Source organism: Rhodococcus sp. 06-470-2, assembly GCF_002258235.1.
In the GTDB taxonomy this organism is placed as follows: Bacteria; Actinomycetota; Actinomycetes; order Mycobacteriales; family Mycobacteriaceae; genus Rhodococcoides.
In genome coordinates, this window is sequence record NZ_NOYB01000046.1 from 55,732 (window position 1) to 165,944 (window position 110,213).

The window sequence follows — 110,213 nt, forward strand, 5'->3', positions numbered from 1 at the left end:
CATGGACGACGTCGAACTGCAACGTGGCCCCACTCGCGCAGTACCGCGCAGCAGTGTCACGCAGCGCACCGATCGGAATGAGCGGATCGTTGTCGCTTCCCCACAGAAGTGTGGGTGCCGTCGGCACACCTGCGTACTTGACCAGACTGTTCTCGTCGATGATCTGCTGTGCCTCGGGGCTGTCCACCAAAGAGGTGGTGGTCGAGACGGCCAGCGCACTCTTGAACGCTCCGGTCGCCAGGATCACCGGCGTGCACGCATTCGACACCTGATCCTTCAACGCCAGACCGGTGGAATTGAGTTGTGCGGTGATCGGCAAGCGATCCGGGTACTCGCGTTCGAGTCCGAGGGCGGCGGCGAACGCGAGACCGAATGCCTGGTGGGGCTGAAAACCCAATGCGCGGGCGATGTTGTCCAGATCTGCGGGCACACCTCCGGCTGCGGCACCGACGATGTTCAGCTCGGGTGCGTAGCTGGGAGCGAGCGCCGCGGCCCACGCCGTCGCCATTCCGCCACCGGAGTAGCCGGCCATACCTACCGGGCTCGCTGCCAGACCGAGTTCCGGCACGCGCTGTGCGGCGCGGACGCCGTCGAGCGTGATCTGTCCGCCCAACTTGGCTGCGCCGTACGCACTTTTCGGCCCGAGATGGTCCGGTACCGCCACGGTCCATCCACGCATCAGCGCGAGATTGAGAAATTCACGTTCCTGCACGCCGGTCGTCGGGTCGGCACCGAACAGAGACTCCGACGGAGCGCACTGCAACCCGAGCGCGTTGACGAAGGGTTGATAGGACAGCAATGGTCCGCCCGAGGCGCGGTTCATCGGTGCCAGAACGGTTGTCACTGCGGCGATGGCGTCGCCTCGGGAATCGGACGACCGGTACTGGAGCTGCCAGATGTCGGCGCCGGGATACAGGGGGCTCGAAAACCGCCGACTGGCAACGACATCACCGTTGTTCTTTCCGTTCAGGTCTGCAGCCGCCGCGTACAACGTGCCTGGTACCGGGGCCGGATCACCGGGCGCTGCCGACGCGTGGGGAGCCGAAGCGAACAACAGCGACATCAGCCCGACGACGAGTGTGAGGGTCACGAGGGTGCGAAGCATGGCGAAATTCTTCTCGATTTCGATCGGCCCGAACGCAAGGTTCGGGTGAGAGATATTCGGATACCGTTGACGGACAATCGACTTCGAAACAGTCACGGCGCACCCTGGGAGACCATCGGCGAGTTGCGGTCGACCGACTCGCGATCGCCGCGGGGCAGCGCGGCCGCGACTGCGGTGGCCAACCCCATGGTCGCGGCCAGCCCGAACAGCACGGCCCGCTGCGACGTCAGGTAGTCCGCGGCGACCGGCTCCGCGGGAAGCAGGTTGAAGTACACGGCACCGGTGACCGCAGTACCCACAGCAGATCCCACTTGCTGGACGGTCGGCATGATCCCCGACGCCGAGCCGATGGCGTGCGGGGCCACCCCGGCGACGATGGTGCTCTGCAGCGGCGCGATCACCGACCCGAGACCCGCGCCGAGCACACCGAGCGGGACGACCGCCCACCAGGGGAAGCCTGCACTGTCGAGATACTCGGTGGTGACGCCGAGAACGAGCAGAGCCAGTCCCATAGCCCCCGCACCGGCCACAACGACTCGACAATCCCAGTGACGGAACGAGATCGGCGCAGCCGCGGAGGCGAGCACGGCTCCGAGCGCGAAGGGAACGGTGATCGCTGCCACCGTCGACGCGCTCTCACTCAGTCCGGATTGCAGTGTCACCGACATCGTCAGAACGAATCCGGTGAAAGTGCCGTACACGAGGGCCGACACCGCACATCCCACGGAGAATCCGCGTGCACCGAAGACACCGATGTTCACCATGGCGTGCGCTCCCGCTGCACGTCGACGACGCTCCCACACCACGAACCCGGCCAGGGTCGTCAGACCGAGCGCAACCGCGGGCATGGCAGCGAGGGCACTCGAGCTGATCATGACGGGGCAGACGATCAGCAGAGCCCCGATCGACCACAGGGCGGCACCGACCGCGTCGAACCGTCCTCCGTGTCCTGCCGGGACCTGCTCTGAACCCGGTGCGACGAACCTGTGACCGAGAACGACTGCCGCCGCAGAGATCGGGATGTTGATCAGAAACAGTGCACGCCAACCGGTTCCCAGGATGTCGAGGTGCAGCAGCGCTGCGCCGATCGACGGCCCGGCGAGTCCGGTCAGCCCCGCGGTGCCACCGTACAGCGCGAACGCGGTGGTGCGCCGGGTGCCGGAGTAGGCCGCTGTCACGATCGCCACCGTCTGGGCCGACATCGCCGCTCCCGCGAGCCCTTGCAACACGCGAGCGAGGACGAGCAGTTCGACCGTCGGCGCGTACGCACAGAGCACCGATGTCACGGCGAACAGCACAGTGCCGATGACGAATACCGTTCTGCGACCGAAGACCTCACCGGCGCGTGCCATCGTGAGCAGCGCGCAGGCGAACGCGAGCAGGTACGCCGTCGGGATCCAGACCTGCCCGGTGCCCGACGCGTCGAGGTCACGCGCGATCGTCGGCAACGCCACGGTGACGGCGGTGACGTCGATCATCTGCATCGTGACGGCCAGAAGACAGGCACCCAGCGTCAGCCACGAGCCGAGGCGAGGGTGCGTCATACCCGGCTGACGTCCGGAAGCTCGTGAGCGAACACGTGAGCCTCGGGCGGCTGTGGAATGTAGTCACCCTTGTCGACCACGGCGGCGTAGATTTCGGAGATCTTGGAGAAGTACAGGTCGATCGAACGATCGGCCTCGTCCGTGCCCGGGTACAGGAACTCGACACCGGTGTGGTCCTCGAAGCGGTTGATCCACATGAAGACTTCCTCGGAGCTGCCGCGGTTGCCGTAGAGACCGGCTCCCGCCGCGTCCAATTCGGCTTCGCCCGGTAGCTTGCGAACGTCGACGTAGGAGATCATCGGCGCGGTCCATCCCGGCTGCGTCGTGATTCCGTGTTCCGGCAAGGCCAGCTCCAGCACCCGGTGGTACGAGGTGTTCGCCAGCAGCTTTCCGGAGTCGAATGCCGCTTGTGCGAGCACCGCGAGAGTACGGAACGTCGGCTGCTCACCGAGGTCGAATTGCACCGGAATCAGGCTCGAGTACCACCCGATCGACGCGAATTCACCCGGCGTCGACCGAGTGCTCTTGGGTGTCAGCCCGAGGTAGCTGTCCCGGCCGGCGAGCTCGTACTCCGCCAGGGCTGCGGCGGCGAAGATTCCGCCGATGAACTTGACTCCCACGGCTGCACACGCCTCGTCCACTGCCCGCGCCGTGGCACCGTCGAACAACGGGAACGAGCTGTGCGAGGTCCGTGTGTAGTCGACACTGCTGCGTCCCAACGGAAGTGGGAACGTCGGAAGATCACCTCCGTTGTCGGTGACCAGATCGATCCAGGTCCGAACAGCAGGACTGTCCAGGGTTGTGGCGTCGCTCTCGAGACGTTCACGCTGGCAGTATTCGAGGTAGCTGCCCGGGGTGAACAGGCCGTCGGACTCCCCTGTCACCGCATTGCGGTAGAGCTGGCGCAGTTCGTAGTAGGTCAGAGCCTGCGAGATGCCGTCGGTGTCGAGGTGATCGACCGCCGCGTACACCACGAAGTGATCGTCGTGTTCGATCGTTCCGAACGAGAAGCAATCCCAGCTCTCGGGACCGGGCGTGCTGTCCTGCACGTGACGCCGGATGGCCTCGGAGTCCGCCGGCACTCCGAAATCGGTCGGTTCGAGCGCGATGTCGGCGATGTCGACGAGGTGGCGCGTAGAACCTTCTGCTGTGGTGGAGAACCAGCTGCGGAACGAATCGTGCCGGGTGACGAACGTGTTGAATGCGCGCCCCATCGCGGCGCGGTCCAGTGCGCCCTCGATCTCGAACGTCACCAGGCACAGCCGGGAGAATCGGAACGACGATCCCCGGTTGCGGTACGCGGCTTCGAGATACGCCTGCTGGATGTGCGAGGGCGGTGCCGGGTGAACGGGTGCGGCCGCGGCAGCAGCTCGTGAAGCGACGGTGGGTGACCACGTGGTGAGCGATCCTGGAGCGGGTTTCCACTCGTCGATGAGTCCGAATGCGACCACGACACAACCTTTCGAAGGAGACAGAGCGATTCGACGCGGAGAAGTGCGTCGGAGGAGCCAGTGCATCATCCGGGCCGAGGCCGAGAAACCCGCCGACGAGCATTTTGGAAAATTGACAACGATCCGCGGGATATCTGTGTCAAAACTGAACAATCGTCAGCATTGTTGTCGATGACAGTGTTCCGATCTACCGTCTGAGGTCGTACCGCGTCGGACACAGGCCGCTCGCGCATTGCTCCCACGATGTCAGGAACCATTGATGCCCAGTCGATTTCGCCTCGGTCAGGCGACCTCGTCGGCTCTGAGCGCGCTCGCTACCGCCGTCGTTCTCCTGTCGAGCACGGCGGCACCGGCTACCGCCGAAACCACCTCGTCGGTGGTCGGCGTCGAGGGCATTGCCGACCGACGAGACATCGTGTGGGTGCATTCGGCAGCCATGGACCGCGATATCCAGGTCGATGTATTTCGGTCGGCACAGCCCGGTTCACCGACGCTCTACCTACTCAACGGAGCGGCGGGCGGCGACGGGGGAAGCAGCTGGTTCGATCAGACCGACATCGCCGGCTTCTTCGGAAACAAGAACGTCAACGTGGTGGTCCCGCGCGGCGGCGCAGCGAGCTACTACACCGACTGGCTGCACGACGATCCGGTTCTGGGCCGAAACATGTGGTCCACCTTCCTCGGTCGGGAACTTCCTCCGTTGATGGATGCTCTGCTCGACGGCAACGGGGCAAATTCGGTCGCCGGTATCTCGATGGCAGGCACGTCCGTCCTGCAGTTGGCGATCGCCCACCCGTCGGTGTATCGATCCGTCGCGGCGTTCAGCGGATGCGCGCGTACCAGCGACCCGGTAGGTGCCATGTACGTCAGGTCGGTGGTAGAAGCCCGCGGCGGTGGGTCGACCGCCAACATGTGGGGACCCCAGGGAAGCGCCGACTGGATTGCCAACGACCCCTACGTCAATGCCGAGGGGTTGCGCGGCATCGACGTGTACATCTCGTCCGGAACGGGAGCGCCCGGGGCATTCGACGTACCGGGTGGTCCCGGTATCGGCAGCGATTACGGCAAGCTCGCCCAGCAACTCGCCGTCGGTGCCGTGATCGAGGCGACGACCGATGTGTGCTCGCAACAGATGCAGAAACGCTTGCAGGAGCTCGACATCGAGGCCACCTACAACTTCCGACCCAACGGGACCCACTCCTGGGCCTATTGGCAACAGGATCTGCACGACTCGTGGTCGGTGATCGCACCGTCGTTGGGGCTGCCGACCGGCACGTCCTGACCCGTGACTCCTCGAGCGATGACGAAGGAAAAGCGATGAACCGAACCGACGCTGCGGGCACTCCGGCTCTGGCTGCCACCTGGGCCCGCTCAACGTGGCCACTCGCCGACATCATTCGGGCCAAACGTGGCCGGACCGTCTCGGTCGTGCTACCCGCTCTCGACGAGGAGGAGACCGTTGCCGGCGTCATCGCCTCGATGACTCCTCATATGGGCAGCCTGATCGACGAACTGGTGGTGCTGGATTCGGGATCGACCGACGCCACCGCCGCTCGGGCCCGCTGCGCCGGTGCCACCGTCGTCTCCAGGGAGGACGCACTACCCGGCACACCCGTGGTCCGCGGCAAGGGTGAAGCGCTGTGGCGCGGCGTGGCTGCGACCTCGGGGGACATCGTGGTGTTCGTCGACTCCGATCTGGTCGATCCCGGTTCGCACTTCGTTCCCTCCCTCGTCGGACCCCTGGTCATGGACGACGACGTCGAGTTGGTCAAAGGCTTCTTTCGTCGACCCCTGACGATCGGTGACACCACCGACGAGGACGGCGGCGGCCGCGTCACGCAGCTGACGGTACGGCCGCTGCTGACGGCACTTCGGCCCGAGCTCGCCGGTGTCTTCCAACCCTTGGGCGGAGAATACGCCGCGACTCGTCGCCTCTTGGAGGCACTTCCGTTCGCGCCCGGCTACGGCGTCGAGATCGGTGTCCTGCTCGATACGTGCGACCGGTTGGGTATCGGCGCGATCGGTCAGGTCGGTCTGGGAACCCGACGGCATCGAAATCGACCGACCTCGGAGCTGGCGGTCATGAGTCGGCAGATCATCGCCACGATGTTCTCGCGCCTCGGCCTGAACGATTCCGGAGCCGAGTTCACCACATTCTCGACCACCGGCTCTCAGGTCTCGATGAGCGTGGCACCCTTGTCTCTCGTCGACCGTCCCCCGCTGATCACCGTCGACCACTACCTCCGTGCCACTCGCCGGAACTCGGTGAGCGCCCCGGTGTGAGACGAAGCCAGCCGCGCCCTCCACCGTCGAGCACGGTGGAGGGCGCGGCTGGGGCTTTCGAGAAACGAGCTACTTGCCTGTCTCCGCGGCACGGAGGTCCTTGCGCAGAATCTTGCCCGCCGCAGACTTGGGGACGATGTCGATGAACTCGACGCGTCGCACCTTCTTGTGCGGCGACACGCGCTCGGCGACGAAGGCGATGACGCCCTCTTCGTCGATCGTGGCACCCTGCTGGCGGACGACGAACGCCTTGGGAATTTCCTCGCCCTCGTCGTCGAGCACTCCGATGACGGCGGCGTCGGCGATCTCCTCGTGCGTGAGCAGCAATGCCTCGAGCTCGGCCGGGGGCACCTGGTAGCCCTTGTACTTGATCAGTTCCTTGAGGCGGTCGACGATGTAGACGACACCCTCGGGATCGACGACGGCGATGTCGCCGGTGTGCAGGTAACCGTCGGAATCGAGGGTTTCTGCGGTGGCGGTGGGGTTGTTGAGGTATCCGACCATCACGTTCGGTCCCTTGACCCACAGCTCACCGGGCTTGCTCAATCCCTCAGTGGGCAGCTCGATCTCCTCGAGGGTGCCCGGGTCGACGAGCTTGTTCTCGGTGTTCGCCAGCGGCTGGCCCACCGAGCTGAGCGGCATGTCGTCGCGATCGAACGGAATGGCGTGGCTGACGGGGCTGAGTTCGCTCATGCCGTAGCCCTGACGCACCCGCGTGTTCAGACGCTTCGCGACGGCCTTGCCGAGTTCCTCGTCCAGCGGTGCCGCGCCCGAGAAGATGGTGTGCACGCTGGAGAGGTCGTACTGATCGATCATCGGGTGCTTGGCGAGCGCGACGGCCACCGGCGGTGCGATGAACAGATACGTGAGCTTCTGATCCTGGATGATCCGCAGAAATTCGACGAGGTCGAACTTCGGCATCGTCACCAGGTGCGCGCGCAGCTTGAGGGCGATGTTGAGCAGCACCGTCAGGCCGTAGATGTGGAAGAACGGCAGCAGCGCCAGGATCGCGTCGTCGCTGTCGATCCCGACGCGCGGTTCCATCTGTGCCACGTTCGCGACGAGGTTGCGGTGGGTGAGGATGACGCCCTTCGGCACACCCGTCGTGCCGGAGGAGTACGGCAGCACTGCAACGTGGGTGGCCGGATCGAACGAGACCTCGGGGGCGGGTGCACCCTGGGTGAGCAGGTCGCGCAGGTTCGGGTGGCCCTCTGCGCCGTCGAGCACGATGACGTGATCTGCGTCGAGGCCGACCTTCTCCGCGGCGGCCTTGGCCTGCGGGTACAGCGGGGAGACGGTGAACAGGAACTTCGCGCCCGAGCCGGTGAGTTGCTTGGCTATGTCCTCGGCCGTGTACAGCGCGTTGATCGTCGTCGCAGTTCCACCCGCGCGCAGGATGCCGTGCAGCACCGACGCGAACGCGGGCACGTTCGGCGAGTGGAGTCCGACGACGTCGCCGACCTCGAGTCCGCGTGCGGCCAGAGCGCCTGCGATGGCGTCGATCTGGCCGATCAGCGTCTTGTAGGTGGTGACCGCACCCGACGTTCCGTCGATCAGTGCAGGCTTGTCGAGGTCGGACTCGGCGATCGATCCGAACAGGAAGTCGTAGACGCTGAGTTCGGGAATCTCGACATCGGGAAAGGGACTGCGGAAGCTCATGGCTCTCCTTCGAAAAACTGCGGCAACAATGATCGAACCCTACAGTGAAAGCGGTCACAACGGACGTACGACCCTACCGCCGAGTCAGGTAGTGGAGGGCTAACTTCGCGACGCGTACGGTTTGCCCGCTGCGGCCGGTCCCCGGACGTGGCCCACCAGGCCCGCGACGGCGAAAATGGTCACCACGTAGGGCAGCATCAGCATGAACTCACTGGGTACCGGCGAGCCGATGATGCCCAGTACGTTCTGCAGGTTCGACGCGAATCCGAACAACAGTGCAGCCAGCGTCGCGCGTACCGGATCCCAGCGCCCGAAGATCACGGCGGCGAGAGCGATGTAGCCGGCACCGGCCGTCATCTCCTTGCCGAACGCTCCGACCGAACCCAGGGTGAAGTACGCACCACCGAGGCCGGCGATGGCACCGGCGAGGCAGACGTTCCAGAATCGGGTGCGGGCGACATTGATTCCGACGGTGTCGGCAGCTTGCGGGTGTTCACCCACGGCGCGCAGTCGCAGGCCCCACTTGGTGTGGAACAACCCGAGGAAAACCAGAGCTACCGCGACGTACATCAGGTACACGATGAGCGTCTGCCGGAACAGCACCGGGCCGAGGATCGGAATCTGCGAGAGCACCGGAATGTCGATGCGCGCGAAGCGCGGTGGTGAGTTGAGTGTCTCGGCGTTCTTGGTGAGCACCACCGAGTACAGGAAGCTGGTCAGTCCGACCACCAGCACGTTGAGCACCACACCCACGATGACCTGGTTCACGAAGTAGCGAATGGAGAACACGGCCAACAGGGACGCGGTCAACGCTCCGGCGATCAGTGCCGCGAGTAGCGCGACGTACGTGGAGCCGGTGATCGACGCGACGACGGCGCTGACGAACGCACCTGCCAGCAACTGTCCTTCGATGGCGATGTTGATGACGCCGACGCGTTCGGAGATCACGCCGCCCATGGCACCGAAGATCAGCGGGGTACTCAGAGCGACCGCGCCGATGAGCAATCCGGGAACGGGAATGGTCTCACCGTCCGCGGCCCAGGCCAGGAACCCGAAGACGAACAGCACGGCGAACACTGCGAGCAGCCACAGCGGTGCCGAGCGGTACTGCGAGGCCAGGAACGCCGCGTATGCGGTGATGACGGCCAGCGCGACGACCACCGCGAGACCGGTGCCGAACGACGGCACGCCCACGGCGGGCAACGCGAAGAAGTCACCCTCCGAGGCCAACGCGAATGTGCTTGTGCCCGAACCCTTCTTGACGACGAACAGCACCAGAGCGAGCAGGGTCACCACCCCGAGGATCGTGGGCACCTTCCAGCTGCGACCCAGCACCGCCTCGGCGGGGGCACCGACGGCGTCGGTAGAGGTGGTCACAGTGCACTCACCTTCGCGGTCTCGGCTTTCGCGAGTTTCTCTTCACCTGGTTTGGGCAATCGGAACACCGCTCGCACCAGTGGCGGCGCGGCGATGAACAACACGATCACCGACTGCACGACCAGCACGATGTCGATCGGTACGCCCTCGGCTGCCTGCATGGCGAACCCGCCGGCCTTGAACGCGCCGAACAGGATTCCCGCGAAGAACACGCCCCAAGGTTTCGATCGGCCGAGCAGTGCGACGGTGATGGCGTCGAACCCGATTCCGGCGTCGATGTCGGCGCTGAAGCCGGTGGTGACGGTGCCGAGCACCTGCGCCACTCCGGCCAAGCCGACCAGGGCGCCCGACAGGATCATCGCGTACAGGTAGATCCGATTGACGTTCATGCCTGCCACGCGCGACGCGTGCGGATTCTCGCCGACGGCGCGGAAGCGGAATCCGAGACTGGACCGTTCGAGCAGCCACCACACCGCGACGGTCACGACGATCACCAGCACGAATCCGAGGTGCAGACTGTAGCGGTCGCCGAAGAGCTTGGGGAACACCGCAGTCGACGCGATGGGCGGGGTCTTGGGGTTGTTCGATCCCGGTGCCTGCAGAGCACCGGGGGTACGCAGCAGATACGCGACGAGGTAGAACGCGATGTAGTTGAGCATGATGGTGACGATCACTTCGTGAGCGCCGGTGCGTGCCTTGAGGAATCCGGCGATACCGCCCCACACTGCGCCGCCCAGGACTCCGGCGACGACGGCCACGAGGAGGTGGATCCCGGCCGGCAGGTTCACTCCGAAGCCGACCCAGCCAGCGCACGCCGATGCGATGAGCATCTGGCCGCGGCCACCGATGTTGAACATTCCGACGCGGAAGGCCAGTGCCACACCGAGTCCCGCGACGATCAGCGGAGTGGCGAAGGTCAGCGTCTCGGTCAGCGGACGGATGCCGTTCTCGAATCCTGGACGCCGGAAGTTGTACACCGAGCCCTGGAACAACGACGAGTAGGCTCCGGCGACGGAATCCCAGACCGCCTCGAGCATGTCCGAGGGACGGGAGAAGAAGTACCCGGCCGATTCCTGCACGGCCGAGTTGGTGGCGGCGATGAGCACGGCCCCGACGATCAACGCGAGCAACACCGCGAGAACCGAGATGATCGCGCTGCCGGTGAAGATCTGCCGCAACACGACATGCGACTTCGACGGCTCCTGAGATACCGACGGCCGCTCGGCCTCACTCACCGCGTTCACCGCCCATCATCAATCCGAGTGTTTCGCGGGACGTATCCCCGGGGACGATTCCCACGATTGCTCCTCGATACATGACGGCGATGCGGTCGGCCAGTGCGGCAACCTCGTCCAGTTCGCTCGACACCACGATGACCGGGATCCCCGAATCCCGGGTGGCGACGATGCGTTTGTGCACGAATTCGATGGATCCGACGTCGATTCCGCGAGTCGGCTGCGCAGCGACGAACAGTCGCAGATCGCGGCTCAGTTCTCGCGCGAGCACCACCTTCTGCTGATTGCCACCGGAGAGGCGTCCGACGGCGGTGCCGATTCCCGGTGCGCGAACGTCGAATTCGCTGAGCTTGTCCGATGCGAACTTCTCCAGATACTCGCGTTGCACCGCGCCGCGTCGCACGAACGGCATGCTGTTGGAGCGATCGAGCATCAGGTTCTCGGCGATGGAGAATTCGCCCACCAGTCCGTCGACGGTGCGGTCCTCGGGGACGAAGCCGACGCCTGCGTCGAGCACGTCCTGCACCGTCGACCCGACGAGCGAGTTGCCGTCGAGGCTGATCTTGCCGGATACGTTGTCCTGCAACCCGAGTAGGGCTTCGACGAATTCGGTCTGACCGTTGCCCTGCACGCCGGCGATCGCGAGGATCTCTCCCGCCGCGACTTCGAGGCTGACGTCGTCGACGGTCTTGTTGCCCTGGGCGTCGAACACGGACAGGTTCTCGATCACCAGTGCCGCGTCCCCGGGCGTGGCCGGGTCCTTCGAGACGGTCAGCTGCACATCGCGTCCCACCATCAGTGCCGCGAGCTCGGTGTTGCTGGCGGTCGGCTTCGCTTCGCCGACGACCTTGCCGAGCCGGATGACGGTGATCTTGTCCGCCACTTCGCGTACTTCGCGCAGCTTGTGGGTGATGAAGACGATCGTGGTGCCCGACGCCGCGAGTTCGCGCATGATCCGCATCAGATCGTCGGTCTCCTGCGGCGTCAGGACGGCCGTCGGCTCGTCGAACACGAGTACCTTCGCCTCACGAGAGAGTGCTTTGACGATCTCGACCCGCTGCTGCACACCGACGGGAAGGTCGTCGACGAGAGCATCGGGATCGAGATCGAAGCCGAACCTCGCGGATATCTCCCGCACCAGCTTCCGAGCTGCCACGAGGTCGAGTCGTCCACCGAGCGAGGTGGTTTCGTTACCGAGCACGATGTTCTCGGCAACGGTGAACACCGGAATCAACATGAAGTGCTGATGCACCATGCCGATTCCGGCGGTCATCGCCTCGCCCGGTCCGGCGAAGTTCTGCTCGACGTCGTCGAGCAGAATCTGGCCCTCCTCGGCGCGATACAGGCCACTGAGCACGTTCATCAACGTGGACTTGCCTGCACCGTTCTCGCCGAGGAGACAGTGGATCTCGCCGGATTCGACGCTCAGATCGATGTGGTCGTTGGCGATCAACGAGCCGAATCGTTTGGTGATACCGCGAAGTTCGAGCTTCATATCCCTTTACGACCGCTTGGTGCTACTTGGGTGCCGACGGCGACTCGACGGTGATGGACCCGTCGATGATGCCGGCCTTGATCGTGTCCAGCTCGCCCTGCAGCGCGGGGTCGACCTTGGACTCGAAGTCGTGGAACGGTGCGATACCGACTCCGTCGTTCTCGAGAGTGCCCACGTACGGGGTGTTGTCGAACGCATCGGCACCGGAGTTGGCGACGACCTCGTCGACACTGGTCTTGAGTCCTTTGGTCACCGAGGTGAGCAGCAGGTCACCGACCGAGGGGTCGGACTCGAACACGTCGGCGTCGGCACCGATGAGGGCGACCGGGCGCGAGGAGTCGCGAATGGCCTGTGCCGCACTCTGATAGATGGGACCGCCGACCGGGAAGATGACGTCCGCGTTCTGGTCGATCAGACCCTGGGCGGTGTTCTTCGCGACCTCGTTGGCGGTGAATCCGCCGGTGAACGAGCCGTTCTGCGAGGGTACGTCCCAGCCGATGACGCGGACCGCTTCGCCCTTCTGCTCGTTGAAGTAGTTCACGCCGTCCGCGAAGCCGTCCATGAAGATGGTGACGGTCGGCAGCTGGGAGCCACCGAACGTACCGACCACGCCGGTGGTGCTGTAGCTCGCGGCCGCGTAGCCGGCGAGGAATGCGGACTGCGACGCGTCGTAGGTCAGCGGCTTGACGTTCGGCAGATCGATCGTGGAGTCGTCGATGATCGCGAAGTCGATGTCGGAGTTGGCCTCGGCTGCCACCTTGGTGGCGTCGGCCAGATCGAATCCGACGGTGACGATGAGGTTGCAGCCCTGATCGACGAGGTTGTTGATGTTGGGGCCGTAGTCGGTGGGCGATGCGGACTCGACGGTGCGTGGCTCGACGCCGAGCTCTTCGGAGGCTTCGGTCAAGCCCTCGAACCCGAGCTGGTTGAACGACTTGTCGTCGAATCCGCCACTGTCGGAGACCATGCAGGGCAGGAAGTCACTCGATCCGCCTCCGCCCGATCCTTCGTCTTCGGGGGCGGATCCACAGCCTGCGATCAGGGCGATGGCACCGAGCGACGCGACGCCGCCGAGTGCTGCCTTCCGCGTACTCGTGCGGGTAACGAATGACAAGATGTCCTCCAATTTAGGTGTACTTCGTCTGGGTCGGGACGCTACTCGCGCGGGCGAGGGTGCGCAGGATTTCGGTCAGGCATCCCTGTCGGGCTCGGCCTTGTGCGGCTCGGCCTTCGCGGTGGAGACATCGTCGGGCAAGCTACCGCCTTCACGGAGTATTCGTGCTTCGTCCTCACGCACCATCACTGCCGGCCCCGCTGCCACCACCGAGGGGTTCGGCGGAGTTCCGGGCTTGAACACGTTGAAGAATACGTTGAGTACCACCGCGACGATGCTGGCGGCACTGATTCCGGAGTGGAAGATCGTGACGAACCAGTCCGGGAACTCGTCCCAGAAGTCGCTCGCGACAACAGGTATGAGGCCGAACGCCAAGGTCACCGCCACGATGACGACGTTGGAGTTGTTGTCGTAGTTCACCTTGCCGAGGGTGCGGATACCGCTCGCGGCGACGGTTCCGAACAGCGCGATGCCTGCGCCGCCGAGAACCGGAAGCGGGACGACCCCGACGACGGCTGCGAGAATCGGCGAAAGGCCCAGCAGTGCAAGCACGCCACCGCCCGTCGCCACGACGAAGCGGCTCTTGATGCCGGTCATCGCCACCAGGCCGACGTTCTGCGCGAAGGCCGTGGCCGGGAAGGTGTTGAAGATCGGGGCGACGGCAGAGGAGACCATGTCGGCGCGCAGGCCGTCGCCGACACGCTTGGAGTCGACGTCGGTTCCGACCACTTCGCCGACGGCGAGGATGTCGGCGGTGGTCTCGACCATGATCACCAGGATCACGATGGTCATCGACACGATCGCGCCGATTGCGAATATCGGGGAGCCGAAGGCGAAGGGTGTCGGGACGGCCACGATGGACGCATCGGCGACGCCGTCGAAGTCGGTCTTGCCGACGATCAGTGCCGCGATGGTGCCGACGACGAGTCCGAGCAGGATCGACAGCCGCGACAGTCCGGGGATCTTGGTCATCACCAGTACGGCGAGGAGGGTGAACATCGCCAGCCCGATGTTGCCGGGGTCCAGGTAGTTCGGGTTCGGGGCACCGCCCACCAGTTCCTGGCCGGTGATCCAGCGGGCGGCCACCGGCATCAGCGACAGTCCGATGACGGTGATGATGCTGCCGGTCACCAGCGGCGGGAAGAACCGAACGATCTTGGAGAAGAACGGGGCGATCGCCAATCCGATCAGCGCGGCCACGAGAACGGCTCCGAGCACGGTGCGCAGTCCGGTTCGCCCGTCGTCCGCGCCGGCGATGATCGTCAGAACCGTCGAGACCGATGCGAACGAAATGCCCTGTACCAGCGGCAGTTGCGAGCCGAAAAACGGGATGCCGATCGTTTGCAGCACGGTGGCCACGCCACTGACGAACAGCGCGCAGGAGATCAGCAGGGCCTGATCGGCCCCGGAGAGTCCGGCCGCTCCACCGACGATGATCGGGACGGCGATGACGCCGCCGAACATCGAGAGGATGTGTTGCAGACCGTAACCGAACATCTGCAGCACCGGTGGGCGAGCGTCCTCGGGCCTGGTCATGAATGTCAGGCTAGGAACCGGACGTTACGGGCAGCGGCACCCACCCATTTCCGGCGAGTTACGCTTGCTCGGCCTTACCGGCCTCCAACAGATGCTCGAACGCCTTCAGGTTCGCCAACGATTCGCCGCGCGATACCCGCCACGCCCATTCCCGTTTGATGGATTCGGCGAAGCCCAGCTCGAGCAGCACGTTGAAGTCACCGTCGGCGGCCTCGAGGGTCTGGCCGAGAATGCGGTCGAGTTCGTCACCGTTGACGGCGTGCAACGACATTCGGCCGACGAGGTAGATGTCGCCGACCTTGTCGATCGTGTAGTGAACCCCGTACAGGCGACGGTTGCGTCGGAGCAGGTATTTGTAGACGCCCTCGAAGTTCTCGTCGGGTTTGCGGCAGACGAACGCCTCGATCCGCACCCCGTGATGCCCGACGGTCAGCATCGTCGTCGTCTTGAGTTTGCGTTCCCCTGGCAGTTCCACGGTGAACACCTCGCCCCGCCGGGTGTAGTCCAGCTCGCGGTCCTTCAGTGCCCGGTCGATCAGTTCGGCGGTCTCGCTCATGCAGTCACAGCTCCTGATCTGCGTAGTTTCGACAATCCTCGGACGCGTCGCGGAGAGAACTCGCTCGGTCCCTCGCCTCGGTCGAAGTGGAACTTGGCCTTGCGGTAGCTCTCGATGAGTCCGTCGGCGGTGTGCTCCCACGAGAAGTTGCGGGCGTGCTGCGGTGCCGCGGTCGCCATGTCTGCCAAGGCAACTGGATCCGCCAGCATCGACGAGAGCGCATCGGCCCAGTCCTCGGTGCGGTGGCCCTGAACCAGGCGTCCGGTCTCGCCCGATCGCACCGCCACGCCGAGTCCGCCGACGTCCGCGGCCAGGACCGGAGTGCCGCAGGCCTGGGCTTCGATCGCGACCAGGCCGAACGATTCGTTGTAGCTCGGAACGGCGACGATGTCCGCAGCGCGGTAGACCTGGGCCAGGCGCGCCGACGGTTGCGGCGGCATGAACGTCACTCGGGCACTTATCCCCAGGTTCTCGGCCAGATCGATGAGAGCGTCCGGTCGATCCAGTCCGCTGCCGGACGGACCGCCGACGATGAGGACGCGCAGCGGTGTCGTCGGATTGCGTTGCAGCACTTCGGCAGCCGCGGCGATCAGCACGTCGGGGGCCTTGAGCGGTTGGATGCGTCCGACGAATGCGACGATCGACTCGTCGGGATTCAATCCGAGCTCGGCGCGCGCCGCACGCTTGTCACCCGGATTGTATTGCGCCAGATCGGCTCCCGGCGCAACGACGTCGATCGAACCCTGCGACGCCCCGTAGATCTCGACGAGAGACTTCGCTTCCTCGGTGGTGTTGGCGATCAGCCGGTCCGCCTCGGCCACCACCTGCTGCTCACCGATCTGACGCGCGGCGGGTTCGGGCGAGTCGCCCTGCGCCAGAGACGCGTTCTTGACGGCGGCGAGAGTGTGCGCGGTGTGTACCAGCGGCACTCCCCAGCGATCTCGCGCGAGCCAGCCGACCTGACCCGAGAGCCAGTAGTGCGAGTGCACCAGATCGTAGTAACCGGGTTCGTGGCGAGCTTCTTCTCGCAGCACCCCGGCTGCGAATGCGCACAGCTGAGTGGGTAGATCGTGCTTGTCCAACCCCTCGAACGGACCGGCGACGATGTTGCGCACCAGCACTCCGGGAGCTGCCTCGACGACGGGCGCGTCGGTCGACGCCGTCGCACGGGTGAAGATCTCGACCTCCACGCCGCGCTTGGCCAGCTCTTTCGCGCTCTGCAGCACGTAGACGTTCATGCCGCCCGCATCGCCCGTTCCCGGCTGCGCCAGCGGGGAGGTATGCAAGGACAACACAGCGACCCTGTTCAGCTGGCGTCCAGTCACTTCTTCAGTGTGCACGCCTCCACATTACGTCTCGATAACTACCCCTTCCGACGACCGGGCAGACTCGGACCATCCACGAACTCGGTCACCTCCGTGAAGAAGCGCTGCGGATCGGCGACGAACGGCCCGTGGTCCACACCCTCCCAGTACGACGCGACCGCCGTGGGAATCAGCTCCGCAGCGTGCCGTCCGGCGGAGACGTCGACGACGGTGTCCTCGGTCCCGTGCAGCACCAACGCCGGGATGTCGAGGCTGCGCAGCAGGTCGTCGTGGCCGACCGCTCGATCGAACAGGGCTGCGCGAACCCGTGGCCTCGTGGACAGCGTCAACCCGAACAACGCCTGCGCCTCCGTGCCCTTGCCTTCTGTCGGCCCGGTGAGCGCGTGCCCGAAACTCCCGAGCGCTTTGATCGCGACGCGGGGCTCCTCGGCCATCGCACCGGGGATCGCAGCGCGCATGGCCGTCCCGACGCGGCCGCCTGCCTCTCCCCTGCCGATGCTGGTGATCGCACCGACGAGCACGATGCCCGCCACCGCGCCCGTGCCGTGTTCGGCGAGGTAGTCACAGATCACCAGTCCGCCGTACGACCAACCCAGCAGCACCGCGTCGGATGTGATGCCCTCGGCGGCGAGTACCGCGTCGACATCGCCTGCCCATGTCCTGGGATCGTCGTAACCGGCAGGCGGGGCGTCGGAATAGCCGTGTCCGCGCAGATCGACGGCGACGACGCGGTAACGCTCCGCCAGGTCGGCCAGCAGTCCCTCGCCCCAGCAGGCCGAGCTCTGCGCCCACCCGTGCAGCAGGATCAGTGGCCGCGCCGCTGGGTCACCGCTGACGCGGTAGACGATGTTGGCTCCGTCGATGCCGGTGGCCTGGCGAATCGGTCCTGCTGCACGGGTGCTCGTATCGGGCTGGCTCATAGTGGGTCAACCTACGCGGCAGCCTTGCGCATCGAGGCGAGCGGATCGGAGTACAGGGCGCTCAGAGAGACCACGGTTGCGGCGTACTCCTGCACTTTGTCGCCAAAACCGGTCACCCGAATATCCCTGCGCTCCAACGTCGAATGCGTCGCGAAGGCCTCCCCCACGTGCGGAATTCCGGCCGGGTACGCGGTGAACGCCTGGCCTCCGAGTACCACGCGGTCCGGATTGAACATGTCGCGCAGCAGCGCCACCGTCCGCCCCAGAATCTGCGCTCGCTCGACGAGCAACTCCCGCGCGGCCTCGGAGCCTGCCTGCGCCGCCTGATACACCGCGCCGATACTCGGGTGAGGCTGCGGTCCGACTATTTTGCGATCGACGGCGGCGGCGACCACGGCTCGATCGCTGACGGAGGCCTCGAGGCATCCCCGATTGCCGCAGCTGCACAGCGCCGACGATCCGGTGGGCAGGTGTGCGATGGACCCCGGGCCGCTCGTGGGGGTGTGCACGCGGCCGTCGATGGTCAGCGCCATGCCCGCGGTCTCGCGTGCGTAGAAGTACAGAGAAGTTCCGCTGTTGCTCTGCGACGCAACACTGTCCGACAGGCGCGGTGCGAGGAGCAGCTCCGAGGCCGCCATGGCCTCGACGTGCCCGGAGACCGAGATCGGCAGTCCGAGTCCACCGCCGATGATTCCGGCGACGCGGCCGTTCTCCCATCCCAGCCGCGGATGGTCGACGGTGCCGGTCGCGGTGTCGACACGTCCACCGATCGCCACCCCGACCCACAGTGGGGTGCGGCGGTGCCAGCGTCCGGCGAAGGCACCGGCACTGCGGGTGATCGACGCCAACGCTGTCTCCGAAGACCCGGCGGGCGTTGGTATCTCGATGGCGCCGAGGATGCGTCCCCGCAGATCGCTGACGATGATGCCGGTGACGACGGCTCCGATGTGGATGCCGATGGTCGAGAACGGTTCGTGATTGACCTCGAACGGCACCCGCGGACGGCCGATCGCCCCCGGTGCCGTCAGGTCTGCGCGCTCACGAAGCAGCCCGACGGTGAGCAGGGCCGACACCTGGCGATTGACGGTGGCGATGCTCGATCCGGTTGCGCGAGCGGCACGCTCGCGCGAGATGGGCCCCTCGACGCAGGCCACCCGAAGCACCGACGCGGCGGGACTGTCGGCGATCCGCAGATCCGGTGCGACGAGTTGGACGCGCGATCGAGGCCTCGGGAGAGACCGCCGAGAGGTAGGGCCGGTGTGGTGGTGCAGGGTTGATACAGACATCCGTTGTGATCCTCAGCAGTGGCAGATTTCCGTCGTGAATGGACAACGACGGAAGTGCGAAGTGATGCAGGTCAAGGAAGGGGCGCGGTGGTCGTACGGAACCACGACGCGCGAATCGACTGTCTGCAGCTCGAAACGGAGAGCTAGAGACGGATTCCTTGGCCGGGACAACACAGTTCCCGAGGAAGCGGCAAGCGAGAACCGAGAGACGCGGTCACATAGGTGACCCGCATCGCGGTGGTCTCACTGGCGGACATGGAATCAAAATTAGCACCCTTGCGTCCGATGTCCAATCGGGCATCGGACAGCACGGGGCACGCCGGGCATAGAATTTCGCCATGACCTCGTCCGAACACATTTCCCCCGATGCCCGAATCGCCGTCGTCACCGGAGCGAGCTCCGGCATCGGCGCGGCCACCGCCCGCCAACTCGCCGCCGACGGCTTCCACGTCGTGATCGGTGCCCGCCGACTCGACCGGCTCGAGGAGTTGGCGTCGGAGATCGGTGGCACTGCCCTGGAACTCGATGTGACGGACGAGGATTCGGTCGCCGCCTTCACCGCGGTCGTTCCCCGTGTCGATGTGTTGATCAACAATGCCGGGGGCGCGAAGGGCTTGGCCCCGGTGATCGACGCCGACCTCGACGACTGGCGCTGGATGTGGGAGACCAACGTGCTCGGTACATTGCGGGTGACGAAGTCGTTGCTGCCCAAGCTGATCGACTCCGGGGACGGTCTGATCGTCACCATCACGTCCGTGGCGGCATTCGAGGCCTACGACAACGGATCGGGCTACACCTCGGCCAAACACGCTCAGGCAGTGCTGCATCGGACGTTGCGCGGCGAGCTGCTGGGCAAGCCGGTGCGATTGACCGAGGTAGCTCCGGGCGCCGTGGAAACCGAGTTCTCGCTCGTCCGGTTCGACGGCGACGCCGCCAAGGCCGACGCGGTCTACCAGGGCATCACACCACTCGTGGCGAGCGATATCGCCGAGGTCATCGGCTTCGTCGCATCGCGCCCGTCGCACGTCAACCTGGACCAGATCATCATCAAGCCCCGGGATCAGGCCGGTCCGGGGCGCTTCTCCCGCAAGTAGCGGCTTCGCCGCAGGTGAGCGGAACTTCGTAGTGGGCTACGAAGTTCCGCTCACCTGCGCGTAGCGCTCACAGCGCCGACATCGACTCCCACGTCGGCCAGTCGATGGCCCAGTCGTACAGGTCGCCGTCTGCTGCCGAGAGGTCGATGCGCGTGCCGGTGACCTCGACGGGATCGCCGTACATCGCCGTCTGGAAGTACTGCTGAGCATCGGCGTCGGAGAGGTTGATGCACCCGTTGGTGACGTTCGACGCGCCCTGCACGCCGGTGGTCAGCGGATTGGCGTGGATGAATTCGCCATTGTTGGAGATGCGCACCGCCCAGCGTTCGCGGACGTTCTCGTAGAACGGCGGGTTGGACATCAGGAAGTCCTCGTGCTTCTCGGTGACGACGTGGATACCGCTGCGGGTGACGTTGCGGTCCTCGTTGCCCTCGCCGTAGCTGACCGGTATGTCCATGATCGTCGCGCCGTCGCGGACCACCTGCATGCGGTGGCTGGTGGCGTCGGCGACGACGACCTGACTGCGTCCGATGCTGAAGTTCAGGGTGACATCGTCGGCGCCGTATGCACCGTCGCCGTAGTTCACGCCGTACAGGTTGGCTACCACCGAGACGGTCGTGCCGGGAGCCCAGTAGTTGGTGGGACGCCAGTGGATGCGCGAGCCGTTGTCGTCCGGAAACCATGCCCACGCGCCGGGAGTCGGCGGGTTGGTGGTCACCGTCAACGCCTTCTCGACGGCGGCCTTGTCGGCGATCGCCGAGTCGAACTGCAGGATGATCGGGGCGGCGATGCCGACCTCCTGGCCGTCGCCGATGTTGGTGCTCACCGACGTGCGGCTGTCGGGTTCGACGGTGGTGAAGGCACCGGTGATCTCGACGGCCTTGTCGTCGCTGCCCACGGCCGAGCCGGACCACGTGTACTGCACGCCGTAGCCGAGAGGCTCGGTGATGGCGTACGAGGTCTTGTCGGGCGAGAGCGCGCCCTGGACGACCTTGCCGTCGGGGTTGGTCAACGCGACCTGGGTGAGGGTTCCGTCGGCAACGGAGACCGAGATCGGTGCGACGGGACTGACGTCGACGGCACCTGCGACCGGGTTCTCGGTCACCCGCGCGACGGGCGCTGCTTCCGTGGTCGGGGCTGCCGTGCCCGAGCCGGCATCGCCCGATCCGACGGTGCAGCCTGCCACGAGTGCCACCAAGGCGACCAGCACGGCGATCAACCACACCGCGCGAGTCCGTTTTGTCTGTTCTACCTGCTCATGCACGTTATCCAACGTACCTGCGTCGGCGAACTACCCCGATTTTTGGGGGCAGTCTCACAGCTGGCAGGAGTGGAGCCCGCGGAATGACTCACAGCTGCAGGAGTGGAGTTCCGCGGAACGACTCAGAGTTTGCGCGTACGCAGTTCGTGCCCCTTGGACGTCAGACAGCGCCCGGAATCGAGGCTCCAGTCCCACCCGTGCAGATTGCAGGTGAGCTTGTTGCCCTCGACGATGCCGAACTTCGTCAGGTCCGCTTTCAGGTGCGGGCAGCGGCGTTGGATCTCGTAGCCGCCCATCGTGATCGTGGCGGTGTCGTCGTGCGCCTCGGCGAACCAGCCGTCGGCGTAGGCGATGCGCTCGTCGGTGAGGCACTTGAAGAACGTGTAGAGGAATTCGTTGTAGCCGCCGACGCGTCGGGCTCGGAAGCGGGTGGACAGGAAGATCGAGTTGACCCAGTCCGGCTCTCGGTCACGTATCGCGGTGCGCACCAGTTCCGGCGGGATGGTGAAGCTGTAGCGGAACTTCTCGTTCGAGATCGGTTCGCGCACAATCCTTTTCGGAAAGTCCAGCACGACGGTTTCGTCGCCCATGGTGATTCCGACGGGATAGCCGATGCCGTCGCAGATCAGGTCCGTCTGCGCCATGATCGGCTCGAACAGGCCCCTCATCGGCTCGAGCAGTGGCTCGCCCTCGGCCGGAGCCCACGCCGCCTTCTCGGCTGCGATGACCGATGCCTGACGCTGGGCATAGGCCTCGATGTACTCGGCCTTACCGGTGGTGAAGATGGCCTCGGCCTCGGCCGTCGGAATCGGGTGCTCGTGGGAGATCAGCTCGGAGCCGTCGAACGTGGCGGCGGTGCCCGGCATCATCAGCAAGCCCTTGTCGTGCCCGTGCAGTCGCATCTGCTCGAGAAACACCATCTGGTCCGGGAACACGTTCGCCGGGTCGCCGTAGACGTCGTTGAGCGAGCGCAGTTCGTCGTCGAGGAAACACGGCGGGCCTGCCGACGGGACGACCCAGGTGGAGCCGACCTGCTCGATGTACTGGCGCGCCCGATCCATCTGCCGTTGACGCTTCTGGATGCCGAAGTTCTTCTTCGCGCGCGAGACCATGTCGTAGACCATCGGGTACCAGATCGCGCCCGAGTACTGCAGCATGTGCACGTCCACGGGACCGAAATTCTCGGTCATCACGTCCAGGTCCACCGGCCTCGCGTCGTTCATGTTGAACGCGACGGTCTTGCCGTCCGAGACGACCAGACCCGAGTCGCCGATCGGCCCGTCGGCGGGCGCACGCAACGCGATGATCATGATGTCCAGATCGCCCTTGGGACCGGAGATCGTGTGCTTGACCGAGTCCGTCGTCTCGTAGAACTTGTGGAAGCCGAGCTTCTCCAACTCGTGCTTGAGATCGAGCACCGGGTAGTCCGGCAGCAGGACCGTGGCGTCCTTGTTGACGTGCTCGGCCAGGTTCTTCGGGTCGAAATGATCCTTGTGCAGGTGCGAGACGTAGAGGTAGTCGCAATCACCGAGGGCGTCCCAGTCCAGACCCGAGTTGTCGGGGAACGGGAACCACGACGCGTAGAACGACGGGTTGACCCACGGGTCGCACAGGATGCTTCCGGCGTCGGTCCGAATATGGAATCCCGCATGTCCCACGCTGGTGACCTGCACTGATTTACCTCCCTGGAGCCTTCACTTGCAAAGCTTCATCGTATGCGCCGTTTCGACCGGCCCTAACCCAGTGCGCAGTTGACGAGGTCACACTCGGGCGTGAGCGTGATGCCGAACTTCTCCTGAACCCCGTCGCGGACGTGCGCGGCCAGCGCCATGATGTCCGACGCGGTCGCCCCACCTCTGTTGGTGATCGCCAGCACGTGTTTCGAGGAGAGCGCCGCGGTGCCGCGCCCGAATTCGGTGCCGTATCCGCGTGGGAAGCCCGCGTTCTGGATCAGCCAGGCGGCCGGGATCTTGGTGCCCGCGGGATCGGGGAAGTTGGGCGCGTGCGCGGCGGCCTCGGGCACCTCGGGCAGTACCGGGTTGAGGAAGAACGATCCGACGCTCCACGTGTCGTGGTCGTCGGCATCGAGCACCATGCCGCGTTCGCCGCGCAGAGCCAGCACGGCAGCGCGCACGTCCGGCACCGGTACGACGTCGCCGATCTGCACGTCGAGACGCTCCGACAATGCCGCGTAGCGCACCGGAAGCGACTCGGTCGTCTTCTTCAGTGCGAACGTGACGTCCAGAATCACGTAGCGCGAGGATCGCTTGAACACCGACGACCGATGCGTTCCGAAACCGCACTGCTCCGGCGTCCACACCGCCGTCCGATCGGTCTCGCGGTCGTAGACGGTGAGGCTGTGCAGCAGCTCGGACGTCGACGCGCCGTACGCGCCGACGTTCTGGATCGGCGTCGCGCCGGTGGTTCCGGGGATACCCGAGAGCGCTTCCATGCCCGACAGTCCCGCGTCGATCGTCGCCTGCACGACGGCATCCCACTCGACGCCCGCATCGACCGTCACCATCTCGCCGTCGATGTCCAGCCGGGACCCGGTCACCCGAACCACCCGGCCGTCGAAGCCGTCGTCGCCGACGACCAGGTTGGATCCGCCGCCGATGACCAGCACATCCGTCCCCGAGCGGTCCGCGTCACGCACCAGCGAGACCAACTCGTCGGCGTTCGTCGCGACAGTGAATTCACGGGCCGGGCCGCCCACCCGGATGGTGGTGAGCTCCGAAATTGCAGTAGGCACGGACTCTCACGCTACCGGTCGCGCACCGGGTCTTCGGTCACCCGGTAACCTGCGGGGATGCCTCGCCCCATTGAGCACAGCTCGACTGTGCCCGCCTCCGCCGACAAGGTCCACGCCGCGCTGACGTCCGAGCAGTACTGGAAGGACCGCATCGAGCAGATCGGCGGACCGGGTGCCAGCCTGAAGAGCGTCACGGTCGGCAACGGAACCATCGACGTCGTCATGACCCAGTCAGTTCCCGAAGAGGAGCTGCCGTCCGCGGTGACCGCCTTCAAGAAGGGCGACCTCATCATCGAACGCACCGAGAGCTGGGGACCGTTCGACGGCACCCACGCCGACGGCACGTTCGGAGCGACCGTCGAAGGCGCACCGGCCCGCATCACCGGCACCACCACGCTCGACGCCGGCGGCGAGACGACCACCATCGCGTTGGCAGGCACCACCGAGGTCAAGGTTCCGATCTTCGGCGGCAAGATCGAAGCGATGATCAGCGAGCAGGTGCTCTCCCTCATCGACAACGAACAGGACTTCACCGGTAACTGGATCGCCGCGAACCCGAACGGCTAACCTGGCGCACTATGGCTCGCCGAATGAACTACTCCGCCCGGTTCACCCACTCGACGCAGCAGGTCTATGCAGCGCTCTCCAGTCGCGATCACTGGGATGCGCGCATCGAGGAGATGCGTAAGTACTCGGAGAACGAGCTGAAGAGCTTCGAGGTGTCCGACGCCGGAATCGACATCGTGATGCACCACGTCATCCCGCGCACCGAGCTGCCCGACATCGCGCAGACGGTGATGAAGAAGGACATGATCATCACCCGCAACGTGCACTTCGATGCCTTCGAGGAAGTCACCGCGGGCCACTACGACGCGTCGATTCCGGCCGGACCGGGCTCGCTCAAGGGCACCACCTCGCTCTTCCCCACCAACGGCGGATCGACCCTGCGCACCTCCTCCGAGGCCAAGGTCTTCCTGCCGTTCATCGGCGGCAAGCTCGAACAGTTGATGCTCGTCAACCTCATCGACCTGTGGCGCGGTGAAGGCGAAGTGACCGCCGACTGGCTCGAGAAGAACGCCTAGCCCTGAGCCAGGTCCACAGAGGTCGTTCCGCAGGCTCCACTCCCCATCTGGGTCGTTCCACAGGGTCCACTCCCGCCCCCGAAGGTGTCATCACTCGCGGCACCACCGGCATCAATCGGTTGCGTCGTAGCGACCGGTGGCTGATGCACCACCCCGATGTCCGACGCGTTCTGCAGAGCTCGGCGAATCCCCTCGTCGTCGACCTCGGGTACGGGGCGATGCCGAACACGACGCTCGAGCTGGCCGGTCGATTGCGCACCGTCCGGCCCGACCTTCGAGTCACCGGTCTCGAGATCGACCCCGCTCGCGTCGTCCCGGGCAGTGACGGCGTGGAGTTCGCCCGCGGCGGTTTCGAGCTGGCGGGCCTGCGCCCCGACCTGGTGCGGGCGTTCAACGTACTGCGCCAGTATCCCGAGGATGCGGTACCCGCTGCCTGGCAACGCATTCTGTCGGGCCTGGCACCCGGTGGCCTGCTGATGGACGGCACCTGCGACGAGCTCGGTCGACGGTGCGCCTGGGTATTGCTCGACGCCGAGGGCCCCCGTTCCCTGACGCTGGCATGGGATCCGTTCGACGTCGAGATGCCGTCGGACATCGCGGAGCGGCTTCCGAAGGTGTTGATACATCGCAACATCGAGGGCGAGCTGATCCACGATCTGCTTCGACGGGCCGACAGAGCGTGGTCGGTCTCGGCCCCGCTGGCCCCGTTCGGACCTCGAATTCGGTGGCGCGCAGCCATGAAAGTTCTTGTCGAACAGGGTCTTCCGATCACACTCCCGCGCCGACGGATGCGAGACAACGTACTCACGGTCCCGTGGTCGACGGTCGCACCGGCAAAGAGAATCGACTAGGTGCAGGCGGACAGTGCCAGTTCGACGCGTTCGGCCACTCGGTCGGTGCTGTTTCCGGCCTCGGAGTACAGCGCCTGCGGGTCGACGCGACCGATCGCCACGGCGTCGCACACCACCTCGTCGAGGGTGATCTGGGAGATGCCGCCTGCGGCGAGGTCGAGCACCGTCCGCACCGGGGTGGTGAGGTTGAACGTGCCTGCCGATTCGACGTCCCGGGGCTCGAGTCGTAGGCGATGAACCGCCAGTCTGGTGTCGGTCAGTCGTAGGTCGCCGAATGCGCAGACGTGCACGAATTGCGGGTGCAGGTGCCCGAATCCGTGTAGCTCCGCCGCGCTCTGGTGCGAGATCACGGCCTCGCCGCCGAACCAGGCACACCACATGGCGAACACTTCGAGTTCGCTGTGTGGCCACTGGCCGAGTCGGAACAGGTTGCGCTCGACGCGAGTCCACGTGTTGGTGGCCAGATTGACGCGCGCCATCGCAGAATCGAAGCCGAGCTCGCCGGCCTGCTCGGCCGTGAAGTAACCGTCCTGGCGAGTGGCCAGCGAGTGCAGTTCGTGCACGCTCGGTCCTGTCGTACTCATGACGCAAGCCTACGTCACAATGTGTTACAGGTCACAAAGTTTCGATCGAGAACGCAGGTTCGGCGAGTTTCACAGAGCTTGCTCAGAATCATCGGGAAGACTGCCAGGAATGTCATCCACAGCCAGGCGGAGCACCGCACCGCTGATCGCAGTCTCCGTCGTCGTCGTCCTCCTCGTCGCCGTCATCGGTGGCGAGTTGTTCGTCCGTCAGCAGATCAAATCCTGCCTCGCCGGCCAGCTCGAGTCCGAGCTCGGCAGCCAGGTCGAGGTCGGTCTCGGCCTGAAGCCGGTCCTGCTCTCACTGGTGGACAAGAAGGTCTCCTCGGTCACCGTCGACAGCGACGACGCGCGCTTCGGTCCCGCCGAGGGCATGGTCGTGCACGCCGAGGCACGTGACCTGAACCTGACGCAGACCGCCGACTCCGGCGGCACCATCGGCAGCTCCAGTGCCGACATCTCGTGGTCGACCGACGGCATCACCCGCACCCTGCAGAGCCAGGGCATCGGCGCGATCGTCTCGGGCGTCACCTCGGACGCGTCGGCGGGCACCCTCGACTTCGCCGTCGGAGCACTGGCGAATCTGACCGTCAAGCCGCAGGTTGCAGACGGCCGGGTCGACTTCCAGACCGTCGACGCATCGATTCTGGGTCTCGGCATCCCCACCGATCTGGTCGACTCCGTCGTCGGTGTGCTGACCGACAGTCTGCAGGCCTACCCGCTGGACATGGCTCCGACGTCGCTGGCCGTCACCGACAGCGGCATCGAGCTCACCCTCGAAGGCGGGCAGTACACGATTCCGGTGACTCAGCAGGATCAGAATCAGCCGACACCCGAGGGTTGCTCGCTGGTCGCGTAACCCACGTGAGCGGTAATTCGTAGCAGGCTACGAATTACCGTGCACGTGCGCCGCAGTCGCTCTAGCTCAGACCGTCGAGCACCGCGCGCGTTCCCGAAAGCCCCAATCGTGTTGCGCCCGCGTCGATCATGGCCAGGGCGGCCTCCGTGGTGCGGATGCCGCCACTGGCCTTGACGCCCAGTCGTCCGCCGACGGTCTCCGCCATCAAGCGCACCGCTTCGACGCTCGCGCCGCCTGCGGGGTGGAATCCGGTGGATGTCTTGACGAAGTCGGCACCGGCTTTCTCGGCGGCGCGGCACACCTCGACGATCGCCTCGTCGGACAGTGCGGCCGATTCGATGATGACCTTCAGGACCGCGGTTCCGGCGATCCCCTCGCGGACGGTGACGATGTCGGCCAGTACCGCGTTGTAGTCCCCCGCGATGGCCGCGCCGACGTCGATCACCATGTCGACCTCGTCGGCGCCTTGCTGCACCGCGAGCCTGGCCTCGGAACCCTTGATCAGCGAGTGATGCTTGCCCGACGGGAACCCGGCGACGACGGCAGTGAGCATTCCCTCGGCCTGAATCGGCAGCATCGACGGCGATACGCACACCGCGAGCACTCCGAGTTCGCGGCCTTCCTCGATGAGGGCGGCCACGTCGGCCGTCGTGGCTTCGGGCTTGAGCAGCGTGTGGTCGACCATTCCGGCGAGGGCGGAGCGGGTGAGTGTCATGCGGTCCAGCTTTTCACAGCACGCCCTTTCGTAGCCGTGTCGGTCTACGATTTTCGTTCATGACAGCAGCCTCGCTCGCCGCCACCTTCAACGCCACCAGCAGGGAGTTCGACGCGGTGACGCCACAGGTCTGGGGGCCGGCCGGGCAGTCGCTCGCCTTCGCGCTCGAGTTGGCGACCGGGGACACCGTTCTGGACGTGTGCTCCGGCACCGGGGCATCGGCGATCCCCGCGGCGGCCGCCGTCGGCCCGGACGGCCTCGTGCACGCCGTCGATCTCGCCGACGACCTGCTCGAGGTCGGGCGGGTGAAAGCCACCGAACGGGCCCTGCGCAACATCGACTTCGTGCTCGCCGACGCCACCGAATGGGAGCCTCCGTCGACGGTTCCCGATGCCGGATACGACGCGTTGGCCTGTTCGTACGGCATCTTCTTTCTGCCCGATCCCGAGGGGGACTTCGCTCGTCTGGTGTCGTTGGTTCGTCCGGGCGGTCGCGTCGGGGTGACGGTGTGGCGCAAGGGTGCGTTCGAGGCGTTCGCGGGCATGTTCTTCGAGGTGATCGGTGCGCATTCGCCGAGCGAACACGACGGGCCACTCGCGCAGGACGGTTACGACAAGCACCCGATCCGGCGGATGGAGACGGCGGATCTTCTGTCGGCATGGCTCGCCGCGGCCGGCACCACCGATGTCGAGGTCGTGGAGCTGTCCAATCACGTTCCCGCGACGGAGTCGTTCGTGTGGGATCTCGTGCTGGGCAGCGCGATGCGGGGAGCGCTGACACCGTTCGACGATGCGACCCGGACGCAGATCCGTGCCGAGTTCTCGGAGCTGCTCACCGAGCGCGGAATCGATTCGATCGATCTGGGGACACTGGTGGCAACCGGGGTGCGGACGCCCTGAGACAATCGGCGGTATGAGTTCTTCCGTATCCGAGGATCGCCGTTACGTTCTGTCGCTCGGTTGCCCCGACAAGACGGGCATCGTCGCCCGCATCTCGACCTTCCTCGCCGAGGTCGGTGGATGGATCGTCGAGGCCGCCTATCACGCCGATCCCGACACCGGTTGGTTCTTCACCCGGCAGGCGGTGCGCGCGTCGTCGGTGGACATGAGCATCGAGGAGCTGAGGACGCGCTTCGCCGTGGTGGCTGCCGAGCTCGGCCCGGAAACCGAATGGACACTTCACGATTCGGGTGAGCCCAAGCGCGTGGTCCTACTGGTCAGCAAGGAGGCGCACTGCTTGCACGACCTCCTCGGGCGCGCTGCGGGCGGCGAACTGCCCGCTCAGATCTCCGCGGTGATCGGCAACCACAAGTCGCTCGAACCGATCGCCGCAGCGCACGGCACCCCGTTCCATCACGTCGAGTTCGCCAAGGATCCGGCCGAGCGCGGGCCCGCCTTCGAGGAGGTGCGGTCGCTGGTCGATTCCTACGACCCGCACGCGGTTGTGCTGGCACGCTTCATGCAGGTTCTGCCCGAGTCGCTGTGCGCGCACTGGGCGGGCCGAGCGATCAACATCCACCACAGCTTCCTGCCGTCGTTCGTCGGCGCGCGTCCGTACCACCAGGCGTTCGCGCGGGGCGTGAAGCTGATCGGCGCGACGTGCCACTACGTGACGGCCGAGCTCGACGCGGGTCCGATCATCGAGCAGGACGTCATCCGCGTCGACCATTCCGACGAGGTGGCCGACATGGTGCGTCAGGGCCGCGACATCGAGAAGCTGGTGCTCTCCCGTGGCCTGCGGTGGCACCTGGAGGATCGCGTCCTGGTGCACGGCCGCAAGACCGTGGTGTTCAGCTAGATCACAAGTTCCGGAGCCGAACCACTTCGGTGTTGAATTCGTCGATTGCCTCGACGGAGCTCATGTGTCCGATGCCGGGGATCACGATCAGTCTGCTCAGGTGGTCGTGATCGTCGAGGGCGCGGGCGAGTTTGCGGGCGTGCACGGGTGGGGTCAGTCGATCGGCCGATCCGACGAGCACGCTGGTGGGAACGGACATGTTCTCGAGCGCTTCGTGGATGTCGAGGTCGCTGAGAGCGGCACCCCAGATGCCGCGGGTGCGCGGAGCGCATTCGAGCACGATCTTCTCGCAGAACGCCACCTCGGCCGGTGTCGCTCCGGGTGCCATGGAGATGTACTTGATGGCCTGGCGGGTCACCGGCGACGGCCGCAGCGGAAGTGCCGAGCTGAGCACGGCTTTGCCCACGGGGGTCGGGAGGCGCGGGAAGCGCTGCGGCAGTGGGATGACGGTGGTTTCGCGGACGAGTGAGTCGGTCGCGGTGCTGGCGAGCAGCACGGCACTGACCAGGCGATCGACCTGTTCGGGATAGTTTCCGGCCCAGGCCATGATCGACATGCCGCCCATGCTGTGACCCACCAGCACAGCTTTGTTGTCCTCGTCGACAGTGGCGGTGAGGACCGCAGCGAGGTCGTCGGCCAGCACGTCGGGGCTCAGTGGTCGCGTTCCCACGTCGCTGCGGCCGTGGCCGCGCTGGTCGTACGCGATGACGCGGTAGCGGCCGGCGAGGGCGTTGATCTGCGGGTACCAGTAGTCGGCCGAGCAGGTCCAGCCGTGGCTGAAGACGATCGGCGCGGCATCGGAGTCACCGTAGCTACGGACGTGCAGGTGGGCACCGTCGTCGGTGACCACCTCGGTGATGTGCGGCTCGAACGTGGGGTACTGCAGCAGCTCGTCGGGCTGGACGTCGGTCGTCTTGGTGAACGAGTGCAGGCGACGCCGCCGAACGACGAACGTACCGATGCCTGCCGCGACGGCCGCACTGCCGACTCCGAACAGCGCGCGTTCGATTACCTTGCGTGAAACCACTGATTCCCCTCCACCTGTATCCCCCGAGCGGGTGCGGTAGAGGCTACGCCCAGAACCGAACGGGCGTCGACGCGGCTGGTTACCAGCGAGGTCCGCGCTGGATGCTGTCGATCTTGGGCCGTACGTCGACGAGGTACACGCACACGGCGACGACGCCGATGATGCCCAGGAATCCGATCACTCCGGAGACGAGGATGAGGAGCAGGCCGACGAACAGGATGGCCAGCCACGCGTTCTTGGTGAGCTTGTCCACGGCAGGAAAGGCGTCGGCGCGCTGACGCAATGCGTGGAAGATCGCGAATCCTGCACCTACCACTCCGAGGATCTGCAGAAAGGTCAGGATGTAGTAGCTGAAGCTGCCGGCGATGCTCACGCGGTCAGTGTACGAGAAACGACCCCCGCGCCGCTCGGCGCAGGGGTCGTTTTCTTTACGAGTGCTTTAGCGAGTGGTCTTCTTCGCCGGAGCCTTCTTGGCCGGAGCCGGGGTGGACTTCTTGGCCGCCGGTGCCGGTGCGGTCTTCTTGGCCGGTGCCGGAGTCTTCTTGATCGGCGAGTTGGCGTTGCTGCGGGTCTTGGCCTCGACCGTGCCCGCCGCGCCGCTCACCTTGTCGGACGCCTTGATGGCCTTGTCCTTGGCCTCGTCGCCTGCTTCGTCGATGTTCTCGGCGAGCTCGTCGGCGGCGTCGGAGATCTCCTCGGCACCCTCACGAACCTTGTCCGATGCGAGACCGGCCAGTGCAGCGGCACGCTCACCCACTGCGCGGGTCTGCGAGGCGACGGTTCCGAGGGCCTGCTCGGTGAGGTCGACGACGTCGTTGGCGGCGGCATTGGCGCGTTCGAGGCGTTCTTCGACGGCGGGCGTGCGGCGGATGCGCTCGACGGTCTCTTCGCCGCGCTCGGCGAGCGAGGTGTAGAGGTCGGATGCCACCTTCAGGTATGCCTCGGCAACCTTGCGCAGCTCTTCGGGGGTGAAGCGCTCGCGCAGCTCGGCGATCTCGTCGGGGAGCTCTGCGGGCAGGTTCGCCAGCCGCTCGCGCAGGCTCTCGACGCCCTCGGTGACATCTTCGGAGATGTCGGCGAAGCGGGCGTTGACCTCGCTGGTGCGGCTCTCGGCGCGCGAGCGCACCTGAGCGACGACGTCGGCCACGGCCTGGACGACGGCGTCGCCTGCACCGACGGCTGCGAAGATCGGGGTCTTGACGTTCTCGAAGTTCTTGGAATCAGACATCGGGTGTCTCCTGTTCGTCGGGTTCGGGCTCCTGCGTCGACTCGTTCTCACGACAGAACGAGTCGTAGATCTCGATCAGCACTTGCTTCTGCCGTTCGGTGATGTGCTCATCGCCGAGCAGAGCTTCGCGCACCGGACCGTGGGGACGCGCTTCCAAGATCCCGGCCCGGACGTACAGCACCTCGGAGGAGACGCGCAGACCCTTGGCTATCTGCGCTAGCACTTCTGCGGACGGGTTGCGCAGTCCGCGTTCGATCTGGCTCAGGTAGGGGTTGCTCACTCCGGCCCGGCTGGCGAGTTGCCGCATGGATACCTGCGCGGCTTCCCGTTGGGACCGGATGTAGCTGCCGATGTCCTGGGCCGCAGTGGTGACCACTGCAGCGACCAGATCCCCCGCCTCGGCGACGACCTGCGTCGCCTCGGTCGCTTTGGCGACCAGATCCCCCTCGTTCTCGGCCATATCGGCCTCCTGTTTCGGTGTCCTACTGGACGGTACCGAAGGGTGCTAACTATTGCAAGCACTCTGCTAGCACTAGTGCCCGAAGATCAGATCCGAGATCGTGTAGATGGCGAGACCGGCGATGGAACCGACGACGGTTCCGTTGATGCGAATGAACTGGAGATCGCGTCCGACCTGCAGTTCGATCTTCTTGCTCGCCTCCTCGGCATCCCACCGCGCGACGGTGTCCCCGATGATCGTGGTGATCTCGTCCGCGTAGTTCGCGGCGATGTAACTCGCCCCACCGAGGAGCCAGCCGTCGACCTTGCCGCGCAATTCCTCGTCGTCGCGCAAGCGCACCCCGAGGTTGGCGGTGTTCTCCTTGATCTTGGTGCGCAGCGTGCTCGTCGGATCGTCCACCGACTCGGTGATCAGCCGCTTGGCCACCTTCCACGTCGCCGCGGCGAGGCCGGTGATCTCCTCGCGCCCCATGATCTGCGCCTTGAGCTTCTCGGCCTTCTCGATGGTGACCGGGTCGTGCTGCAGGTCGTTGGCGTAATCGACGAGGAACTTGTTGGCGGCCAGGCGTACGTCGTGTTCGGGGTTGGAGCGAATCTTCCAGGTGAACTCGACGAGCTCCTTGTAGACCTTCTCGCCCAACAGGGTGTCGACGAACTTCGGCGACCAGTTCGGGGAGTCCCGCGCGACGACGCGATCGATCATCTCCTGGCTGCCGAGCGCCCACTGGTGAGCGCGCTCGGCGAGCATGTCGATCAACGGCAGCTGGCGATTCTCGCGGAGCAGTTCGTCGAGGATGCGGCCGATCGGCGGTCCCCACTGCGGGTCGGCGAGTCGACGCACGATGGTGCTGTCGATGACGGCGGTGATGTCCTCGTCGTTGAGGACGTCGACGACGCCGTGCAACACGGTCGCCGCCTCGGCCGCGACCCGTTCGGCGTTGTCCGGCTGAGCGAGCCAGGTCCCCAACCGCAGGGGAACCTGCGCGGACGCGACCTTCTCCGACACGACCTCGGGCGCGAGGAAGTTGCTGCCGACGAACGAACTCAGGCTCGCACCCAGCTGGTCCTTCTTCTTCTTGATCAAGGCCGTGTGCGGAATCGGGATGCCGAGCGGGTGCTTGAACAGGGCCGTCACCGCGAACCAGTCCGCGAGTGCGCCCACCATTCCCGCTTCCGATGCCGCGCGCACGTAGCCCACCCAGGCACCTGCGCCCGTCGACTCCTGCCAGCGGCAGAAGATGTAGACGATCGATGCGAAGACGAGAAAGCCCGTCGCGACCGTCTTCATCTTGCGGAGGTCGCGGCGTTTGGTGTCGTCGTCGAAGTTCATCAGCTGCACAACCGACATTGTGCCCAGAAATACCTCGGACCAACCGGACGCACCCTGCGACGGTGTCCGAGCAGGCGCATAGGGTGGTGGTCGTGGCAAGAAATACGACGGAGGCAAAGCTGGACGAGTCCGAGCCGAGCGAGGACAAGCCCAAGGCCGAGAAGCCGGACGGCCGCAAACGTCGGTGGCGTGAGCACAAGATCGCGCGACGCGAGGAGTTGGTCGACGGCACGCTGGCTGCGATCCGGTTGCGAGGCCGCGAGATCGGAATGGACGAGATCGCGTCGGAGATCGGTATCTCCAAGACGGTGCTCTACCGCTATTTCACCGACAAGAACGACCTGACGAGCGCGACCATGTCGCGGTACGTCGAGACGACCCTCGCACCTCGCATCTACGCGGCCATCTCACACGAGCTCGACGAGTACGAGCTCACCCGCGTCGTCGTGACCGCCTATGTCGAGACGGTGGCCACCGATCCCGAGGTGTACCTGTACGTCATGGCGAACAACGCCGGCAACAATCGCGACGTCGTCGCCGAGTCCGAGCGCATGATCGCCGAGTTGCTCTCCACCGTGTTGGGTGAGCGCCTACGGCAACGCGAGATGGACTCGGGCGGTTCGGTTCCGTGGGCCTTCGCGATCGTCGGCGCGGTTCAGTTGGCCACGCACTGGTGGATCTCCAACAAGTCCATGTCCGCGGACGATCTGATCGACTATCTCTGCATGATGATGTGGGGCGGCATCCACGGAGTCGCCATGGCCGACGGCTCCCCCGCGAAGTTCAAGTCGCAGCCGCACCCTCTCGTCGTCGAACCAGGCACGCCCTAGCGCTCGTCGTACCCGTCGTCGTCGAGCGGGACCTCGGCTCGTTGATCCAGCACGTCCCGGACGTCGGCCTCGACGGGCAGATCACTCGTACTCGGCTCGCCGGACTCGTCGACGATCGGCAGACTCTGCTCGACCCGATCCTCGGTGGGCGTTTCGATGGGTGATTCGCTCATGTCTCCATTCGTACCATCACTCGCCAGTTTGAGATCCGGTCCGGTCGGACATTCGAACAGGTATGACTACCGATACCTTGACCGGACGCCGCATCGCCATTCTCGCTACCGACGGCGTCGAGCAGGTCGAACTGGTTCAGCCTCGTGAAGCCGTCGAAAATGCCGGAGCCACAGTCACATTGGTGGCACTCGACCATGGTGACATCCAAGCGATGGAGAGCGACGTCAATGCCGCCGACACCTTCACGGTCGACCGCGTCGTCGCCGATGTCTCCGCGGACGACTTCGATGCGCTGATCCTGCCCGGCGGCACCACCAACCCCGACCAACTTCGCGTCGACGCGGACGCGGTGGCGTTCGTGCGCGCATTCGTACAAGCCCGCAAACCGGTCGGCGTCATCTGCCACGGTGCCTGGACTCTCGTCGAGGCGGACGTCGTGAAGGGCCGGACGTTGACGTCCTACCCGAGTATCCGAACCGACATTCGCAACGCGGGAGGAACCGTCGTCGACGAGGAAGTGGTCGTCGACGGCAACCTGGTGTCGAGCCGCAATCCGGACGACCTGCCGGCCTTCTGCGCGAAGATCGTGGAGCATTTCAGCGCTTGATAGGTTAGCGTGCCCTATGCACATTTCTCGTTCGTTGGCTCTGCCTGCGGCAGCCCTCGCCCTCGCCCTCACTGTGACCGCATGCAGTTCCGACAACGGCGACACCACCGACCCCTCGGAGGCCGGTGGTGTCGTCGTCACCGACATGTTCGGCGACGTCGAGGTCCCGGCGAATCCGCAGCGCGTGGTTGCACTCGGCTGGTCGGACGCCGAGACCGCACTGGCGCTCGGCGTCCAACCCGTCGGAGCGAGTGACTGGCTCGGAGTCGGCGGAAACGGCCTCGGCCCGTGGGTCGACGAAACCTACGACACCGACCCCACGATCGTCGGCACCTTCGACGTCGACATGGAGTCGATCGCGGCGCTGGCACCGGATCTGATCCTGTGGACTCGCAGCACCAACGACAAAGCCGTCTACGACGACCTGTCCGAGATCGCCCCGACTGTCGCCGCGCCGCCGGGAACCGACGTCGCCTACGGCACCACGTGGGACGGCCAGACCGAGATCGTTGCCCAAGCGCTCGGAAAGGTCGACGAGGGCAAGAAGCTCGTCGACGACACCCAGGCACTGGTCGACGACACCATCGCCGCCAACCCCGAATTCGCCGGCAAGACCGTCGCCGTCGGCACGCTGTACAGCGGACAGGTCGGTGCCTACGTCCGCGGCGACACCCGCGTCGACTTCCTCGAGTCGTTGGGCATGGAGAACACCCCGGCCGTCCAGAACCTCGCGCAGCCGGGAGCATTCAGCATCGAACTGTCCGAGGAGAACATCTCCGCGCTCGATGCCGACCTCACCGTCATGTTCCCCATCGGCACCGGACCCGAGGTGATCACCGACAACCCGTCGATCCAGGGCCTGCCGTCGGCACGCGACGGACGCCTCGTGGTGCTCGGAGATCAGAACCTCTCCAACGCATTCTCGGCAGCCTCGGTCGCAGGCACCCGATACGCACTGGAGAACGCAGTGCCGCTCTTCGCGGCACCACTGAAGGGCTAGATCACACCCTCCCCGGCGGGCTTGTCACGCTCTCCCCGGGGGCTTGTCACACTCTCCCTGGAGGGAAGCCACCCGCGGCGATCGGTCCCCAGGTGTCGATCACGATGCGTATCAACGACTTTCCCTGCTTCACCATCGCCGCGCGGTACTCGTCCCAGTCCGAGTGCTCGCCGGCGATGCTGCGGAAGTACTCCACCAGAGGCTCGACCGCGTCGGGAAGATCGATGATTTCGGCGGTACCGTCGACCTGGACGTAATCGCCGTTCCAATCGTCACTGTGCACCAACACCGTGACGGCGGAGTTGCGGCGAATGTTGTGCACCTTCGCGCGCTCGGGGTACGTGGCGATGACGATGCGGCCTTCCGAGTCGACCCCGGCCGAAACCGGGGAGACCTGCAGGCCGTCGTCGCGCTTGCGGGTGATCAGGGTGTGGTGGTGCCGCGGGGAGACGAATTCGAGCAATTCCTCACGCGACACGGTCTCGGCTTTTGCGATGGTAGGGGCCATGATTCCCATGGTAGAGAAGTAGTGTCATCGGTCATGGCCGACAACTCGAAATTGTGGACGCTCTCTCCCGTCGAGGTGCTGCGCGCCGGTGCGTCACCCCGGGTCGAGGACATCGATTTCACCGCAACTCCGGGATTCGACGGCAAGAAGGCACACGGCAACGACGTCCTCGAACAGCGGGGTGAAGTGCTGGCCGCGCTGCAGGAGAAGCTCTACGCCCATGGGCGCGCGGGTGGAACCAGGTCGGTTCTGCTGGTACTCCAGGGCATGGACACCGCAGGCAAGGGCGGAATGGTCAAGCACGTCATCGGCATGGTCGATCCGCAGGGCGTGGACCTGGCGTCGTTCGGGGTGCCGACTCAGGAAGAGAAACAACACCACTACCTGTGGCGAATCCGCAAAGCACTTCCGCGGGCCGGCCGCATCGGGGTGTTCGATCGCTCCCACTACGAGGACGTCCTCGTCGTCGCGGTCCACGACCTGGTGCCACGGCAGGTGTGGGAGAAGCGATTCGACGAGATCAACGCCTTCGAGAAGGAATTGACCGAACAGGGAACCGTCGTGGTGAAGGTCGCGTTGTTCGTCTCGGCGGACGAGCAGAAGAAGCGGTTGCAGGAGCGGCTCGATCGGCCCGACAAGCATTGGAAGTACAACCCGGGCGACGTCACCGAGCGCGGCTTCCTACCGCAGTACCGGGCGGCGTATCAGCGGGTGCTGGATCGGACCGACGTCGATCATGCACCGTGGTACGTCGTCCCGGCCGATCGGAAATGGTACAGCCGCCTGGCTGTCACGGAGATCCTGATCGACACGTTGGAGAAACTCGATCTCGATTGGCCCGCAGCCGATTTCGACGTCGAGCACGAGAAGAAGCGTCTCGCCGAGAGCTGAACCCGCTTCGAAGACGTGAATGGTCCATCGACCCCCGTCTGGGCAGGTCGATGGACCATTCACGCGTCCAAAGAGACTGTTACAGAGTGGCTGCGTCGATCACGAAGCGGTAGCGCACGTCGGACTTGACGACGCGGTCGTATGCCTCGTTGATCTTCTCGGCCGGGATGACCTCGATCTCGGCCCCGATGTGGTGCTCGGCGCAGAAGTCGAGCATTTCCTGGGTCTCGGCGATGCCACCGACCATCGAACCGGCGAAGGAGCGACGGTTGGCCAGCAGGTTGAACGCAGGCACCTCGAGGGGCTTCTCGGGAACACCGAGCTCGACGAGGGTGCCGTTGCGGGCGAGCAGTCCGAGGTACTTGCCCATCGGCAGGTTCGCGGAGACCGTGTTGAGGATCAGGTCGAACTTGCCCTGCAGATCCTTGAGGGCGGTGGTGTCCTTGGTGGCGTAGTACTCGTCGGCACCGTAGGCCTTGCCGTCGGCTTCCTTGGCGTCGGTCTGGCTCAGCACGGTGACGTGTGCTCCGAGTGCGTGCGCGATCTTGACGCCGATGTGGCCGAGGCCGCCCATGCCGATGATGGCGACCTTCTTGCCCGGTCCTGCGCCCCAGTGCTTGAGCGGCGAGTACAGGGTGATGCCTGCGCACAGCAGAGGTGCGGCGACGTCGAGCTCGACGCCCTCCGGGATTCCGAGAACGAACTTCTCCGTCACGACGATCTGGGTGGAGTAGCCGCCGTGGGTGAACTCGCCCTCGTAGGTCTTCGAGTTGTACGTCTGGACGACGCCCTTGGTGCAGTACTGCTCGTCGCCGTCCTTGCACGCCTCGCACTCGCCACAGGAGTCCACGAAGCAGCCGACGCCGACGCGGTCGCCCACCTTGCGGCTGGTCACCTCGGAGCCGACCTCGGCCACGATGCCTGCGATCTCGTGCCCGGGAACGACGGGGTACGTGGTGCCACCCCACTCGTTACGGGCGGTGTGGATATCGGAGTGACAGATGCCGGCGAACTTGACGTCGATGAGGATGTCGTGCGGTCCGACAGCGCGTCGCTCGATCGTCGCCTTCTCGAGCGGGGCGTCAGGAGCGGTGGCCTGGTAAGCGGTAGCTGAAGTCATAAGTACATTGCTACCTACGCATCGGTGCAAGCGCAAGGCAGCTACCGCCTCGACCAGGCTATTCCTACTCTAAACGAGTCGTTCGCAACAGTAACGTCAGCTGTTCTTGGCGATGTTGCCGCCGAGCCACAGAACGTATGCGCCCAGACCGATCAGTCCGATCTTGCGAGTCTTGGGGTATGCGATCGCGGCACCGACCGCCAGTTCGGTGGCTCCGTTGCGACTGATCCAGGTCCGAGTGTCCTTGGGGAACGGAAGCTTGGTGATTCCCTCGAACGCCTCGGGCACCACGAAGTGGGCGGCGCCGGTGGCCGCCAACCCGATCCCGAATGCCTTGGGAACCACACTGTTCGACTTCGTGGACTTGCTCACTGACATGCTCCTGTGATCGAAGTGACTGCATTCGCAGACCGACAATAGCGGTCCGGTGACCGTCGCGGGGCAACCCGCCCGCGGCGGTGTCTACTTTGCGATTCGGCCGTTCTCGTAGCGGTAGAAACCGGCTCCGGCCTTCTTGCCCATGTGCCCGGATTCGACCATTCGCAGCAGCAGCGGCGGTGCTAGGAAGAGGGGTTCCTCGAACTCCGAGTACATCGAATCTGCAATGGCTTTGACCGTGTCGAGGCCGATCAGATCGGCGAGTGCGAGCGGCCCCATGGGGTGCGCCAGACCCAGCACCGTCGCCTTGTCGACGTCTTCCTTGGTGGCGAACCCGGATTCGACCATGCGAATCGCGGAGAGCAGATACGGCACGAGCAACGCGTTGACGACGAAGCCCGATCGATCTGCCGAGCGCACGACCTGTTTGCCGAGAACATCGCCCGCGAAGCGCTCGGCCCGGTCTGCCACTGCCGGTGACGTCAGGTCGGTGGTAACGAGCTCGACGAGTGGCAGTACCGGGACCGGGTTGAAGAAGTGCAGACCCACGACTCGGCCGGGTGCCGTCGTGGCGGCTCCCAGGCTCACGATGGGAATGGAGGAGGTGTTGGAGGCGATGACGGCATCTGGGTCGGTCACCACCGAGTCGAGTTCGGCGAAGATGTCGGTCTTGATCTTCTCGTCTTCGAGCACTGCTTCGACGACCAGTTGGCGGTCGCCGAAGTCGGCGAGGTCGGCGGTGAATCGCAGCCTGCATGCCGCTTGCTCACGCTCACGTTCGGTGATCTTGCCGCTGCTGACGCCGCGGTCCAGCGATTGCAGAATGCGGCTGCGACCGGCCGTCGCCAGTTCGCGGGTCTGTTCGTGGACCAACACGTCGACGTGCGCACGGGCGCAGACCTCCGCGATTCCTGCACCCATCTGCCCCGCTCCGACGATCCCCACCCTCTCGACCGTCACAGGAGGCTCCTAGTCATTGATGTTGCGGCACAACAGGTTGAAGTGAGATGCGGGTAACTCTTACCGGGTACGCCCAAAACCTTCGTCGTACAGAACAGGCGGCCCGCAACGAATGTTGCGGACCGCCTGACTAGTGCGCTGAAAATCCGGAGAGGCGGAACTGCTTAGTGGAACTGGCCTTCTTCGGTGGAGCCCTTCAGTGCTGCCGTCGAGGTGTTGGGGTCGACGGTGGTGGCAATGCGGTCGAAGTAGCCTGCACCGACCTCACGCTGGTGCTTGATGGCGGTGAAGCCGCGCTCTTCGGCAGCCTTGAACTCGCGCTCCTGCAGGTCGACGAACGCGGTCATGCCTTCGCGGGCGTAGCCGTGTGCCAGGTCGAACATGCCGTAGTTGAGCGAGTGGAAGCCTGCGAGGGTGATGAACTGGAACTTGAAGCCCATGGCACCGAGTTCCTTCTGGAACTTCGCGATGGTCGCGTCGTCCAGGTGCGCCTTCCAGTTGAACGAAGGCGAGCAGTTGTAGGCGAGCAGCTGGTCCGGGAACTCGCTGCGAACCGACTCGGAGAACTTCTTGGCGACCTCGAGATCCGGCACGCCGGTCTCCATCCAGATGAGGTCGGCGTACGGGGCGTAGGCCTTCGCACGGGCGATGCAGGGCTCGATGCCGTTCTTGACGCCGAAGAATCCTTCTGCGGTGCGGGTTCCGTCGAGGAATTCACGGTCACGCTCGTCGACGTCGGAGGTGATCAGCGTGGCTGCCTCGGCGTCGGTGCGGGCGATGATGACCGACGGGACGTCGGCGACGTCGGACGCGAGGCGTGCCGAGGTCAGGGTGCGGATATGCTGCTGGGTGGGGATGAGCACCTTGCCGCCGAGGTGGCCGCACTTCTTCTCCGATGCGAGCTGGTCCTCCCAGTGCACGCCTGCGGCGCCGGCCACGATCATGGCCTTCTGCAGCTCGTAGGCGTTCAGTGCGCCACCGAAGCCGGCTTCGGCGTCGGCGACGATCGGTGCGACCCAGTTCTTGACGGAGGTATCGCCCTCGATCTTGGCGATCTCGTCGGCGCGCAGGAGTGCGTTGTTGATGCGACGGACGACGGACGGCACCGAGTTGGCCGGGTAGAGGCTCTGGTCCGGGTAGGTGTGACCCGAGAGGTTGGCGTCGCCTGCGACCTGCCAGCCGGAGAGGTAGATCGCCTGGAGGCCGGCGCGAATCTGCTGCACGGCCTGGTTGCCGGTGAGGGCACCGAGCGAGTTGATGTAGTCCTCGTTGTTGACGAGGTCCCACAGGATCTCGCTGCCGCGGCGAGCGAGGGTCGCTTCTTCGACGACGGTGCCCTGGAGGTCGGAGACCTGCTGTGCGGTGAAGTTACGGGTGACGCCCTTCCAGCGGGGGTTGGTGTCCCAATCCTGCTGGATCTCGGCGGTGGTCTTCGGGGTGCCGGTGGTCGACATCTTCAGCTCCAGTCTCTTCTGCTTCTCGGCCTGCCTCGAGACGAATCTTCACATCGTTGCCAGGCCCTTCTGGTGTACTCCAGAACAATGGCACACCCGAAAACATGCGTCTACCAGTTGTTAGTGCCAATCTTGGCTAGCTTTACGGGCGTCGTTGCTAATGTTGCAAATTTTCGGTCGACACAAACCTCTCCGATCGGACAGCGTGGTTACTCGCCAGTAGCGATGAATCCCCAGTTGATGAACGGAATGAACAAAATTCTTTACCGGACGCTTGTACGGTTTGACGGGGGCGTCTGAATCGAGTCAGAAACCGAGCACCCTGTGATCGACATCACAGTACTCCGATCTCACGATGTGAACATGGCACGGGTTGCTCCCCTCGACACCACTTTCGCGGGGATCCCCCGACCGACCCCACCGAGTGGAGCAGAAGTTGCACTCATCCACAGGCTGACACCTGTCCACAGGGCTTTCGATTTCCCCAGGTCGAGCATCGAAGACCACCCACGCCATCGCCGACGCTGCACCCATGACAGCCGACTCCACTCCCGCCCGACCCGGTCATTCCGAAGGCTCCACTCCCGCCCAACCCGGTCATTCCGCAGGCTCCACTCCCGGCCCCTCCACATTCCGACAGCTCGTCTCCTCCGGACTCCATCCCAGCACCGTCTCGCGACGCTTCACCCGCGTTCTGCCGACGGTCCATATGCGCGGGGAGCCGTCGACGATGGATCGGTGTCGGGCCATCGCCCTGTGGCGACCCGATGCCGTACTCAGTCACCGTTCGGCCGCATACCTACGCGGCTGGACGACCGAGCCGTCCACTCTCGATGCAACCGTCCCCCGCTCGGCCCGGTTGCGACCACCGCCATGGCTCCGACTGCACCGTCGCGCACTCGATTCCCGGCTCGTCGACGAGGTCGAGTCACTGCCTTGCACCACTCCTGCGCAGACGATGCTCGATTGCCTGGCGGTACTCCCTCGCGAAGAGGCCGAGTTGCTGATCGACGAGCGTCTGAAGTTCGGACTCGACCCTGCGTCGCTCATCTGCCTACTCGAGCGATTCCCGGGTCGACGCGGCAACGCAGAGTTGGCCCGTCAGGTCCGGTTGGCAGTGACGAGGTTCGCCTCGGAACCGGAGCGGGCCCTCGGCCGGGCATTGCATCGGATCGGCCTGTATCTGGAGATGAATGCGACAGTCGGCTCGTTCGTCTGCGACCTCGTCGACCGTCGCAGCCGAACGATCATCGAGGTGGACGGACGCGAATTCCACAGTGCAGCAGAGGTGTTCAGCAAGGATCGACGTAGACAGAACGCCCTGGTACTGGGTGGCTGGTTGGTGCTGCGCTACTCGGCGTTCGATGTGCTTGCCGCGCCGGATGTGGTGGCTGCCGAAATCGCGTCGGTTGTCAGGCGGCGTCGGGAATCGCGGCGATGAGAGCACACAATGCTCCACTCGCCGGTCCGCACGAGGGATTTACCGGATCCACCGCGCCGAGTGGAGCACCCATTGCATCAGGCGCCGCGATGAACCCACAGAGCAGAAAATGCTCCACTCCCGGACCCGCGTATGACATTTTTCGCACGCGGCCCCGGGAGTGGCGCACCGGTTGCCGAGATCAGATGCGAACGCCGGTTCGGTCGTCGCTGTGTGCAATCACCTGCGACGTGATCGGCGTCCGACGCGAGGCCAGCACACCGAGGCCGCCCATCGCGGCGATGACGAGTCCTCCGACGATCGCGAACAGGTCGGCGGCGAGCAATCCGGACGGGAACACCATCAGCGCGGGCGAGACAGCAAGCAGCAACCCGAGGCCGACGTGGGTCCAATGACTCTGTCTCGACGAGGATCCGATGGCCCAGAGTGCAGACGACGCCGCAAGGATGCCGAGCACGAGGATGGCACCGGTGACTTCCTGGTCTCCCTGGACGGGAAGCCAGACGGTCGATGCGACGAGCACGGCTCCGGTGACGAAGACGACGACGTCCCTGACGATTTCCGATGTGCGTTGTTGATTGGACATGACCGCTCCTCGTGGTGCGTGGTGAATAGCTTGTACACCGGTATACGCCCTTACTTCGGCTAATGTTCCCGTTGGCTGTCGAATTGTGACCCAGTAGCCGATTGCGAACGGTGTTAACCCGATTCTTCGCAGGCGTAGCCTGGCGATATGTCGAAAACCTTCGTCGGCGTGCGGCTTCGGCAGCTCCGCAGCGAACGCAGCATGAGCCAGGTGTCACTGGCGCAGAAGCTCGGGATCTCCGCCAGTTATCTCAACCAGATCGAGCACGACGTGCGTCCACTGACGGTGCCGGTGTTGCTGCGGATCTCCGAGGTGTTCGGCGTCGACACGTCGTTCTTCTCCTCCGAGGACGACACCAGGCTGGTTGCCGAACTCCGCGAGGTGGCGCTCGATCAGGACATGGGGATCGATGCCGATGCCCACGAGATCGCGCAGATGGTCAGCTCTCACCCGCAGTTGGCACGGGCCATGGTCAACATGCACCGCCGATACCGCAATACGACGGCTCAGCTGTTGGCCGCTACCGAGGAGCGGTTCTCCGACGGCAGTGGCAGTGGTTCGATCAGCAAGCCGCACGAGGAAGTGCGTGACTACTTCTATCAGCGACAGAACTATCTGCACGAATTGGACACTGCGGCAGAGGCTCTGACCTCGAGAATCCGGTTCCATCGCGCCGACGTCGGTGGCGAGATCGCCAAGCGGCTGCGGACGGTTCACGACGTGCAGATCGTCAATCGCATCGACCTCGGCGAGAACGTGCTGCATCGGTTCGATCCGCAGACGCGAGTGCTGGAGATCTCACCGCATCTGTCCGGCGGGCAGAAGGTGTTCAGGTACGCCGCCGAACTCGCCTATCTCGAATGCGGGGATCTGCTGAAGAAGATGGCCGACGAGGGCAACTTCACCAGTGAGTCGTCGAAGAAGTTGGCGGTGCTCGGTTTCGCGAACTACTTCGCGGCCGCGACGGTGTTGCCGTACCACCAGTTCCACGACGTCGCCGAGGATTTCCGGTACGACATCGAGCGGCTCTCGGCCTTCTTCTCGGTCAGCTACGAGACCATCTGCCATCGCCTGTCCACCTTGCAGAGACCCGAGCTGCGGGGTGTTCCGTTCTCGTTCGTGCGCGTCGATCGCGCCGGGAACATGTCGAAGCGCCAGTCCGCCACGGGCTTTCACTTCTCGTCCAGTGGTGGCACGTGCCCGCTGTGGAACGTGTACGAGACCTTCGCCTATCCGGGCAAGATCATGACGCAGATCGCCGAGATGCCCGACGGCCGCAGTTACCTGTGGATCGCACGCACCGTGGAGCGACGTGCCGCGCGATACGGACAGCCCGGCAAGACCTTCGCCATCGGCCTCGGATGCGAACTGCGCCACGCCGGACGGCTGGTGTACGCCGACGGTCTGGACGTACAGGGCTCGGCGGCGGCGACACCGATCGGAGCGGGCTGCCGGGTGTGCGAGCGTTCCAACTGCCCGCAACGCGCGTTCCCGCCACTGGGTAAGGACCTCGACATCGACGAGCACCGAAGTTCGGTGTCGCCGTATCTCGTTCGCTGAGAAGAAAGGAAGACTGCAATGACACGCATCGGCGTTGTACTGCGACCCGAACTTGCGCCGGAGGATCTCGTCGACGCGGCTCGTGCGGCCGACCGCGCAGGCGTCGACGAGGTGTGGTTGTGGGAGGACTGCTTCTACTCCGGTGGATTGTCGGCTGCTGCACTGGTTCTCGCGAACACCGAACACGTGAGCGCCGGCATCGGGGTGCTACCGACTCCGATGCGGAACGTGGCAGCCACAGCCATGGAGATCGCTACCGTGGCCCGTGTCCATCCGGGGCGGCTCCGCGTGGGGCTCGGACACGGAGTTCAATCGTGGATGGGGCAGATCGGGGCGCGAGTGCAGTCGCCTCTGACGTTGCTGACCGAACAGATGACAGCGCTCACCGCACTGTTGGCGGGCGAGAGCGTCAGCGTCCAGGGGCGGTACGTCTCGCTCGACAATGTGCAGCTGAATTGGCCTCCGCTGCAACCGCCGCCGCTGCTCGTCGGTGCGACGGGGCCGAAGACTCTGGCCCTGAGCGGACGCACCGGTGTGGGAACCATCCTCACGAGCGAGACGTCACCGGATCAGGTGCGAGCGGCCATCGAGCACATCGATGGTGGGCCGGGCCACGAGATCGTCGTCTACATTGCCGCCGCGACCGATTCCGATGCCGCGCTGAGCAACCTGCAACGCTGGATCGATGCCGGTGCCACCACTGTCGTACTCGAACCCCCTGCGGACCGAGCGGATCCGACCACGTTGTTCACCCACGCCGCGGCATTGACGGCACAGGTCAGCTCGCCGTGAATCCCCTGGCACGATCTTTGTCCTCGGTCGTCCACAGTGTGGTCGTCACCTCGGCCCGCACCAATGGAATCACTTCTTCGGCGAACTGTCGTAACGTGTCCTTCTGACGCTCGAAGTCCAGTACGTGGTTGATCGAAACCGATTGCAGATCATGGCCGTACGCGTCGTGGTAGTCGAGTATCTTCGCCGCGACGCGTTCGGACGAGCCCACCAGTGCGGGCCCCCGCGCTACCGCGTCGTCGATGGTCCGAAAGCTCGTCACCTTGCCCTTGGCCGCCGGATCGTGTTTGCGCTTGTCCTGCTGCGCGACGATGCCCTCGTAGATCGGCCGATACTCGGCAACGGCAGCCTCGGTCGTCGTACCGAGGAACAACCCCCCGGAGCCAGCACCCACGTACGCCTTGTCCGGGTCATGACCGTGATTGCGATACTGCTCGCGGTAGCGGTCGATGAGTTCCTTGTAGTTCTCCCTCGGCTGCAGTGCGTTGGCTGTCACGATGGGGTCTCCCCACTCGGCCGCCAGATCGACCGCTTCGATCGACGTGGCCGAACCGTGCCAGATTCGAAACGGCCCGTCGAAGGGCCTGGGCAGTGTGGTGGCGTCGGACAACGGATGTCGGTGGCGCCCGGTCCAATCCACGTGCTCCTCACGGATCAGCCTGCGGAGCAGTTCGTAGTTCTCGGTGAGGTACTCGTACTGGCGCGCGATGTCGAGTCCGAACAGTGGGTACTGCAGTACTTCGTTGCCTTTGCCGATGACGACTTCGAGGCGGCCTCGACTCAGTTGATCGACGGTGCCGAGGTCTTCGGCGACGCGAATCGGATCCAACACCGACAGGAGGTGACGCCGGTGGACAACAGAATGCGATGCGTCGCCTGGGCGAGCGCGCCGAGAAGCACCGTGGGAGCGGACGATAGCACGTCTCCCGCGTGCCGTTCTCCGACAGAGAACGAGTCGATGCCCAGTTCTTCTGCAAGAACGGCGAGTTCGATCAACCGGTCGAATCGGTCGGCCGGGTGCACGACTGCACCGGTGACCGGGTGCGGAGGGTTGAAGACGATGTCGAGAACCTGAAAGCGCATAGTTCTACCGGGACTTCCAGCCGAGGGACTCGAACGATTGCCTGAGCGTCACACGCGAACCGATCGCCTCACCGCTGCGCAGGCGCGACAGTACCGACGAGATCCAGGATGACGTACGTCCCTGTGTCACATAGTATTCCGATAATCGTTGCTCGTAGACAGGCACCGCAGCGTCGGCCACCACGGCGTCGTAGTTTTCGTGGTGTAGCACCGAGGAGATGGGCAATCGCGGCTTCACCCCGGCCGTATCCTCGCCCGCTCGGCCCAGCGCCAAGCCCACCACCGGAACCGATTGTTCGGCCAGTGCCAGCTCGGCAGCAATCTCGTCGGGTGCGTTGCGCACCGCCCCGACATACACCGTCCCCCATCCCAGCGACTCCGCAGCGACGACGGCGTTCTGCGCGGCCAACGCTGCATCGATGGCACCGAGAATCGTACTGTCGAAGTAGTCGGCACCGCCGAGTTCGGCGTCGTGCGCTGCGGCGAGCCGTCGGGCCCGCCCGAGATCGGCCACGAACACCAGGAACACCGCAGCCTCGGCGATGAACGCCTGGTTGCCGGCCAGCGCCGCCAGGCGCTTCTTGCGCGCCGGGTCTCGTACCGCGATCACGCTCCAGGCCTGCAGGTTCGATGACGTCGGCGCGGATTGGGCTGCGGCGACGATGGTCTCGATCGTCTCGGTGTCGATCGGATCGTCTGTGAACGTCCGCACCGAGTGATGCGACAGCAGAACGTCGATCGTCTCGTTCGTGTACGCCAATGCCGTCAGAGCAGGATCGCGGTAGCGCTGCTGAACCCACGAGGCCGAAAGGGAGGTCACGTGTCCCACGCTCCTCCGAAGGACGCCGACGCGCCACAGTTGCGCTCGCCGTGATTCGAAGGCTAGGGCTTTCGGTGCCGATGCTGCCGGAGGTAGCGTCCCGCGTCGGCGAACGCGCGTGCTCGACGCGTCAGTGTGGGTGGGGCGGGCTTCTCACCTCGCCACAGGCGGTACAGGGTGCTCATGCTCAGGATGAGTCGTTCCGGTGAGTCCCAGTGTGAGTACTGCCCGAATTCAGGAGATTTCAGCAGGTTGAGGGCGGCTTCGGTTGGACCGAGCCCGGCGTCGAAGCAGCTGCGTCCGGCCTCGGATACCCAGGTCCAATAGTTGTGGAGCGCCCGGATCTCGCCGGTGCCGCACAGGGGTCCGTGGCCGGGAACGTAGACGTCGGCATCGAGTTCGAGAAGGTGGTCGAGCGCGTCGATCCAGTTCTGCAGAGGTCCGTGCCAGAGCACCGGGGTGGCGTCGATGAAGAGCAGGTCGCCGGCGAACACGACTCCGACGTCGGGGAGATGGGCGATGAGGTCGCCTTCGGTGTGTGCTGGGCCCAGGTACCGCAGGTGGACCGGTCGCCCCGCCACGTCGATGGTCTCGGTGGTGTCGAAGGTGTGGTCGGGCAGTCTCGGCAGACTCGTGGGGAAGGTGGCGTCGCCGCGGACTCGGTCCATGTAGGAGCCCATTGCCCCGACCGGTCCCGGCACCCAACCGATCTTCGCGCCGACAGATGCGAACGCGTCCACCCCTTTCGGCGGTGTTTCCTCTTTCATCGCGTGCAGCGACGCGGTACTGGTGGTGATGCGGGCGGTGGCAGGGACGGTGTCGTTTCCCCACCAGTGATCGCCGTCGGAGTGGGTGTTGAGTACCTCGGTGATCGGTGCGTCGGCGACCAGTTCGGCGGTGTCGGCGACGACTCGCTGCGCCCAGTTCACATCCCAGGCGGTGTCGATCAGCATCGACGCGGAACCCGGTGCCACGATCAGTCCGGTGTTGGTCTGTCCCCAGCTGCCGGGCGGCCGCATGAATGCCCAGGTGTCGTCGGCAATCTGTCGATACCCCACCTCTGTGTCTGCCACCGCCACAGGCTAGCCGGTGAGCAGCTCCTGCGGGCTCGAGTTGGACCGACATTCGGTCCTGATCGATGCGGGGGAGTTGGACATCTTGTCGGGTGGCGAAGTCTCGTCCGTAGGTGCAGGCTTTGCAGAACCGAAACAGTCGACGCTAGGGGTTCAGTGATGACGGTGCCTGTCCTGCAGAACTACATCGACGGGGCGTTCGTGACGCCGTCGGGCACCGAGATGCTCGATGTGGCGAATCCGGTGGACGAGTCGATCGTCGCCCACTCCCCCATCTCCGACGCCGCCGATGTCGATGCCGCGATGTCGGCCGCTGCCAGAGCATTCGAGACCTGGGGCAAGACGACGCCGACCGAACGGCAGAAGGTGCTGTTGAAGCTCGCCGACGCCATCGAGGCGCACAGCGACGAGATCGTCGAGGCGCAGAGCCGCAACACCGGTCAGCCCAAGGCCACCATCGCGGCCGAGGAAGTCACTGTCGGTGCCGATCAGATCCGATTCTTCGCAGGCGCGGCACGGATGCTCGAGGGCAAATCTGCGGGCGAGTACATGGACGGCTTCACCTCGTACGTGCGCCGCGAACCGATCGGCGTCGTCGGGCAGGTGACCCCGTGGAACTACCCGTTCATGATGGCGATCTGGAAGATCGGTCCTGCACTGGCCGCGGGAAACACCATCGTGCTCAAGCCGAGTGACACCACCCCCGAGAGCACGCTGGTGCTCGCGAAGCTCTCGAAGGGCATCGTGCCCGACGGGGTGTTCAACGTCGTGCTCGGGAACGGCGGCACCGGTGCGGCGATCGTGGAACACAAGACTCCCGGCCTGGTCTCGATCACCGGATCCGTTCGCGCCGGCATCGCTGTTGCCGTGGCCGCCGCCAAGCAACTCAAGCGGGCGCACCTCGAACTCGGCGGCAAGGCACCGGCAATCGTGTTCGACGACGTCGACATCGCCAAAGCCGCCGACGGTATCGCCGAGGCCGCGTTCTTCAACGCCGGCCAGGACTGCACCGCTGTCACCCGCGTCCTGGTCCACGAGTCGGCGCACGACGGACTCGTCGATGCCCTTGTCGCCAAGGCGAAGACGCTGAAAGTCGGCCTGCCCGACGACCCCGATACCTTCCTCGGGCCACTGAACAACGTCAACCACTTCGGTCAGGTGAGCGCCAAGGTCGCGGGTATCGGCGAACACGCCACCATCGTCACCGGTGGCAAGCGCATCGGCGATACGGGCTTCTTCTTCGAGCCGACCATCATCACGGGCGTGCGGCAGTCCGATCCCATCGTGCAGGAGGAGACCTTCGGCCCGGTGCTCACGGTACAGAAATTCGGCGACGAGGCGGAGGCGATCGCGCTGGCCAACGACGTCGACTTCGGTCTCGCGTCGAGCGTCTGGACTTCCGATCACGCACGCACACTGCGTATCTCGGCAGCTCTGGACTTCGGAGCCGTATGGGTCAACTGCCACATCCCGTTGGTGGCCGAAATGCCGCACGGAGGATTCAAGTACTCCGGCTACGGCAAGGATCTCTCGGCCTACGGGGTCGAGGACTACACCCGCATCAAGCACGTCATGAGCTCGACGGAGACTCTTCGATGACCTTTCACCCCCTCGATCCCCTGTCCAGCGACGAATTCGCCACCGTGGCCGAGGTTCTCGGTCGCGACCACGGAGTCGGCGACGGCTGGCGTTACGCCTCGATCGAGATGATCGAACCGGCCAAGTCCGAGATCGCCGCATTCGACGCGGACGGTACCGTGCCTGCGCGTCGAGCAGTCTCGGTGGTGTTGAACCGCAACGAGAACACGACGTTCAAGGCCGTGGTGTCACTCGACGATCGCACCACCGAATCGTGGACGCACATTCCGGATGTGCAGCCCAACTTCACCGTCGACGAGTGGGAGGAGGCCGACGCGGCCCTGCGTGCCCACCCCGATGTGATTGCCGCCCTTGCCGATCGCGGTATCACCGATCTGGATCTGGTGTTCATGGACACCTGGACCTACGGCGAGGCAGTGACGCCCGAGAAGTACAAGGGTCGACGCCTGGGCTGGTCCGACACGTGGGTCAAGGCCTCGGAGGGTGCCAATCCCTATGCCGGGCCGGTCGGCGGTTTCCACTGCGTCATCGACGTGAACACGATGGAACTGCTCGAGATCGAGGACACGTATCGCGTCGAGCGACCGGAGATCATGGGTGAGTACGTGCCCCGCCACATCCCGGAGCGAATCAGGAACGCGAGCACACGCCCACCCTTGAAGCCCCTCGAGATCACTCAAACGGACGGGCCGTCGTTCGAGCTCGACGGCAACAAGCTGACGTGGCAGAACTGGTCGCTTCGCGTGGGGTTCAACTATCGCGAGGGCATGACGCTGCATGCCGTCACCTACAACGACAACGGAAACGTGCGGTCCGTTGCCAATCGAATGTCGTTCGCGGAGATGGTCGTTCCGTATCGCGATCACACCGAGGACCACTACCGACGCACCGCGTTCGACATCGGCGAATGGGGCCTGGGCTTCATGACCACCTCGCTCGAGCTCGGCTGCGATTGCCTCGGCGAGATCCGGTACCTCGATGCAGTGCTGCACAACAGCAAGGGTGAGCCGTACACGATCACCAACGCGATCTGCATTCACGAGGAAGACAACGCCGTGCTGTGGAAGCACGTCGATCACGACGCCGGAGCCGAGGTGCGACGGATGCGTCGGCTCACGGTCAGCTTCCATGCAACGGTTGCCAACTACGAGTACCTCGTCTACTGGCGGTTCTATCAGGACGGCAACATCGAGTGCGAGGTCCGCGCGACGGGCATCATGGTCGTCACCCACTTCGACGAGGGCGGCACCCATCCGTCCGGAACGCTGGTCGACAACCGCACGTATGCGCCCTACCACCAGCACTTCCTGGTCGCCCGGCTGGATCTGGACATCGACGGCACCGAGAACACCGTGTATTCCAGTGAAACCCAAAGTGTTCCGATGGGACCGGACAACCCTTACGGTCTCGCGCTGACTCAGGTCAACACTCCGCTGACCACCGAGTCCGAAGGCAAGCAGGATTACGACTGGAACACCCAGAAGGCGTGGAAAGTCGTCAACGACAACGTCACCAACGGCCTCGGCACCCGGCCCGCCTACAAGTTGGTTCCGGGAGCGGCCATCCCGTCGATGTTCGATCCCGCATCGCCGATCTTCCAGCGCGCCCAGGTGATCGGTCACACCGTCTGGGTCACCCCCAACTCACCCGACGAGCGTTGGCCCAGCGGCGAGTTCGTGAACCAGAGCGGCATCGACCACGGGCTACCGGAGTGGACCGAGAAGGATCGCAGCATCGAGAACACCGACGTCGTCGTCTGGTACACCTTCGGCATCCACCACATCACGCGACCGGAGGACTGGCCGGTGATGCCCGCGGACACGGTCTCGTTCTGGCTCAAGCCGTTCGGGTTCTTCGATCGAAATCCATCGCTCGACGTCACACCGTCGGAACCGAAGTCGTGCCACACCGATCCCGGTAGCACCTGCCATTAGCTCGCCCAACCTCAGGGAAGGTCCGCCCATGCGTCTGATCGTGGGGTACCAGGCAACACCGAGTGGAGCAGACGGAATCGCTCTGGGGGCAACGCTCGCGCGTTCGCTGCAGGCATCGCTGGACATCTGCCTGGTCTTGCCCCAGGAGCGGCCGGTGCCGTCCAAGGCACCGGTCGAGGCCGGATACGACGACATACTGATCGATCGGGCCACCGGCTGGCTCGACGAGGCACTGACCCTGGTACCCGAGGACGTACAGGCACGCGCGCACCTGTTGTTCGACGAGTCCTTCGCGCAGGGCCTGCTCGACTGTGTGGACGAGTGTGACGCCTACATGATCGTGGTCGGTGCGGCCGGTGACGGTCTGCTCGGACGCCATTCGATCGGCACCGTCACCAGCGATCTTCTGCATGTGTCGCATGTGCCGCTCGCGCTGGCTCCGCGGGGGTATCGGCACTCGCCGCCGCAGCGCATCCGGGAGATCACCTGTGCAATCGGAAATCGGCCGGGGGCAGCCGAACTCGTGCGGGCAGCCACCGACCTGTCCGTCACCGCCGAGTTGCCGCTGCGGCTGCTCTCCCTCGTGTCCGCAGAAGAGCAATCGGCACGGGGTCCGGACGGTCTCGCCAAGGCCGAGGAGGTGCTGCGGACCGTGCAAGCGGAACTGCCCGCCGGATCGGACGTGCAGTTGACGGTGGCGGAGGGCTCCGGCATCGAGAAGGCCGCTTCTTCGCTCGACTGGCACGACGGCGACGTGTTGATGGTGGGGTCGTCTCGACTCGCCCAGCCTCACCGCCTCTTCCTGGGATCGGTTGCCGCCAAGATGCTTCGGGTCGTTCCCGTTCCGATGATCGTTGTTCCGAGAGAGGCCGACGATGAATGAGCACAAGGTAGTCGACGTCGAGTCCAAGGGCCTGTCCGCCGGCCAGCTCGGGTTGCTCGCCAGTGTGGTGCTGGGCATCTCGACCATCGCACCCGCTTACGCACTCACTGCGTCGCTCGGGCCGACGGTCACCGAAGTCGGAGTACATCTGCCCGCGATCTTCATCGTCGGCTTCATCCCGATGTTGCTGGTGGCCTTGGGCTACCGAGAGCTCAACGCTGCGGAGCCCGACAGCGGCACGTCGTTCACGTGGGCGTCGAAGGCCTTCGGCCCGTACGTCGGATGGATGGGCGGCTGGGGCCTGATCGCGGCCACCATCATCGTGCTCTCGAACCTGGCCGGAGTGGCCGTCGACTTCTTCTATCTCTTTCTCGCCCAGGTCACCAGCAACGACTCCTTGGCCGACCTGACCGGCAACAAGCTCGTCAACATCGTCACGTGCCTGGTGTTCATGGCGTTGGCGGCGTGGCTCTGCTACCGCGGCATGCAGGAGACCAAGCGCGTGCAGTACACGATGCTCGGCTTCCAGCTGCTGGTGATGGCGTGGTTCATCGTTGCCGCGTTCGTCAAGGTCGGTTCCGGCGATGGGGCCGAGGACATCTCGTTCAGCCTGGACTGGTTCGACCCGTTCGGGATCCCGAGCTTCTCCGCCTTCACTGCCGGACTGTCGCTGTCGATATTCATGTACTGGGGTTGGGACGTCTGCCTGACGGTCAACGAGGAGACCTCGGGCAGCGCAAAGATTCCCGGGCGTGCAGCGCTGGTCACGGTGTTCTTCATCATCGTGCTGTACTTGCTCACCGCAGTGGCAACCCTGCTCTTCGCCGGCACCGGTGACACCGGAAACGGACTGCAGAATCCCGACACCACCGACAACGTGTTCGCCGCCCTCGCCGGGCCGGTGATGGGCCCCTTCGCGATCCTGCTGTCCCTGGCCGTGTTGAGCAGCTCCGCCAGTTCGCTGCAGGCCACGTTCATCTCACCGGCGCGTACTCTGCTCGCGATGGGTCACTACCAGGCCCTACCGAAGCGGTTCGCCTCCATCACACCGAGATTCAGCACTCCGGGCTTCGCGACGCTCGTGGCAGGCGGGGCGTCCGCCGGCTTCTACGCCGTGATGCGGGTGGTGAGCGACAACGTTCTCACCGACACCATTGCCGCTCTGGGACTGATGATCTGCTTCTACTACGGCATCACGGCATTCGCCTGTGTCTGGTACTTCCGCGAGGAGCTGTTCACCAGCACCCGCAACTTCTTCTTCAAGTTCCTGGCCCCGCTACTCGGTGGCGTCGGGATGGCCGTGGTGTTCGTGCAGACCTCGGTCGACGCCTGGGACCCCGAATTCGGCAGCGGCTCATCGCTTTTCGGCATCGGGATGGTGTTCCTCATCGGCGTGGGCATCATCATTCTCGGCATCGTCGTCATGGCAGTGGTGGCACTGCGCAAGCCGGAGTTCTTCAAGGGCAACATTCTCCGCCGCGACACTCCGTCACTGATCGTCGAGGACTGACGACCCACCCGGACTTCGTCGGCGCCCGGGGCCACGATGTCGCTTCCGGCGATCAGCCGTCGAGCATGTTCGCGGGTGCCGGATCGAATCCGGCCAACAGCGCGCGGAGTCCGTACTCGAAGGCCTCGTCGGAGCGGGAGGACTTGGAGGACGCGGTGTCGAGGGCTGCGCGCAGTGCGTGACCGACTTCGACACTCGGTCGCCACGGGGCCTCCGGTGCCGCCAGGTCGAGAGCCGAGCCGAGGACGAAGCTGTCGAGAACAGTGATGATGTTCAGCACGTCGGCGGGTCCGAATTCCGCCGCTGTGAGGGCATCTGCCAGCGCGTTGTACATGCCGAAGGCGTGAGCACTGTTGACGGCATGCTCGGTGAGCAACGGGATCAGACGTGGATAGCGGGCGTAGCTGTCGCGGTACGCGCGGGCGATCTGCGCGACGGTCTCACGCCAATCGAGCCCGTGTCCGGGTAGCGCGACCTCGGACATCGCGCGTTCGCGCAACAACTCGACTATCTCTTCGCGCCCCGACACATGGTTGTACAGCGACGACGGGCTGACGCCGAGTTTCTTGGCGAGGAGCGGGATGGTGAAGCCACCGGTATCGGCCACCAGCGCGAGGGCTGCAGTGGTGATTCGTTCGGTGTCCAACAGTGACACGGACGGTCTCCCCACGGTGCGCACCCTTCTTCCTCTTGCGGTTCCGATCGCAGTCGACAATACTTAACGAATCACATTCGTTTTATCGGAGGTCCCATGCTGACGATCACCGCACTCACCGCGCCCGAGGCCCTGACCCGCACCACCCCGACCGATCGGGCACCGCTCCGTGTCGGGTTGGTTCAGCATCGCTGGAACCCCGATGCCGCGGCGTTGAAAGCCGAATTGCTCGAGGCCATCTCCGCCGCCGCGAACCTCGGGGCGAAGGTCGTCTTCCTGCCCGAGATCACCCTGCTGCGCTACCCTGCCGACACCCGCGCCGGAGCCGACCCGGGCAAAGAAGCCGAGGATCTGCTGACCGGGCCCACGTTCACACTCGCTGCCGAGGCCGCAGCCGCGAACGGCATCGTGGTCCATGCTTCGCTGTACGAGAAGTCCGAAGCAGCGGACGGATTGGGCTTCAATTCCGCCATCATGGTCTCCCCGACGGGCGAACTGCTGGCGCGAACCAGAAAGCTGCACATCCCCATCTCGGCCGGGTACTACGAGGACACCTACTTCCGGGCCGGCCCGGCCGAGGACCCGTATCCCGTGTACTCCCCGGCGGAACTCGGCGGTGCCAGAGTGGGCCTGCCCACCTGCTGGGACGAGTGGTTCCCCGAGGTCGCGCGCAGTTACGCACTCGGCGGCGCGGAGATTCTCGCGTATCCGACGGCCATCGGGTCCGAGCCCTCGTTCCCGGCCTTCGACACCCAACCGCTGTGGCAACACGTCATCGTCGGCCACGGCATCTCGAACGGCCTGTTCATGGTGGTACCCAACCGCTGCGGCGACGAAGGCGAGATCACCTTCTACGGTTCGTCGTTCATCTCCGATCCCTACGGCCGCATCCTGGTTCAGGCACCCCGCGACGAATCGGCCGTCCTCGTCGCGGATCTCGACCTCGATCAGCGTCGAGAATGGTTGGAGCTGTTCCCCTTCCTCCTGACACGCAGACCCGACACGTACGGCCGCCTCACCGAGCCGGTGAACGCCGACGCACCGTACGGTGACGGACACGCCGCGACGCCGGTAATCAAATGAACACCGCCGCAACGACGTTCACGATGCCGTCGGAGACCGCGCCGCAGGACAAGGTGTGGATGGCGTTCCCCTGCGAGGGATACTCACTCGGCGACGACCCGGAGGCCAAGCACGAGGCCCGCTCGACGTGGGCTGCCGTCGCCCACGCTGTTGCCGAATTCGAGCCGGTGACCGTCGTCGTCGATCCGGCCGAACGCGCCGTCGCATCGACGTACCTCTCGCGTGACATCGACATCGTCGAAGCACCGTTGAACGACGCCTGGATGCGCGATATCGGTCCGACATTCGTTCATGCACAGGACGGTTCGGTCGCCGCCGTCGACTGGGTCTTCAACGGCTGGGGTTCACAGGACTGGGCGCAGTGGGACAAGGACAGCCGTATCGGCGAGTTCGTGGCGAATCAGGCTGCAGTACAGCGAATCACGTCGCCGATGGTCAACGAGGGCGGCGGCATCGCGGTCGACGGCGTTGGCACGGTGCTGGTGACCGAAACCGTGCAACTCGATCCGGGCCGCAACCCCGGACTGTCGAAAGCCGACGTCGAAGCGGAACTCGCACGAACCATCGGAGCGCGGCACGTCATCTGGCTGCCACGCGGACTGACGCGCGATTCCATGCGTTTCGGTACACGCGGGCATGTCGACATCGTCGCGGCCGTTCCGTCGCCGGGAACGGTGCTGGTGCATCGGCAACACGACAGGGCTCACCCCGACTACGAGGTCAGTTCACTGATCGTCGACGCTTTGCGTGCCACCCACGACGGCTCGGGTGAGGATTGGAACATCGTGGAGGTGCCGGCTCCGCGGACACTGCGTGATGCCGACGGCTTCGTCGACTACAGCTACATCAATCATCTGGTGGTCAACGGCGGCGTGATCGCCTGCAGTTACGACGACCCGTCCGACGCCGACGCGGCAGCGATCCTGCGCGAGGCGTACCCGGGCCGGGACGTGGTGACCGTGGACGCGAGGCCACTGTTCGAGCGAGGCGGTGGGATCCACTGCATCACCCAACACCAGCCTTCGGCGAGGAATCTCGGCTGACAGTCGGGTCCTACGAGCTGCGACGAACCTCGAGCTGCTCGCCGACGGTGACGGTGTGCGCTTCGGTCACGCAATCCAGGCGTCCGTCGAGACGCAGGGAGACGTTGTATTCACCCTGCTTGAGGTTGAACGTGGTGATGGTGATGCCGGTGGCGTTCTCGCCCACGATCACGCGCTGGCTCAGCGACAGCATCCCGTTGTGAAGAACTTCGCACATCTGACCCGGCAGAACGTTCTCGACGTGAACGGTGATGGCCTTCGGTCCACCGACAACCTCGATGGTGGGCTCCGGCGTGCTCGATCCGACGAGTCTGAGGTAACTCTTGTCTCTGCGCACGGCCTCGACTTCCCTGTTTGTGTACTCCACCCTGAGGTGAACGCCCGACGTGGTCTCAACGGTAGTTCGTGGCGCGGTTGAAGACGGATTGGTTTCACACGCCGTCATCGGCCTCGCCCCGAGCCTCTCTTTACATCGAGGGCCGAACCGTCCGCGTTACGAACCCGCCTCCGACCAGCCCACCCACAGCCGCGCACATCCAGGGAATCTCGATGTCACCGGTCAGAACATACCCCCCGGACCGCGGATCTGCGAGCGGACTGATCGAACCGATATCTTTACGTATCTTTGCACCCTGTAATCCGCGTACGCGCCGTCCGGCTAGTGAGGTCTGTCCGTTTCCTCGAAGCCGAGCAGTTCGGCCTTCTCGGCGGCGAGCTCGGCGTTGTGCTTCCGACGCTGGTGCCCTTTGACACCGAGCGCAGCGGCCGTTGCTCCCAGAGCCGCTCCGGCGGCCACGCCGATCCAGGTCGACACACCGACGTCACCGCCCTGGACGAGCAATCGCACCAGCACACCACCGAAGCCCACGAGATACAGAACGCCGACGATCGCCATCCGCGGCCGCCGAAGCTTCTGCACCGTGTACATGTCGACCCCCCGAGCCCGGGCATACCCGATGACCACGAAGGCGACAGTGAGGAGCGCGACGATGATCCCGATCGCAATCCACGCCCCGGTGACTCCCGCCGCGTAGGGCAGGATCGCCGCGGCGACGAGTCCGATCCACAGCAGCGATTGGAATCCGACGGCCGAGGCCTCGTTCCAGGCGTCGCGTTGGAGTTCGTCGGTGTAGAACTCGTCGTCGAGGTCGCCGACGAATCGAGCTGCTCTGACGAATGCGCTCATGATTCTTCCTCTCCTTCGTCTCCGAACAGTGTCTCCACTGTCGTATCGAGTGCGCGGGCCAATCGAAGCGCCAGGTAGACGCTCGGCGCATAGTCGCCGCCTTCGACGGAGACGATGCTCTGACGGCTCACGCCGCAGATGCTGCCGAGTTCGGCTTGGGTGATGCGTGCCTGTTTGCGATGTGCGCGAACGTTGTTCGTTCCGGACATACGTGAAAGTCAACTCTGCTTGTCATTTTTTGTCAAGCCTGCTTGTCATTTGAAGGCATTTACGTCTGCGTAACGCGGGAAACAGACTCGTCACCGCAGAAAATACCAACGCAATACGCGGCCTTTACTGTTCGCAATCGCGAATACAACTCCGTATACAAAACTTCCGAAAGGGCCGTAGATGCCTGCTGTCTCGAAGCGCATGTCCGTCAAGCGCGTCATGGTCGTTCCCGCAGCGCTGGCTGCATTGAGCCTGGTCGCCACCGCATGCGGAAGCAAGGCCAGCGACACCACCTCTGCCGACGGCGGCGGTTCTGCCACCTCGTGTGTCGACACCTCCGGTGACACCATCAAGGTCGGCTCGCTCAACTCCCTGTCCGGCACCATGGCGATCAGCGAAGTGACTGTTCGCGATTCGATCGCACTGGCCGTCGAACAGATCAACGCGGCGGGCGGAGTCAACGGCAAGCAGATCGAGATCGTCGCCGAGGACGGCGCATCCGAGCCGACCGTGTTCGCCGAGAAGGCCGAGAAGCTGATCAGCAGCGACTGTGTCGCAGCGGTATTCGGCGGCTGGACCTCGTCGAGCCGCAAGGCCATGCTGCCCGTGTTCGAGGACAACGACGCTCTCCTCTACTACCCCGTGCAGTACGAGGGCCTCGAGGCGTCGAAGAACATCTTCTACACCGGAGCCACTACCAACCAGCAGATCATCCCGGCGCTGGACTACCTGAAGGAGAAGGGCGTCAAGTCCCTCTACCTGGTGGGCAGCGACTACGTGTTCCCGCAGACCGCCAACCGCGAGATCAAGGCCTACGCAGCCGCCAACGGTATCGAGATCAAGGGCGAGGACTACACCCCGCTCGGTTCGACGGATTTCTCCACCATCGTCAACAAGGTTCGCTCGGCCGACGCGGACGCGGTGTTCAACACTCTCAACGGTGATTCCAACGTCGCGTTCTTCCGCGAGTACACCAACGCCGGCCTCAAAGCTGCTGACATGCCGGTCATCTCGGTCTCCATCGCCGAGGAGGAGGTCGCCGGCATCGGTGCGGCCAACATCGAGGGCCAGCTGACTGCCTGGAACTACTACCAGACGGTCGACAGCCCCGAGAACACCAAGTTCGTCGCCGACTACAAGGCGAAGTACGGTGCCGACAAGCCGACCTCGGACCCCATGGAAGCCGCGTACACCTCGGTCTACCTGTGGAAGAACACCGTCGAGAAGGCCGATTCCTTTGCCGTGGCCGACATTCAGGCTGCGGCCGACGGCGTCAGCTTCGCCGCTCCCGAGGGCGAGGTCGTCATCGACGGGGACAACCACCACATCTCCAAGACCGCCCGCATCGGTGAGATCCGCCCCGACGGACTGATCTACACGGTGTGGGAATCCCCCGAAGCGATCGCACCCGACCCGTTCCTGGAGACCTACGACTGGGCCGCCGACCTCAACTGACCACCACCCATGTGAGTGGAACTTCGTAGCCTGCTACGAAGTTCCACTCACATGCTCCGAAGGAGCTCCCCTATGGACGTCGTGATCGGACAGTTGTTCACCGGCCTGTCGATCGGATCCATTCTTCTCCTCGCCGCCCTCGGGCTGTCACTGACATTCGGTCAGATGGGCGTCATCAACATGGCGCACGGCGAGTTCATCATGGCCGGTTCGTACACGGCCTACGTGGTGCAGCAGATCGTCTCCACCGGCGGCGCATCACTGTTCATCTCTCTGATCGTCGGCTTCCTCGTCGGCGGCGCGATGGGGGTGCTGTTGGAGGTCACGCTGATTCAGCGCATGTACCACCGACCACTCGACACCCTGCTCGTCACGTTCGGCGTCGGGCTCATCCTGCAGCAGCTCGCTCGCGACATCTTCGGAGCACCCGCGGTCAACGTCGTCTCCCCGGGATGGCTCAGCGGCGGCGTCGACATTTTCGGTGCCGTGGTTCCCAAGACCAGAATCTTCATCCTCGTGCTCGCGATCGTCGCCGTTCTCGCCTTGTCGGTGGCGCTGAAGAAGACCGCAACGGGTCGACGCATCCGCGCGGTGGTGCAGAACCGTGATCTCGCGGAGACCTCGGGTATCTCGAGCCGTAGGACGGATATCTCGACGTTCTTCCTCGGTTCCGGTCTCGCCGGTGTCGCGGGCGTCGCGCTCACCCTGATCGGTTCCACCAGTTCCACTGTGGGACAGAGCTATCTGATCGACGCCTTCCTGGTGGTAGTGGTCGGCGGACTCGGCCAGATCAAGGGTGCGGTCATCGCGGCCTTCGCCCTCGGGATTCTCAACTCGTTCATCGAGTACAGCACCACGGCCTCGATCGCCAAGGTCATCGTGTTCGTGCTCATCGTGATCTTCCTGCAGGCCCGCCCGCAAGGCTTGTTCGCCGTCAAGACAAGGAGCCTGGTATGAGCGAGTTCATCGCCAAGCGCGGTGCCCTACTGGGATTCGCGCTCGCCGCGATCCTGCTGTTCGCCGTCGCTCCGGCCGTTCTCAGCGACTTCCGGCTGAACCTGCTGGGCAAGTTCATCTGTTACGCGATCGTGGCCGTCGGTATCGGATTGGCCTGGGGCCGAGGCGGAATGCTCACTCTCGGTCAGGGCGTCTTCTTCGGCATCGGGGCCTACATCATGGCCATGCATCTGAAGATCTCGGACGCCGATCTCCGCGGCGACGACGTACCGGACTTCATGTCGATCGCAGGCATCCGTGAACTGCCGTCGTACTGGGTGCCGTTCACCTCACCGATCACCACGATCCTGGGCATCCTGTTCCTGCCGGCCCTGGTGGCACTGGTACTCGGTCTCGGCGTGTTCAAGCGTCGGGTCAAGGGCGCGTACTTCGCGATCCTCAGCCAGGCACTCGCCGCCGCGTTCGCGATTCTGCTCATCGGTCAGCAGACCACGGGCGGCTCCAACGGCCTCAACAGGTTCCGCACGTTCTTCGGGTTCAATCTCAACGACCCCGCGAACAAGCAGATGCTGTTCTTCATCGCCGCAGGCGTACTGCTCGTGGTCGTCGCCATCACCCGCCAGCTCATGTACTCGCGCTACGGCGAACTGCTGGTCGCGGTGCGGGATCAGGAGGAGCGCGTGCGGTTCCTCGGATACGACCCCGCCAACGTCAAGATCGTGGCCTACGTGGCCGCGGCGTTCTTCGCGGGTCTCGCAGGCGCACTGTTCGTTCCGATCGTCGGCATCATCTCCCCCAACGACGTCGGCATCGTCCCGTCCATCGCGTTCCTCATCGGTGTGGCGATCGGCGGTCGCACCACCCTGCTCGGCCCGGTCCTCGGCGCGCTCGGCGTCGCCTGGGCTCAGACCACACTGTCCGAGCAGTTCCCGTCGGGCTGGACGTACGCGCAGGGTCTGCTGTTCGTGGTGGTCGTCGGGTTCTTCCCCGCCGGTATCGCGGGACTGTTCGCGCTGCGCAAACGAAAGCAGGAATCCGAACCGGTTCCCGAACCGAGCGAAGAGCCAGAGAAGGAACTGACGCGATGATTCATGTCGAAGGTCCGCAACCCACGTTCGGCGGCAACGCCGGCATGTCGAGTCAGTATCTCGAAGTACGAGATCTGACAGTCAGTTTCGACGGCTTCAAAGCCAACACCAACGTCGACCTGACGCTGATGCAGGGCGATCTGCGCTTCCTCATCGGGCCCAACGGTGCAGGCAAGACCACGCTGATCGATGCCATCACCGGCCTCGTCCCGGCCACCGGCTCGGTCACCAAGTCCGGGGTCGAACTGCTCGGCAAGAAGGTGCATCAGATCGCCCGCCTCGGCATCGGCCGAACCTTCCAGACCGCCAGCATCTTCGAGAATCTGACGGTATTGCAGAACCTGGATATCGCCGCCGGTTCCGGTCGGTCCGTGCTGACGATGCTGCGTCGTCGAGGATCGGTACTCCCCCAGATCGAGGAGGCCCTCGAGACCACCGGCCTGACGGCCGAGCGCGACAAGCCCGCGGGAATTCTCGCGCACGGGCAGAAGCAGTGGCTCGAGATCGGAATGCTGTTGGTGCAGAACGCCGACGTGCTCCTGCTCGACGAGCCGGTCGCAGGCATGAGTCACGAGGAGCGCGAGGAAACCGGCCAACTGCTGCAGCGCATCGGTGGTGAGCGGACCGTCGTCGTCGTCGAGCACGACATGGACTTCATGCGTATGTTCGCCACCTCGGTGACGGTGTTGGCTGCCGGACGTGTTCTGGCCGAGGGCACGGTGGCCGAGGTACAGGCAGATCCGAAAGTCCAAGAGGTCTATCTCGGCACCGCAGCGGCGGGCGAGGAACTCGACCAGATCGCAGAGGAAGGAGCCGACCATGCTTGAACTGGTGGATGTGCGTACCGGCTACGGACGCAGCGAAGTGATTCACGGTGCGTCGCTGACGGTTCCGGCCGACGGTGTCGCCGCGGTCATGGGACACAACGGCGCAGGCAAGACCACTCTGCTGCGGGCTGCGGTGGGGTTGCTCAAGGTCAACTCCGGCAAGGTCATGTTCGACGGCGAGGACGTGAGCGCGTTGCGTCCCAGCGCCCGTGTCGCCCGCGGACTCGCGTATGTGCCGCAGGGTCAGCAGTCTTTCGGCCAGTTGACGACGGCCGAGAATCTGCAGGTCGTCGCCGACGGTCGCAAGCGTGGCAAGGCACTCGTCGACGAGGCACTCGATCTGTTTCCGGCGTTGAAGGAGTTGCTCGGTCGCAGAGCGGGATTGCTATCGGGTGGTCAGCGCCAACAGCTCGCGATCGCACGAGCACTGATCACCGAACCGCGGATGTTGATTCTGGACGAGCCGACCGAGGGCATTCAGCCGTCGGTCGTCGCCGAGATCGAACGAACCGTCATCGAACTCACTCGACGCGGAGGATTGGGAGTGTTGTTGGTGGAGCAGCACATCGGCTTCGCCCTCGAGTCGGCGCAGAACTACTACATCCTCGAGGCCGGCCGCATCACGTCCACCGGCGTGGGCGGGAGCGAGTCCGAGGCGGACGTCCGCGCAGCCATGGCGATCTGACCGGACCCATCGTGCCGCGCAAGGACCTTCGCGAGAAGGTCTATTCGTCACTGCGCCGGGATCTGATCTCCGGTGCCATCAGCTCCACCGAACGGCTCGGCGAGGAGCGTCTCGCCGAGCTGTACGGTGTCTCACGCACACCGGTGCGCGAGGCGCTGGCGCGGCTGCAGGCCGACGGCCTCGTCACCCGCGACGAGGCCGGCCTGCACGCCTATCGCCCCCGGATCGGCGATCTCCCCGATCTCTACGAGCTCCGGTCGACTCTCGAAGCCCGGGGCATCACCCGATCGATGTCGCACCCGGTCGATCGGTCGTCGTTGTCGCACCTGTTGGACACCTGGATCGGTTTGCGGGCCGACCCACCCGACACCACCGACGATCTGGTCTCGCTCGACGAGAACTTCCACGTCACCTTGTTGGCTGCCTCGGGCAACCCTGCTCTGACCGAGGCACTGTGCACCGTGAATGCCAAGGTGCGTCCGGTTCGGATACTCGGCGGACTCACCGCCGCAGCCGTCGTCTCGGCGATCGATCAACACATCGACATCGTCGAACGTGTCCTCGCCGGGACCTTGGACTCGGCACTGGAACTGCTACTGGCACATATCGATTCCTCACGCGACCTGGTGGTCGAGCGGGCCGAGCAAGCTGCGGCGCTGGCGGGCGCGGTCCGGATGTGACTCGGATCAATTCTCCGAGAGAATCCGATCGATGTCGTCGAGCACGGTCTGTCCGCCCTTGGGTCCGACGCCGGTGATCCAGTACGACAGGTCCACCGCGTGTGGATTCGGCAGTACGGCCGCGTTGGCGGTGATCGACTCCGGTATCGCTGCGGGGTCCGACGGGTCCGAGGCGGTGACGACGATCAGATCCGCGGCCGCCTGAGCTGCCAGCTCGGGCGAGAGGTCGACCGAGATCTCGTCGGCCCATTCCGGCCTCGGCGGGGTGGTGAAGCCTGCGCACTCGAGCGTGCTCCCGGCGAACGACGTCGGCCCGTAGAGGGTCAGTTCGCCCGCGCGGGGGCGGATCAACTGTGCCGTTTTCCCAGCGGTGTCGTGTTTCTCGGCGATCTCGGCACACCGATCGTCGTACGCGGTGAGCAGTTGCTCCGCAGTGTCCTCCTTGCCGAGAGTGCGTCCGACGAACCGGACGTTGTCGCGCCACGGATCGGATTGGGAGGCCATGAACACCGTCGGCGCGATGGCGGCGAGTTGGTCGTGGTACTCGGCGTGCCGAGTCTCCGTGCCCAGGATGAGATCCGGTTGCAGAGCCGCGATGTCCTCGATGGTCGGTTCGGCAACGGTGCCGACGGTGGCGATGTTCGCGGCTTCGGTACCGAGGTACGACGGCACGCCGCTCGCCTCGCTGAGCACCGCGGTCCCGACGGGTACGACGCCGAGGGCGACGGTGGTGTCGAGTTCGACCGGCTCGAGCGTGACGATGCGCAGCGGGTTCTCGGGAACCTCGACCGTTCCCCGGACGGTCTCGACCGAGCGCGTCGCGCCGCCGTCGGCGTCGGAGGTGGCCTCGGTGGACGAACACGCCGTCGCAGCCACGCCGAGGGCGACGGCCAGAGCGAGGGTCATGATGCGGTTGTGAGACTTGGTCAAGGGTCCTCCGTGGCTGCATTGTCTGGAATCACAAAGAGGCTAGCCTATCCTTTGTCGACCCGGTGACGCCCGGCCGTCCAGTGGGTACGGTGTGGCTGTGACCACTCCACGCATTCCGTCCGGTACCGCCAGAACCCTCGGGCCCGTCAACTGGGTCATCTGCAAGGTGATCGCCAAAGGTGCGGGGGTGCCCAATCCTCATCTGTTCACCACCCTCGGGCGCACCGGCGGACTGTTCCGAGCCTGGCTGTTCTACAGCGGGCACCTGATGCCGGGCGGCAAGATCTCCCGCAAGGAAACCGAGATGGTGATCCTGCGCGTGGCGCACCTACGAGAATCCGCCTACGAGATGGACCATCACATCCGGCTCGGCAAGCGGGCCGGTATCGACCGCGATCTGCTCGAGCTGATCAAGACCGGACCCGACGCACCAGGCCTGTCGACGCGGTATCGGACCATCCTGACCGCGGTCGACGAACTCATCGCCACGAAGATCCTCTCCGACGCGACCTGGAACGAACTCGCCACCCAGTTCGACGAGCGCAGGCTCATCGAATTCGTCCTGCTGGTCACCCAATACGACGGGCTGGCAACCACTCTCGCGACCCTGCGCGTCGAACGCGACTACACCGAACGCTAGACGTGTCCGCCGATCGTCCGATCCCCACCTCGCGTACCGCACGGGGTGCCGCGCTGGGACGCGCAGCGGCCGGCCAGGCGGTCCGCACCGCGGGAGCCCGCATGTCGATGGTCGGACGGTCCGAGGCGGTGCGCGATCGGATCTCGGAGAAAGCCTCGGTGCAGGCAGCCGATCAGCTGGTGACCGTGCTCGGCAGTATGAAGGGCGCAGCGATGAAGCTGGGCCAGATGTTCTCGGTACTCGATCCCGCCCTGGTCCCCGAGCATCATCGACAACGGTTCCAGGACAAGCTCGCCGCACTTCGCGACCGAGCCCCGGAAGTCGACTTCGACGCGATGCGCGCCGTCGTCGAAACGGATCTGGGCGACTCCGTCGCCAATCTCTTCGCCGAGTTCGACCGAGATCCGATAGCAGCCGCCTCGATCGGCCAGGTCTACCGCGCTCGCCTGCACGACGGCCGAGTCGTCGCCGTCAAGGTCCAGTACCCAGGAGTCGACGACGCGGTGCGCGCCGACATGAAGAACCTCGCACTGTTTCTGAGGTTCTGGCGCAACGCTCTTCCCGCGGTGGCCGCACCCGAGCTCGTCGAGGAATTGCGTCTGAATTTCGAACGCGAACTCGACTACCGGGAAGAGGCGCGCACCCAATCGATCCTGGCCGATCGATTCCGCGAGCACCCGTTTCTCGCTGTGCCCGACGCGATCGAGGGCATGTGTACCCGCCGAGTTCTCGTCACCGAGTTCTTCGACGGCATCGCGTTCGATCGAATTCGGTCACTACCCGCCGCCGAACGCGATCGCATCGGCGAGATCGTCTACCGCTTCTACATCGGTTCGCTGTATCGGTACGACGAATTCTGCGGTGACCCGCATCCGGGAAACATGTTGCTCGGCAACGACGGTCGCGTCGGGTTCATCGACTTCGGCCTCTTCAACCGCATGCGACGAGAGCACGTCGAGTTCGAGCTCGACTGTCTGAGGATGGCGTCGGAAGAACGCGGCGAGGACCTGCTCGCCGCGATGATCGCCCGGGGTATCGTCGACGCCACCGCCGGCGTCACCGCGGACGAATGTCTGGAGTACGTCTTCGCGGCGTCGGAATGGAATCTCGTCGATCGGGTCATGACGGTGACACCGTCGTTGGCGTCGAGTGGGCTGATGCTCGCGATCGACCCACGCGGTGGACAATTCACCGGAATGAAGCGGCAGAACCTTCCTGCCGAGCACCTGTTCTCCCGTCGAGCCGATTTCATGACATTCGGCGTTCTGGGGCAGCTCGAGGCGACGGCCAACTGGCACGGAATCGCTCGCGAATGGATCTACGGCGACGCCCCGGTCACCGAACTCGGTGTTGCCGAGTTGCGGTGGCGGGGCGAGCAGAACCGCTGACGCTGCGCCGCTACTTCGTCACCCCGGCGCGCTTGTTTCCCGCCGACCGGCCGAGCCGACCGAGCGGGGCCAGGATGTCCTGATAGCGCGGACCCACGAGTCGCGGAATCAGATCGAAAGCGCGGGCGTCGGGGCCGATCAGAACGCGCGGCTTGTTCTTCTCCACTCCCGCGAGGATCACCTTGGCCGCCCTCGTCGGTGTGGTCAGCGCGATCTGTTGGAATCGACGCGAGGCTTCGTCGGGTGTGCCGAGGTCGTCCATTCCGCGGGCGTTGGCCACGATGTTGGTCTTGATGCCGCCCGGATGCACACACGTCACTCCGACAGGGTGTCGAGCGATCTTCATTTCCTGACGCAGTGCCTCGGTGAATCCCCGAACGGCGAATTTCGCGGAATTGTAGGCACTCTGACCTGGGATGCCCATCAGGCCGAACACGCTGGAGACGTTGACGAGGTGACCCTCACCCGACTCGATCAGGGCAGGCAGAAATGCCTTGGTACCGTTGGCAACTCCCCAGAAGTCGATGTTCATGACCCACTCGAAATCGTCCCAGGTCATGTCGACCACATCGGCACCCAACGCGACGCCGGCATTGTTGGCGACGAAATTGACGCGTCCGAATTCGCTCAGCACTGCATCCGCGTGCGTGTGGACGGCGGACCGGTCCGACACGTCCAGCTCGTACGTCACCGTGCGGGCTCCGACCTTCTCGCACAGAACGAGAGTTTCGCCGAGTCCTTCGCCGTCGATATCGGACAGCGCAAGCTGCGCTCCACGCTCCGCCAGATCGAGCGCGAGGGCGCGACCGATCCCCGAACCGGCACCGGACACGACGGCGACCTTGTTCTCGAAATTCTTCATATACGCACTTCTTCCACATTCTCGCTGTCGGTTCCTGCTCCGGTCGGGAGCAGGAATTCGTACTGTGCCGGATCGAATTTCCTTGTGCGAAGCCAGTACTGCCAGGTGAATCCGGGCCACACCGTCCGGTTGGCACCGTGCGAATCGAGGTACCAACTGGTGCAGCCGCCCGTGCTCCATACGCCCTTGTTCAGCTTCGCCTGGATCTCGGCGTTGAAGCGATCCTGTGTCTGCTGCCGAACCGTCACCGCGTCGGCGGCACTGGACCGGACGAAGTCCATCACCGAGAGGGCGTACCGGATCTGTTGTTCGATCATGAACACCACGGAGTTGTGCCCGAGCCCGGTGTTGGGACCGAGCAGGAAGAATGCGTTGGGGTATCCCGCGGCCACGATTCCCAGATGAGTCTCGATTCCGTGTTCTTGCCAGTGCTGCACCAGCTTCCGGCCACCGATACCGGCCACGTTCAGACCGTCGAACCCGTCGGTGACATGAAAACCGGTGGCGTAGATGATGACGTCCACCTCGCGTTCGGTCCCGTCTGCGGCGACGATCGACCGTTCGCGTACCTCCGCGATCGAGTCGGTGATCACGTCCGTGTCGGGCCGAGTCAATGCCCGGTAATACGTGTTGGATCCGAGCAATCGCTTGCACCCGATGCGATAGTTCGGGGTCAATTTCTTGCGCAGCTCCGGATCCGATACCTCTCGCTCGATGAACCTGCGTGCAGCTGCCTCGACCGGACGCAGGAGATTGGAATGCCCGTTGAGGCCTATCGCGAGAGACTCCGCAGACCAGTAGATCGAATTTCGGAACACCTTGCGCGCCAGCGCCGATCGACGAAAGAGTCGTCGGAGACCGGTCGGGATGTCGAAATTCCGCCTCGGGAGTACCCACGCGGGAGATCGTTGATACAGGTGCAGTTCGCCGACGGTCTCTGCGATCTGCGGGACGAACTGCACAGCGCTCGCACCGGTTCCGATGACCGCCACTTTCCTGCCGGTCAGATCCACCTCGTGATCCCACCGCGCCGAGTGAAAGGCCGTGCCCGTGAACGACTCGATGCCCGGCAGCTCCGGAGTGTTGGGAACGTGCAGCGCTCCGATGCCGGAGACGATGAACTGAGCGACGTATTCGTCACCGTTCGTCGTCGTGATGTGCCATCGGTGCTCGTTCTCGTCCCAGAAGCCACCGTCGCACTCGACACCGAACCGAATGTTGTCGTCCAGGCGATACTTGACCGAGAGCTGTTGTAGATAGCTCAGGATCTCCGGTTGGGCAGACCACATCTGCGACCACTCGGGGTTGGGCTCGAACGAGTACGAATACATGTGCGAGGGGACGTCGCACGCGCAACCCGGATAGGTGTTGTCTCGCCAGGTGCCCCCGACGGACTGTGCCTTCTCCAGAACGAGAAAGTCGTCGCGACCGCGGGTGCGGAGCGAGATCGCCATCCCCAACCCGGAGAAGCCACTGCCGATGACCAGAACCCCGGTGTGATGGACCGTCATCGCCGATCCTCCGAGGGCACGACGCCGGTCATCTTCCACAACACAGCGGTGATCGTCCCCTCGAGCAACCCGGCCGACTCGAGAAAGGCGACGGTGTTCGATGCGTCCCGACGCCTGATCGCCGCCCGTCGACGCCGCGAGGCGATCATGCCCCGGACCGGGGACATGCCGACGGATCGATACACCTGGGGCGAGACGCCGAGACGAAGGATCACGTTGGCGAGGACAGCAAGCAGCAATCGGTTGAACGCGCGAGAGAGTCTGTTCGACTTCTCCAGCGCGGCAGCCACTTCCGATCGGGCGAATGCGAAGCGATCGGCGCTTTCGAGTCGATGGATCTTCACCGCCTGCCGAACATGGGGTTCGATTCCCGGTTCTGTCACCGCACCCTGCATCGATCGGGAGAAGGTCTCCTCGACCAGCAGGGTCGACGCATGGGATGCCGCACCGAGAGGCAGGAAACTCAGCAGTTTGACTGCCGTCGTCGTCCCCTTGGGAAGCCTGTACGGCGGGACTTCCGAGGCGCGAACGAGCCGTCCGAAGGTGATCGTGGTCCGCGAGCTTCCTGCGACCTCTGCGAGTGCATTGCGGGACGCCGGGCTGTTGAGCCCCTCCTCCGCCGCCCGCCGGAGCTGATTGCCGGTCAGCATCGCGGACAGATAGGACACGGTGCTCCACCTGCTCACTGCCTCGCGCAAGGCGAGCGTGCGCCGGTCCTGCTCGGTCAACTTGGCCCACGAACGAGTTCCGTGCAACGTGATCGATTCACGGGGAAGCGCAAATTCGTCCGGCTGCCAGGGAGATTCCCAATCGATGTCGACGTGCGGATCGTATTCGACCGCCGACGAACGCGGGCTCATGCCAGATCGTCCGGCATCGCCCGGGTCATCTTCCACAGACGACGGGTCACGACACCGTCGCACATACCGGCGTCGGCGAAGAAGCGGATCATGGGTTCGGAGAAGAACTGCATGTTGGTCTTGTAGGTGGGACTCGCCATGGCCGTGACGATTCCGCGGATCGGGTTGATGCCGATCGATCGGTACACCTTCGGGTTGATGAGGGCCAGGTACGTGAAGTTGGCGATCGACGCGAGGATCACGCGATGGATGGCACGGTTCACGCGATTCGTCGCGGCCATCGCGCGCACCATTTCCTCGCGCGCGTAGGTGATGTGGCGCGACTCCTCGATGACGTGGATTCGCATCATCTGGCGCAGGTGCGGCTGCATCTCGGGGTCGTACTGCGCCTCGCGCTGCGCCCGGTCGAGCACCTCCTCGATGAGCAACACTCCGCCGTAGGTGGCGGGTCCGAGCGGCAGAAACTGCCCGATCTTCCCGAGGAACACTGCGGGCTTGGGCATCAGGTACGGGGTGAGCCCGGTCTTTTCGATCAGTTTTCCGAACATGATGGAGTGTCGAGATTCCTCGCCGATCTCGGCTATCGAATACATCGAATGATCGGAGAAGGTGCCTCTGCCGAACACCCGGAGCAAGTTCGCGCTGAGCATGCCTTCGGCGTAGATGCCGAAGGACAGAATGCTGACGATCTCGTGGCGGCCCAGTTCGCGACGCTGTTCTTCGGTCAGTTTGTCCCACAACTTGGTTCGGTACAGCGAAATTCGGTGCTCGGGCATCCAGCGCATACCGTCGACCATCGGAGCATCCCAATCGATGTCGGCCTCGCCGTCGTAGAACTTGTTCGCAGTCTACTTCAGCAGTCTTCGCGCCGTTTTGTCTCTCGGTCCGACTGTCTTCGCACGCGAGGTCGACTGGTCCTCGGTCATCAGCCGACCCGGCGACGATCCGGCATCCCCGCCACCGACTCGCTCATCGACAATTGCACGCTTCACAACCGATCCCCCTTGTGATCGACGGGCCCCCCGGCCCCTCCGACTACCCCGAACTCACGGTAGCCAGTACCGGCGGTAGTAGGTACTGTGTCGAGTGTGGTTCAACTCACCGGACGTGTCAACCCCGAGGATGGGCGGCACTCGACCCCGTGCAAGAAGATCGATGCTCGCACCGAACGCTGGCGCGAACACCGCCTCGAGGTGCGACGGAAGTTCGTCGCGGCGGCACTGGTCGCGATCGACGTGCACGGCCCGAGTGTCAGCATGGGCGATATCGCGAAAGCGGCCGGTACCGCCAAACCCAAGCTCTATCGACACTTCGCCGACCGGTCCGATCTGTACTCGGCCATCGTCGAGCACGTGCAACAGATGCTGTGGGATCGGATAGTCGGCACGGTCAACCTGTTCGAGGATTCGGTGACCGACCTCATCGATCGCAGCGCCGCCGGATACGCGGCAGTCGTGTCGGAACATCCCAACCTGTTCCGATTTCTCGTCCACGGCCACTTCCTGGCCCGCACGAGTGGCCGGCAGACCACGACCGAGTCCGCAACGGACCCAGCGCTGGCCTCTGCGCGTGCCGCATCCGACACGGTTGCTCAGATGCTCGCCGGTGCCATTCACGGACCAGCAGTGGACAATTCGACGGTCCAGATGGTTTCCTATTCTGCATTCGGCGCGGTGGCCACCGCCACGGACTGGTGGCTCGGCAGTTCGGACGACCACGAGCTCGTCATACCGATAGAAGCTTTCACCGCCCATCTGGCAGCCATCGTGCGGGGGATCGTCGAATCCTCGTGTGCGCTCGTCGGCGTCCGCATCGAATCCGATCAACCCATGCATGTCGCGTTCGTACGCGAGGAGGGAAGAGGAAACCCGTGAGTGATCTCTCCGGCAAGCCCGACTACCGCGGTCCTGCCACATTGACGTTCGACGATCCGGCGGCCGAATTCGACGTCCGGATCGATCTGCGCGGGCACTCCCAACCCATCGACGGCATCTTCCGTTGGTACGGACGCGTCCGGCCACACGAAGGACTCCAGGAATTCATGGAGGCCGCGGCCAGTAGCCGCAAGGGCCTGCTGAGCACCGACAGCGGTACCGCACCCGTCACGGTGGGCGACGTGGACTTCTGGGGTCGATACCGGCTGCAGGGCAAAGGAAATCCGCCCTACCCGCTCGAACCCGAGGAAGACTGGGACGACACACCGGCCGCAAGCACACCATCGGCCGAGGACCGAGCGCTCGCGAGAGCGGCGGCACTGCTCGAACCCGAATTCCGCGCGAGCGCGGACACGACCGAGGGCTACGTGGAACTGCTCGGCGGTACGCCTGCGCCGTCACCTACCACCGCGAGCAAGGCGATGAACAACCGCCTGGTTGCCTCGATCTACGAAAAGCTCTGGCGGCCCGCCGGTATCGCCATGATGGGGGTCGGTGGCCTGTCCATGTCCGCCGAACGTGCCAAGGCCGCCTCGGACCTGCGACTGACCGGCGACATGAAGGTGCTGGACGTGGCATCGGGACCGGGAAACTTCACCAGGAACCTGTCGGAGCACCTGAGCGGAGACGGCATCGCCATCGGATTCGACATCTCGGAGCAGATGATTCGCCGGGCCGTTCGGGACAACCGTGGGCCCCACGCCGCGTACATGCGCGGTGATGCGCAGTCACTGCCGTTCGCCGACAACACCTTCGACGCCGTGTGCTGCTTCGCCGCCCTGTACCTGATCCCGAACCCGCTGACCGTGGTCGACGAATTGGTCCGTGTGCTCCGGCCGGGTGGTCGAATCGCGATCATGACGAGCTACGGCCGTGAGACCGCTCCGGTGCGGTCGGTGGTGGGTGCAGCGTCGGGGCGTATCGGGGTCCGCATGTTCGAGAAGGAGCAGTTCACGTCGATCTTCGAGGCATGTGGGATGACCGAAATCGAACAGGAGGTGCGCGGGCTCGCCCAGTTCGTCAGCGCCACGAACGCTTCCTGACCCCGGGTCAGGTCTTGGGGCCGTAGTCGCTGACGATCCACTGACCGTCCTGCTCGGTGACCGTCACGAGCAGAAGGTTGGGCACCTTGCCGGGGTCCGGTTGCTGCACGTTCTGCGTGGTCTGCTGCGCGAACACCGCCACTTTGTACTCGCCTCCGGACTCGGAATCGATTGCGGCAGAGAGTACCTCGCCGTTGGCGACCACCTGGGACTCGTTCATGATGGCGGTGAGGGCCTCACGAACTCCGCTGTAGCGATCCTGCAGGGACTGCGATGCGCCCTGGTCGACGCCGTCGAAGAACGCGTCGAGGTTGCGGTAGTCGTAGGTCAGCGACCGCGCCGTGTAGTCGGTGGCGGTGTTCAACGCCATCTGTCGATCCTGATCGTGCGCACGCTCGTCGGCCAGATCGCCTGCTGCGGAATGCCACAGCACTCCGAACACCGCCGCGAGCGCGATGCCCGGTACCGCGGCAGCGACCACGGACCACCGAATACGGCGCCGTCGTGGGGTCTCAGCGGACACCGGTGCTTCCTCGGTCCGGGATTCTTCTACTTCGACCATGAGGGGGTCACTCCAATCAATTCGGAATTTCAACGGAAAGCCTCGCCGGCCCGCCGGGAGGGAAGACGGTCTGCATCACGTCGACGATCGAGCCTGCGTCGATCCGCATCGGCTTGATCGGTGCGGTGTACGGCTTGAGCAGTGTCGCGATCAACGCGAGGTCGGGCGACAGCGGTGTGAGGTACTGATCGATCTTCGGCCCGATCTTGCCGAGCGGATCGTCCCAGACGTCCGCGCCGACGTACGAGTAGTCGTTGAAGCCCTCGAGCAGGTTTGCCACACCAGAACCCGTCGCGCCGACCCACGGTGCCGCGTCGGTCATCACCGGACCGTATCCGTAGGCGAGGCGCCCACCTTGTTGCGCATTGTCGTACAGGCGACGAATCTCTCCGCTCTTGTCCCGCAACGTCGCTGCGAGGAATCGGAATGCCTCCACGAGACGATCGATATCCGAACCACGGCCTTCGACGGCTGCCGACGCGGTATCGGTCAAACCCCTCAAGGCATTCGTATCGAGTTGCGAGGCGAGCGAATCACCCAGGCTGAGGGCCTCGCTGACTGTGACCGACGGGCGTACGTGATCGCTGCCGAGGACATCTCCGTCCGTGAGATACGGCCCTCCGACGCTTCGAGGCCGAAGGTCGAGGAACTGCTCGCCTGCTGCGGACAGGTTCGCCACCACGACCTCGGAGTCGGCCGGTATACGGTTCGCGGCGTCGAGCGCGAGTGTGACGTCGAGGCCGCCCGGCACCACCGCGATGGACTCGACCCGGCCCACCTTGATGCCTCTCGAGGTGACCTGCGAGGTATCCATCAGCCCGCCGGAGGATTCCATGTGCACTACGACACGATCGATCGTTCTGGTCGGGTTCACGTCGAGCACGCCAACGACCAGGTACCCGATGCTCGCAACGGTCATGGCCGTCAGTGCCACGAGGGAGACGAGTGTTCCCCGCTTCATCGGACGATACCGATGCCGCGCAGGATCCCGATCATGTCGTCGGCCAATGCGCCGGCCCCCTGATCGGTCGACACCGACCGCACCGCAATGTTCGGAGTGGACTCGAAGTACGGGATGAGGCGCTCGCGCAAGAGGGTGTTCGCTTTCTCCATGTTCATGGGCACCGTGGTGTCTGCGTTCGAGATCGTGATCAATGCAGGCGCGATGATGTCGATGGCACCTCTGAGTTCCGGATACGGGCCGGCGAGAACGTCACCGACGTTCTGCGACATGTATCCCAGCATGAAGATCATGTGTACGACGCTGAACAGGACCTCGGACAACCCGTCCGATCGTCTCGGGCCCAGCTCGAGAACACGCTCGACGCCGTCACGTTGCGTCACAACGGTATTGGACACACTCTCCGCCGCCGCGAGTATCCGATCGATCTCGCCGGTGTTGTCGCCGATGTCGGTCAGCGCAGCCCGAGCGGCGGAATTGATCTTGTCGACCTGGGCCGGGTCCGGAGGAATGGCCGCATTGACGTTGTTCACCGCCTCCTGCAGTTCCACATAGTGACCGCCGGTCACGATGTTCGACAATCCTCGCAGCACGTCCTCGACGTTGTCTGCCGGTACCGTCCGCTCCACGGGAATGACGTCACCGTCGCGAAGATAAGGCCCGCTCGAACTCGAACTCGAACTCGAACCTGCACTCGCGTTCGCGTCGGACGGCGGTTGCAGCGAGATGTAGATCTCGCCCAGGATCGACGACTGTCGAAGCTCGGCGACGGTATCGGTCGGCAGCTGAACATCGGCCGACAGATCGACGGTCGCGACAGCGGTCGAACCGACGAGGTCTACTCGGTCGAGAACGCCCGCATCGACACCCTCGACGATGACCTTGGCCTTCTCCGGCAGATTCAGGACACTCGCGAACTCGATTCGCAGAGTGTATTTGTCACCCGACACATAACTTCCCGGAATCGGCATCTCCGCCGGGTCGACGCTGCACGCCGACAGCAGAGCGACACAGCACAGCCCGATCACCGCGCGCCTCATCGCCATCCCGCCGAACCGAGTACCAGCTGCACCAATCCCACGTCGATGACATCGCCTCGTTGCTGATCGGCCGAACACGTCGGGCGGTACTTGTTGAGCAGAGCGCAGACCTCGTTCGGCGAGTTGGTGTCGATCTCGAACTGTGGCGGGTGATAGATCAGGCGCCCGCTCTTGGAATCGTTGTCGTACATCGTCATCAGGTTCTGCCCTACGGTCGGCACCTGCTCGAGAATGTCCTTGATATCGCCCACTCGCCCGAGCAGGACGTCGACCACAGGGGCCGCCTGGTCGAGAAATGCGTAGACCTTGTCGTCGTACTTCGCGACGTTGCGCGCGAGTGGCGGCATGAATTCGGTGGTCAAAGCGACCGTGGTCCCGAACGACTGGGTGAACTCCGACAGCGTGATCATTCCCCGCTTCAGGTTGTCGAGTAGCTTCGCCACCTCGGGCCAGCTCACCACGAACGTGTCGATGAGGCCGTCGAGATTGTCGATCAGGCGTCGCACGGTGGTGTCTCGGTCGGCCGGATCGCCGACCAGCTGGGCCAACTGCTGGAGGCTCTCGTTCAGCTGGGCACCGGACCCACGGAGCGAACCGTCGACCGAACGAAGTGTGTCACCCAGGACTTCGTCGTGCTTGCCGTCGGCGTCGGCCGGGCCCAGCAGATCAGCAGTGAGGCCCGATACGGCATCGAGAGTATCGCTGATTCCCAACGGAGTTCTGGTGCGCTCCAACGGAATGCACTGCGCGCGATCGAATTCGGCGCCGCCGGTGTAGGGCTCGGTGAATTCCACGTGCCGGTCGGTGACGATCGAACTGGACAGTGTCACGGCACCGACTTCCGCAGGCAACACGAGGCTGTCGTCGACATCCATCGTGACCATCACGGAGGCGTCGGTGTTCTCGATGTGCGTCACCGTCCCGACGACCACACCCAACATCATGACCGAATTGCCCTCGTACAACCCGACCGTATCGGTGAACTCGGCGCACACCGACGAGCTGCTCGCCCCGGAATCGATGACGGCGGTCGCCGACGCGACGGAACCGACGAGAGTGATCACCACAGCCGCTGCCACAGCGACCTTCACGATTCTGCGCCTCATCAGCACGCCTTCCCCGGCAGCGGAATGCAGACACCGACACCGACGACCGTGTCCTGCGACTGATCGATCACCGGACCTTGACCGCCCCCGATCAGTGCGGCGAGACCGTCCGTACTCTGCTTCATGGTCGTGATCGCCCCGTCGAAATCACCCAACTGCGCGAAGAGCTTCTGTGTGATCTCCTCGAGCTGGACGATCGACGGCTCGAGCCCCTTCTCGAATGCGACCACAGGCCGATGGAAGAGCTTGAACATCCGCCCGAGCAGGTCGAAGGCATTGACCACTTCTGCGCGCTTGTCTCCGAATCCCTTTGTCAAGGTGCCGAGTTCGTGAACCAGCTCCACGAGCATCACTCGATCGGCTGCCAACGCGCCGACGTACTCGTCCGACACCACGAGCCCACGTTCGAGCTGTTCGGAGCGGGTCGCGATGACGTCGGTGAGCGAAGACAGATTGTCCACGATGGCACGGGTCGACTGCGGCTGCGTACTCACTGCCCGGTCCAGTTCGGCCACGGTCTGTCGCAACGTCGGTCCGTCGATATCGCGGACCAACGGAGTTGCCTGCTGGATCGCGTCGGACAGCTCGTACGGAAGCGCGACCCGCTCCGACGGAATCGGTGCCGAGTCGAGCGCGCCGTCGCCATGAGAGCTGAGCATCACGTAATGACCGCCGATCGGCGTGAGCAACTTGACCGTCAGCGTCGATGCGTCCCCCACGAAAACGTCCGATCGAACACTGAATTCGACATCGACGTGATCGCCCGCGAGCTCGACCGAGCGCACGGAGCCGACGGGAATTCCGGCGATCCTGATTTCGTCACCCGGCTTCACCCCTGCGGCCGAGCCGAACTCCGCGGTGTAGGTGCGATCGCCGAACGGAACCGTGTACAGAACGGCCGCGACGAGGAGGAGTACCAAGGAGAAGGCGACACCGACTGCACCCCAGAAGAAATGTGTCTTGTTCTCCGACTGCTCGTCACGAACGCCCCTGCGCAGCACGCGTTTCATCGACACACCACCAAATTCTGTCCGCCGAGCACGATCTGCCCGATCCCCGGGATATCTTGTTGGCCCTGACTACACGTGTAGGTCTTGGCACCCGGCGCGGGAATACTCGCGTTGAGGCCGGTCAACAATGCGGGGGCAAGGGCGAGCATCTCGGTCACCTGTTCCGTCTGCGGAAGCATTCGCCGCAGCGCTCCGTCGACCGGCGCATAACTGTTGTCGTACGCGCTTTCCAGTCCCTCCATCAAACCGACCAACGGAGTGAGCCCGTAGTTCGCCTGATCCAACGAGGCCAAGACCCCGTCCATCTGTGTACTGAGCTTGGACACCAGACCGTGTAGTTGTTCGAGCAGGTCGGCCACGGAGGAGGACTGGCCGCCGATCGAATCCGAGATCTGGCCGAGATTGTCGATGAGCAGGCCGATGATCGACTCCCGTTGAACCGCGAACTGGGTGATGCGGTCCACGTCGCGGAGCACCGGACCCAGGCCGGACCCGTCGCCCTGCACCATGCGCAGAATGTTCTCGGTGAACTGATTGAGCTGTGCGGTGTCGAGCGTGTCGAAGATCGGTTTGAATCCGTTGAACAGAGTGGAAATATCGAACGACGGGATCGTGCGATCCACCGGGATCGTCTCACCCGACGCCAGGGGAGCACCGGTAGCCGCATCCTTCTGGATCAACTCGACGTAACGCTGGCCGAGAAGGTTCTGGTAGCGGACAGCTGCCTGAGTGTTCGCGAAAATCGGTCGCCTGTCCTCGATTTCGAATCCGACGCGCGCAATGCCTCCGTCGAGGTCGACCGAGGAGACCTTGCCGATCTGTACCCCGGACATGCGCACATCGTCACCCACGTACAGACCCGACACGTCGTCGAACTCCGCGCCGTAGGACGACAGCGGACCACCGACCGGGGTACGGAGTGCAGCCACGATGATCACGGCGCACACCGCGGTCACCGTGAAGAAGACGAGCAATTTGAGCCCAGGTCCGGTTACCTTCTTCACCCGTTCGCCTCCTCGTGCGCGGCAACGGCTCCGGCCAGATTGGGCATGGTCCGAACTATCAGGTCGAGCTGGAGTTGCGGCTTGCCGTCGACGATGGGGAATGCGTCGGAAATGCCGTCGATCACCTGCGGGACCCTGTTGTAGCTGGGCGCGAACGTGCCGATCGATGCCGTGATCGGCACCAGCAGATCGAGCACGGTCGACAGAAGCGGAGTCAGGTTCGGATTGTTCTTCTTCAGCAGGTCGCCCACCGGAACCATCAGCTGATCGCTCAGACCGTCGTTGGCCGCGATGGTCCTGGCCCTGTCGGCGGGCGCTTCGACGTACGCACTCTTGTCCACCACTCCCACCACCAGATCGAGAAGAGGTGGAATCAAGTTGGCGATACCGTCACCGAGTTCCGCCCCTCGGTGCAGCTTCCAGGCGAGCGGATCGATCTGATTGTTCGCCATCATTTGCGCAGTATCGAAGTACGGCTTCAGGTTTCGACTCACCTCGACGGACGTGTTCGCGATGAGATCGAGAAGGTTCTGCACTTGTTCGGAGTCGAGTACCTCGGTCAGTTCGGCGACTCGCCGGAACACTCCGGTCACCGTTGCACCGCGCAGTTCGCTCGACACTACCAGGGTCGAATTCGAGGCGAGTGGATTGCCGGTACCGTCGGAGACCAATTCGATTGCAGTGGAACCGAATACGTTGGACGACGAGAACTGGGCCTGCATGGTGTCGGTCAGCTCGCCCGCCTGGCTCGGGTCGATCTCCAGTTCCAGCCTCTGATGGCCGAAGCCGACGGTCTCGATGTGGTCGACCGTGCCGATCGACAGGCCCCGGAACTTCACCTCCGAGCCGGGGGTGAGACCGTCGCCGACCGACGCCGCGTCCAGCGTGAGCTCGAAGGGCGACTCGAAGGTACCCCGCGCGTACGCAGTGAGGCCGCAGGCGAGAACGGCAGCGGCGACAGCAACCGCCAGTCCGCGCATGCGAAGGGTTGCAGGACCGGCCGATCGACCGGTCAGATCATCGAACACTGCCATCTCTACCCCGAAATCCTTATCCCCGAGTCGAATCCCCACAGAACCAAGGTCATGATCATGTCCAGCACCACCACCGCGACGAGGCTGGCTCTGATGGCGCGGCCCGACGCTCGCCCCACACCTTCCGGACCGCCCGAGGCGTAGTACCCCTGGTAGCCGTGGATCAGAATGATCGTCACGACGAACACAGCAGCCTTGAGCAGGGAGAACAGCACGTCGATCGGTTGCAGAAAGGCACTGAAGTAGTGGTCGTAGGTGCCGGAGGACTGTCCACCGACGACCCGGACCACGAACGCGCACGACAGGTAGCTCAGGATCAGCGTCAGCAGATAGAGCGGCACGATCGTGACGATTCCCGCGATCACCCGGGTGGTCACCACGAACGGCATCGACTGGATTCCCTGAGCTTCGAGGGCGTCGATCTCCTCGGAGATCCGCATTGCGCCGATCTCGGCCGTCATCCGACATCCTGCTTGCGTCGCGAACCCGATGGCCGCGATCATCGGGGCGAGCTCACGAGTGCTGGCGTACGCGGAGATGAAGCCCGTCAGCGGCTCCATCCCCACCATGCCCAGTGAGTTGAACCCTTCGATTCCCACGGATGCACCCACCGCGACACCCAGGACGACGAGAACCGACACCGTTCCGCCACCGACGATCAGTCGTCCACTGCCCCAAGTGATGTCACTGAGGATCAGCAGCATCTGACGTCGGTAGGCACGAACCGTGTGAGGTATCGCCACGAGCACCTTGACGCAGAACGTCAGCTGATGGCCCAGCATCTCGAGTACCTCGAACGGCTTACGTCCGAGGTATCTGGCACCGCGGGTCAGATGAGCGGTGCCGTGCACTGTGTATCGAGAAGGAGTGGCCACGTCAGCCCAATCTCTGCGGCATGAACATGGCGACCAGCTGGGTGATCACCACGTTGACCGCGAACGCCGACACCACACCGAGCACCACGGACGCATTGACCGCGTTGGCCACCCCGCGAGGACCGTGCGAGGCGGACAAACCGCGGTGGCACGCAACAACGATGACGATGACCCCGAAAATCTCGGTCTTCACCAGGGCGACGACGAGGTCTGCCACCGAGGCGAAGCTCGCGAACGAGCTGATGTAACTGCCGGGCGTGCCACTCTGGAAACCAATGTTGATCGCGTAGCCGGCGGCCAGACCCATGAAGATGATCAGAATGCACAGAAACGGTGCCACCAGGAGGATGGCTGCAAGCCGTGGCGCGACGAGCCTGCGCACCGGGTCGATTCCCATCGTCGACAAAGCATCGATCTCGTCGCGAATGGTGCGCGCGCCCAGATCGGCTGCGACCGCCGACCCAGCGGCACCGCCCAACAACAGAGCCGCGACGATCGGTGCCCCTTGGCGGATCACCCCGAGACCACCTGCAGCACCTGCGATGGACGTCGCGCCGATCTGATCGGTGAGACTGCCGACCTGCACGGAGACGATGACGCCGAACGGAATCGACACCAGTACCGCTGGGACGACCGTGACGGTGACGACGAACCAGGCCTGGTCGACGGTGTCACGCCACGGATGCCGCAACGTGGCGATGTCACGTACGAGGTGAACGAAGGCCAGTACGCCCAGCTCCAACGTCTGGCCGAACGTCCTGAATCCACCGGAAACCCCGTCGCTGACGCGCGCGAGCGTCGATACGGGCGACGACAATTCCCCACCCCCCAAACTCGTGTTCATGGCGACTCCCCCGCGCCGAAAACGAAAAGTACCAGCCGACAGTCGACCAAGTGACGTTTTCCTCACTTACCGACCTATGAGAAATCACAGACTTCGGCCGGGCTGCCTGAGGTTCCGTTGCGACCGAGCGCTCGGGTGCGCGCAGCGTCGCACGGCCGTCGCGCGCCTCCAGTACGGACCGATCGCCCCGCTTTACTGATACTTTGAATTCTCATCGACGCTGGGAGAAAAGATTGACAAGCGCTCCGGATCGCACCCGCATCGAATTCCCCGACATCTCTTCTCGCACGTGGGAACACCCGTCGGATCGAGCTGCGCTGGTCACCCTGCGTACCCTCAAAGGTTTCGACACCGTTCTGCGCACGCTGTCCGGGCTGCTACGCGAACGGCAGCATCGCCTGATGTACCTCGCCACAGCGGTACGCGTCGACGAGCGCCAGTTCAAGGACCTGAACGACCTGCGCACCGACTGCGTGAACATTCTCGGTGCCGAGGAGACACCCGAGTTGTTCGTCGTGCAGTCACCGATGGTCAACGCGTTCACCATCGGAATGGACCGCCCGTTCATCGTGCTGACCACGGGCATGCTCGACATCATGACCTACGAGGAGCAGCGTTTCGTCGTCGGTCACGAGCTGGGCCACGCACTGTCCGGGCACGCGGTGTATCGCACCGTGCTCGTGCATCTGATGCGGCTCGCCGGCACGGTCGGCTGGGTTCCGGTGGGCGGCTGGGCCCTACGCGCGGTCATCGCAGGATTGATGGAATGGAAGCGAAAGTCCGAACTATCCGGTGACAGAGCAGGTTTGCTGTGCGGACAGGACGTGCACACCGCGATCCGCGTGCAATTGAAGCTGGCCGGCGGCGCACGCATCAGCGAAATCGACGTCGATGCCTTCCTCGCTCAGGCCGCCGAGTACGAGGCCAGCGGAGATCTGCGCGACGGCGTACTCAAGCTGCTCAATCTCGAACTCCTCTCGCACCCGTTCTCGGTGCTCCGCGCCGCAGAGTTGAAGAAGTGGGTCGACGACGGCGAGTACGCGGCCGTACTTCGCGGCGACTACCCACGCAGGTCCACCGACCACGAGGCCAAGGTCTCGGAGGAGTTCCGTAACGCAGCGCGCACGTACAAGAACAACTTCGACACCTCCGAGGACCCGCTGTTCAAGACGGTGCGAGACATCGGAAGTGGCTTCACCGGAGCCGTCGACGCCGTCGGCAACGGAATCGGCGACGTGGCGTCGGACATCAAGGGGCGCTTCGATCACTGGCGAAAGTCGTAGCGCCGGAGCAGGACCCAAGAACGACGAGGGCGGCGACCACCGAAGTGGTCGCCGCCCTCGTCGTCGTTCGGCTGGGATCAGAAGTTGATCATGTGCCCCGCGAGGCCGTGGATGGCCTCCTGCAGTGCCTCCGACAGCGTCGGGTGCGTGTGCACGTTGCGTGCCAGTTCGTTGACCGTGAGGTCCCATTTCTGGGCGAGGGTCAGCTCGGGCAGCAGCTCGGAGACGTCCGGTCCGATGAGGTGTCCGCCGAGCAGTTCACCGTGCTCGGTGTCGGCGATGAGCTTGACGAAGCCGGTGGCGTCGCCCAGTCCGTGTGCCTTGCCGTTGGCAGCGAACGGGAAGTTCGCGACCTTGATGTCCGAACCGCGGGCCTGGGCCTCCTCGCGGGCCTGGTCCTCGGTGAGACCGAAGCTGGCGACCTGCGGCTGGCAGAACGTCGCACGCGGCATCATGCGGTAGTCGTCGATCGGCAATGTCTCTGCGCCGCCGATGGTTTCGGCAGCCACGACGGCCTGGGCCTCGGCCACGTGAGCGAGCTGCAGCTTGGCGGTGACGTCGCCGATGGCGTAGATGTGCGGCACGTTGGTCTGCATCGTGTTCGTGATGCCGATGGCACCGCGATCGGTGAGCTCGACGCCGGTCTTCTCCAGGCCGAATCCTTCGACGCGAGGCGCGAAGCCGACGGACTGCATCACCTTGTCGACGGTGAAGGTCTCGCTCTCACCGGACTTGTTGTGCTTGATCGCGACGGTGACCTTGGAGCCGTCGTCGTCGATGCTCTGCACGCCTGCGCCGGTGATGACCTTGACGCCGAGCTTCTTGTACTGCTTCTCGATTTCCTTCGAGACGTCCTTGTCCTCGTTGGGGAGCGCGCGATCGAGGAACTCGACGATGGTGACGTCGACTCCGTAGTTCTTGAGGACGTAGCCGAACTCCATGCCGATCGCGCCGGCACCGACGATGAGGATCGAACCCGGCAGATCCTTCGTCATGATCTGCTCTTCGTACGTGACGACGTTCTCGCTCAGTTCCGTGCCGGGAAGCAGCTTGGTGGTGCTGCCCGTCGCGATGATCGCGTTGTCGAACGTGATCGTCTCGGTACCACCCTTTGTCAGCTCGACCTCGATGGTGTTGGCATCGGTGAACGTGCCCTTGCCGTCGTACTCGGGGATCTTGTTCTTCTTCATCAGGAAGTGGATGCCCTTGACGCGGCCGTCGGCAACCTTGCGGCTCCGATCGAAGGCTGCGCCGAAGTCGAAGGAGGCTTCACCCGAGATGCCGAACAGCTTGGCCTCTTTGGTGAAGAGGTGCGCCAGCTCGGCGTTACGGAGAAGGGCCTTCGAGGGGATGCAGCCGACATTCAGGCACACACCGCCCCAGTACTTCTTCTCGATGATGGCAGTGCTGAGTCCGAGTTGTGCCGCGCGGATAGCAGCGACGTACCCACCGGGACCGGCTCCGAGGACAACGACGTCATAGTGTGAGGTCACGAGTCCCCAGCGTAGTCGTGCCGTCCGACGCTGTCTCGACCTGGTCTTCGTTACCAGCCGGTAGCCACGCGAGCGCCGACCACCCCGACGGCCAGAGTGCTGCTAGAACTGTGGAATGGCAATCTCGGACGACCCGTACCTCTGGCTCGAAGACGTCACCGGCGACGCTGCGCTCGCGTGGGTGCGCGAGAAGAACGAGGTGACGGTCGAGGCGCTGAGCGGGACGGCGTTCGAGGCCACCGAGGCGAGCATCCGAGAAATTCTCGACACCGACGCGCGCATTCCGTACGCCCGTCGGCGCGGACGATTTCTGTACAACTTCTGGCGCGACGCCGAACACGTCCGCGGCCTGTGGCGTCGAACCACGATGGACGAGTACCGAACCGAGAATCCGGCGTGGGACGTGCTGCTCGATCTCGATGCGCTGGCCGCGAGCGAGGACGAGAACTGGGTGTGGGGTGGCGCTCAGGTGCTGCGCCCCGATCAACGGCTGGCTCTGGTGACGCTCTCTCGCGGCGGCGCCGATGCAACGGTGGTCCGCGAGTTCGATCTGGACTCCCGCACCTTCCGCGCCCCGGAGAACGGCGGATTCGCCCTACCCGAGGCAAAGACGGACATCGGGTGGATCGACGCTGACACCGTCTTCGTCGGAACGGATTTCGGACCGGGCTCGCTCACCGAGTCGGGCTATCCGCGCATCACGAAGCGGTGGCATCGCGGTACCTCGGTCGACGAGGCCGAGACCGTGTACGAGGGTGCGGCACAGGACATCTCGATCTCCGCCTGGCACGATCGCACCCCCGGCTTCGAACGCGACTTCGTCCAGCGCGCCACCGACTTCTACAACTCCGAGACCTACGTGCTCGACGGGTCCACGTTGACCCGGATCCCGACGCCCACCGACGCGTCGACCTCGGTGCACGAGAACTGGTTGCTGGTTCGCACGATGACGCCGTGGACGGTGGGCGACGAAACCTATCCGGCCGGCGCACTGCTCGCTGCGGATTTCGACGAGTTCGTCTCCGGCACGATCGCTCTCACCGTTCTCTTCGCTCCCGATGCGCACACCTCCCTGCACCAGTACGCCTGGACCGAGAATCACCTGCTGCTGGTGACCTTGCAGGACGTACGGACGCAGTTGCACGTCCTCACCCCCGGCGAGAAGGAGTGGGCAACCGGCACGATCGACGGGTTGTCGGATCTGACCTCCACCGAGATCATCGGAACCGACGCCGAGGAGAACGGTGACGAGTTCTTCCTCTCCTCGTCCGGCTATCTCACTCCGGCGACATTACTGGTGGGCACCGTGGGCGGTGAACTCGAAGTTCTCAAGCAGGCTCCGGCGTTCTTCGACGCCGACGGCCTGACGGTGGAACAGTTCTTCGCACGGTCCGACGACGGTACCGACATCCCCTACTTCGTCGTCCGACGCGCCGATTCCGGTCCCGGACCGACACTGCTCTACGGTTACGGCGGCTTCGAGATCTCGATGACGCCCGGCTACAGCGGTGCGACCGGACGGGCGTGGCTCGAACGTGGCGGCACCTACGTCGTCGCGAACATCCGCGGCGGCGGAGAGTACGGGCCGTCCTGGCACACCCAGGTCCTGCGCGCCGGACGCCATCTGGTGCACGAGGACTTCGCCGCCGTCGCGCGCGACCTCGTCACCCGCGGCATCACCACCACCGAGCAGTTGGCCGCGCAAGGCGGGAGCAACGGCGGTCTGTTGATGGGCATCATGGTGACGAAGTACCCGGAACTGTTCGGCGCGTTGGTATGTCAGGTCCCGCTGCTGGACATGAAGCGGTACCACCTGTTGCTCGCGGGGGCGTCCTGGGTGGCCGAGTACGGCAACCCCGACGACGCGGACGAGTGGGAGTTCATCTCGCAGTACTCCCCCTACCAGAACGTCGTCGCCGCATCCGAACGTCGGTATCCGCCGATTCTGATCGCCACGTCGACCCGCGACGATCGCGTCCATCCCGGACATGCACGCAAGATGGCGGCTCGATTGGCCGAACTCGGCCACGACGTCAGCTACTACGAGAACATCGAAGGTGGGCACGGCGGGGCGTCGGACAACGCGCAGTTGGCGTTCAAGACCGCGTTGACCTACGAGTTTCTGTGGCGACACCTCGCTCGTAGCTGACGGTCAGGCAGCGAGAGCGTCCTCGAACATCGGCCAGGAATCGTGCAGATCGTTCTGCCAGTAACCCCACGAGTGGGTGCCGCGGTCACGCAACTCGAAGTGGGCCGGGATGTCGAGCTGCTCGAGGGCCGTCTTCAACCTGCGAGTGCAGTCTCCGGTCGCCACCTCGATGGCACCGCCCACGACCATCTGGTTGAGCAACACGAAGCCGGTTCCGTTGGGGTTCGTACCGTCGAGGGTGTCCGATGCTCCCGCCAGCCCGCTGCCGTTCGAGATGTACAGCGCTGTGCCACGCAACTTTTCGGCATTGATCACCGCATCGTTGCGTACCCAGTCCTGATGATCGTCCGGCCCCCACATGTTCGTGACGTTCGCGCCGAGCGCCATGGACACGACCGTCTTGACGTAAGCCCGGCCCAACGCGTCGGTGGTCGACGCGCATCCGCTGTAGGAACCGACGGCACGGTAGAGCCCCTGGTGGTGAGCGGCCAGGTTCAGGACCGAGGTCGCGGCCATCGAGATACCGGCAATTGCGTTGCGGCCGTTGGTATCGAGCAGATCGTCGACGAGCGGTGGGAGTTCGGCGGTCAGGAAGGTTTCCCACTTGTTGCGCCCGAGCCTCGGATCGTCCTGCTGCCAGTCGGTGTAGTAGGAGTAGGCCCCTCCGACCGGGGTCACCACATTGACGTTCTTGCCGGCGAAGAACGACACGACATCGGTCTGGGTGTACCAGTCCATTCCGTCGAGTCCGCCGCCCGCGCCGTTGAGCAGGTACAGCGTGGGGCTCGGAGCCGTCCGATCGGGAGATCGCAGAATCTTCAGTGGGATCGTCCGGTCCATCGCGGCCGAGTGAACGAATGCCGTCATGGCGACGTCGTCGGTCACCTCGGTGCGCACCACGTACGACTCCGTCGGACCGGACGTCTCGTCGGCCGGGGTCGCGGAGGCGAGCGGGTGCGCCACCGCCGCGGCGCAGGCCACCACACATACGACGACCACTCTGCGTAGCGCCCTCGATCGGAGAAACTGCTCCCCACCACCGATTCGACGAACAGAATCCCCCAGGCCGCTCATAGTCGTGCTCGCTATCGTCGTTCACACAATTGTTGGTTCAAAGACTTTGTACACCAAAACGAACCAGAAGCATGTGTAAACGTACGAAAACCTGTGGATTACCCAGTTCGGATCCGAACCCGTCAGCGATGCATCCACTCCGCCACGAGGTCGGCGACCGCCGTGGGGCTACGGATCCACCCGTTGTGTCCGAGTGGCTCGTCGACGTGCACCGAGGTGACTTCGGCACGGGCAAGCTTGCGTACGAGATTGTCCATCGAGCCACGGGGTGCGAGGTCGTCGCCTTCGATGGTGACTGCGAGCACCGGAAGCGTCAGACGGCCCATCCGTTCCTCGTAGTCCATGTCCGCTCCCGCCGGTTCGATCGTCCCGTTCCGCGCGAACCGGGACCAGTCGTCGATCAGAACCCTCGACTGACGGCCGAACCCGCCGATACCGATCCGATCTCCCGGCCAGAACCCGGCGATGCTGCTGGTGATCGCCATCGCTGCGGCACCCACGTACAGCGGGACGCCGCGGGTGGTGCCGAATCCGCGGTGGTAGGGCGAACCCGACGCCACCAGGATCAGTCCGCCGAGCCTGCCCCTGATGCGGGCGGCGTACATCGCACCGAGCTGGCCGCCCATGCTGTGGCCGAGCAGGAACGGCGTCGCTTCCGGGAACTGCTCGCGAACCACCTCGAATATCGCCGGGAAGTCGACCGAAACCAGTTCCTGCTAGCCGTAGCGACTCGCCGAACTCGGCTTCGGCACGCTGTCCCCCTGACCCCGGAGATCGCCGATCGCAGCATGGAAACCGCGCGCGACGAGAGCCTCGGCGAACAGCCGGTAGTAGCCACCGGGAATGCCGAGGCCGGGAAGAACGACGATCACGGGTGCATCGTCACGGCCCTCACCGGGGAACAGTGACACCGGCACGGTCGAACCGTCGGGCATCTGAATCGGAACCGTCTGCATCGGCTCACCCTATGACGGGTGCAACCATGCCTCCCCCCAGGGCTCGTGTTCACCGGATCGCCGGCCAATCATCGAGTGGTGCAGATCTTTTCGGTCGAACGAATGACATCTCCAACGAATGCACGTCGAACGACGAGAGCCGGGCCCGACGATGCGGACCCGGCTCGAAGCCGTGAATCAGGAAGTCATGAGTCAGGAGGGCAGGCCGGGGATTTCGACGGCCGAGCCGCTACCTTCCGAGCTACCGAGAGCGAGCAACTGCAGCAGGATTGCGAGCAACTCCATGAAAACTCCTTCGAGAGAGGGGGATTCGATGCCTGGCCAGCATCGCGAACCGTCACGAGTTCATCGGACGTAGAGATCCGTGCAGCCGTTGGGCCGCAGGCCCAACGGCGCGGCGGTCGGTCAGTCCGAGGAGGAGCTGATTCCCGAGAAGAGCTGGAGGAAAATTGCGAGGAGGTCACCGAGTTCAGCGGACATGCGAAATACTCCTTCTTCGAGGGGGGTGTGCAGATCGCCTGTGACGGATGTCACGCGATGATCTCTGCAAGAAGATTTGTACCGCAGTCGGTCTCGGTTTGTACACGGAAACAACAGTAAAAGTCGAAAATCTTGGTGCGGTGTCACAAAACGGTGACGGTACCGACCGTGGCCGCCCCCGACGAACGGTCACGGCCACGGTCGACACGGACGAACTACGCCGCGCTACCCGACGTCAGCACGCCGACGATCTGATCGACGATCGCGTCGACGATGCCGTCGTAGACGCCGGTGGCGATGTCGGAGATGAACTGCGCTGCTGAACCCATGAGAACTCCTGTTGCTCGTGTGCAAGGACAGCCGTAGGCAATACGACCTCGTTCGTTCCTACCGCACCGACGATGACGGTGCATAGCCCGGTACCAACTCGAGACATCGAAGATCCACTACCGCAACGACTTACCGGAGATTGCACCATATTACGCGGCAAAACTACTCGCCGATCACGTCTTTCGCGCGCCCCACGAGCAGAGGGTCTGTTTCACCGACTATTTCGGAATCCTTGTTCGCGTAGTCGAATTTGTTGAGCACGAAGCGCATGGCGTTGATGCGAGCCCGCTTCTTGTCGTTGCTCTTGACGACCGTCCACGGCGCGACATCGGTGTCGGTGGCACGGAAGTTCTCCTCCTTCGCCGCGGTGTAGGCATCCCACTTGTCCAGCGAGGCAAGGTCCATGGGCGAGAGCTTCCATTGCCGCACCGGGTCGACCTGCCGGATGGCGAAGCGGGTGCGCTGCTCGTGCTGCGACACCGAGAACCAGAACTTGGTCAAGCTGATGCCCTCGTCGACGAGCATCTGCTCGAACAGCGGTGCCTGCCGAACGAACTGAGCGTGCTGCTCGTCGGTGCAGAACCCCATGACCCGCTCGACGCCCGCCCGGTTGTACCAGGACCTGTCGAACATGACGATCTCCCCGGCCGCGGGCAGATGTGCGATGTAGCGCTGAAAGTACCACTCGGTCGACTCACGAGCCGACGGCTTCTCCAGCGCGACCACGCTGGCACCGCGCGGGTTGAGGTGTTCCATGAATCGCTTGATCGTGCCGCCCTTACCGGCGGCATCTCGGCCCTCGAAGATGATGACGTGCCGTCGCCCGGTCTCCTTGGTCCACATCTGCAACTTGAGGAGTTCGATCTGCAGAAGACGCTTCTCCAGTTCGTACTCGGCACGCGTCATACGCTCGTCGTACGGGTAGTTCTCGCGCCAGGTGTCGACGACGTGGCCGTCGGGGACGGTCAGCAGTACCGGATCGTCGTCATCGGAGTCGTCGACGGTGAAGCCCGACGTGTCGGCAAGATCCACGGCTGTCGTGATGTCGAGCAGGTCGCTCAGGTTGGTACGCGCAGCCGTGCCGTTGCGGAGATCGTTGTCGGTCATGGGCCGAAAGTTAGTGCTCATCGGTGACCGATCCATGTCGGTTCGGTGAACACCCGATGCATCCGGTTTCACCGCAGGCACCACCCGGTCCGCAAGGGGGACGGACCGGGTAGCGCCTGCTCGTGAACTCGCCGATCTCGTGCGACCGTATCGGCCGTCACAGCGGTAGGTCCAGGGGTCTGCCCGGAAAAGTCGACGATCTTGTTCGAGCGCCGATTTCGGACCGTTCGTTTGTCGGGGTCGATATGGGTGAAATCCCCGATGCGCCGAAAGGTGTTGCTGATGCAGACTTTTCAGCATGACATTCGAGAGCGGTTCCCCCAGAGAGTTCACCAGGTCGAGTTCGCAGAAGATGATGGGAGGTGTATGCGGCGGAGTTGCCGAATATTTCGGCTGGGACGTCAACATCGTCCGACTCGCGACCGTTGCCGGCGCAGTCCTGACCGGCGGCACCGTCGTGCTGATCTACCTCGCGGCGTTGATGTTGATGCCGCTCCGATGAAGCCCGAACGCGACGAAGCCCCGGACCTCGACAACAGGTCCGGGGCCCCGCGACCGACTACTCGGCGACGCTGGAGAGTCCTTCGGCGCTTCCGGTGAAGAGCTCGGTGATCGCGTCGGAGATGCCTGCAGCGATGCCGTCGGTGATGATTCCGCCGAGGCCGCCGCCTTCGGTGCCGCCGCCGAGCAGACCGGTGATGAGATCGAGAAGCATGGAGTGAGCACCTTTCGGAGAAACGACGAGGCCTGGTTGAAGATTGGACCGGGCGGCAGAAATATAACGCGCCCGTTCTGTCCGATCCGCCGTTTGCCCGAAAAAGTCCCGCTCCCCGTTTGTTGCCGGAAAAAACTTCCGCGCGGTTGCGCGCGAACTACTCCTGTCCGGTGATCAACCAGCCGCACGGTCCGGCGAGCTCGTCGGCCTCGGCGGGTCCCATCGATCCGGGCGCGTAGCTCTTCACCTCGGGCGGGTTGCTCAGCAACGGGGCGGCGACGTCCCAGACGTGCGCCAGACCGTCCGGCCTGGTGAACAACGACCGGTCTCCACTGAGCACATCGAGGATCAAGCGCGCGTACGGGCTCAGCGGCTCGGCGTCGGGCACCGACTTCAGCGGCAGCGCCAGATGCCCCACCGACAGATCGAAATCCGGGCCCGGTTCCTTGACCGTCATGGCGATGTCGATGCTGCCGTCACCCGAGAGGTCGAACGAGAGCACAGTGCCGTCCTCGGGCAGTTCGGTGAGCGGACTGTCGGCCGGTTTACCGAACACCAACGACACGCGCTGCTGGCCCACGCCCAACATCTTTCCGGTGCGGAGCAGAAACGGGACTCCGCGCCACCGGTCGGTGTCGACCCACAACTTCGCCGCGACGAACGTGTCGACCTTCGAATCGTCGGCGACGCCCTCGACATCGCGGTAGCCGTCGTACTGACCGAGAACCACCTCGCCGGTGTCCAGCGGCCGGAACTGCCCGATCACGGTCTCACGCGCCGATTGCAGATCCTCGGCCTTCAGCGATGCGGGCGGCTCCATCGCGACCTCCGCGGCGACCTGGAACAGGTGGGTGACGAGCATGTCCAACACGGCACCGGTGGCGTCGTAGAACTCGGCCCGGTCGTCGATGTCGAGCGTCTCGGGGACGTCGATCTGTACCTGCGCGACGTGTTCGGAGTTCCAGATTCCGCCGATCATGCCGTTCGCGAACCGCAGCACATGGAGGTTCTGCGTCGCCTCCTTGCCGAGGAAGTGATCGATGCGATAGACCTGGTTTTCCTCGACCACCTCGTGCACGGCCTTGTCGAGTTCCTCGAAGTTGCTCTGCGAGGTACCGAAGGGCTTTTCGTAGACCACCCGGGAGCCGTCGGCCAGATCGTGTGCTCCCAAGGCCTTCGTGTAGTCGACGAAGGTGCTCGGCGGCAGAGCGATGTAATGCACCAGCTGGGCGTCGTCGCCGACGTCCTTCTTCGCGTCGGCGACGACCTCGGGCAACTTACCGGGATCGTCGACGGTGAAGCCGTTGCCCGCGAAGCGGATTCGCTCGGAGAACGTCGTCCAATCGTCCTCGGCCACATTCTCGGCGAACTCGTCGAGGACGCTGCGTACGTGATCGCGGAACTCGTCGTCGGAGGTGTCCTTGCGGCCGTTGCCGATCAGGACCCATTTCTCCGGGAGCAGGCCTTCGAGATGGAGTTGGTAGAACGACGGCAGGACCATTCGCTTCGCGAGGTCTCCGGTTGCGCCGAAAAGGACGAATACAGTGGGTTGCGAGGACGCCATGACCTCCACTATGCACCGCACAGTTTGGGCGCGCACAGTGCCGACGAGTGAGAGTGCATGATGACCAGATCACGGTTTCACGGTGAGATCTACGGGGTAGGCACAACGTCCGGCGTGCGCATCGTCGTCGGGCATTGGACGCGATCGCCGCTCGGAGAATTCACCGACGTCATGATCCAATTCGCGGACGGCAGACGCCTGCTCGTCGCGCCCGACGAGGACGTTCGGGAATTCGTCACCGCCACATACACCTTCGACGCCACCGAACTCGTACCGGTGACATTCACCGCTCAGCAGGACGGTTGGCGGTCGGTGACAGCGGGTGACCTGTCCGTGCGAATCCGCGTTGCCGGACCCACCGTGCTCGGCCGCGCACTGAGCCTCGTCCCCGACGCGGTGTCGACAGCACCGTGGTTCTGCGCGATCAGCGATCCCATCGCCCGAGTGATACTGCGCGGAGTCCGCACCCGCGGCAGCGCGGGCGGGGGCCGACGTGAGTACTACGGTGCCAGGCACCAACACCGCGTCACCGACGTGCAGGCCTCGTGGCAGGGCGAGGACCTCGGATCACTGACCCCGGTCACTCCCCCGGTGACCTTCGGATTCGGCAGCACCCCGGCGGCACCGTCGGTCACATCCATCACCACGACGATCGACAGTTAGACCACCACGGCGCCGGACGCCCGCAGATCGTCGAGGGCAGCGGCCGACGACTCCGGCGCAACTCCCGCGACGAGGTCGGTGAGAACACGGACGTCGAGCTTCTCGGCCACAGCGTCTTTCGCCGAAGCCAGAACGCAGTAGTCGGTCGCAAGCCCGACGACGTCGATGTCGGTGACCTCGTTGGCGGTGAGTATCTCGGCGAGGGACGTCCCGTCGTCGGTGACACCCTCGAATGCCGAGTACGACGGTTTGCCCTGACCCTTGTAGACGTGGACGTCCACCGAACCGGTCGCGTAATCGGGGTGATACTCGGCTCCGACGGTGCCCGCGACGCAGTGCACCGGCCACGTGGTGACGAAGTCCGGGGCGGCGTCGGTGGCGAAGTGCCCGCCGTTGTCGCCTTCCGCGTCGTGCCAATCTCGCGAGGAGACCACGAGGTCGTACTCGTCCCCGTGGCGCGCGAGGTACGCGCTGATCCTGCGCGCGACTTCCGCGCCGCCGGTCACCGCAAGCGCGCCGCCCTCGGTGAAGTCGTTCTGCACATCCACTACCAACAGAGCACGAGTCATGGATCCCAGTATCCTCGACGGGTGCGCGTGTCGTCTCTGGTGACCTACCCCGTCAAAGGATGTGCCGGTGCCGTGCTGGATGCCGCCCAGGTGAGTGCCACCGGCCTCGAACACGATCGATCGTTCATGATCGTCGATGCGGACGGCGCATTCCGCAGTCAACGCACCGACCCCGTGCTCGCGGTCGTCCGCTGTTCGGTGGGCGACGGAACGTTGACGCTCGAGCACGACACCTCCGGCTCGGTGACCGTGTCGGTGGACCGCGATTCCGCGGCGCGAGACATCACGATGTTCCGCAGCCCGATGCGCGGGATCGATCAGGGCGACGATGTCGCCGACTGGCTCACCGACGTCATCGGAGAACCCTCACGCCTCGTCGCCGCACCGCGCGACCTCGACCGCGTCACCGACGGAATCCGGCCAGGATCAGCACAATTCGCCGACAGCTCTGCGGTGCACATCCTCTCGACCGCCACCTTGGCCGGGCTCAATTCCCGCCTCGACGTCCCGCTGCCGATGGATCGCTTCCGCCCCAACATCGTCGTCGACGGCTGGGACTCCCCGCACCGGGAAGACGAGGTGCGGGACGTGACCATCGGCGGGGCGCGATTGGCCTACACCAAACTTGCCATACGCTGCGCCGTCACCACGGTCGAGCAGTCCACCGGTGTGCGCACCGGTCCGGAACCGCTGCGCACGCTCGGCGACTACCGCCGCGGTCGGCAGAAGGGCGTCGCCTTCGGGTCGAAGTTCTCGGTGGTGCAGGACGGCACGGTGACCGTCGGGGACGAGCTACACGTCGCGAGTTGGGGCGAGTCGGAGCTGTAGCTCGGCTGTGGTGTGCTGAGTGTCCACTTTTCGGTTCCGTGGGCGGGTTTCCGCTCACGCGAAGGAATTGTGGACAACCACGTCACTCGCTCCGGTGGCAATCAGCGCCGCCAACTGGATCCGCGCCTGCCCCGCCCGCAGTTCGCGGGAGAACACCGCACCCGCATCGAGGAGATCGTGGCCACCCCCACCGCCGCCGTACGTCGGCGAGGTCTCGCCGAACGGAACCCGCGTCGTGACCACCACGTGCACCCCGGCGGCCACTGCCTCCTTCACCGCATGGACGACGCGGGCGTTGGTGTTGCCCGAACCCGTCGCCTCGAGCACGATGCCCGACGCCCCGGCCTCGCGGCACGTGTCGATCTGCAGTCCGTCGGCCCCGGGATAGAGGGCGACGATGTCGACGCGAATCCCGGCAATGGGCTTCCACTGCAGGGGTTTCGGCCGAGGCAGCGCCGCCGACCGAAAGGCATCGAGTTCGGTGGTGTGCTTCTTGATCGCGCCGCGCGCCGGCAGCAAGCGACCGCCGAACGCGATCAGAACACCGGGCTCGGACTGCGCGGCCGCCACCGCCGCGGCGATGTTGCTCGGGCCGTCCGGATCTGGATGATCGGCCGTGCGCTGTGCACCGGTGAAGACCACCGGACGTTCGTCGTCGTGGAACAGATCGACGTAGAGCGCCGACTCCTCCATGGTGTCGGTGCCGTGCAACACCACCACTCCGGCGCATCCGTCCTCGGCCAGCGCGTCCGCGACCGCAGTGCGAATGGTGTCGAGATCGGCGAAGTCCAACGCCGAGCTGTCCTTCGACATCACCTCGTGCACCCGAACACCGTCGACATCGACCCCGATGCCGGCGACCGGACGAGAGACACCGTGCTCGTCGCGACTGCTGGCAATCGTGCCGCCTGTGGTCAACAAGGCGACATGCTCGGCGCTCTCCGGTCGTTCCTGCAGGCTCCACTCCTCAGTCACTGCGCGCCGCCACCTCTCGAATTCGCTTGCGGCACAGAAACCATCCTCCGACGAGCATCGGCGCGATGAGCAGGATCGACGCCACCGTCCAGGTACCGACCGGTTTGTCGAAGGCCATCAGCACGAGTACACACGCCAGGAAGCCTAGCGTTGCGTATCCGGTGTACGGGGCACCGAAGAGCTTGAACGCAGGTCGGGTGACCGCACCGGTTCTCGACAGCGACCAGAACTTCAACTGACACGCCACGATGACGGCCCAGGCGCTGATGATGCCCAGAGCGGCAAGGTTCAGCACGATCTCGAAGGCCTGCGCCGGAACCACGGCGTTGAGCACGACACCGAGCAGTGTCACCACCGACGTCAGTGCGATGCCGCCGTACGGCACACCCGACTTGTTCATCCGCGCGGCGAACGAGGGGGCCGAGCCGGCGACCGCCATCGAATGCAGGATGCGTCCGGTCGAGTACAGCCCGGCATTGAGGGAGGACAACGCTGCGGTGAGGACGACGAGGTTCATGATCGCGTCCGCGCCTTCGACGTCGATCGCTCCGAAGAACGTCACGAACGGACTCTCACCGGCCCGATAAGCGGTGTACGGCAACAGCAGTGACAGCAGCAGCACCGAGCCGACGTAGAACACGACGATACGGATGATGACGGTGTTGATCGCCTTCGGTATCACCTTCTCGGGATTCTGCGTCTCACCGGCCGCAGTGCCGACCAGCTCGATCGAGGCGTAGGCGAACACCACTCCCTGGATCACCACGATGGCAGGCAGCAGTCCGTTGGGAATCAGCCCGCCGTTGTCGGTGAGCACGCTCAGACCCGGCTCCTGTCCGTCGATGGGAGTGCCGAAGATGACGTAATAGGTGCCGATGGCCAAGAAAGTCACCAGTGCGACGACTTTGATGAGCGCGAACCAGAACTCCAGCTCACCGAACACCTTGACCGACACCAGGTTCAGCCCGAGCACGAGCACCAGGCCTGCGAGCGCGAAGACCCATTGATCGACGTTGCCGAGTGGAGCCCAGTATTTCTTGAAGAAGTTCATGTAGAGCGCCACGGCCGTCACGTCGACCACCGCTGTCATCGCCCAGTTCATCCAGTACAGCCAGCCGGCCGCGAAAGCGACTTTCTCGCCGAAGAATTCGCGCGAATACGAGACGAAGGATCCCGACGACGGGCGGTGCATCACCAGCTCACCCAGTGCGCGCAGAATCAGGAAGGCGAAGAATCCGCACAGCGCGTACACCAGAACCAGGGCAGGTCCGGCGTCGCGCAGTCGCCCGCCCGCGCCCATGAACAGTCCGGTGCCGATCGCGCCGCCGATGGCGATCATCTGGATCTGGCGAGGGGCCAGCTCTTTTCGGTAGCCCAGGTCTTCTTCACTGAAGGCCTTGGCGGTGTCGACACTCCGGTTCTCTGTACTCATCGCGCTACCTCGTCGACGTCTCGGGAGCAACAGAATGCTCGGTGGGAGCCACCCGCAGATTCGCGAGGTGCTCGGGGCTCAGGAGTCGATCCAGTTCGTCCCGGGCCAACAGACCCTTCTCGAGAACGAGGTCGACCACGTTTCGACCACTGACCAACGCCTCCTGGGCAATAGCAGTCGATTCCACGTATCCGAGATACGGGCTCAGCGCGGTGATCAGGCCGATGGAGTTCTCCACGCGTTCACGCAGCAGGTCGACGTTGGCGGTGATGCCGTCGACACACCGATGCGCGACGGTTCGGCATGCGGCGCTCAGGTGCGCCATACCGTCGGACAGGGACTTGACGATGATCGGCTCGAATGCGTTGAGCTGCAACTGTCCCGCCTCTGCCGCCATGGTGATGGTGACGTCGTGACCGATCACCTCGTAGGCAACCTGGTTGAGTACCTCGGGGATGACGGGGTTGACCTTGCCGGGCATGATCGACGAACCCGCCTGCATCGGAGGCAGATTGATCTCGTTGAAGCCCGCCCGCGGCCCGGAGGACAACAGCCGGAGGTCGTTGCAGATCTTCGACAGCTTCACCGCGACGCGCTTGAGAACGCCGGACAGGTGCACGAACTGACCGACGTCCTGCGTTGCCTCGATCAGATCCGTCGCGGTCACCAGAGGCAGGCCGGTGATGGTCCGCAGATGTGCGACGGCCGATTCGGTGTATCCGGCGGGAGCGTTCAGTCCGGTGCCGATGGCGGTGGCTCCGAGGTTGATCTCGTGCACCAGCAGTGCCGCTTCCTCGAGTCGCGAGCAGTCCTCGTCGATCATGACCGCGTAGGTACCGAACTCCTGGCCGAGGGTCATCGGCACTGCATCCTGCAGCTGCGTGCGGCCCATCTTGACGACGGTGGCGAACTCGGTTGCCTTGCGGCCGAACGAGTCTCGCAACACCTTCATCGAGGCGATCAGCTCGTGGACGGCGAAGACGGTCGCGATGTTGACCGACGTCGGGTACACGTCGTTGGTGGACTGCGACGCGTTCACGTGCTCGTTGGGGTGCAGCATGCTGTAGTCGCCGTGCGGGTGCCCGAGAATTTCCAGGGCGCGGTTGGCGATGACCTCGTTGGCGTTCATGTTGGTCGAGGTGCCCGCGCCACCCTGGATGACGTCGACGACGAACTCCTCGTGCCACTGACCGTCGAGAATTTCCTGACACGCCGTACGGATCGCTTCCCCGCGGGTGGCATCGAGAATTCCGAGATCCTGATTGGCCGACGCGGCGGCCCACTTCACCGCGGCGAGTCCGCGAACGAGGTGCGCGTTGGTGGAGATCGGACGCCCGGTGATGGGGAAGTTCTCGAGGGCGCGCAGGGTGTGGATTCCCCAATACACGCTGTTCGGGATTTCGCGTTCCCCGAGAAGATCCTTCTCGATGCGGGTATCGGCCACGGTGCGCTCCTAGGTGAGGGTGTCCAGCTGTCCGGCTGTCTGACAGGTAGAGTGTGGCGCAGAACACCTCATCGGTCAACCCCACGCTAGGATCACGTCATGAACCTGTCGGACAGCTGGGCAGTCAGTGCGCCCACGAATGCCCGGATGAGCGCGGCCGAGGCGGTGTTCGCAGACCTGCGCGCGGCCATCGCGTCGGGCGAGCTCCCCGTCGGCCAGAAGTTGCCGTCCGAGGCGGCCCTTGCCGCCCGGCACAGCGTCAGCCGCTCCGTCATTCGTGAGGCACTGCGCTCCTGCCACGCCCTCGGCCTGACCGAGACCAAGACGGGCCTGGGCACGTTCGTGATTCGCGACCGCGTCGGAAACGACCTCGACATCGGCAACTACGCGGCCCGCGAACTCATGGAGGCCCGCCCGCACGTGGAGATTCCCGCCGCCGGCTGGGCCGCGGAGCGACGCACCGACGAAGAGTTGGCGGTGCTCGCCGGCCTGGCGGACGAAATGCGTTCGGAGGACGACCACGAGGCCTGGGTTCTGCTGGACGCGCAGTTCCACACCGCGATCGCGCGGGCGAGCAAGAATCGCGTGTTCGAGGCGATCATCGTCGACATCCGGGATGCCCTGACGCGGCAATCGGAGACCCTCAACCTGGTCGCACATCGGCAGCAACAGTCCAACGTCGAACACGACGCCATCGTCGACGGCATCCGATCGGGCGAGTACGACGCCGCAGCCCGCGCGATGACCGCGCATCTCGATGCCGTCCGGGGTGCCGTGGAGTCGCTCGCCGATCGGGCCGATCGGTAGTACTACTAGGCTGCTTGCCGTGACGAAGGTATTGAACTCTCTCCCGGTCGGCGAACGAATCGGCATTGCATTCTCCGGCGGTCTCGACACCTCGGTGGCTGTCGCGTGGATGCGCGAGCACGGGGCGATCCCCTACGCGTACACAGCCGACATCGGCCAGTACGACGAGCCGGACCTGTCCGATGTGCCCGAGCGCGGCCTGGCCTACGGGGCCGAGCAGGCGCGGCTCATCGACTGCCGTGAGCCGCTCGTCGAGGAGGGTTTGGCGGCACTGACCTGCGGCGCGTTCCACATTCGCTCGTCACTGCAGACGTACTTCAACACCACCCCGCTCGGCCGCGCAGTCACCGGCACCATGCTGGTGCGCGCGATGGCCGAGGACGGCGTCTCGATCTGGGGCGACGGATCGACGTACAAGGGCAACGACATCGAGCGGTTCTACCGTTACGGCCTGCTCGCCAACCCGCAGCTGCGGATCTACAAGCCCTGGCTCGACGAGGCGTTCGTCGCCGAGCTCGGCGGCCGCCACGAGATGTCGCAGTGGCTCACCCAGCGCACCCTCCCCTACCGAGATTCCGCCGAGAAGGCGTACTCCACCGACGCCAACATCTGGGGTGCCACCCACGAGGCGAAGAAGCTCGAATACCTCGACACGTCACTCGAGATCGTCAGCCCCATCATGGGCGTTCGGTTCTGGGACCCCGAGGTGGACATCGCGCCCGAGGAGGTCACCGTCGAGTTCGAGCGGGGTCGACCGGTCCGGATCAACGGCAAGAGCTTCGACAGCCCCGTCGACCTCGTCATGGAAGCCAACGCCATCGGTGGACGCCACGGCCTCGGCATGAGCGATCAGATCGAGAACCGCATCATCGAAGCCAAGAGCCGCGGCATCTACGAGGCTCCCGGAATGGCACTGCTGCACATCACCTACGAGCGCCTCGTCAACGCCATCCACAACGAGGACACCGTCGCCTCGTACCACAACGAAGGCCGTCGACTCGGCCGTCTGCTGTACGAGGGACGCTGGTTCGATCCGCAGGCACTGATGCTGCGCGAGGGCCTGCAGCGGTGGGTCGGCAACGTCGTCAGCGGCAGCGTGACACTGCGACTGCGCCGCGGCCAGGACTTCACGATCGTCGACACCCAGGGCAGCAACTTCAGCTACCACCCCGAGAAGCTGTCCATGGAACGCAGCCAGGGCCAGGCGTTCTTCCCCGGCGACCGCATCGGTCAACTCACGATGCGCAACCTCGACATCGCCGATTCACGCAGCAAGCTCGAGCAGTACGCCGCGCAGAACCAGCTCACGGCCTGGGGCGAGCTCATCGGCGAACTGCCCGCAGGCGGTGCCGACGCCATCGCCGCCAGCGGCCCCGACGGTTCCGTGGACTCCTCGGCACTCGACCACGCCGCCATCGAGTCCGGCACCGACTAGCTGCTGGCCAACTGGGTCGTTCCGCAGGCTCCACTCCTGCCCCGCCGAACTCGAAGTTATGGACGGATTTCCGCCGATTTCCGTCCACAACTTCGAGTTCGGCTACTCCTCGGGCTCCGTCAAACCCTCGTGCTCGTCGCGCTCCGCCCACTCGAGTAGCTCGTCGATCGCGAACACCGCATCGTCGATGCCCGCGTGCAGGTCCCCCAACTCGGCGAATCTGGCCGGCACCGTGAACATCGTGAACTCGCGCGGATCGACGTCGGCAACCTCGTCCCACGAAATAGGCGTGGACACCGTCGCCTGCTGATTCCCGCGCACCGAATACGCGCTGGCGATGGTGTGATCGCGGGCGTTCTGGTTGTAGTCGACGAACAGTTTCGACGGGTCGCGGTCCTTGCGCCACCACGTCGTCGTCACGTCCTCGGGTGCGCGGCGCTCGACCTCACGCGCGAAAGCCAGTGCAGCCCTTCGCAAGTCCTTGAAGCCGTAGGCCGGGTCGATCCGAACGTAGATGTGCAGACCATGGCCGCCGGAGGTCTTGGGCCAGCCGACGGCCCCGAGATCACTCAGCACCTCCTGAACCACCCCGGCCACGCGTCGGACCCGGTCGAAGGAACAGTCGGGCATCGGATCGAGGTCGATGCGCCACTCGTCGGGCATCTCGACGTCGGCGCGGCGGCTGTTCCACGGATGGAACTCCACGGTCGACATCTGCACCGCCCAGGCCACGTGCGCCAGTTCGGTCACGCACAGCTCGTCCGCGGTGCGGTTGTAGCGGGGAAACGTCACCTGCACGGTCTCGAGCCACGGCGGCGCGCCGTTCGGCACCCGCTTCTGGTGCACCTTGTCACCGGCCAGTCCCTTGGGAAAGCGATGCATCATGCACGGGCGCTCCCGAAGCGCCCGCACGATGCCGTCGCCCACGCTCAGGTAGTAGTTCACCAAATCCAGCTTGGTGGCTCCGCTTTCGGGGAAGTACACACGCTCGGGGTTGGAGATGCGGACGATGCGGTCACCGACCGGTAACTCGATCGACGGAGAGCTACTGGCCATGAGGTCGAGGGTAAGCGATCAAGAACGAAGCGTGATGCCGTATCGGTCGCGTTTGCGATAGATGGTCGCTCGACTCATCCCGAGTTCCTCGACCGCGTCGTTCATGGTGATGCCGGGGCGAGAGAGCACGCGGATCATCTCGTCGCGCTCGAACGTCTCGATGCGGGTGAGCCGATGGGTGGTGCGCGAAAGCACCTCCGGCGGTAGATGGTGGACTCCGATGACGTCGGCGCGGACGGCTGCCTTGTGCATCACCGTGGCCAGCTCACCGACGTTGCCCGGCCACGGATGTTCGCGCAGCGCTCGCTCGGCAGCAGGGGTGAGCGTGACCTGGCGGCCGCGTACTCGACCGGCCAGATGGAGGGCGAGCGGGGCGATGTCGTCGGGCCTGTTTCGCAGCGGCGGTACCTCGACCACGGTGCGCAGCAGTCCCGCGAGTGCCGGGGGCACGTCGTCGTAGTTCGACGCCGTGACGGTGACGGGTACGCCGTGGCCGGCGCGGCGGATCAGTTCGGCGAGGGCGTCGGCTGCACGCGCGGGAAGCCTGTCGACATCGCGGATGATCACTGCCGTATCGGGTTTCGGCAGCTCGGGCGTCCAGAGGTCGAGCCAGGCGTCGACGTCGCGGGCTGCCGGTGCTCCGGCGCTGAGGATGCGGCCGCGCGGGCGTGCCGCGCGCAGTGCGCGAGCGAGCACGGTGGCCCGGCCCGATCCCGGCTCTCCGACCATGAGAACCGAACCATGTTCGGCCAGAGCAGCTTCCGCAGAACCCAGCGCACTACGCCAGCCCGCAGAGAGGTCGTCGAGGATGCCCGATCCCGGCCCGCTGTGAGCGGTCTCGACCCGGAACACCTCACCGCGCGGAGCAGGCCGTGGATGCTGACCCTGTGCCCGCGCGAGCATCATCGCCGAGGTGTTGCCTGCCGCCGACTGCGCAAGGGCCAGAAGCAGATCCGACGACGACTCCGACCAGGTGGTCAGATTGACGCAGCCCTCCACCCTGCCGGTGAGGGGATCGAGGACCGGCGCAGCCGCGCACGTGTAGCCGGCGAGCGAGAGCGAGTAGTGTTCGTCCGCCCTCACCACTGCGGGCACCTGATCCGCCAGCGCCAGCGCCAGGCCGTTGGTACCGGCCTGGTCCTCCGCATACGAGAAGCCGGGCGCCAGATGCACACGGTCGAGCGCGGCCAGCAGATCGCGATCGGCGCTGACTCGGTCCAACACGAGACCGTCGGCGTCGGTGAGCATCATCGACACCGGTTCGTTCGCCAACGTGTCGCGCAAACCGTTGAGCACCTCGCGGCCGCATCGGTAGAACAGGGACTCGTCGTCGTAGGTTCCCGAGAAGACCGGAGCAACCTCGTCGAGCGACACCCCGTACCGCTGGCTCCGGTGCCAGGACGCGAGGAGCCGATGCGAGACGGCAGCGAGCGGCTCCGAGTGGAGTCGGGCTCGCGAGAGACCCCCGGAATCTGCCATGTGATCCAGGTTACATTCGCATGTCGCCATCTGTGCCGGGGCAGCGTCTCGAATTGAGACGCCGAGGCCGCGACGCCGGCTCGATTCGGACCTACCGTCGTTCCCATAACGACGTGACGCACGTCACGTATCGCACCATCCGGGAGGCACACCGCATGTACACCAAGAATGGCGAGAAGTTCTTCATCGTCGACGCTCACATCGCTCTGTGGGACGCGCGGGAGCAGAACCAGCGCAACATCCACGGCAAGCAGTTCATCGACTGCTTCTACGACTACCACCGCAACCTCTCTCCCGAGAGCGAACTGTGGACGTACGACGAGTACCTCTACCAGGGTGGCGAGCGCCTGATGCACGACCTGTTCGAGGTCGGCTACGTCGATCACGCCATCTTCCAGCCCGCCCACCTCGGCGAGTTCTACAACAACGGGTTCGGACAGACCGAGGAGGCGTCGGCGTTGGCCGCCGCGCACCCGGACAAGCTGACCTACAACCACCACTTCGATCCGCGCAACGGCGAACGTGGCCTCGACCAGCTGCGAGCCGACGCCGAGCGCTTCGGACTCAAGGGCGTCAAGCTCTACACCGCCGAGTGGCACGGCGATTCCCGCGGCTACAAGCTCGACGACGACTGGACGCGGCGCTACCTCGAGGTCTGCCGCGAAGTCGGCATCAAGAACATCCACGTGCACAAGGGGCCGACGATCCGTCCGCTCGATCGAGATGCGTTCGACGTAGCGGACGTGGACCACGTGGCCACCGACTTCACCGATCTGAACTTCGTCGTCGAGCACTGCGGACTGCCCCGGCTCGAGGACTTCTGCTGGATCGCGACCCAGGAACCCAACGTGTACGCCGGTCTCGCGGTGGCCATTCCGTTCATGCACACACGTCCGAAGTACTTCGGCCAGATCATGGGTGAGCTGCTGTACTGGCTGGGCGAGGACCGCATCTTCTTCTCCTCCGACTACGCACTGTGGACGCCCAAGTGGCTGGTCGAAGGATTCGTCGACTTCCAGATCCACGAGTCCCTCGACGAATACGCTCCCATCACGCTCGAGCAGAAGAAGAAGGTGCTCGGACTCAACGCCGCCAAGCTCTACGACATCGAGGTCCCTGCAGAGCTGCAGCTGCCCGACGCCGACGAGACCGAGACCGGACCGCGTCAGCCCGAGCGCGCCGACCTCGCGGCGGTGTGAGATGACGACTGCCACGACCACCAGGAAGGACGAGGCCTACGCCGCCCTCGGTGTCGTCCTGGATCCCGAATTGGACGAGCCCATCACCGATCTCGGCTTCGTCCGATCCCTCGAGGTCGACGAGAGCACCGTCCACGTTCATCTGCGGTTGCCCACGTCGTTCTGCTCGCCGAACTTCGCGTACCTCATGTCGGGGGATGCGAAGGACGTGCTGACGGCACTGCCGTGGACCGAGCATGTTCTCGTCGAACTGGACGATCACCACGACTCGGACAAGATCAACGCAGGCCTCGCCGCCGACGCGGGATATCGAGGCACCTTCGGCCACGAAGCCGAGGAGGACCTCGAGGAGTTACGAGCGACGTTCCGCCGCAAGGCGTATGTGGCGGCGATGGAACGTTCTCTCCAGGGGTGGCTGCGAGCGAATCCCGGTGCGACCGAGAACGACTTGGCCGCAGTGGTTCTCGGGGATCTCGCGGACGATCGCACGTCGACCGCTCTGCTTCGTCGCCGTGAGGCACTCGGGCTGAGAATCGACCCGGCCGCTCCGGCTCTGGTCGACCACACCGGTCGCCCACACACCGGTGATCTGACGATGGTGATGCGGCGCGCCCGCGCCACCCGCGTCTCGATCGACGGCAACGCGCACTTCTGTCGTGGGTTGCTGCAGACTCGCTACCCCGGCGCGGAAGAACAGCAAGTCCCTCGCGAGGAGGGCGCGTTCATCCCCCTCACCTCCCTCACCGTCCAGCACACCACAACACAGGAGCAGTCACGATGAGCACGATGCGCGCCGTCCAGGTGGTCGGGTATCACAAGAATCTGGAGATGACCGAGGTACCGATTCCCGAGGTTCGAGGCCCTCTCGACGTGATCGTGAAGATCGGCGGGGCAGGCGTGTGCCGCACCGATCTGCACATCCTCGAAGGCCAGTGGGCCGAGAAGTCCGGTGTCACACTGCCGTACACGATCGGGCACGAGAACGCCGGATGGGTGCACGCGGTCGGTTCGGCCGTCACCAACGTCCGCGAGGGCGACAAGGTGATCTTGCATCCGTTGGTCACGTGCGGACTGTGTCGGGCATGCCGGTCCGGTGACGACGTGCATTGCGAGAGCAGTGATTTCCCCGGGATCGACACCAACGGCGGGTACGCGGACTATCTGCGGACCAACGCCAGGACAGTGGTGAAGATCGACGATTCGCTCGAACCGTCCGCGGTGGCAGCGCTGGCCGATGCAGGCCTGACGGCGTACCACGCCGCCGCCAAAGCGGCCCGGCGGCTGACTCCACGCGACAAATGCGTCGTCATCGGTGCAGGCGGCCTCGGCCACATCGGTATCCAGGTGCTCGAGGCGCTGTCGCCCGCGGAGCTCATCGTCATCGACCGCAACGCCGATGCCGTCAAGCTCGCCCTGACTCTCGGTGCCGATCACGCGGTGGTCGCCGACGGCAGCCAGATCGACCAGGTCATGGAGCTCACGGACGGATTCGGCGCCGAGGTCGTTCTCGACTTCGTCGGCGAAAATGGCTCCACCGCAGAGGGATTGGCGATGACCAGACGGGCCGGTGACTACCACGTGATCGGCTACGGCGAGAACGTCGACGTGCCGACCATCGACCTGGTGTCGGCGGAGAAGAACATCGTCGGCAACCTCGTCGGGTCCTACAACGACCTGTGCGATCTGATGTCTCTCGCCGCGCGCGGTGCCGTGAACCTGCATACGCAGACCTACTCGTTGGACGACTTTCAGAGTGCCATCGACGACCTCGACAACGGACGGGTTCGCGGCCGCGCGATTCTCGTACCCTGAAATCGGGTAGTAACCACCGACACAACCCCAACAACGAGGAGCAACGTTGATCTTCATCACCGCCAAGTTCAAGGTCAAGCCCGAGCACGCCGACAACTGGCCCGAGATTTCGCGCGACTTCACCGAAGCCTGCCAGGCCGAGGAGGGGTGCCTCTGGTACTTCTGGTCACGCACCCTCGACGACCCGACCGAGTACGTCCTGGTGGAGGCCTTCAAGGACCCCGATGCCGGTGCGACACACGTGAACTCGGATCACTTCAAGCAGGCGCAGAAGGATCTCCCGCCGTACCTGCAGGAGACACCGAAGATCATCAGCCAAGAGGTCGACGGCACCGACTGGAACGAATTGGGCGAACTCGCCGTCGACTAGATCGTTCTAGCTCCGTTCTCGATCCCGGACCACCTGGCCCAGCGTCACGACCGCGTCGGCGAACTGTCCCGGCAGTTCCTGCGGCGGGTTGTGGCCGCAGTCGATCTGCCGAACGTCGATCAGATCGGTGAAGTGCGCCGCGTGGTCCGGGCTGCCGTACAGCGAGGCAACGGTGTCCTCGGTCGGATCGATCACGATCGTGGGCACCGTGATCCTCGGTTGCTCGGTCAGCGATTCCTGCGTCGCTGCATAGGCCGGGTCCCCGGCCTCGACGCCGTAGCGGTGGCGGTAGGAATGCACGGACACGTCCACGAAGTCGGGGTTGTCGAACGAGGGTGCGGTGGCCGCGAACTCGGAATCACCGAACCGCCAGGTCGGCGACCAATCCGTCCACAGTGTCTGTGCGATCTCTGCGCGATGGGCCGCGAGCCCGACCCGGCCCCGCTCGGAGTGCAGGTAGTACTGATACCAGTACCGCTTCTCGAGGTGCGGCAACACCGGCGTCGACACTGCCGCTTCGATGTCTTGGACCAGGTAGCCGGACACGCTCACCAAGCCCGACACCAACTCCGGCCACATCGCGGCGACGACGCACGCCGCTCGCCCACCCCAGTCGTAGCCGGCGACGATGGGCTCGTTCAGTTCCAGCGCGAGAATCAACTCACGCAGGTCGTGGCCGATCGCGGCCTGCTCTCCGGATCGCATCGTGTCGGCGTCGACGAACCGGGTCGGTCCGAAGCCCCGCAGATACGGCACCACCACGTCGTATCCGGATTCGGCGAGCAGTCTGGCGACGTCGTCGTAACCGCGTGGGTCGTACGGAAACCCGTGTAGCAGCACCACCGAGGGACCGGACGGATCGCCGACGCGGTCGAACTCCACATCCAACACTCCTGCGCGAATCATCATGAGTCCATGCTCGCATTGCGGTGGCGGTATGCGCCGAGGGTCAACTGCTCAGCACGTCCTGCATGCCGGGCGCGAGAACGTCGGACAGGTCGGTCCATGGGACGGTGATCGTGATGAGGCCGATGCCATAGGCCCCCACCTGGTAGTCACCGAAGTGAATGTTCATCCCCTCCGGTGATGCGGTCCAGTTGCCGAAGTCGGCCACCGTCGGCTCGATGCCCGAGCGCTCGAAGTTCTCGCCTGCCCGGGTGGTCGGAAGAATCTTCGCCGCTTGCTCGGACAACCTCGACAGACCGGCATCGAGATCGGTGAACGCGTCACCGAGGGTGATCGGCTGTGCGGTGTCGACGTCGATCGTCACGGTCGAGATCAGCGAATCACCATGGGCACCGGCAGGCACGGCGATCCAGTCGGTGATCTGTTCGGAACTGATCACGCGCCTACCGACGTAGGTAGAGCTCGGCATGTAGCCGTCGCCGAGGGCGAAGTCCTGTCCGTTGTGGCCGTCGATCAAGTCCTGCAAGGCCGCCCGCATCGACTCGTTGAACTCCGCCGTCACAGCGGGATCCCCACCACTGAGCTGCGGAATGGCGACATCGTAAGTTGCATGTTCCGTGGATCCGGTGACCCGAGTGCTGCCGACGACGTACGACTCGGCGGCATTCGACGTGGTGGGCGGAGTTGTACTCGTCGGCTCGGCGCGCTCGGTCGTGGTCGGTGTGTCGGAGGTCGTCGGCGCGGACGCTGGCGTGGCGGTTCCCGAAGTGGAACAACCCGCGAGGGCCGCTGTCAGGGCAAGGGCGGCAGCCATCGAGCGAATGCGAGTCATGACCGACCCTAACCACTGCGCGTCGACTCACTCAACAGGAAACAACTGCGGAGCACCGACTCCGCAGCTAGCGTCGAACCGTTCGGTTCGTCTCGACCGGCCACGTTTCGGAGGGAGTTCGATGAGAACCAGGAGCATCATCACCAATCTGCGCGTGCCGAACGTGGACGCGGCCAAGTCGTTCTACACCGAGTTTCTCGGTCTGCGGTCGGAGGAGTTCGACATGGGCTGGGTTGCACGGCTGACGTCGCCCGACCGCCCGGTCAGCGTTCAACTCGTAACCGAAGATGCCAGCGCACCGGAGGATTCGGTGATGTCGGTGCACACCGACGATGTCGACGGCGCGTACACCGAAGCCCAGAAGTTGGGCTACGAGATCGTGTATCCGTTGACGACCGAACCGTGGGGTGTTCGCCGGTTCTTCGTTCGCGCTCCCGACGGCAACGTCATCAACATCGCGTATCACCGGGACTGACTGCTTCGAATCGGGTGCAGCACACCGCGCCAGGCGCGGCCCAGTGCACCCGATTCGAACGCGAAAAAGCCCGACCCCGCAGAGGCGGATTCTAGGGGTCCTCGCAACACCTGATGGTCAGATGCCTGTCAGTAGATCACGTAAACGCTCGGCTGGAGTTTTCCAGCCGAGCGTTTTGCGTG

108 protein-coding genes and 2 pseudogenes (1 of these 110 running past the window's edge) are annotated in these 110,213 nt (G+C 64.6%); 44 read left to right on the top strand and 66 right to left on the bottom strand.

Annotation, left to right across the window (positions count from 1 at the left end; all coding sequences use genetic code 11):
• From CH276_RS26110 to CH276_RS26120, 3 genes are all read right to left on the bottom strand, one after another.
• Positions 1 to 1,105, bottom strand: the 5' portion of a protein-coding gene (locus tag CH276_RS26110; RefSeq protein WP_094629796.1) for a lipase family protein. 104 nt of this gene lie to the left of the window's left edge; only the first 1,105 of its 1,209 coding nucleotides appear in the window; the start codon lies at positions 1,103 to 1,105; the stop codon falls past the left edge of the window.
• A 92-nt stretch (positions 1,106 to 1,197) separates the two neighbouring features.
• Entirely contained in the window at positions 1,198 to 2,649 is a 1,452-nt protein-coding gene (locus tag CH276_RS26115; protein ID WP_094629739.1) for an MFS transporter, read from the bottom strand.
• On the bottom strand, positions 2,646 to 4,100 hold the full coding sequence (locus CH276_RS26120) for a condensation domain-containing protein (protein WP_094629740.1): 1,455 nt from the start codon (positions 4,098 to 4,100) through the stop codon (positions 2,646 to 2,648). Before CH276_RS26120 ends, CH276_RS26115 begins: the two co-directional genes overlap by 4 nt.
• 259 nt (positions 4,101 to 4,359) lie before the next feature.
• On the opposite strand from CH276_RS26120, the gene CH276_RS26125 reads away from it, so the two are divergent.
• Both CH276_RS26125 and CH276_RS26130 read left to right on the top strand, forming a co-directional pair.
• Positions 4,360 to 5,382: an alpha/beta hydrolase gene (locus CH276_RS26125; RefSeq protein WP_032393866.1), complete on the top strand. Its 1,023-nt coding sequence runs from the start codon at positions 4,360 to 4,362 to the stop codon at positions 5,380 to 5,382.
• 35 nt (positions 5,383 to 5,417) lie between these two features.
• Positions 5,418 to 6,383 (top strand): glucosyl-3-phosphoglycerate synthase, encoded by a 966-nt coding sequence (locus CH276_RS26130; RefSeq protein WP_094629741.1) that lies wholly within the window; start codon positions 5,418 to 5,420, stop codon positions 6,381 to 6,383.
• Between the two features lie 69 nt (positions 6,384 to 6,452).
• Here CH276_RS26130 and CH276_RS26135 read toward each other — a convergent pair whose 3' ends face one another.
• From CH276_RS26135 to CH276_RS26180, 10 genes are all read right to left on the bottom strand, one after another.
• Positions 6,453 to 8,042 (bottom strand): AMP-binding protein, encoded by a 1,590-nt coding sequence (locus tag CH276_RS26135; protein WP_032393865.1) that lies wholly within the window; start codon positions 8,040 to 8,042, stop codon positions 6,453 to 6,455.
• Positions 8,043 to 8,141: 99 nt separating this feature from the next.
• On the bottom strand, positions 8,142 to 9,419 hold the full coding sequence (locus tag CH276_RS26140) for an ABC transporter permease (protein WP_045198883.1): 1,278 nt from the start codon (positions 9,417 to 9,419) through the stop codon (positions 8,142 to 8,144).
• Positions 9,416 to 10,654 carry an ABC transporter permease gene (locus tag CH276_RS26145; protein ID WP_045200973.1) on the bottom strand — a complete coding sequence of 413 codons (1,239 nt, stop codon included), beginning with the start codon at positions 10,652 to 10,654 and terminating at the stop codon, positions 9,416 to 9,418. The genes CH276_RS26140 and CH276_RS26145 overlap by 4 nt, the downstream gene beginning before the upstream one ends.
• A complete protein-coding gene (locus tag CH276_RS26150) occupies positions 10,647 to 12,149 on the bottom strand; it encodes an ABC transporter ATP-binding protein (protein ID WP_094629742.1) in 1,503 nt (500 codons plus the stop codon). The genes CH276_RS26145 and CH276_RS26150 overlap by 8 nt, the downstream gene beginning before the upstream one ends.
• A 22-nt stretch (positions 12,150 to 12,171) precedes the next feature.
• Positions 12,172 to 13,263 (bottom strand): BMP family lipoprotein, encoded by a 1,092-nt coding sequence (locus CH276_RS26155; RefSeq protein ID WP_230596611.1) that lies wholly within the window; start codon positions 13,261 to 13,263, stop codon positions 12,172 to 12,174.
• 75 nt (positions 13,264 to 13,338) lie between these two features.
• Complete coding sequence (locus tag CH276_RS26160) at positions 13,339 to 14,799, bottom strand: nucleobase:cation symporter-2 family protein (protein WP_094629743.1); 1,461 nt, start codon at positions 14,797 to 14,799, stop codon at positions 13,339 to 13,341.
• A gap of 58 nt (positions 14,800 to 14,857) precedes the next feature.
• Positions 14,858 to 15,355 (bottom strand): YbjN domain-containing protein, encoded by a 498-nt coding sequence (locus CH276_RS26165; protein WP_094629744.1) that lies wholly within the window; start codon positions 15,353 to 15,355, stop codon positions 14,858 to 14,860.
• A complete protein-coding gene (mshA, locus tag CH276_RS26170) occupies positions 15,352 to 16,680 on the bottom strand; it encodes a D-inositol-3-phosphate glycosyltransferase (protein ID WP_176459452.1) in 1,329 nt (442 codons plus the stop codon). Before mshA ends, CH276_RS26165 begins: the two co-directional genes overlap by 4 nt.
• Positions 16,681 to 16,718: 38 nt before the next feature.
• Complete coding sequence (locus CH276_RS26175; protein WP_045198878.1) at positions 16,719 to 17,600, bottom strand: alpha/beta fold hydrolase; 882 nt, start codon at positions 17,598 to 17,600, stop codon at positions 16,719 to 16,721.
• 11 nt (positions 17,601 to 17,611) lie between these two features.
• Entirely contained in the window at positions 17,612 to 18,886 is a 1,275-nt protein-coding gene (locus CH276_RS26180) for an ROK family protein (protein ID WP_176459453.1), read from the bottom strand.
• 338 nt (positions 18,887 to 19,224) lie between these two features.
• Between CH276_RS26180 and CH276_RS26185 the strand changes: the two genes are divergently transcribed.
• Positions 19,225 to 19,980 carry an SDR family NAD(P)-dependent oxidoreductase gene (locus tag CH276_RS26185; protein ID WP_032393858.1) on the top strand — a complete coding sequence of 252 codons (756 nt, stop codon included), beginning with the start codon at positions 19,225 to 19,227 and terminating at the stop codon, positions 19,978 to 19,980.
• Positions 19,981 to 20,047: 67 nt separating this feature from the next.
• Here the strand turns inward: CH276_RS26185 and CH276_RS26190 are convergent, their stop codons facing one another.
• From CH276_RS26190 to CH276_RS26200, 3 genes are all read right to left on the bottom strand, one after another.
• Complete coding sequence (locus tag CH276_RS26190) at positions 20,048 to 21,244, bottom strand: L,D-transpeptidase (protein WP_176459454.1); 1,197 nt, start codon at positions 21,242 to 21,244, stop codon at positions 20,048 to 20,050.
• Positions 21,245 to 21,363: 119 nt separating this feature from the next.
• Positions 21,364 to 22,914 (bottom strand): MBL fold metallo-hydrolase, encoded by a 1,551-nt coding sequence (locus CH276_RS26195; RefSeq protein WP_032393856.1) that lies wholly within the window; start codon positions 22,912 to 22,914, stop codon positions 21,364 to 21,366.
• A 62-nt stretch (positions 22,915 to 22,976) separates the two neighbouring features.
• Positions 22,977 to 23,993: a UDP-N-acetylmuramate dehydrogenase gene (locus CH276_RS26200; RefSeq protein ID WP_094629747.1), complete on the bottom strand. Its 1,017-nt coding sequence runs from the start codon at positions 23,991 to 23,993 to the stop codon at positions 22,977 to 22,979.
• Positions 23,994 to 24,050: 57 nt separating this feature from the next.
• Here CH276_RS26200 and CH276_RS26205 point away from each other — a divergent pair, with 57 nt between their 5' ends.
• From CH276_RS26205 to CH276_RS26215, 3 genes are all read left to right on the top strand, one after another.
• Positions 24,051 to 24,560 carry a DUF2505 domain-containing protein gene (locus CH276_RS26205; RefSeq protein WP_094629748.1) on the top strand — a complete coding sequence of 170 codons (510 nt, stop codon included), beginning with the start codon at positions 24,051 to 24,053 and terminating at the stop codon, positions 24,558 to 24,560.
• 11 nt (positions 24,561 to 24,571) lie between these two features.
• The gene (locus CH276_RS26210) at positions 24,572 to 25,075 is read left to right on the top strand and encodes a DUF2505 domain-containing protein (RefSeq protein WP_032393853.1); all 504 of its coding nucleotides are present in this window, start codon (positions 24,572 to 24,574) and stop codon (positions 25,073 to 25,075) included.
• Positions 25,076 to 25,218: 143 nt separating this feature from the next.
• Positions 25,219 to 25,926 (top strand): class I SAM-dependent methyltransferase, encoded by a 708-nt coding sequence (locus CH276_RS26215; protein WP_254924036.1) that lies wholly within the window; start codon positions 25,219 to 25,221, stop codon positions 25,924 to 25,926.
• On the opposite strand, the gene CH276_RS26220 is transcribed toward CH276_RS26215, so the two are convergent.
• On the bottom strand, positions 25,923 to 26,510 hold the full coding sequence (locus CH276_RS26220) for a type IV toxin-antitoxin system AbiEi family antitoxin domain-containing protein (RefSeq protein ID WP_032393851.1): 588 nt from the start codon (positions 26,508 to 26,510) through the stop codon (positions 25,923 to 25,925). The genes CH276_RS26215 and CH276_RS26220 overlap by 4 nt on opposite strands.
• Before the next feature lie 109 nt (positions 26,511 to 26,619).
• Here CH276_RS26220 and CH276_RS26225 point away from each other — a divergent pair, with 109 nt between their 5' ends.
• On the top strand, positions 26,620 to 27,366 hold the full coding sequence (locus tag CH276_RS26225) for an LmeA family phospholipid-binding protein (protein WP_176459455.1): 747 nt from the start codon (positions 26,620 to 26,622) through the stop codon (positions 27,364 to 27,366).
• 61 nt (positions 27,367 to 27,427) lie between these two features.
• Here the strand turns inward: CH276_RS26225 and deoC are convergent, their stop codons facing one another.
• Entirely contained in the window at positions 27,428 to 28,081 is a 654-nt protein-coding gene (deoC, locus tag CH276_RS26230) for a deoxyribose-phosphate aldolase (protein ID WP_441344212.1), read from the bottom strand.
• A gap of 59 nt (positions 28,082 to 28,140) precedes the next feature.
• Between deoC and CH276_RS26235 the strand changes: the two genes are divergently transcribed.
• On the top strand, positions 28,141 to 28,980 hold the full coding sequence (locus CH276_RS26235; RefSeq protein WP_094629751.1) for a class I SAM-dependent methyltransferase: 840 nt from the start codon (positions 28,141 to 28,143) through the stop codon (positions 28,978 to 28,980).
• Positions 28,981 to 28,993: 13 nt separating this feature from the next.
• Positions 28,994 to 29,878, top strand: coding sequence for a formyltetrahydrofolate deformylase (gene purU, locus CH276_RS26240; RefSeq protein ID WP_032393848.1), 885 nt, complete (start codon positions 28,994 to 28,996; stop codon positions 29,876 to 29,878).
• A gap of 1 nt (position 29,879) precedes the next feature.
• Here purU and CH276_RS26245 read toward each other — a convergent pair whose 3' ends face one another.
• The 5 genes from CH276_RS26245 to CH276_RS26265 all read right to left on the bottom strand — a co-directional run bounded on the left by CH276_RS26245 (position 29,880) and on the right by CH276_RS26265 (position 33,940).
• Complete coding sequence (locus tag CH276_RS26245; RefSeq protein ID WP_032393847.1) at positions 29,880 to 30,905, bottom strand: alpha/beta fold hydrolase; 1,026 nt, start codon at positions 30,903 to 30,905, stop codon at positions 29,880 to 29,882.
• A 79-nt stretch (positions 30,906 to 30,984) separates the two neighbouring features.
• A complete protein-coding gene (locus CH276_RS26250; RefSeq protein WP_371828356.1) occupies positions 30,985 to 31,272 on the bottom strand; it encodes a DUF2516 family protein in 288 nt (95 codons plus the stop codon).
• Between the two features lie 72 nt (positions 31,273 to 31,344).
• Positions 31,345 to 32,133 (bottom strand): heparin-binding hemagglutinin, encoded by a 789-nt coding sequence (locus tag CH276_RS26255; protein WP_094629752.1) that lies wholly within the window; start codon positions 32,131 to 32,133, stop codon positions 31,345 to 31,347.
• Entirely contained in the window at positions 32,126 to 32,593 is a 468-nt protein-coding gene (locus CH276_RS26260) for a helix-turn-helix domain-containing protein (RefSeq protein ID WP_045198858.1), read from the bottom strand. Before CH276_RS26260 ends, CH276_RS26255 begins: the two co-directional genes overlap by 8 nt.
• Positions 32,594 to 32,665: 72 nt before the next feature.
• The gene (locus CH276_RS26265; protein ID WP_032393845.1) at positions 32,666 to 33,940 is read right to left on the bottom strand and encodes a DUF445 domain-containing protein; all 1,275 of its coding nucleotides are present in this window, start codon (positions 33,938 to 33,940) and stop codon (positions 32,666 to 32,668) included.
• A gap of 74 nt (positions 33,941 to 34,014) precedes the next feature.
• Between CH276_RS26265 and CH276_RS26270 the strand changes: the two genes are divergently transcribed.
• The gene (locus tag CH276_RS26270) at positions 34,015 to 34,752 is read left to right on the top strand and encodes a TetR/AcrR family transcriptional regulator (RefSeq protein WP_045200971.1); all 738 of its coding nucleotides are present in this window, start codon (positions 34,015 to 34,017) and stop codon (positions 34,750 to 34,752) included.
• Here CH276_RS26270 and CH276_RS28665 read toward each other — a convergent pair.
• The gene (locus CH276_RS28665) at positions 34,749 to 34,925 is read right to left on the bottom strand and encodes a hypothetical protein (RefSeq protein WP_155290782.1); all 177 of its coding nucleotides are present in this window, start codon (positions 34,923 to 34,925) and stop codon (positions 34,749 to 34,751) included. The genes CH276_RS26270 and CH276_RS28665 overlap by 4 nt on opposite strands.
• Positions 34,926 to 34,987: 62 nt before the next feature.
• Between CH276_RS28665 and CH276_RS26275 the strand changes: the two genes are divergently transcribed.
• On the top strand, positions 34,988 to 35,533 hold the full coding sequence (locus CH276_RS26275) for a type 1 glutamine amidotransferase domain-containing protein (RefSeq protein ID WP_032393844.1): 546 nt from the start codon (positions 34,988 to 34,990) through the stop codon (positions 35,531 to 35,533).
• A gap of 16 nt (positions 35,534 to 35,549) precedes the next feature.
• Positions 35,550 to 36,533, top strand: a complete 984-nt coding sequence (locus CH276_RS26280) for an iron-siderophore ABC transporter substrate-binding protein (protein ID WP_094629753.1) — start codon at positions 35,550 to 35,552, stop codon at positions 36,531 to 36,533.
• Between the two features lie 46 nt (positions 36,534 to 36,579).
• Here the strand turns inward: CH276_RS26280 and CH276_RS26285 are convergent, their stop codons facing one another.
• Complete coding sequence (locus CH276_RS26285) at positions 36,580 to 37,041, bottom strand: PPOX class F420-dependent oxidoreductase (protein ID WP_032394153.1); 462 nt, start codon at positions 37,039 to 37,041, stop codon at positions 36,580 to 36,582.
• Positions 37,042 to 37,074: 33 nt separating this feature from the next.
• Between CH276_RS26285 and CH276_RS26290 the strand changes: the two genes are divergently transcribed.
• The gene (locus CH276_RS26290; protein ID WP_094629754.1) at positions 37,075 to 37,932 is read left to right on the top strand and encodes a polyphosphate kinase 2 family protein; all 858 of its coding nucleotides are present in this window, start codon (positions 37,075 to 37,077) and stop codon (positions 37,930 to 37,932) included.
• A gap of 79 nt (positions 37,933 to 38,011) precedes the next feature.
• Here the strand turns inward: CH276_RS26290 and CH276_RS26295 are convergent, their stop codons facing one another.
• The 4 genes from CH276_RS26295 to aceA all read right to left on the bottom strand — a co-directional run bounded on the left by CH276_RS26295 (position 38,012) and on the right by aceA (position 41,844).
• The gene (locus CH276_RS26295; protein WP_032393841.1) at positions 38,012 to 39,052 is read right to left on the bottom strand and encodes an NAD(P)-dependent alcohol dehydrogenase; all 1,041 of its coding nucleotides are present in this window, start codon (positions 39,050 to 39,052) and stop codon (positions 38,012 to 38,014) included.
• A 96-nt stretch (positions 39,053 to 39,148) separates the two neighbouring features.
• On the bottom strand, positions 39,149 to 39,424 hold the full coding sequence (locus CH276_RS26300; RefSeq protein ID WP_032393840.1) for a hypothetical protein: 276 nt from the start codon (positions 39,422 to 39,424) through the stop codon (positions 39,149 to 39,151).
• A 90-nt stretch (positions 39,425 to 39,514) separates the two neighbouring features.
• Positions 39,515 to 40,390 (bottom strand): 3-hydroxybutyryl-CoA dehydrogenase, encoded by an 876-nt coding sequence (locus CH276_RS26305; protein ID WP_094629755.1) that lies wholly within the window; start codon positions 40,388 to 40,390, stop codon positions 39,515 to 39,517.
• A gap of 164 nt (positions 40,391 to 40,554) precedes the next feature.
• Positions 40,555 to 41,844, bottom strand: a complete 1,290-nt coding sequence (gene aceA / locus CH276_RS26310; RefSeq protein WP_027498404.1) for an isocitrate lyase — start codon at positions 41,842 to 41,844, stop codon at positions 40,555 to 40,557.
• A gap of 532 nt (positions 41,845 to 42,376) precedes the next feature.
• Here aceA and CH276_RS26315 point away from each other — a divergent pair.
• On the top strand, positions 42,377 to 43,285 hold the full coding sequence (locus tag CH276_RS26315; protein ID WP_094629756.1) for a DUF559 domain-containing protein: 909 nt from the start codon (positions 42,377 to 42,379) through the stop codon (positions 43,283 to 43,285).
• A gap of 181 nt (positions 43,286 to 43,466) precedes the next feature.
• On the opposite strand, the gene CH276_RS26320 is transcribed toward CH276_RS26315, so the two are convergent.
• Positions 43,467 to 43,871: an SPW repeat domain-containing protein gene (locus CH276_RS26320; RefSeq protein WP_094629757.1), complete on the bottom strand. Its 405-nt coding sequence runs from the start codon at positions 43,869 to 43,871 to the stop codon at positions 43,467 to 43,469.
• A 147-nt stretch (positions 43,872 to 44,018) separates the two neighbouring features.
• Here CH276_RS26320 and ramB point away from each other — a divergent pair, with 147 nt between their 5' ends.
• The gene (ramB, locus tag CH276_RS26325) at positions 44,019 to 45,431 is read left to right on the top strand and encodes an acetate metabolism transcriptional regulator RamB (RefSeq protein ID WP_032393837.1); all 1,413 of its coding nucleotides are present in this window, start codon (positions 44,019 to 44,021) and stop codon (positions 45,429 to 45,431) included.
• An 18-nt stretch (positions 45,432 to 45,449) separates the two neighbouring features.
• On the top strand, positions 45,450 to 46,223 hold the full coding sequence (locus CH276_RS26330) for an LLM class flavin-dependent oxidoreductase (RefSeq protein ID WP_094629758.1): 774 nt from the start codon (positions 45,450 to 45,452) through the stop codon (positions 46,221 to 46,223).
• Here the strand turns inward: CH276_RS26330 and CH276_RS26335 are convergent.
• The 3 genes and pseudogenes from CH276_RS26335 to CH276_RS26345 form a co-directional block, all read right to left on the bottom strand.
• Positions 46,210 to 47,306: pseudogene (locus tag CH276_RS26335) on the bottom strand (LLM class flavin-dependent oxidoreductase). The gene CH276_RS26330 and the pseudogene CH276_RS26335 sit on opposite strands and share 14 nt — an antisense overlap.
• 4 nt (positions 47,307 to 47,310) lie before the next feature.
• Positions 47,311 to 48,126: an NADPH-dependent oxidoreductase gene (locus tag CH276_RS26340; RefSeq protein WP_094629759.1), complete on the bottom strand. Its 816-nt coding sequence runs from the start codon at positions 48,124 to 48,126 to the stop codon at positions 47,311 to 47,313.
• Between the two features lie 62 nt (positions 48,127 to 48,188).
• Positions 48,189 to 49,199: an MBL fold metallo-hydrolase gene (locus CH276_RS26345; RefSeq protein ID WP_254924046.1), complete on the bottom strand. Its 1,011-nt coding sequence runs from the start codon at positions 49,197 to 49,199 to the stop codon at positions 48,189 to 48,191.
• Between the two features lie 159 nt (positions 49,200 to 49,358).
• On the opposite strand from CH276_RS26345, the gene CH276_RS26350 reads away from it, so the two are divergent.
• Genes CH276_RS26350 through CH276_RS26365 form a run of 4 tightly spaced genes read left to right on the top strand, consistent with a single transcriptional unit; the run spans position 49,359 to position 55,125 of the window.
• Positions 49,359 to 50,798, top strand: a complete 1,440-nt coding sequence (locus tag CH276_RS26350; protein WP_094629760.1) for a gamma-aminobutyraldehyde dehydrogenase — start codon at positions 49,359 to 49,361, stop codon at positions 50,796 to 50,798.
• The gene (locus CH276_RS26355) at positions 50,795 to 52,732 is read left to right on the top strand and encodes a primary-amine oxidase (protein WP_094629761.1); all 1,938 of its coding nucleotides are present in this window, start codon (positions 50,795 to 50,797) and stop codon (positions 52,730 to 52,732) included. Before CH276_RS26350 ends, CH276_RS26355 begins: the two co-directional genes overlap by 4 nt.
• Before the next feature lie 28 nt (positions 52,733 to 52,760).
• The gene (locus CH276_RS26360; protein WP_032393831.1) at positions 52,761 to 53,615 is read left to right on the top strand and encodes a universal stress protein; all 855 of its coding nucleotides are present in this window, start codon (positions 52,761 to 52,763) and stop codon (positions 53,613 to 53,615) included.
• Positions 53,608 to 55,125: an APC family permease gene (locus tag CH276_RS26365; RefSeq protein WP_094629762.1), complete on the top strand. Its 1,518-nt coding sequence runs from the start codon at positions 53,608 to 53,610 to the stop codon at positions 55,123 to 55,125. The genes CH276_RS26360 and CH276_RS26365 overlap by 8 nt, the downstream gene beginning before the upstream one ends.
• Before the next feature lie 52 nt (positions 55,126 to 55,177).
• On the opposite strand, the gene CH276_RS26370 is transcribed toward CH276_RS26365, so the two are convergent.
• Positions 55,178 to 55,795 carry a TetR/AcrR family transcriptional regulator gene (locus CH276_RS26370; RefSeq protein WP_045200964.1) on the bottom strand — a complete coding sequence of 206 codons (618 nt, stop codon included), beginning with the start codon at positions 55,793 to 55,795 and terminating at the stop codon, positions 55,178 to 55,180.
• Positions 55,796 to 55,876: 81 nt separating this feature from the next.
• Here CH276_RS26370 and CH276_RS26375 point away from each other — a divergent pair, with 81 nt between their 5' ends.
• Positions 55,877 to 56,863 carry a nitrilase-related carbon-nitrogen hydrolase gene (locus CH276_RS26375; RefSeq protein ID WP_094629764.1) on the top strand — a complete coding sequence of 329 codons (987 nt, stop codon included), beginning with the start codon at positions 55,877 to 55,879 and terminating at the stop codon, positions 56,861 to 56,863.
• Positions 56,860 to 57,906: an agmatine deiminase family protein gene (locus CH276_RS26380; RefSeq protein ID WP_176459456.1), complete on the top strand. Its 1,047-nt coding sequence runs from the start codon at positions 56,860 to 56,862 to the stop codon at positions 57,904 to 57,906. The genes CH276_RS26375 and CH276_RS26380 overlap by 4 nt, the downstream gene beginning before the upstream one ends.
• 10 nt (positions 57,907 to 57,916) lie before the next feature.
• Here CH276_RS26380 and CH276_RS26385 read toward each other — a convergent pair whose 3' ends face one another.
• The 3 genes from CH276_RS26385 to CH276_RS26395 form a co-directional block, all read right to left on the bottom strand.
• Complete coding sequence (locus CH276_RS26385) at positions 57,917 to 58,243, bottom strand: hypothetical protein (protein WP_045200962.1); 327 nt, start codon at positions 58,241 to 58,243, stop codon at positions 57,917 to 57,919.
• A 321-nt stretch (positions 58,244 to 58,564) separates the two neighbouring features.
• Positions 58,565 to 59,092 (bottom strand): hypothetical protein, encoded by a 528-nt coding sequence (locus CH276_RS26390; protein ID WP_094629766.1) that lies wholly within the window; start codon positions 59,090 to 59,092, stop codon positions 58,565 to 58,567.
• Positions 59,089 to 59,301 carry a helix-turn-helix transcriptional regulator gene (locus CH276_RS26395; RefSeq protein WP_032393826.1) on the bottom strand — a complete coding sequence of 71 codons (213 nt, stop codon included), beginning with the start codon at positions 59,299 to 59,301 and terminating at the stop codon, positions 59,089 to 59,091. Before CH276_RS26395 ends, CH276_RS26390 begins: the two co-directional genes overlap by 4 nt.
• Before the next feature lie 181 nt (positions 59,302 to 59,482).
• On the opposite strand from CH276_RS26395, the gene urtA reads away from it, so the two are divergent.
• The 6 genes from urtA to CH276_RS26425 all read left to right on the top strand — a co-directional run bounded on the left by urtA (position 59,483) and on the right by CH276_RS26425 (position 64,994).
• A complete protein-coding gene (gene urtA, locus CH276_RS26400; protein ID WP_094629767.1) occupies positions 59,483 to 60,757 on the top strand; it encodes an urea ABC transporter substrate-binding protein in 1,275 nt (424 codons plus the stop codon).
• A 72-nt stretch (positions 60,758 to 60,829) separates the two neighbouring features.
• Positions 60,830 to 61,714, top strand: coding sequence for an urea ABC transporter permease subunit UrtB (gene urtB / locus CH276_RS26405; protein ID WP_094629768.1), 885 nt, complete (start codon positions 60,830 to 60,832; stop codon positions 61,712 to 61,714).
• Positions 61,711 to 62,802: an urea ABC transporter permease subunit UrtC gene (urtC, locus tag CH276_RS26410; protein WP_032393823.1), complete on the top strand. Its 1,092-nt coding sequence runs from the start codon at positions 61,711 to 61,713 to the stop codon at positions 62,800 to 62,802. Before urtB ends, urtC begins: the two co-directional genes overlap by 4 nt.
• On the top strand, positions 62,799 to 63,629 hold the full coding sequence (gene urtD, locus CH276_RS26415; RefSeq protein ID WP_032393822.1) for an urea ABC transporter ATP-binding protein UrtD: 831 nt from the start codon (positions 62,799 to 62,801) through the stop codon (positions 63,627 to 63,629). The genes urtC and urtD overlap by 4 nt, the downstream gene beginning before the upstream one ends.
• Positions 63,622 to 64,314: an urea ABC transporter ATP-binding subunit UrtE gene (gene urtE, locus CH276_RS26420; RefSeq protein WP_032393821.1), complete on the top strand. Its 693-nt coding sequence runs from the start codon at positions 63,622 to 63,624 to the stop codon at positions 64,312 to 64,314. The genes urtD and urtE overlap by 8 nt, the downstream gene beginning before the upstream one ends.
• A gap of 11 nt (positions 64,315 to 64,325) precedes the next feature.
• On the top strand, positions 64,326 to 64,994 hold the full coding sequence (locus CH276_RS26425) for a GntR family transcriptional regulator (RefSeq protein WP_094629769.1): 669 nt from the start codon (positions 64,326 to 64,328) through the stop codon (positions 64,992 to 64,994).
• A gap of 6 nt (positions 64,995 to 65,000) precedes the next feature.
• Here CH276_RS26425 and CH276_RS26430 read toward each other — a convergent pair whose 3' ends face one another.
• Positions 65,001 to 65,900 carry an ABC transporter substrate-binding protein gene (locus CH276_RS26430; RefSeq protein WP_176459463.1) on the bottom strand — a complete coding sequence of 300 codons (900 nt, stop codon included), beginning with the start codon at positions 65,898 to 65,900 and terminating at the stop codon, positions 65,001 to 65,003.
• Between the two features lie 115 nt (positions 65,901 to 66,015).
• On the opposite strand from CH276_RS26430, the gene CH276_RS26435 reads away from it, so the two are divergent.
• Positions 66,016 to 66,564, top strand: coding sequence for a carboxymuconolactone decarboxylase family protein (locus CH276_RS26435; protein WP_094629771.1), 549 nt, complete (start codon positions 66,016 to 66,018; stop codon positions 66,562 to 66,564).
• Positions 66,565 to 66,566: 2 nt separating this feature from the next.
• Positions 66,567 to 67,952, top strand: coding sequence for an ABC1 kinase family protein (locus tag CH276_RS26440; RefSeq protein WP_094629772.1), 1,386 nt, complete (start codon positions 66,567 to 66,569; stop codon positions 67,950 to 67,952).
• A 10-nt stretch (positions 67,953 to 67,962) separates the two neighbouring features.
• Here the strand turns inward: CH276_RS26440 and CH276_RS26445 are convergent, their stop codons facing one another.
• From CH276_RS26445 to CH276_RS26460, 4 genes are read right to left on the bottom strand one after another with little or no spacing between them, the layout of a single operon-like run.
• Complete coding sequence (locus CH276_RS26445; RefSeq protein WP_045198820.1) at positions 67,963 to 68,814, bottom strand: SDR family NAD(P)-dependent oxidoreductase; 852 nt, start codon at positions 68,812 to 68,814, stop codon at positions 67,963 to 67,965.
• Positions 68,811 to 70,325, bottom strand: coding sequence for a flavin-containing monooxygenase (locus tag CH276_RS26450; RefSeq protein WP_052049281.1), 1,515 nt, complete (start codon positions 70,323 to 70,325; stop codon positions 68,811 to 68,813). The genes CH276_RS26445 and CH276_RS26450 overlap by 4 nt, the downstream gene beginning before the upstream one ends.
• The gene (locus tag CH276_RS26455) at positions 70,322 to 71,185 is read right to left on the bottom strand and encodes a diiron oxygenase (protein WP_094629773.1); all 864 of its coding nucleotides are present in this window, start codon (positions 71,183 to 71,185) and stop codon (positions 70,322 to 70,324) included. Before CH276_RS26455 ends, CH276_RS26450 begins: the two co-directional genes overlap by 4 nt.
• Positions 71,182 to 72,000 carry an AurF N-oxygenase family protein gene (locus CH276_RS26460; protein ID WP_441344214.1) on the bottom strand — a complete coding sequence of 273 codons (819 nt, stop codon included), beginning with the start codon at positions 71,998 to 72,000 and terminating at the stop codon, positions 71,182 to 71,184. Before CH276_RS26460 ends, CH276_RS26455 begins: the two co-directional genes overlap by 4 nt.
• A 273-nt stretch (positions 72,001 to 72,273) precedes the next feature.
• Here CH276_RS26460 and CH276_RS26465 point away from each other — a divergent pair, with 273 nt between their 5' ends.
• Both CH276_RS26465 and CH276_RS26470 read left to right on the top strand, forming a co-directional pair.
• Entirely contained in the window at positions 72,274 to 73,059 is a 786-nt protein-coding gene (locus CH276_RS26465) for a TetR/AcrR family transcriptional regulator (RefSeq protein WP_254924050.1), read from the top strand.
• Entirely contained in the window at positions 73,056 to 74,162 is a 1,107-nt protein-coding gene (locus CH276_RS26470; protein ID WP_176459457.1) for a DUF4873 domain-containing protein, read from the top strand. The genes CH276_RS26465 and CH276_RS26470 overlap by 4 nt, the downstream gene beginning before the upstream one ends.
• 7 nt (positions 74,163 to 74,169) lie before the next feature.
• Here CH276_RS26470 and CH276_RS26475 read toward each other — a convergent pair whose 3' ends face one another.
• The 9 genes from CH276_RS26475 to CH276_RS26515 form a co-directional block, all read right to left on the bottom strand.
• A complete protein-coding gene (locus CH276_RS26475; protein WP_141214787.1) occupies positions 74,170 to 74,685 on the bottom strand; it encodes a hypothetical protein in 516 nt (171 codons plus the stop codon).
• Between the two features lie 55 nt (positions 74,686 to 74,740).
• Complete coding sequence (locus CH276_RS26480; protein ID WP_094629776.1) at positions 74,741 to 75,685, bottom strand: MlaD family protein; 945 nt, start codon at positions 75,683 to 75,685, stop codon at positions 74,741 to 74,743.
• Positions 75,682 to 76,731, bottom strand: coding sequence for an MlaD family protein (locus CH276_RS26485; protein ID WP_094629777.1), 1,050 nt, complete (start codon positions 76,729 to 76,731; stop codon positions 75,682 to 75,684). The genes CH276_RS26480 and CH276_RS26485 overlap by 4 nt, the downstream gene beginning before the upstream one ends.
• Positions 76,722 to 77,831, bottom strand: a complete 1,110-nt coding sequence (locus CH276_RS26490; protein WP_141214788.1) for an MCE family protein — start codon at positions 77,829 to 77,831, stop codon at positions 76,722 to 76,724. The genes CH276_RS26485 and CH276_RS26490 overlap by 10 nt, the downstream gene beginning before the upstream one ends.
• Positions 77,831 to 78,841, bottom strand: a complete 1,011-nt coding sequence (locus CH276_RS26495) for an MlaD family protein (RefSeq protein WP_045200954.1) — start codon at positions 78,839 to 78,841, stop codon at positions 77,831 to 77,833. Before CH276_RS26495 ends, CH276_RS26490 begins: the two co-directional genes overlap by 1 nt.
• The gene (locus CH276_RS26500; RefSeq protein ID WP_094629778.1) at positions 78,838 to 79,845 is read right to left on the bottom strand and encodes an MlaD family protein; all 1,008 of its coding nucleotides are present in this window, start codon (positions 79,843 to 79,845) and stop codon (positions 78,838 to 78,840) included. The genes CH276_RS26495 and CH276_RS26500 overlap by 4 nt, the downstream gene beginning before the upstream one ends.
• A complete protein-coding gene (locus CH276_RS26505) occupies positions 79,842 to 80,879 on the bottom strand; it encodes an MlaD family protein (protein WP_045198807.1) in 1,038 nt (345 codons plus the stop codon). The genes CH276_RS26500 and CH276_RS26505 overlap by 4 nt, the downstream gene beginning before the upstream one ends.
• A 2-nt stretch (positions 80,880 to 80,881) precedes the next feature.
• Positions 80,882 to 81,661, bottom strand: coding sequence for an ABC transporter permease (locus CH276_RS26510; protein WP_094629802.1), 780 nt, complete (start codon positions 81,659 to 81,661; stop codon positions 80,882 to 80,884).
• A 94-nt stretch (positions 81,662 to 81,755) separates the two neighbouring features.
• Positions 81,756 to 82,598: an MlaE family ABC transporter permease gene (locus tag CH276_RS26515; RefSeq protein ID WP_094629779.1), complete on the bottom strand. Its 843-nt coding sequence runs from the start codon at positions 82,596 to 82,598 to the stop codon at positions 81,756 to 81,758.
• A 233-nt stretch (positions 82,599 to 82,831) separates the two neighbouring features.
• Between CH276_RS26515 and CH276_RS26520 the strand changes: the two genes are divergently transcribed.
• Positions 82,832 to 83,881, top strand: a complete 1,050-nt coding sequence (locus CH276_RS26520) for a M48 family metallopeptidase (protein ID WP_094689138.1) — start codon at positions 82,832 to 82,834, stop codon at positions 83,879 to 83,881.
• Between the two features lie 77 nt (positions 83,882 to 83,958).
• On the opposite strand, the gene lpdA is transcribed toward CH276_RS26520, so the two are convergent.
• Positions 83,959 to 85,374 (bottom strand): dihydrolipoyl dehydrogenase, encoded by a 1,416-nt coding sequence (lpdA, locus tag CH276_RS26525; protein WP_032393809.1) that lies wholly within the window; start codon positions 85,372 to 85,374, stop codon positions 83,959 to 83,961.
• 115 nt (positions 85,375 to 85,489) lie between these two features.
• Between lpdA and CH276_RS26530 the strand changes: the two genes are divergently transcribed.
• Positions 85,490 to 87,523: a prolyl oligopeptidase family serine peptidase gene (locus CH276_RS26530; protein WP_032393808.1), complete on the top strand. Its 2,034-nt coding sequence runs from the start codon at positions 85,490 to 85,492 to the stop codon at positions 87,521 to 87,523.
• Positions 87,524 to 87,526: 3 nt separating this feature from the next.
• Here CH276_RS26530 and CH276_RS26535 read toward each other — a convergent pair whose 3' ends face one another.
• The 4 genes and pseudogenes from CH276_RS26535 to ppk2 all read right to left on the bottom strand — a co-directional run bounded on the left by CH276_RS26535 (position 87,527) and on the right by ppk2 (position 91,470).
• A complete protein-coding gene (locus CH276_RS26535; RefSeq protein WP_254924051.1) occupies positions 87,527 to 88,597 on the bottom strand; it encodes an alpha/beta hydrolase in 1,071 nt (356 codons plus the stop codon).
• A gap of 122 nt (positions 88,598 to 88,719) precedes the next feature.
• A pseudogene (locus CH276_RS26540) lies at positions 88,720 to 89,553 on the bottom strand (alpha/beta hydrolase family protein).
• Positions 89,554 to 89,958: 405 nt separating this feature from the next.
• On the bottom strand, positions 89,959 to 90,087 hold the full coding sequence (locus CH276_RS29140) for a hypothetical protein (protein ID WP_254924052.1): 129 nt from the start codon (positions 90,085 to 90,087) through the stop codon (positions 89,959 to 89,961).
• Between the two features lie 438 nt (positions 90,088 to 90,525).
• A complete protein-coding gene (gene ppk2, locus CH276_RS26545; protein WP_032393805.1) occupies positions 90,526 to 91,470 on the bottom strand; it encodes a polyphosphate kinase 2 in 945 nt (314 codons plus the stop codon).
• Positions 91,471 to 91,768: 298 nt separating this feature from the next.
• On the opposite strand from ppk2, the gene CH276_RS26550 reads away from it, so the two are divergent.
• Positions 91,769 to 91,972, top strand: coding sequence for a PspC domain-containing protein (locus CH276_RS26550; protein WP_032393804.1), 204 nt, complete (start codon positions 91,769 to 91,771; stop codon positions 91,970 to 91,972).
• Positions 91,973 to 92,029: 57 nt separating this feature from the next.
• On the opposite strand, the gene CH276_RS28670 is transcribed toward CH276_RS26550, so the two are convergent.
• Positions 92,030 to 92,185 carry a hypothetical protein gene (locus tag CH276_RS28670; RefSeq protein ID WP_155290781.1) on the bottom strand — a complete coding sequence of 52 codons (156 nt, stop codon included), beginning with the start codon at positions 92,183 to 92,185 and terminating at the stop codon, positions 92,030 to 92,032.
• Between the two features lie 157 nt (positions 92,186 to 92,342).
• Positions 92,343 to 93,749 carry a glucose-6-phosphate dehydrogenase gene (locus tag CH276_RS26555; protein WP_094629803.1) on the bottom strand — a complete coding sequence of 469 codons (1,407 nt, stop codon included), beginning with the start codon at positions 93,747 to 93,749 and terminating at the stop codon, positions 92,343 to 92,345.
• A 60-nt stretch (positions 93,750 to 93,809) separates the two neighbouring features.
• On the opposite strand from CH276_RS26555, the gene CH276_RS26560 reads away from it, so the two are divergent.
• On the top strand, positions 93,810 to 94,412 hold the full coding sequence (locus CH276_RS26560) for a hypothetical protein (RefSeq protein WP_094629804.1): 603 nt from the start codon (positions 93,810 to 93,812) through the stop codon (positions 94,410 to 94,412).
• Here the strand turns inward: CH276_RS26560 and CH276_RS26565 are convergent.
• Positions 94,409 to 94,981 (bottom strand): isochorismatase family protein, encoded by a 573-nt coding sequence (locus CH276_RS26565; protein WP_045198798.1) that lies wholly within the window; start codon positions 94,979 to 94,981, stop codon positions 94,409 to 94,411. The two genes, CH276_RS26560 and CH276_RS26565, sit on opposite strands and share 4 nt — an antisense overlap.
• 21 nt (positions 94,982 to 95,002) lie before the next feature.
• On the opposite strand from CH276_RS26565, the gene CH276_RS26570 reads away from it, so the two are divergent.
• Positions 95,003 to 95,809, top strand: coding sequence for an MOSC domain-containing protein (locus CH276_RS26570; protein WP_094629782.1), 807 nt, complete (start codon positions 95,003 to 95,005; stop codon positions 95,807 to 95,809).
• Between the two features lie 54 nt (positions 95,810 to 95,863).
• Here the strand turns inward: CH276_RS26570 and CH276_RS26575 are convergent, their stop codons facing one another.
• From CH276_RS26575 to aspA, 3 genes are read right to left on the bottom strand one after another with little or no spacing between them, the layout of a single operon-like run.
• Positions 95,864 to 96,784 (bottom strand): asparaginase, encoded by a 921-nt coding sequence (locus CH276_RS26575; RefSeq protein WP_230596608.1) that lies wholly within the window; start codon positions 96,782 to 96,784, stop codon positions 95,864 to 95,866.
• Positions 96,777 to 98,216: an amino acid permease gene (locus CH276_RS26580; RefSeq protein WP_032393801.1), complete on the bottom strand. Its 1,440-nt coding sequence runs from the start codon at positions 98,214 to 98,216 to the stop codon at positions 96,777 to 96,779. The genes CH276_RS26575 and CH276_RS26580 overlap by 8 nt, the downstream gene beginning before the upstream one ends.
• 4 nt (positions 98,217 to 98,220) lie before the next feature.
• Positions 98,221 to 99,660 carry an aspartate ammonia-lyase gene (aspA, locus tag CH276_RS26585; protein WP_032393800.1) on the bottom strand — a complete coding sequence of 480 codons (1,440 nt, stop codon included), beginning with the start codon at positions 99,658 to 99,660 and terminating at the stop codon, positions 98,221 to 98,223.
• A 99-nt stretch (positions 99,661 to 99,759) separates the two neighbouring features.
• Between aspA and CH276_RS26590 the strand changes: the two genes are divergently transcribed.
• Together CH276_RS26590 and argG are read left to right on the top strand one after the other, a co-directional pair.
• Positions 99,760 to 100,467, top strand: a complete 708-nt coding sequence (locus tag CH276_RS26590; RefSeq protein WP_045198792.1) for a FadR/GntR family transcriptional regulator — start codon at positions 99,760 to 99,762, stop codon at positions 100,465 to 100,467.
• A 19-nt stretch (positions 100,468 to 100,486) separates the two neighbouring features.
• Positions 100,487 to 101,902, top strand: coding sequence for an argininosuccinate synthase (argG, locus tag CH276_RS26595; protein ID WP_045198790.1), 1,416 nt, complete (start codon positions 100,487 to 100,489; stop codon positions 101,900 to 101,902).
• A 102-nt stretch (positions 101,903 to 102,004) separates the two neighbouring features.
• Here the strand turns inward: argG and ligD are convergent, their stop codons facing one another.
• Both ligD and CH276_RS26605 read right to left on the bottom strand, forming a co-directional pair.
• Positions 102,005 to 102,958 carry a non-homologous end-joining DNA ligase gene (gene ligD, locus CH276_RS26600; RefSeq protein ID WP_094629783.1) on the bottom strand — a complete coding sequence of 318 codons (954 nt, stop codon included), beginning with the start codon at positions 102,956 to 102,958 and terminating at the stop codon, positions 102,005 to 102,007.
• Positions 102,959 to 102,976: 18 nt separating this feature from the next.
• Positions 102,977 to 104,437 carry a GAF domain-containing protein gene (locus tag CH276_RS26605; protein ID WP_094629805.1) on the bottom strand — a complete coding sequence of 487 codons (1,461 nt, stop codon included), beginning with the start codon at positions 104,435 to 104,437 and terminating at the stop codon, positions 102,977 to 102,979.
• A 155-nt stretch (positions 104,438 to 104,592) separates the two neighbouring features.
• Here CH276_RS26605 and CH276_RS26610 point away from each other — a divergent pair, with 155 nt between their 5' ends.
• Genes CH276_RS26610 through CH276_RS26625 form a run of 4 tightly spaced genes read left to right on the top strand, consistent with a single transcriptional unit; the run spans position 104,593 to position 107,818 of the window.
• Complete coding sequence (locus CH276_RS26610) at positions 104,593 to 105,636, top strand: amidohydrolase family protein (RefSeq protein ID WP_032394136.1); 1,044 nt, start codon at positions 104,593 to 104,595, stop codon at positions 105,634 to 105,636.
• A gap of 1 nt (position 105,637) precedes the next feature.
• Positions 105,638 to 106,417 (top strand): iron-sulfur cluster assembly protein, encoded by a 780-nt coding sequence (locus CH276_RS26615; protein WP_045198786.1) that lies wholly within the window; start codon positions 105,638 to 105,640, stop codon positions 106,415 to 106,417.
• A gap of 5 nt (positions 106,418 to 106,422) precedes the next feature.
• Positions 106,423 to 107,448 carry an NAD(P)-dependent alcohol dehydrogenase gene (locus CH276_RS26620; RefSeq protein WP_094629806.1) on the top strand — a complete coding sequence of 342 codons (1,026 nt, stop codon included), beginning with the start codon at positions 106,423 to 106,425 and terminating at the stop codon, positions 107,446 to 107,448.
• 46 nt (positions 107,449 to 107,494) lie between these two features.
• Complete coding sequence (locus CH276_RS26625; protein WP_027498443.1) at positions 107,495 to 107,818, top strand: putative quinol monooxygenase; 324 nt, start codon at positions 107,495 to 107,497, stop codon at positions 107,816 to 107,818.
• 6 nt (positions 107,819 to 107,824) lie between these two features.
• On the opposite strand, the gene CH276_RS26630 is transcribed toward CH276_RS26625, so the two are convergent.
• Positions 107,825 to 108,727: an alpha/beta fold hydrolase gene (locus CH276_RS26630; RefSeq protein ID WP_094629784.1), complete on the bottom strand. Its 903-nt coding sequence runs from the start codon at positions 108,725 to 108,727 to the stop codon at positions 107,825 to 107,827.
• A 40-nt stretch (positions 108,728 to 108,767) separates the two neighbouring features.
• On the bottom strand, positions 108,768 to 109,556 hold the full coding sequence (locus CH276_RS26635) for an RsiV family protein (RefSeq protein ID WP_094629785.1): 789 nt from the start codon (positions 109,554 to 109,556) through the stop codon (positions 108,768 to 108,770).
• A 121-nt stretch (positions 109,557 to 109,677) separates the two neighbouring features.
• Here CH276_RS26635 and CH276_RS26640 point away from each other — a divergent pair, with 121 nt between their 5' ends.
• Complete coding sequence (locus tag CH276_RS26640; RefSeq protein ID WP_032393793.1) at positions 109,678 to 110,031, top strand: VOC family protein; 354 nt, start codon at positions 109,678 to 109,680, stop codon at positions 110,029 to 110,031.
• Positions 110,032 to 110,213 lie beyond the last annotated feature (182 nt).

Bases quoted from the DNA above. Each gene is read 5' to 3' on its own strand.
- CH276_RS26390 (WP_094629766.1), bottom strand. From the start codon at position 59,092: ATGAGCGCATTCGTCAGAGCAGCTCGATTCGTCGGCGACCTCGACGAC.
- CH276_RS26615 (WP_045198786.1), top strand. From the start codon at position 105,638: ATGACGACTGCCACGACCACCAGGAAGGACGAGGCCTACGCCGCCCTC.
- CH276_RS26505 (WP_045198807.1), bottom strand. From the start codon at position 80,879: ATGGCAGTGTTCGATGATCTGACCGGTCGATCGGCCGGTCCTGCAACC.
- CH276_RS26590 (WP_045198792.1), top strand. From the start codon at position 99,760: ATGAACCTGTCGGACAGCTGGGCAGTCAGTGCGCCCACGAATGCCCGG.
- CH276_RS26185 (WP_032393858.1), top strand. From the start codon at position 19,225: ATGACCTCGTCCGAACACATTTCCCCCGATGCCCGAATCGCCGTCGTC.
- CH276_RS26535 (WP_254924051.1), bottom strand. From the start codon at position 88,597: ATGAGCGGCCTGGGGGATTCTGTTCGTCGAATCGGTGGTGGGGAGCAG.
- CH276_RS26495 (WP_045200954.1), bottom strand. From the start codon at position 78,841: ATGAAACGCGTGCTGCGCAGGGGCGTTCGTGACGAGCAGTCGGAGAAC.
- CH276_RS26175 (WP_045198878.1), bottom strand. From the start codon at position 17,600: ATGAGCCAGCCCGATACGAGCACCCGTGCAGCAGGACCGATTCGCCAG.
- CH276_RS26640 (WP_032393793.1), top strand. From the start codon at position 109,678: ATGAGAACCAGGAGCATCATCACCAATCTGCGCGTGCCGAACGTGGAC.
- CH276_RS26565 (WP_045198798.1), bottom strand. From the start codon at position 94,981: ATGACTCGTGCTCTGTTGGTAGTGGATGTGCAGAACGACTTCACCGAG.
- CH276_RS26205 (WP_094629748.1), top strand. From the start codon at position 24,051: ATGCCTCGCCCCATTGAGCACAGCTCGACTGTGCCCGCCTCCGCCGAC.
- CH276_RS26450 (WP_052049281.1), bottom strand. From the start codon at position 70,325: ATGACGGTCCATCACACCGGGGTTCTGGTCATCGGCAGTGGCTTCTCC.
- CH276_RS26480 (WP_094629776.1), bottom strand. From the start codon at position 75,685: ATGAAGCGGGGAACACTCGTCTCCCTCGTGGCACTGACGGCCATGACC.
- CH276_RS26320 (WP_094629757.1), bottom strand. From the start codon at position 43,871: ATGTCCAATCAACAACGCACATCGGAAATCGTCAGGGACGTCGTCGTC.
- CH276_RS26350 (WP_094629760.1), top strand. From the start codon at position 49,359: ATGACGGTGCCTGTCCTGCAGAACTACATCGACGGGGCGTTCGTGACG.
- CH276_RS26125 (WP_032393866.1), top strand. From the start codon at position 4,360: ATGCCCAGTCGATTTCGCCTCGGTCAGGCGACCTCGTCGGCTCTGAGC.
- CH276_RS26580 (WP_032393801.1), bottom strand. From the start codon at position 98,216: ATGAGTACAGAGAACCGGAGTGTCGACACCGCCAAGGCCTTCAGTGAA.
- CH276_RS26605 (WP_094629805.1), bottom strand. From the start codon at position 104,437: ATGGCAGATTCCGGGGGTCTCTCGCGAGCCCGACTCCACTCGGAGCCG.
- CH276_RS26560 (WP_094629804.1), top strand. From the start codon at position 93,810: ATGACCAGATCACGGTTTCACGGTGAGATCTACGGGGTAGGCACAACG.
- CH276_RS26365 (WP_094629762.1), top strand. From the start codon at position 53,608: ATGAATGAGCACAAGGTAGTCGACGTCGAGTCCAAGGGCCTGTCCGCC.
- CH276_RS26530 (WP_032393808.1), top strand. From the start codon at position 85,490: ATGGCAATCTCGGACGACCCGTACCTCTGGCTCGAAGACGTCACCGGC.
- ligD (WP_094629783.1), bottom strand. From the start codon at position 102,958: ATGGCCAGTAGCTCTCCGTCGATCGAGTTACCGGTCGGTGACCGCATC.
- aceA (WP_027498404.1), bottom strand. From the start codon at position 41,844: ATGTCGACCACCGGCACCCCGAAGACCACCGCCGAGATCCAGCAGGAT.
- CH276_RS26330 (WP_094629758.1), top strand. From the start codon at position 45,450: ATGACACGCATCGGCGTTGTACTGCGACCCGAACTTGCGCCGGAGGAT.
- CH276_RS26630 (WP_094629784.1), bottom strand. From the start codon at position 108,727: ATGATGATTCGCGCAGGAGTGTTGGATGTGGAGTTCGACCGCGTCGGC.
- CH276_RS26225 (WP_176459455.1), top strand. From the start codon at position 26,620: ATGTCATCCACAGCCAGGCGGAGCACCGCACCGCTGATCGCAGTCTCC.
- CH276_RS26295 (WP_032393841.1), bottom strand. From the start codon at position 39,052: ATGACTTCAGCTACCGCTTACCAGGCCACCGCTCCTGACGCCCCGCTC.
- CH276_RS28670 (WP_155290781.1), bottom strand. From the start codon at position 92,185: ATGCTTCTCGATCTCATCACCGGTCTGCTCGGCGGCGGCACCGAAGGC.
- CH276_RS26285 (WP_032394153.1), bottom strand. From the start codon at position 37,041: ATGGCCCCTACCATCGCAAAAGCCGAGACCGTGTCGCGTGAGGAATTG.
- CH276_RS26260 (WP_045198858.1), bottom strand. From the start codon at position 32,593: ATGGCCGAGAACGAGGGGGATCTGGTCGCCAAAGCGACCGAGGCGACG.
- urtB (WP_094629768.1), top strand. From the start codon at position 60,830: ATGGACGTCGTGATCGGACAGTTGTTCACCGGCCTGTCGATCGGATCC.
- ramB (WP_032393837.1), top strand. From the start codon at position 44,019: ATGTCGAAAACCTTCGTCGGCGTGCGGCTTCGGCAGCTCCGCAGCGAA.
- CH276_RS26455 (WP_094629773.1), bottom strand. From the start codon at position 71,185: ATGAGCCCGCGTTCGTCGGCGGTCGAATACGATCCGCACGTCGACATC.
- CH276_RS26280 (WP_094629753.1), top strand. From the start codon at position 35,550: ATGCACATTTCTCGTTCGTTGGCTCTGCCTGCGGCAGCCCTCGCCCTC.
- urtA (WP_094629767.1), top strand. From the start codon at position 59,483: ATGCCTGCTGTCTCGAAGCGCATGTCCGTCAAGCGCGTCATGGTCGTT.
- CH276_RS26395 (WP_032393826.1), bottom strand. From the start codon at position 59,301: ATGTCCGGAACGAACAACGTTCGCGCACATCGCAAACAGGCACGCATC.
- purU (WP_032393848.1), top strand. From the start codon at position 28,994: ATGAGTTCTTCCGTATCCGAGGATCGCCGTTACGTTCTGTCGCTCGGT.
- CH276_RS26485 (WP_094629777.1), bottom strand. From the start codon at position 76,731: ATGGCGATGAGGCGCGCGGTGATCGGGCTGTGCTGTGTCGCTCTGCTG.
- CH276_RS26380 (WP_176459456.1), top strand. From the start codon at position 56,860: ATGAACACCGCCGCAACGACGTTCACGATGCCGTCGGAGACCGCGCCG.
- urtD (WP_032393822.1), top strand. From the start codon at position 62,799: ATGATTCATGTCGAAGGTCCGCAACCCACGTTCGGCGGCAACGCCGGC.
- CH276_RS26355 (WP_094629761.1), top strand. From the start codon at position 50,795: ATGACCTTTCACCCCCTCGATCCCCTGTCCAGCGACGAATTCGCCACC.
- ppk2 (WP_032393805.1), bottom strand. From the start codon at position 91,470: ATGACCGACAACGATCTCCGCAACGGCACGGCTGCGCGTACCAACCTG.
- CH276_RS26490 (WP_141214788.1), bottom strand. From the start codon at position 77,831: ATGAGGCGCAGAATCGTGAAGGTCGCTGTGGCAGCGGCTGTGGTGATC.
- CH276_RS26220 (WP_032393851.1), bottom strand. From the start codon at position 26,510: ATGAGTACGACAGGACCGAGCGTGCACGAACTGCACTCGCTGGCCACT.
- CH276_RS26115 (WP_094629739.1), bottom strand. From the start codon at position 2,649: ATGACGCACCCTCGCCTCGGCTCGTGGCTGACGCTGGGTGCCTGTCTT.
- CH276_RS26215 (WP_254924036.1), top strand. From the start codon at position 25,219: ATGCACCACCCCGATGTCCGACGCGTTCTGCAGAGCTCGGCGAATCCC.
- CH276_RS26210 (WP_032393853.1), top strand. From the start codon at position 24,572: ATGGCTCGCCGAATGAACTACTCCGCCCGGTTCACCCACTCGACGCAG.
- CH276_RS26610 (WP_032394136.1), top strand. From the start codon at position 104,593: ATGTACACCAAGAATGGCGAGAAGTTCTTCATCGTCGACGCTCACATC.
- CH276_RS26360 (WP_032393831.1), top strand. From the start codon at position 52,761: ATGCGTCTGATCGTGGGGTACCAGGCAACACCGAGTGGAGCAGACGGA.
- CH276_RS26130 (WP_094629741.1), top strand. From the start codon at position 5,418: ATGAACCGAACCGACGCTGCGGGCACTCCGGCTCTGGCTGCCACCTGG.
- CH276_RS26255 (WP_094629752.1), bottom strand. From the start codon at position 32,133: ATGTCTGATTCCAAGAACTTCGAGAACGTCAAGACCCCGATCTTCGCA.
- CH276_RS26180 (WP_176459453.1), bottom strand. From the start codon at position 18,886: ATGTCTGTATCAACCCTGCACCACCACACCGGCCCTACCTCTCGGCGG.
- deoC (WP_441344212.1), bottom strand. From the start codon at position 28,081: ATGACACTCACCCGCTCCGCCCTCGCCGGAATGGTCGACCACACGCTG.
- CH276_RS26375 (WP_094629764.1), top strand. From the start codon at position 55,877: ATGCTGACGATCACCGCACTCACCGCGCCCGAGGCCCTGACCCGCACC.
- CH276_RS26635 (WP_094629785.1), bottom strand. From the start codon at position 109,556: ATGACTCGCATTCGCTCGATGGCTGCCGCCCTTGCCCTGACAGCGGCC.
- urtE (WP_032393821.1), top strand. From the start codon at position 63,622: ATGCTTGAACTGGTGGATGTGCGTACCGGCTACGGACGCAGCGAAGTG.
- CH276_RS26235 (WP_094629751.1), top strand. From the start codon at position 28,141: ATGACAGCAGCCTCGCTCGCCGCCACCTTCAACGCCACCAGCAGGGAG.
- CH276_RS26150 (WP_094629742.1), bottom strand. From the start codon at position 12,149: ATGAAGCTCGAACTTCGCGGTATCACCAAACGATTCGGCTCGTTGATC.
- CH276_RS26620 (WP_094629806.1), top strand. From the start codon at position 106,423: ATGCGCGCCGTCCAGGTGGTCGGGTATCACAAGAATCTGGAGATGACC.
- CH276_RS26315 (WP_094629756.1), top strand. From the start codon at position 42,377: ATGACAGCCGACTCCACTCCCGCCCGACCCGGTCATTCCGAAGGCTCC.
- CH276_RS26275 (WP_032393844.1), top strand. From the start codon at position 34,988: ATGACTACCGATACCTTGACCGGACGCCGCATCGCCATTCTCGCTACC.
- urtC (WP_032393823.1), top strand. From the start codon at position 61,711: ATGAGCGAGTTCATCGCCAAGCGCGGTGCCCTACTGGGATTCGCGCTC.
- CH276_RS26430 (WP_176459463.1), bottom strand. From the start codon at position 65,900: ATGACCCTCGCTCTGGCCGTCGCCCTCGGCGTGGCTGCGACGGCGTGT.
- CH276_RS26290 (WP_094629754.1), top strand. From the start codon at position 37,075: ATGGCCGACAACTCGAAATTGTGGACGCTCTCTCCCGTCGAGGTGCTG.
- CH276_RS26555 (WP_094629803.1), bottom strand. From the start codon at position 93,749: ATGGCGTCCTCGCAACCCACTGTATTCGTCCTTTTCGGCGCAACCGGA.
- CH276_RS26165 (WP_094629744.1), bottom strand. From the start codon at position 15,355: ATGAGCGAGACCGCCGAACTGATCGACCGGGCACTGAAGGACCGCGAG.
- CH276_RS26515 (WP_094629779.1), bottom strand. From the start codon at position 82,598: ATGAACACGAGTTTGGGGGGTGGGGAATTGTCGTCGCCCGTATCGACG.
- CH276_RS26445 (WP_045198820.1), bottom strand. From the start codon at position 68,814: ATGAAGAATTTCGAGAACAAGGTCGCCGTCGTGTCCGGTGCCGGTTCG.
- CH276_RS26135 (WP_032393865.1), bottom strand. From the start codon at position 8,042: ATGAGCTTCCGCAGTCCCTTTCCCGATGTCGAGATTCCCGAACTCAGC.
- CH276_RS26160 (WP_094629743.1), bottom strand. From the start codon at position 14,799: ATGACCAGGCCCGAGGACGCTCGCCCACCGGTGCTGCAGATGTTCGGT.
- CH276_RS26510 (WP_094629802.1), bottom strand. From the start codon at position 81,661: ATGCTGGGCCATCAGCTGACGTTCTGCGTCAAGGTGCTCGTGGCGATA.
- CH276_RS26550 (WP_032393804.1), top strand. From the start codon at position 91,769: ATGACATTCGAGAGCGGTTCCCCCAGAGAGTTCACCAGGTCGAGTTCG.
- CH276_RS28665 (WP_155290782.1), bottom strand. From the start codon at position 34,925: ATGAGCGAATCACCCATCGAAACGCCCACCGAGGATCGGGTCGAGCAG.
- CH276_RS26265 (WP_032393845.1), bottom strand. From the start codon at position 33,940: ATGTCGGTTGTGCAGCTGATGAACTTCGACGACGACACCAAACGCCGC.